88 protein-coding genes and 2 pseudogenes are annotated in these 105,037 nt (G+C 64.6%); 52 read left to right on the forward strand and 38 right to left on the reverse strand.

Features of this window, described 5'->3' with window-relative positions; all coding sequences use genetic code 11:
• The first annotated feature begins 100 nt into the window (after positions 1–100).
• Positions 101–757 carry a hypothetical protein gene (locus ACFU5V_RS35525; protein WP_378705123.1) on the forward strand — a complete coding sequence of 219 codons (657 nt, stop codon included), beginning with the start codon at positions 101–103 and terminating at the stop codon, positions 755–757.
• Between the two features lie 580 nt (positions 758–1,337).
• On the opposite strand, the gene ACFU5V_RS35530 is transcribed toward ACFU5V_RS35525, so the two are convergent.
• From ACFU5V_RS35530 to ACFU5V_RS35540, 3 genes are all read right to left on the reverse strand, one after another.
• The gene (locus ACFU5V_RS35530) at positions 1,338–1,778 is read right to left on the reverse strand and encodes an excalibur calcium-binding domain-containing protein (RefSeq protein ID WP_378705315.1); all 441 of its coding nucleotides are present in this window, start codon (positions 1,776–1,778) and stop codon (positions 1,338–1,340) included.
• Positions 1,779–2,443: 665 nt separating this feature from the next.
• Positions 2,444–3,880, reverse strand: coding sequence for a TerD family protein (locus ACFU5V_RS35535; protein ID WP_378705125.1), 1,437 nt, complete (start codon positions 3,878–3,880; stop codon positions 2,444–2,446).
• A 1,493-nt stretch (positions 3,881–5,373) separates the two neighbouring features.
• A complete protein-coding gene (locus tag ACFU5V_RS35540) occupies positions 5,374–6,900 on the reverse strand; it encodes a DEAD/DEAH box helicase (protein WP_378705128.1) in 1,527 nt (508 codons plus the stop codon).
• 1,030 nt (positions 6,901–7,930) lie between these two features.
• Here ACFU5V_RS35540 and ACFU5V_RS35545 point away from each other — a divergent pair.
• From ACFU5V_RS35545 to ACFU5V_RS35555, 3 genes and pseudogenes are all read left to right on the forward strand, one after another.
• On the forward strand, positions 7,931–8,182 hold the full coding sequence (locus ACFU5V_RS35545; protein WP_005569061.1) for a type II toxin-antitoxin system Phd/YefM family antitoxin: 252 nt from the start codon (positions 7,931–7,933) through the stop codon (positions 8,180–8,182).
• Positions 8,179–8,439, forward strand: a complete 261-nt coding sequence (locus ACFU5V_RS35550; RefSeq protein WP_072948949.1) for a Txe/YoeB family addiction module toxin — start codon at positions 8,179–8,181, stop codon at positions 8,437–8,439. Before ACFU5V_RS35545 ends, ACFU5V_RS35550 begins: the two co-directional genes overlap by 4 nt.
• A 165-nt stretch (positions 8,440–8,604) precedes the next feature.
• Positions 8,605–8,865, forward strand: a pseudogene (locus ACFU5V_RS35555) (alpha/beta fold hydrolase); the annotation flags it as partial.
• A 398-nt stretch (positions 8,866–9,263) separates the two neighbouring features.
• Here ACFU5V_RS35555 and ACFU5V_RS35560 read toward each other — a convergent pair.
• The 9 genes from ACFU5V_RS35560 to ACFU5V_RS35600 form a co-directional block, all read right to left on the reverse strand.
• A complete protein-coding gene (locus tag ACFU5V_RS35560; RefSeq protein ID WP_378705130.1) occupies positions 9,264–10,271 on the reverse strand; it encodes an acyl-CoA dehydrogenase in 1,008 nt (335 codons plus the stop codon).
• A 232-nt stretch (positions 10,272–10,503) separates the two neighbouring features.
• Complete coding sequence (locus ACFU5V_RS35565) at positions 10,504–11,799, reverse strand: Rep protein (protein ID WP_378705133.1); 1,296 nt, start codon at positions 11,797–11,799, stop codon at positions 10,504–10,506.
• Between the two features lie 1,400 nt (positions 11,800–13,199).
• Complete coding sequence (locus ACFU5V_RS35570; protein WP_378705135.1) at positions 13,200–14,852, reverse strand: peptidoglycan DD-metalloendopeptidase family protein; 1,653 nt, start codon at positions 14,850–14,852, stop codon at positions 13,200–13,202.
• Positions 14,852–17,131, reverse strand: a complete 2,280-nt coding sequence (locus ACFU5V_RS35575; protein ID WP_378705137.1) for a hypothetical protein — start codon at positions 17,129–17,131, stop codon at positions 14,852–14,854. The genes ACFU5V_RS35570 and ACFU5V_RS35575 overlap by 1 nt, the downstream gene beginning before the upstream one ends.
• A complete protein-coding gene (locus ACFU5V_RS35580; protein ID WP_378705140.1) occupies positions 17,128–19,638 on the reverse strand; it encodes an ATP-binding protein in 2,511 nt (836 codons plus the stop codon). The genes ACFU5V_RS35575 and ACFU5V_RS35580 overlap by 4 nt, the downstream gene beginning before the upstream one ends.
• Before the next feature lie 14 nt (positions 19,639–19,652).
• On the reverse strand, positions 19,653–20,273 hold the full coding sequence (locus ACFU5V_RS35585; protein WP_378705143.1) for a hypothetical protein: 621 nt from the start codon (positions 20,271–20,273) through the stop codon (positions 19,653–19,655).
• A gap of 157 nt (positions 20,274–20,430) precedes the next feature.
• Positions 20,431–20,757: a hypothetical protein gene (locus ACFU5V_RS35590; protein WP_378705144.1), complete on the reverse strand. Its 327-nt coding sequence runs from the start codon at positions 20,755–20,757 to the stop codon at positions 20,431–20,433.
• Positions 20,758–20,763: 6 nt separating this feature from the next.
• The gene (locus ACFU5V_RS35595; RefSeq protein WP_378705146.1) at positions 20,764–21,945 is read right to left on the reverse strand and encodes a conjugal transfer protein; all 1,182 of its coding nucleotides are present in this window, start codon (positions 21,943–21,945) and stop codon (positions 20,764–20,766) included.
• On the reverse strand, positions 21,942–22,205 hold the full coding sequence (locus tag ACFU5V_RS35600; RefSeq protein ID WP_378705148.1) for a hypothetical protein: 264 nt from the start codon (positions 22,203–22,205) through the stop codon (positions 21,942–21,944). Before ACFU5V_RS35600 ends, ACFU5V_RS35595 begins: the two co-directional genes overlap by 4 nt.
• Positions 22,206–22,538: 333 nt before the next feature.
• Between ACFU5V_RS35600 and ACFU5V_RS35605 the strand changes: the two genes are divergently transcribed.
• The 4 genes from ACFU5V_RS35605 to ACFU5V_RS35620 are packed head-to-tail and all read left to right on the forward strand — an operon-like array spanning position 22,539 to position 28,126.
• Positions 22,539–23,381, forward strand: coding sequence for an RNA polymerase sigma factor (locus tag ACFU5V_RS35605; RefSeq protein ID WP_378705149.1), 843 nt, complete (start codon positions 22,539–22,541; stop codon positions 23,379–23,381).
• A gap of 14 nt (positions 23,382–23,395) precedes the next feature.
• Positions 23,396–23,644, forward strand: coding sequence for a hypothetical protein (locus ACFU5V_RS35610; RefSeq protein ID WP_378705150.1), 249 nt, complete (start codon positions 23,396–23,398; stop codon positions 23,642–23,644).
• A gap of 15 nt (positions 23,645–23,659) precedes the next feature.
• Positions 23,660–25,705, forward strand: coding sequence for a cutinase family protein (locus ACFU5V_RS35615; RefSeq protein WP_378705151.1), 2,046 nt, complete (start codon positions 23,660–23,662; stop codon positions 25,703–25,705).
• A 57-nt stretch (positions 25,706–25,762) separates the two neighbouring features.
• Complete coding sequence (locus ACFU5V_RS35620) at positions 25,763–28,126, forward strand: FtsK/SpoIIIE domain-containing protein (RefSeq protein WP_378705153.1); 2,364 nt, start codon at positions 25,763–25,765, stop codon at positions 28,124–28,126.
• Between the two features lie 571 nt (positions 28,127–28,697).
• On the opposite strand, the gene ACFU5V_RS35625 is transcribed toward ACFU5V_RS35620, so the two are convergent.
• Positions 28,698–29,138: a helix-turn-helix domain-containing protein gene (locus ACFU5V_RS35625; protein WP_378705155.1), complete on the reverse strand. Its 441-nt coding sequence runs from the start codon at positions 29,136–29,138 to the stop codon at positions 28,698–28,700.
• Between the two features lie 445 nt (positions 29,139–29,583).
• Here ACFU5V_RS35625 and ACFU5V_RS35630 point away from each other — a divergent pair, with 445 nt between their 5' ends.
• The 4 genes from ACFU5V_RS35630 to ACFU5V_RS35645 all read left to right on the forward strand — a co-directional run bounded on the left by ACFU5V_RS35630 (position 29,584) and on the right by ACFU5V_RS35645 (position 32,774).
• Positions 29,584–30,822, forward strand: a complete 1,239-nt coding sequence (locus ACFU5V_RS35630; protein ID WP_378705156.1) for a hypothetical protein — start codon at positions 29,584–29,586, stop codon at positions 30,820–30,822.
• A gap of 15 nt (positions 30,823–30,837) precedes the next feature.
• Positions 30,838–31,242 carry a hypothetical protein gene (locus tag ACFU5V_RS35635; RefSeq protein WP_378705157.1) on the forward strand — a complete coding sequence of 135 codons (405 nt, stop codon included), beginning with the start codon at positions 30,838–30,840 and terminating at the stop codon, positions 31,240–31,242.
• A 74-nt stretch (positions 31,243–31,316) separates the two neighbouring features.
• Positions 31,317–31,910 (forward strand): hypothetical protein, encoded by a 594-nt coding sequence (locus ACFU5V_RS35640; protein WP_378705159.1) that lies wholly within the window; start codon positions 31,317–31,319, stop codon positions 31,908–31,910.
• A gap of 75 nt (positions 31,911–31,985) precedes the next feature.
• Positions 31,986–32,774 carry an alpha/beta fold hydrolase gene (locus ACFU5V_RS35645; protein ID WP_378430885.1) on the forward strand — a complete coding sequence of 263 codons (789 nt, stop codon included), beginning with the start codon at positions 31,986–31,988 and terminating at the stop codon, positions 32,772–32,774.
• Here ACFU5V_RS35645 and ACFU5V_RS35650 read toward each other — a convergent pair.
• Positions 32,758–33,555 carry a helix-turn-helix transcriptional regulator gene (locus tag ACFU5V_RS35650; protein ID WP_072948914.1) on the reverse strand — a complete coding sequence of 266 codons (798 nt, stop codon included), beginning with the start codon at positions 33,553–33,555 and terminating at the stop codon, positions 32,758–32,760. The genes ACFU5V_RS35645 and ACFU5V_RS35650 overlap by 17 nt on opposite strands.
• 897 nt (positions 33,556–34,452) lie before the next feature.
• Here ACFU5V_RS35650 and ACFU5V_RS35655 point away from each other — a divergent pair.
• The 12 genes from ACFU5V_RS35655 (at position 34,453) to ACFU5V_RS35710 (ending at position 45,641) form a co-directional block, all read left to right on the forward strand.
• A complete protein-coding gene (locus ACFU5V_RS35655; protein ID WP_378705162.1) occupies positions 34,453–35,160 on the forward strand; it encodes an SAF domain-containing protein in 708 nt (235 codons plus the stop codon).
• Between the two features lie 45 nt (positions 35,161–35,205).
• Positions 35,206–35,985 (forward strand): hypothetical protein, encoded by a 780-nt coding sequence (locus tag ACFU5V_RS35660; RefSeq protein ID WP_378705163.1) that lies wholly within the window; start codon positions 35,206–35,208, stop codon positions 35,983–35,985.
• Positions 35,982–37,628 carry a CpaF family protein gene (locus tag ACFU5V_RS35665; RefSeq protein ID WP_378705164.1) on the forward strand — a complete coding sequence of 549 codons (1,647 nt, stop codon included), beginning with the start codon at positions 35,982–35,984 and terminating at the stop codon, positions 37,626–37,628. The genes ACFU5V_RS35660 and ACFU5V_RS35665 overlap by 4 nt, the downstream gene beginning before the upstream one ends.
• The gene (locus tag ACFU5V_RS35670) at positions 37,628–38,503 is read left to right on the forward strand and encodes a type II secretion system F family protein (protein ID WP_378433565.1); all 876 of its coding nucleotides are present in this window, start codon (positions 37,628–37,630) and stop codon (positions 38,501–38,503) included. Before ACFU5V_RS35665 ends, ACFU5V_RS35670 begins: the two co-directional genes overlap by 1 nt.
• Positions 38,500–39,399 (forward strand): type II secretion system F family protein, encoded by a 900-nt coding sequence (locus ACFU5V_RS35675; protein WP_378705165.1) that lies wholly within the window; start codon positions 38,500–38,502, stop codon positions 39,397–39,399. Before ACFU5V_RS35670 ends, ACFU5V_RS35675 begins: the two co-directional genes overlap by 4 nt.
• 117 nt (positions 39,400–39,516) lie before the next feature.
• On the forward strand, positions 39,517–39,774 hold the full coding sequence (locus tag ACFU5V_RS35680) for a hypothetical protein (protein ID WP_124390652.1): 258 nt from the start codon (positions 39,517–39,519) through the stop codon (positions 39,772–39,774).
• Between the two features lie 268 nt (positions 39,775–40,042).
• Positions 40,043–40,381: a hypothetical protein gene (locus ACFU5V_RS35685; protein WP_225857972.1), complete on the forward strand. Its 339-nt coding sequence runs from the start codon at positions 40,043–40,045 to the stop codon at positions 40,379–40,381.
• Entirely contained in the window at positions 40,378–40,830 is a 453-nt protein-coding gene (locus ACFU5V_RS35690) for a hypothetical protein (protein ID WP_072948901.1), read from the forward strand. Before ACFU5V_RS35685 ends, ACFU5V_RS35690 begins: the two co-directional genes overlap by 4 nt.
• Positions 40,827–41,288 carry a TadE/TadG family type IV pilus assembly protein gene (locus ACFU5V_RS35695; protein ID WP_378705166.1) on the forward strand — a complete coding sequence of 154 codons (462 nt, stop codon included), beginning with the start codon at positions 40,827–40,829 and terminating at the stop codon, positions 41,286–41,288. Before ACFU5V_RS35690 ends, ACFU5V_RS35695 begins: the two co-directional genes overlap by 4 nt.
• The gene (locus ACFU5V_RS35700) at positions 41,285–44,434 is read left to right on the forward strand and encodes a LysM peptidoglycan-binding domain-containing protein (protein WP_378705168.1); all 3,150 of its coding nucleotides are present in this window, start codon (positions 41,285–41,287) and stop codon (positions 44,432–44,434) included. The genes ACFU5V_RS35695 and ACFU5V_RS35700 overlap by 4 nt, the downstream gene beginning before the upstream one ends.
• A complete protein-coding gene (locus ACFU5V_RS35705) occupies positions 44,431–44,991 on the forward strand; it encodes a hypothetical protein (RefSeq protein ID WP_378705170.1) in 561 nt (186 codons plus the stop codon). Before ACFU5V_RS35700 ends, ACFU5V_RS35705 begins: the two co-directional genes overlap by 4 nt.
• A gap of 11 nt (positions 44,992–45,002) precedes the next feature.
• Positions 45,003–45,641, forward strand: a complete 639-nt coding sequence (locus ACFU5V_RS35710) for a hypothetical protein (protein ID WP_378705172.1) — start codon at positions 45,003–45,005, stop codon at positions 45,639–45,641.
• Positions 45,642–46,702: 1,061 nt separating this feature from the next.
• Here the strand turns inward: ACFU5V_RS35710 and ACFU5V_RS35715 are convergent.
• Positions 46,703–48,979 carry a zinc-ribbon domain-containing protein gene (locus ACFU5V_RS35715; protein WP_378705174.1) on the reverse strand — a complete coding sequence of 759 codons (2,277 nt, stop codon included), beginning with the start codon at positions 48,977–48,979 and terminating at the stop codon, positions 46,703–46,705.
• A 109-nt stretch (positions 48,980–49,088) separates the two neighbouring features.
• The gene (locus ACFU5V_RS35720; protein WP_378705175.1) at positions 49,089–49,454 is read right to left on the reverse strand and encodes a hypothetical protein; all 366 of its coding nucleotides are present in this window, start codon (positions 49,452–49,454) and stop codon (positions 49,089–49,091) included.
• 590 nt (positions 49,455–50,044) lie between these two features.
• Between ACFU5V_RS35720 and ACFU5V_RS35725 the strand changes: the two genes are divergently transcribed.
• A complete protein-coding gene (locus tag ACFU5V_RS35725) occupies positions 50,045–53,320 on the forward strand; it encodes a protein kinase (RefSeq protein WP_378705317.1) in 3,276 nt (1,091 codons plus the stop codon).
• Positions 53,321–53,598: 278 nt separating this feature from the next.
• On the opposite strand, the gene ACFU5V_RS35730 is transcribed toward ACFU5V_RS35725, so the two are convergent.
• From ACFU5V_RS35730 to ACFU5V_RS35750, 5 genes are all read right to left on the reverse strand, one after another.
• Complete coding sequence (locus ACFU5V_RS35730) at positions 53,599–54,387, reverse strand: SDR family NAD(P)-dependent oxidoreductase (protein WP_378705177.1); 789 nt, start codon at positions 54,385–54,387, stop codon at positions 53,599–53,601.
• A 19-nt stretch (positions 54,388–54,406) separates the two neighbouring features.
• Positions 54,407–56,041 (reverse strand): flavin-containing monooxygenase, encoded by a 1,635-nt coding sequence (locus ACFU5V_RS35735; protein ID WP_378705179.1) that lies wholly within the window; start codon positions 56,039–56,041, stop codon positions 54,407–54,409.
• Positions 56,042–56,091: 50 nt separating this feature from the next.
• A complete protein-coding gene (locus ACFU5V_RS35740; RefSeq protein WP_378705181.1) occupies positions 56,092–56,655 on the reverse strand; it encodes an amino acid synthesis family protein in 564 nt (187 codons plus the stop codon).
• A gap of 110 nt (positions 56,656–56,765) precedes the next feature.
• The gene (locus ACFU5V_RS35745) at positions 56,766–57,749 is read right to left on the reverse strand and encodes an alpha/beta hydrolase (RefSeq protein ID WP_378705184.1); all 984 of its coding nucleotides are present in this window, start codon (positions 57,747–57,749) and stop codon (positions 56,766–56,768) included.
• Between the two features lie 73 nt (positions 57,750–57,822).
• Entirely contained in the window at positions 57,823–59,016 is a 1,194-nt protein-coding gene (locus ACFU5V_RS35750; protein ID WP_378705186.1) for an iron-containing alcohol dehydrogenase, read from the reverse strand.
• A 207-nt stretch (positions 59,017–59,223) separates the two neighbouring features.
• On the opposite strand from ACFU5V_RS35750, the gene ACFU5V_RS35755 reads away from it, so the two are divergent.
• The 10 genes from ACFU5V_RS35755 to ACFU5V_RS35800 all read left to right on the forward strand — a co-directional run bounded on the left by ACFU5V_RS35755 (position 59,224) and on the right by ACFU5V_RS35800 (position 71,666).
• A complete protein-coding gene (locus ACFU5V_RS35755; RefSeq protein WP_378705188.1) occupies positions 59,224–60,141 on the forward strand; it encodes a LysR family transcriptional regulator in 918 nt (305 codons plus the stop codon).
• Between the two features lie 186 nt (positions 60,142–60,327).
• On the forward strand, positions 60,328–61,659 hold the full coding sequence (locus tag ACFU5V_RS35760; protein ID WP_378705190.1) for an MFS transporter: 1,332 nt from the start codon (positions 60,328–60,330) through the stop codon (positions 61,657–61,659).
• A gap of 46 nt (positions 61,660–61,705) precedes the next feature.
• Positions 61,706–62,509 (forward strand): N-acyl homoserine lactonase family protein, encoded by an 804-nt coding sequence (locus tag ACFU5V_RS35765; protein WP_378705191.1) that lies wholly within the window; start codon positions 61,706–61,708, stop codon positions 62,507–62,509.
• A 222-nt stretch (positions 62,510–62,731) separates the two neighbouring features.
• Complete coding sequence (locus ACFU5V_RS35770) at positions 62,732–64,135, forward strand: NAD-dependent succinate-semialdehyde dehydrogenase (RefSeq protein WP_378705194.1); 1,404 nt, start codon at positions 62,732–62,734, stop codon at positions 64,133–64,135.
• Entirely contained in the window at positions 64,132–65,346 is a 1,215-nt protein-coding gene (locus ACFU5V_RS35775; protein WP_378705197.1) for a CaiB/BaiF CoA transferase family protein, read from the forward strand. Before ACFU5V_RS35770 ends, ACFU5V_RS35775 begins: the two co-directional genes overlap by 4 nt.
• Positions 65,347–65,458: 112 nt before the next feature.
• The gene (gene acs / locus ACFU5V_RS35780; RefSeq protein ID WP_378705200.1) at positions 65,459–67,300 is read left to right on the forward strand and encodes an acetate--CoA ligase; all 1,842 of its coding nucleotides are present in this window, start codon (positions 65,459–65,461) and stop codon (positions 67,298–67,300) included.
• A 408-nt stretch (positions 67,301–67,708) separates the two neighbouring features.
• Positions 67,709–69,010 (forward strand): NtaA/DmoA family FMN-dependent monooxygenase, encoded by a 1,302-nt coding sequence (locus ACFU5V_RS35785; RefSeq protein WP_378705202.1) that lies wholly within the window; start codon positions 67,709–67,711, stop codon positions 69,008–69,010.
• Positions 69,011–69,042: 32 nt separating this feature from the next.
• A complete protein-coding gene (locus ACFU5V_RS35790) occupies positions 69,043–69,558 on the forward strand; it encodes a flavin reductase family protein (protein WP_378705205.1) in 516 nt (171 codons plus the stop codon).
• A gap of 98 nt (positions 69,559–69,656) precedes the next feature.
• The gene (ribA, locus tag ACFU5V_RS35795; protein ID WP_378705207.1) at positions 69,657–70,904 is read left to right on the forward strand and encodes a GTP cyclohydrolase II; all 1,248 of its coding nucleotides are present in this window, start codon (positions 69,657–69,659) and stop codon (positions 70,902–70,904) included.
• Positions 70,905–71,105: 201 nt separating this feature from the next.
• Entirely contained in the window at positions 71,106–71,666 is a 561-nt protein-coding gene (locus ACFU5V_RS35800; RefSeq protein ID WP_378705209.1) for a TetR/AcrR family transcriptional regulator, read from the forward strand.
• A gap of 85 nt (positions 71,667–71,751) precedes the next feature.
• Here the strand turns inward: ACFU5V_RS35800 and ACFU5V_RS35805 are convergent.
• The 3 genes and pseudogenes from ACFU5V_RS35805 to ACFU5V_RS35815 form a co-directional block, all read right to left on the reverse strand.
• Positions 71,752–72,397: pseudogene (locus ACFU5V_RS35805) on the reverse strand (IS6 family transposase); the annotation flags it as partial.
• 228 nt (positions 72,398–72,625) lie between these two features.
• Complete coding sequence (locus ACFU5V_RS35810) at positions 72,626–73,222, reverse strand: hypothetical protein (protein WP_378705212.1); 597 nt, start codon at positions 73,220–73,222, stop codon at positions 72,626–72,628.
• Between the two features lie 99 nt (positions 73,223–73,321).
• Positions 73,322–73,537: a hypothetical protein gene (locus ACFU5V_RS35815; protein WP_378705215.1), complete on the reverse strand. Its 216-nt coding sequence runs from the start codon at positions 73,535–73,537 to the stop codon at positions 73,322–73,324.
• Positions 73,538–74,098: 561 nt separating this feature from the next.
• Here ACFU5V_RS35815 and ACFU5V_RS35820 point away from each other — a divergent pair.
• The 9 genes from ACFU5V_RS35820 to ACFU5V_RS35860 all read left to right on the forward strand — a co-directional run bounded on the left by ACFU5V_RS35820 (position 74,099) and on the right by ACFU5V_RS35860 (position 81,463).
• Complete coding sequence (locus ACFU5V_RS35820; protein ID WP_378705217.1) at positions 74,099–74,962, forward strand: hypothetical protein; 864 nt, start codon at positions 74,099–74,101, stop codon at positions 74,960–74,962.
• Between the two features lie 71 nt (positions 74,963–75,033).
• Positions 75,034–75,369, forward strand: coding sequence for a hypothetical protein (locus ACFU5V_RS35825; RefSeq protein ID WP_378705219.1), 336 nt, complete (start codon positions 75,034–75,036; stop codon positions 75,367–75,369).
• A 967-nt stretch (positions 75,370–76,336) separates the two neighbouring features.
• Positions 76,337–77,296 carry an alpha/beta fold hydrolase gene (locus tag ACFU5V_RS35830; protein WP_378705222.1) on the forward strand — a complete coding sequence of 320 codons (960 nt, stop codon included), beginning with the start codon at positions 76,337–76,339 and terminating at the stop codon, positions 77,294–77,296.
• On the forward strand, positions 77,296–78,183 hold the full coding sequence (locus ACFU5V_RS35835; protein WP_378705224.1) for a hypothetical protein: 888 nt from the start codon (positions 77,296–77,298) through the stop codon (positions 78,181–78,183). The genes ACFU5V_RS35830 and ACFU5V_RS35835 overlap by 1 nt, the downstream gene beginning before the upstream one ends.
• Before the next feature lie 55 nt (positions 78,184–78,238).
• On the forward strand, positions 78,239–78,436 hold the full coding sequence (locus ACFU5V_RS35840) for a hypothetical protein (RefSeq protein ID WP_378705227.1): 198 nt from the start codon (positions 78,239–78,241) through the stop codon (positions 78,434–78,436).
• A gap of 267 nt (positions 78,437–78,703) precedes the next feature.
• On the forward strand, positions 78,704–79,651 hold the full coding sequence (locus tag ACFU5V_RS35845) for a C40 family peptidase (protein WP_378705230.1): 948 nt from the start codon (positions 78,704–78,706) through the stop codon (positions 79,649–79,651).
• Positions 79,652–79,793: 142 nt separating this feature from the next.
• The gene (locus ACFU5V_RS35850) at positions 79,794–80,210 is read left to right on the forward strand and encodes a hypothetical protein (protein WP_378705233.1); all 417 of its coding nucleotides are present in this window, start codon (positions 79,794–79,796) and stop codon (positions 80,208–80,210) included.
• Positions 80,211–80,374: 164 nt separating this feature from the next.
• Complete coding sequence (locus ACFU5V_RS35855; protein ID WP_378705236.1) at positions 80,375–80,947, forward strand: exonuclease domain-containing protein; 573 nt, start codon at positions 80,375–80,377, stop codon at positions 80,945–80,947.
• Between the two features lie 123 nt (positions 80,948–81,070).
• On the forward strand, positions 81,071–81,463 hold the full coding sequence (locus ACFU5V_RS35860; RefSeq protein WP_378705239.1) for a hypothetical protein: 393 nt from the start codon (positions 81,071–81,073) through the stop codon (positions 81,461–81,463).
• A 386-nt stretch (positions 81,464–81,849) separates the two neighbouring features.
• On the opposite strand, the gene ACFU5V_RS35865 is transcribed toward ACFU5V_RS35860, so the two are convergent.
• Positions 81,850–83,079: an MFS transporter gene (locus tag ACFU5V_RS35865; protein ID WP_378705240.1), complete on the reverse strand. Its 1,230-nt coding sequence runs from the start codon at positions 83,077–83,079 to the stop codon at positions 81,850–81,852.
• Between the two features lie 129 nt (positions 83,080–83,208).
• On the opposite strand from ACFU5V_RS35865, the gene ACFU5V_RS35870 reads away from it, so the two are divergent.
• Positions 83,209–83,475: an ArsR/SmtB family transcription factor gene (locus ACFU5V_RS35870; protein WP_378705243.1), complete on the forward strand. Its 267-nt coding sequence runs from the start codon at positions 83,209–83,211 to the stop codon at positions 83,473–83,475.
• Between the two features lie 82 nt (positions 83,476–83,557).
• Here ACFU5V_RS35870 and ACFU5V_RS35875 read toward each other — a convergent pair whose 3' ends face one another.
• From ACFU5V_RS35875 to ACFU5V_RS35920, 10 genes are all read right to left on the reverse strand, one after another.
• Complete coding sequence (locus ACFU5V_RS35875) at positions 83,558–84,781, reverse strand: acetyl-CoA C-acetyltransferase (RefSeq protein ID WP_378705246.1); 1,224 nt, start codon at positions 84,779–84,781, stop codon at positions 83,558–83,560.
• Positions 84,774–85,613: an MBL fold metallo-hydrolase gene (locus ACFU5V_RS35880; RefSeq protein WP_378705247.1), complete on the reverse strand. Its 840-nt coding sequence runs from the start codon at positions 85,611–85,613 to the stop codon at positions 84,774–84,776. Before ACFU5V_RS35880 ends, ACFU5V_RS35875 begins: the two co-directional genes overlap by 8 nt.
• Before the next feature lie 5 nt (positions 85,614–85,618).
• The gene (locus ACFU5V_RS35885) at positions 85,619–87,484 is read right to left on the reverse strand and encodes an acyl-CoA synthetase (protein WP_378705250.1); all 1,866 of its coding nucleotides are present in this window, start codon (positions 87,482–87,484) and stop codon (positions 85,619–85,621) included.
• A gap of 138 nt (positions 87,485–87,622) precedes the next feature.
• Positions 87,623–88,423 carry an enoyl-CoA hydratase-related protein gene (locus ACFU5V_RS35890; protein WP_378705251.1) on the reverse strand — a complete coding sequence of 267 codons (801 nt, stop codon included), beginning with the start codon at positions 88,421–88,423 and terminating at the stop codon, positions 87,623–87,625.
• 28 nt (positions 88,424–88,451) lie between these two features.
• The gene (locus ACFU5V_RS35895; RefSeq protein ID WP_378705253.1) at positions 88,452–88,904 is read right to left on the reverse strand and encodes a MaoC family dehydratase; all 453 of its coding nucleotides are present in this window, start codon (positions 88,902–88,904) and stop codon (positions 88,452–88,454) included.
• Positions 88,901–90,220, reverse strand: a complete 1,320-nt coding sequence (locus ACFU5V_RS35900; protein ID WP_378705255.1) for an MFS transporter — start codon at positions 90,218–90,220, stop codon at positions 88,901–88,903. The genes ACFU5V_RS35895 and ACFU5V_RS35900 overlap by 4 nt, the downstream gene beginning before the upstream one ends.
• A gap of 300 nt (positions 90,221–90,520) precedes the next feature.
• The gene (locus ACFU5V_RS35905; protein WP_378705258.1) at positions 90,521–92,632 is read right to left on the reverse strand and encodes a 3-hydroxyacyl-CoA dehydrogenase NAD-binding domain-containing protein; all 2,112 of its coding nucleotides are present in this window, start codon (positions 92,630–92,632) and stop codon (positions 90,521–90,523) included.
• Positions 92,633–92,661: 29 nt separating this feature from the next.
• On the reverse strand, positions 92,662–93,450 hold the full coding sequence (locus ACFU5V_RS35910) for a crotonase/enoyl-CoA hydratase family protein (RefSeq protein WP_378705261.1): 789 nt from the start codon (positions 93,448–93,450) through the stop codon (positions 92,662–92,664).
• Between the two features lie 36 nt (positions 93,451–93,486).
• A complete protein-coding gene (locus tag ACFU5V_RS35915) occupies positions 93,487–94,266 on the reverse strand; it encodes an SDR family oxidoreductase (RefSeq protein WP_378705262.1) in 780 nt (259 codons plus the stop codon).
• Positions 94,267–94,358: 92 nt separating this feature from the next.
• Positions 94,359–96,134 carry an acyl-CoA dehydrogenase family protein gene (locus ACFU5V_RS35920; RefSeq protein ID WP_378705265.1) on the reverse strand — a complete coding sequence of 592 codons (1,776 nt, stop codon included), beginning with the start codon at positions 96,132–96,134 and terminating at the stop codon, positions 94,359–94,361.
• 266 nt (positions 96,135–96,400) lie between these two features.
• Between ACFU5V_RS35920 and ACFU5V_RS35925 the strand changes: the two genes are divergently transcribed.
• On the forward strand, positions 96,401–97,033 hold the full coding sequence (locus ACFU5V_RS35925; RefSeq protein WP_378705267.1) for a response regulator: 633 nt from the start codon (positions 96,401–96,403) through the stop codon (positions 97,031–97,033).
• A gap of 18 nt (positions 97,034–97,051) precedes the next feature.
• Here the strand turns inward: ACFU5V_RS35925 and ACFU5V_RS35930 are convergent, their stop codons facing one another.
• Complete coding sequence (locus ACFU5V_RS35930; protein WP_378705270.1) at positions 97,052–98,158, reverse strand: PAS domain-containing sensor histidine kinase; 1,107 nt, start codon at positions 98,156–98,158, stop codon at positions 97,052–97,054.
• Between the two features lie 363 nt (positions 98,159–98,521).
• On the opposite strand from ACFU5V_RS35930, the gene ACFU5V_RS35935 reads away from it, so the two are divergent.
• Positions 98,522–98,920 (forward strand): hypothetical protein, encoded by a 399-nt coding sequence (locus ACFU5V_RS35935; protein ID WP_378705273.1) that lies wholly within the window; start codon positions 98,522–98,524, stop codon positions 98,918–98,920.
• 303 nt (positions 98,921–99,223) lie between these two features.
• Here the strand turns inward: ACFU5V_RS35935 and ACFU5V_RS35940 are convergent, their stop codons facing one another.
• Complete coding sequence (locus ACFU5V_RS35940; RefSeq protein WP_378705276.1) at positions 99,224–100,078, reverse strand: phosphoadenosine phosphosulfate reductase family protein; 855 nt, start codon at positions 100,076–100,078, stop codon at positions 99,224–99,226.
• A 124-nt stretch (positions 100,079–100,202) separates the two neighbouring features.
• On the opposite strand from ACFU5V_RS35940, the gene ACFU5V_RS35945 reads away from it, so the two are divergent.
• From ACFU5V_RS35945 to ACFU5V_RS35965, 5 genes are all read left to right on the forward strand, one after another.
• Positions 100,203–100,880, forward strand: a complete 678-nt coding sequence (locus ACFU5V_RS35945; protein WP_378705278.1) for a hypothetical protein — start codon at positions 100,203–100,205, stop codon at positions 100,878–100,880.
• A complete protein-coding gene (locus ACFU5V_RS35950) occupies positions 100,877–101,293 on the forward strand; it encodes a hypothetical protein (RefSeq protein ID WP_378705281.1) in 417 nt (138 codons plus the stop codon). The genes ACFU5V_RS35945 and ACFU5V_RS35950 overlap by 4 nt, the downstream gene beginning before the upstream one ends.
• Positions 101,290–102,162 carry an RAMP superfamily CRISPR-associated protein gene (locus tag ACFU5V_RS35955; protein ID WP_378705283.1) on the forward strand — a complete coding sequence of 291 codons (873 nt, stop codon included), beginning with the start codon at positions 101,290–101,292 and terminating at the stop codon, positions 102,160–102,162. Before ACFU5V_RS35950 ends, ACFU5V_RS35955 begins: the two co-directional genes overlap by 4 nt.
• Positions 102,159–102,884, forward strand: a complete 726-nt coding sequence (locus ACFU5V_RS35960; RefSeq protein ID WP_378705286.1) for a hypothetical protein — start codon at positions 102,159–102,161, stop codon at positions 102,882–102,884. Before ACFU5V_RS35955 ends, ACFU5V_RS35960 begins: the two co-directional genes overlap by 4 nt.
• A 233-nt stretch (positions 102,885–103,117) precedes the next feature.
• On the forward strand, positions 103,118–103,387 hold the full coding sequence (locus tag ACFU5V_RS35965) for a WhiB family transcriptional regulator (protein ID WP_072948860.1): 270 nt from the start codon (positions 103,118–103,120) through the stop codon (positions 103,385–103,387).
• A 36-nt stretch (positions 103,388–103,423) separates the two neighbouring features.
• Here ACFU5V_RS35965 and ACFU5V_RS35970 read toward each other — a convergent pair whose 3' ends face one another.
• Positions 103,424–104,452, reverse strand: a complete 1,029-nt coding sequence (locus tag ACFU5V_RS35970; RefSeq protein ID WP_378705288.1) for a hypothetical protein — start codon at positions 104,450–104,452, stop codon at positions 103,424–103,426.
• Positions 104,453–105,037 lie beyond the last annotated feature (585 nt).

Consider the following 105,037-nt stretch of genomic DNA (forward strand, 5'->3'; position numbering starts at 1 on the left):
GCCGGAGTTGGTCTTCTTTCCTGCCACTCGTCAATGATCAAGCAGCGCGGCGCGAATCACGTGTATCGACACGCCCTATTACCGAAATATCAGTAAGTACATGTTTCGCAAGGTTTCATGCACCGCGGCAATCGCTCTCGCCATCGTCGGAATCGGGACCGCTGTAGCCGGCGCCGAACCGGCAACCACCTTCGGCGACGGCGCACAGGTCGTCGGCGCCGACATCGCCCCCGGAACCTACATCGGCAATGGGGAAGCCGACGAGTACGGCTGCTACTGGGCACGACTGAGTGGGTCGAGCGGCGAGATCGACGACATCATCGCCAATGACTTTACCGATTCCCCCAAAATCATCGTCACCATCAAACCCAGCGATCAGTACTTCGAATCCGAAGGCTGCGGCACGTGGACCCTGGCTCCGGCATCGACGCCGCAATCCAGCCAAGTTCCCGAATCGGCCACCGAGTCCGAAGCGACGACAATCAAAGTGGGTGACTACTGCTCGCCGAAGGGCGCCATCGGCGCTCTCGACGACGGAACTACCGCCTACTGCGTCCGTGTTCAGTTCACCGACGCCTACGTCTGGTCGACAACCCAGGGGCTCGTCGCCACAGACCCGCACTTTCCCGTGGACCCCGGCGATAGCTGCGTCGACGCCAATGCCGTCACGGCCGACTCCCAGGGGCGGGAGTTGTACTGCAACCCGCCTCAGAACGGTCGGAACGCCGGAAATCTTGTTTGGCAACTCCAGCCCTGAAGGTGAGAGGTTTGTGAGGGCAGGGATTCGCCGGGACCTCACCTCGGTGAGTCACGTCGCGTGAGGCGCGGCCAGGACTCAGATTCCGCGCCCACGCGTCTGGGGCGCATCCGACGGTCTAACGGTGTGTCTGTCTCGGTGAGTGACAAATCCCTATGGAGTGGAGTCCAAGAGCCTGTCGGGCGGTGTGAGATGTCGCATCGGGATTGCGTCGGGACATACGCTGCTCCATATTGCGATCCGAACAGGCGTACCGCCGCGCTGTGCGCGTGAGAAAGTCGGGGATTGCCGGCAGCCGCTCCTTGCAACGCAGGAAAGGGCCGAGGGCGCCAGCGTGCCCTCGACCCGACCAACGAGCTGTGAGCGCGGAATTCAAGGTTGCCGGGTGCATCATCCGACTGACACCCAGCTGAGAATGCTGGCTCGCTGAGATCCGCAAATCTGTCCGCTTACGCAGGACAGTTTGAACTCATCGTGTTTGAATGCCCACCCCTACATCGTCCCGGAGTAGGGCGGTACTTCGCGTTGACCGAGTTACGCTGGTGGACTACAGATATCGTGGCCCGCGCCTCTGCGTTCGTCACTTGTCGCAGGCGACGCCGTCCTTGTCTCGATCGAGCTTCGTCGAGTAGCCGGGCTCGCCTTTGTAAATCGGCGCTGCGCCAGCATCCCTGGCTTCGTCGCAAGACCCGTAGCTCACCGATTGTTTCGGGACCGTTTGGACTGGCGCCGGGGGATTCGCCGGGACTACAGCAGGCGCCGGCGGGGGTGCGACGACAACAGTTGTGGTGGGCAAGACCGGAGCCACGGGCTGGACTACGGCTGATGTCGTGGTGACCGGCGCTGCAGCGGTGGTCGTGGCCGGCGCTGCGCTAGCAGTGGTGGTTGGACGTGTGCTCGACGCATCGACAAGCCGCGCAACGGATGCCGTGGAAGTCGGTGTGGTGCTCGACTGCGTGCCGGTACTTCCACAGGCGGTCGCGAGTACTGCGGTGGCCAGGATCGCCATCCCGAGGGTCATCTTCTTCACCCCGGCATGTAATCAGACAAACGGGGCGTTTGGTATCGGTCAGGTGACTGACAAAGCAGAGTTGTTCGCTGCAAAGCGATTACAGCCTGGACCTACGGCTAGGTATTCATCTCGCCAGCACTCACCAGCGCGAATGCTTTGCGTTCTTCAGATTCTGAGTAATGCATGCTGCCAGGGATCGAGCGCGAGAGCTGCGTCGGTCAAGTACGTTGCTGTGTCCTTACCTCCTTACTTTCGCACCAAATTATCGTAGCGGCGGAAGTTTCCGACGCCGATGTCGACCCCGTCCCGCCTAAGACGCGCACCCGGTGATCGTCGGTCGCGGTGGAAGTCTGGTCCGCGGCCCGCCGGGGTGTGCGGCGCGAGTCCGCATTGCACGACTGCGGGATAAGCAACGCGCCTGATTCTCCAGCGGCAAATGCACCCGCTGGCGGGACGAAGGATGGGCTGTCGGCTAATTCGGTGACGAAGTACCGCAGGGCCTCGGCGTTGGTCGCGTCCATTCGGGTGGGTCCGACGCCCGTGCGACCGATTGTGCGGGTGAGATCGAACGTCCCCGACGGGATTGGCTCGTCGATCGCCGGCCACGATTCAGGTCAATTCACCCAGCGGACGGGGATTGCCCGAGTCGCGTGTGTACCTTATCCTGCCCCAATTCATTTGGGGCATTGTCCGCTGTACTTGTCCAACCCGCGGCCGCCGTTGCGCTTCTTGCTGCGGCCTTTGGGTCCATCGGGCGGAGTGCGCACCCATTTGCCTGTGGCGTCCAGGCCGGGCATCCGTTCGGTACCAACACGGCTATAGCGGGTTTCTCCGTCGACAGTGAGCACACCGTCTTGCACATCGATGTGAGCGACCGTCGCCCAGAAGGAGTTCTTGCTGTTCCCGACATAGACCAGAATTTCGTCCGCATCCGGGCCTGGAAGTCCACTCCTGCCGGCGGGGCCGTAGCGGATTGCTACGCGGGGGCGGCCGAACTTGTCCAGGGCACCTAATCCGTTGTCGACGCTTTGATAAATGTTGACCAGCAGATCACCGTTTTCATGGGGGAGTACTCGCACCTGCTCAACGGCAGGCTTGTTGCCTTTGCCCGGGCCTTTGCTGTCCCCGTGATGGTGGATGAATGGCCACTTCTTGAGGTCGCCCTGGTGGCCCTTGTCTCCGCTGATGATGACGTAGTCGTTGGTCTCCTCGTTCCGGCAAAAGAAGTACACGTCGAGGTCCCCGGTGCCGTATTTCGCGACGTTGCCGTTGCGGTCGTATGTGGCGCCGCGACCATCCCACTCGAGACCGACCGTGAGCACCCATTTGGGGTCGCCCTGACTTTTTCTCAAGTCAATCCGTGCGGTCTGGTTAGGTGAGTCCTTGGTCAGAGTCACCTTCACTTTGTCGAAGGAGATCGCAGGCGCCGGGTCAGGGTGCGGGTGAGGGGCGGGGGTTGCGGGTGCCGTCGGAGTCGCGACTGCAGCCTTCGCCGCTACAAATGCGTCCTTGGCAGCGGCGAACACTCCTTTTGCTGCGCAGATCGCTGGGTTCTCCGAGGGCGGTGCTGCTGCGGCCGCGGTGACATCTAGGGCCCCACTTGATGGTGGGAACGTATTGGGGGACTCGACATCGATGCCGTGCTCCGTGGCGAAGGCGGCAAGACCCCGGCTGTATCCCTGGCCGATGGCGTCCAGCCGCCATGCTGTCCCGCGCCGGTACAGCGCGACAACTTGCAGGACCGTCTCGCTGGTCAAACCTTCGGGCGTGAAGGTGAGAGCTTGGTCGGTGCCTCGGACGTCGACGGCGAGGGTGGGGACATCACGGAACTGCTTTCCCTGAGCCTCGGTGCTGGCGGTGACGAGGACACGGTCGATCTCCGCTGGCAGGGCGTGCAGGGCGATCGCAATGGTCTCTTCCGACAGCAGAGTCACGCCGGAGGCCTTCGGGTTATTGAAGAAGGTGAAGTCGTCGTCGTCGCGGACCTTGCCGTGGCTGGTCAGCAGTACCGCGGCAATGTCCACTGTCCGGGACGGCCCTGGGGTGGCGATCCGTACCGTGTAGCAGTCATCGATCAGATCGGTCTTCGACCCCTTGGACACCCCGACCATCGACCATCTCCTCGCCATCGCACCAATTCGGCGAAGGAGTCGCCGTCCGCACATGCTTTCACAACCCGCGAGGAGAATGGGTCGGGATATGTCTGCTGACTCGCGTCGACGAAGGATGGCGTAGTGACCGCCAGCGGCGCAGCAGAGAGATCGGCCGGAGGACGAAGAAGTTTCGTATTCCGCCGCGGCTTGCCGAATCGGGCTGATAACCGCCTGGGGAACCCCCGCGCCCTCAATGGGTCGTAGCGAGCGCGGGGACGAGGCGAACCCGAACGGGTTCAGGGGGGAGTGTACCCACGGGGGGTGTACCCGATCTGTGGATAAGGCCGCGCCTGGGCGGCCCGGTGGTCATCGGCCGCTCTTGCGGACACTGCTGCGGAACGATGGCGGAACCGGGCGGATGGCCTGAACGACGATCTGTCGGGTAGCGGCCAGCTTTTGCCCAAGAGAGTGGTTCGCTTAGTTCGATGCTTTCCACCTTTTGCGTCCGTCGGAGTCGGGTGCGCAGACCATGGGTGTCCCCGTGCTGGTGACGTTGGTGCCGCCGCTTGCGGCGGGCGTGATGCACGGTGCATCACGCCCGGGCGTGATGCTGATGATCCTTATGCGCCCCGGTGTGGCCGCCTGCTCGGATTCGGGGAAAGGTACTTCGGTTCACCGGCGATCGACTCGCTCAGGTCGGTCTTGGCGCGGGGTCTGGCGAATCTGTGCGAGCGAGGCTCGGACCTGCTCCACGGACGCTTGTGTGGCGTTGCTGTGCCGGATTGCGGCGTCGTGTTGCGTCGGCTTTGAGCGGAGTTCCCTTGGGGAGGGCCCCTGTCCAGTTGATCTGGGTGAGTCGCGAGCGATGGAGGGCGACCGGTGGTCTGCTGTGGGCCGGTCCATCCGCATGCTCGGGTGCGACGGTCTAGGGTATGTGTGAGATTCGTCGCTGGACGCCTAGACTGTCGGTGGCGTCCAACAGGAGGTGACAGTCTTTTGTGCTCGGGTGTCGTATGCGGGGACCGATGACGTCGACGAGGCCCCATCTGGTCACGTATCAGCGGTCATCTAATTCCCCAGGTTGAGGGGTTTGTCCGTCACGTAATTACGTGACGGTCGACAGTCACGAACGGTGCCTGCCGGGAATGTTGCGTCCATCATCTGTGTCGGTGGCGACGAAGAGGGGATTCGCGGGGTCGGCGTAGCCGCTGCCGGATACACCGGAAGTAATCGCGCCCGCACTGCTTGAGACGTCCTCATCTGTTCGCCCCGGTTGAGCTGGACCCTTGAAACCCCATCCGGCTGTCCGCCGATGGTGTGGTGCTTAGTGTTGCCGTGTGTCCACGCGGACACACCCGGCCGAGTGGGGGAATGTGCGTGCAGGGACTCTGGGAGTTCGGCATGCACGACTTCTGCTCACCGAGGTGGACACCCACCTGTCATCCCACTCGCGGGCGAAATGTACATCCGCTCACTCTCGATTGCAGAATTCCCTGGTCCAGGCATCATTCCTACTCGAAGATGCGTTCGGGAAGCCAGTCTGCGTCGAACAGCCGCGCGAGCTTCCCGAACGCCTCGAGATCGCCATCGACACTGGCTGACGTCACCATGAGCCGACTGATCATGATCCGAGCCGCTTGCTCCTCCACCGTTCCGGTGGCGAACAGGAGTGACCATGAGCAAACCTGCCCGTCGCGATGCGCGCGACCCATCGTTTGGCGTGCGGCAATTCCGGAGTAGCGAGGCTGGTGGAAGAACCCGATGCGGCGTGCGGATGAGGCTCGGGAACCGTCGACCATCAACTCGGACGCCTGCAGGTTGATCGAAGATGCGGTGTTGAACACCACGACCGGGTTGTGGCCGCGCTGAAATCTGTTGCGTTCCGTCTCGAGATCGCCGCCGCCGAAGATGCGTGAGACGCCAATGCCGTGCTCCTCCAAGAGGTTGGCTACCGGGTCGGCGGCCGTGGTGACCAATTCGACGGCGACGAGTACCTGGTAGCCGCGTTCGACGTGTGCGGCTACCAACTCGGCGGTCTGCGGGGCTCTCAGCATGCCTGCTTTCTGCCGGAACCGCATCAGGGCGGCACGGCCGCGGGCGGTGTCGTTCCCTTGGCGGGCGATCTTCATCGCGCTCCGGAACTCGCTCCAGTCCTGGTGGTACGCAGCCCATTGGGTGGCGGTGAAGTCGAGTGGCAGGCCGTCGATAGGTGGCGGCCCCCAGGGCGCGTCGCGATGCATCATGACGGGCGGGTCGCAGTCGGTCATCCATTTCCGGACGCGGGCGACGGCCTGATGCTGCAGCTGCTGAGAGCCCTTTGCTTGGTCGTTCCAGTCCCATTTGCCCTTGTCCCACCCGGGAGCCAGGGGAAGTCCGTGCTCGACCAGCTTCTTGCCAAGATCGGCCCACTCGCCCGGCGGGTCATCGTGCAGTTGCGCGAAAAGCGAAGACAAGTAGGTGTATTCGCCTGGGTGATGACCCGGCGTCGCCGTCACGGTGATGACGAACGGCGCCTTCTCCGGCGTCGCGGCGAGGCGGTTGACGCGCCGCTGGTACTGGGTGCGCTGGGCCGTGAGATGCCTGAATTGCTGTGCCTCGTCATTGATGACGAGGGAGAAGGAGTACTTCGGTTGGCCGTTGCGTCCGAGCAACTTCTTGAGCTGGTCCGGGGAGATGATCAGCCACCGATAGCCACCGTCGCCGAACGCAGCGAGGGCGTCGCGCCACGCGGCGATGGTGATCTGGGCTGGCCGGTCCACGGTGATGAGTACGGTGTCGCCGCCCCCTAATTTCAGCGCAGCTTTCGCGCCGAGGATTGCGCTGCCGGTCTTGCCTACACCGGGCTCGTCGGCCAACAAGAATCCGCGTCTGCCGTGGTGAAAGGCCGTCGCGATCGCCTTCGCGGCGTCCACCTGTTCTGGCCGCGGCATCTTGTGGAATCCGGTAGCGCCCGGTTGCCGCACGCCGTTAAGGTCCTCTTCGACCCAGCGAGCGTACGAGTACGGTTTCGACGCGTAGACGGCGAGTTCGTCAGGCAATTGAGTGCCGATGTAGGCATACGCTTTGAGTGCCTTGTAGAACTTGGCGCCGGGCGCGGATTCCCGGTATGGAACGTCGAGGATCCAGATGTGCTCCCCGTGCCTCGGGGTGGGTATCAGCGGCGCGGCGCTGGCTCGCCTGGGACTGGAGCGTCGCTGGGTGGTCTTCCGTGCGGCCATGAGTGCAGGCTATTCCCAAGGCGAATCGACGGGATCGACGACGTCGACTGCGGCCAGTGTGGCGGCGACCGTCGCAGCGGCTGGAGCCAAGGAATCGCGGGCTGTCGCTGCGGGCGCGAGGGCCGACGCAACGGCAGGTCGATTATCTACGTCGATGGTCTCCACAACCTCGGGTTCGGCCGACGGTTACAACGCTGTCGACACTATATTGATTTGCGACGTAGCCACGAAGCTCGGGAGTCGATCTCGATCTGCAGTTTCGACGACCATCCGAGGATTATCGCCCGGTCGTAACGCAGAGCGACCGTGAGCATCGCATCGAATGACCCCCCTCGCTGCGCTGGGATCCGCGTCCGGTGCCTTCATCGTCCGCGACGGCACGCAGCGTATCCGGATCGCCGGCCACCGCGGTGCGCATCGGTGGCGCCGCGTCCGCGTCCGGGGCCGAGTCTGGGACCGGAAGACCGACGATGCGGGCGAGTTCCGCATTCGTCGGATTGCGCAGCACCTTCTCGCCGTGCCAGATCGCGACGGGAGTGTCCTCGGAGGCGACGTCCAGGCTGCGCAGCAGCTGCTCCGCCCATTTGTCTCGCTGCGGGTCCTCACTCTCGGATTTTCGATCCGGATGGGCGTCGGCCAGGGATCGCTGCGCAGCCCCGCAGCGGTTGGTGGACGCGCTCGGTCCCTGGTCCGGACGAGTCGCTCGCCGGATCGGCGGGCGGTGAGGGGATGCGGACCACGGGGTGAATTTCGTTTTCGAGCTCGCACCACGGTGGGTCGTCCCCTTCGTTTGCGGAAGCATGTCGGGTTACGTACAATTTCTTGTACGTAACAACTGGAGGTGTGCTCAATGCGAACCATGACCTACTCGGAGTCTCGCGCGCGGTACGCCGAGGTCCTCAACGCCGTCGTCGATGACCGGGAAGAAATCGTCATCACGCGGGCAGGTCACGAGCCGGTGGTGATGGTTTCGCTCGACGACTATGAGTCGTTGAAGGAAACGGCATACTTGCTCAGGAGTCCGGAGAACGCCCGCCGGCTGCTGGCGTCGATCGATCGGTTGGAGTCCGGCGGGGGAACTGTCCGGGATCTGGCTGAATGAAGCTTGTCTGGGACGAGTCTGCGTGGGAAGACTACGTCTGGTGGCAGGCGCAGGATCGGAAGATCGTCAAGCGGATCAACACACTACTCAAGGATGTCGAACGCAACGGGAATGACGGAATCGGCAAGCCCGAGCCCCTCAAGCACGGTTTTCAGGGCTACTGGTCCCGGCGTATCACCGATGAGCACCGGCTGGTTTATAAAATTGTCGATGATCAGATCCGCATTGCTGCCTGCCGTTACCACTACGGACACTGATCGCGCTCACCACGGCGGCGGGGCTTGTCGACAACGACTACGGAATGGTTCTAGTCCACTGGCATGACGCTCCGACTGTCCGCGTTTCGGGAGGGCGTGTAGTAGGCACGATTGGTGGCTGAGGTGTGGCCGACCCACCGAGTTGGGGGACATCTTGGTTGCGTGGCCGGCTCGCGCTGGTATCGCACATTCCTGACGCGAGAATTGATCCGTACCGGTGAAGTCGCGAATACCTCCGTTGATGTTCCGATGCGGTTCCTGCACGGAGTGGGGGACCCGGTGATCACTCCGACGCTGCTGCGCGGGTATGCCGAGCACACAGATGGTTTTCGGCTCGAGACGGTCGACGGCGTCGGTCACTGGGTTGTCGATCAACGACCTGAGCTGGTGCTTGAGCGACTTCGAGCGTTCCTGCATGACACCTGAGGTGTATCGCTGATTCGCTTGTGTTGCGCATTGACCGTGCCAGACATTGCAGAGAGATCGCCATCCGGACTGGTCGCACCCACGATCCGGGGTGCAGGTGATGCACCGTGCATCACGCTGGGCTCGTTGCAGACGATCGTTGTGAGGACTCGGGTGCCCGCGTGGTGGGCTCCCGTCGGTGGGTGCACGTCCCGTTGCGAAAAATCGAAGATCGTGTTGCTTTGGCCGGGCTTGGTGCAGGCCTGGCGGATCTGTGCGAGTGCGGATTCCCGCTGTTCGTGGACGGCGTGCCGGGAGCGGGACGCCGGCAATGGGACCGAGGATGTGTGAGCAGCTTGTCGCTACTGTCGTGAACGTTTCACTCGATTCGGGTGTCATCGCGCCTCGGTCTCGTAGGTTCACAGGGGGTGACAGGTGGTCAGGATGCGTGACTTGATTTCCGGGGTGGTGGTGCAGACCATGCTGAAGGCGGCTTCCCGGACCATCCTCTCGGTGGGTTCGCCGCGTTGGACGGATGGGCTTCCTGCGGCGATGGCGACGTAGTTGGCGGCGGTAACGGCGAATTGGCTGGCGCGGGCGCGGGCGTCGTAGATGTCTCCGTCGCCGCTGGCCGCGTTGCTGAGGGCCTCGCGGATGGTGGTGTGTGTGTCCCAGAGTTGTGAGGAGGGGTGTCCGATGCGGGCGGCTTCGGTCAGGCATGCTCTCGCCACGCCGAGGGCGAGGGAGCCGTTGATCCGGAGAACGGCGCGGTCCGCGACGCCGAGTCCGCCTCGACCGCGTTTGCCGGCGCGGATGACCGAAGTGTGGGGAACTTCGAATTCGCTGAAGGTCAGTTGCACGGTGTTGGATGCGTCGGCCGCGGACAGCGGGATTCGCTTCGCGTCGATGTTCGGGCAGGCGGTCGCGTCGATGAGGAAGGTGACGATTTTGTCTGCTCGGGTGTCGAATGCGGTGACCCCGATGACGTCGACGTAGCCCCATCCCGTGACAAACGGCGCCCGCCCAGTAATGGTGTATCCATCGTCGGTTTCGGTGGCGACGACGAGGGGGTTGTCCGGGTTGGCGTAGCCGCTACCGGAAACGCCGGCCGTGATGGCGCCGCTTCGCAGGTCGGCGAGAAATTGTGCCTTGAGGGCATCGTTCCTCGACATCAGCAACCGGAGCAGGGTCCCGTGGTGCTGGGCCCAGACGAATGCGGTCGCCAGACACCCACTGACGAAGATCTCGCCGACGTCCGCGAGGGTGGTGACGGGGTCCTTGGAGGCGAAGGCGAGGCCGTAGAACCCCTGGTCGCGTAATGTTTCGAAGTGCGATTGCGGGATCATCCCCGACCCGTCCACCTCCGCCGAAGCGGGTCGCAGTACCTCGTCGGTGAGGTGCTGCGCTTGCTGTACCCAGTCAGTCATGTCGACACCGTATCCATCATGCGCCGCACCACGCCGACCCAGTGCAATGGTGGGCGGTACCGTTCATCCTTGACCGCCAACGAGAAGCGAACTGCGGCAGAGAGATCCCTTGAGACAACCATGATCCAGGTAGCCCCGTATCGTCTTGTTGCCCTCAGAAGTAGCGTCCGGTTGATCATCTGGTGTGCGGCCCGGCGCCGGCAGGAGCGCAGTCCACCTCCATCCGAATGGCTCATCGGAGATCAACTCGCTGATGTGTGGTGTGATCCAGGGTTCGGCGGATCTGAGCAAGCGCGGCTTGCCGCTGTTCGAGGGTTGCTTGTGTGGCGTTGCGTTGTGCGATCGCGGTGCGGCGGGCTGCCTGCTCGCGGCGCCGTCCTGCGTCGGCTGTGGCGCGGAGTTGGGTGGGGGATGGCCCGGTCCAGTTGATCTGGGTGAGTCGCCAGCGGAGCAGGGCGACGGGTGCGTCGATGTGGTCGGTCGTAGGCCAGGTCCAGCCGCGTTCTCGGGTGTCTCGGTCGAGGGTGTGTGCGATGTCGTGACCGGTCCAGTGGGTGGTGTCGATGCCCGCGGCCCGGAGGGTGTCGCAGATGTGGCCGATATGGTCGTGGGCGAGAATAGGGGAGCGGGAGGCGAGGGTGGCGGCTGCTCGTTGGAGGTGGAGTGGTCGAGGTTGCCGGGTGGATGTGGCGTGCCGCGCATGTGCGCGTTGGTGAGTACTTCGTAACGAAAGAATATGTGTAGGAACGTAAGAACTGGGGGATAGGGTGTCAGCGCCGGTGGCCTGGGGATGAGTTGCGGTGGTGGGTTGTTGGGGTCGTGTGCGGTGGCGTGCGAGGCGTCGGGTGGCGCGGGTGCGGTGGGGCCGCTGGGGTCGGCTCGCGGGTGGGGGAGTGGTGTCGACGATGTGTTTCGGGGAGCTGAGTGCCCACACGGAGGCTGCTTGGTGCTGTTGGCCGCCGTGGTGGACTTCAGCGGCCATGTATTCGTGGGTGCGGAGTGTTCGTCCGCGTTCGAGTTCGACGCCCATGTGGAGGGTTTTGAGCACGCGGCGGGCGCGGTTGACGACTGAGAGTGAGACGCCGGCGTGGTGTGCGATGAGTTGCCGGGAGGCGGTAACACCACGGCCGGTGGTGGAATCCGCGAATCGGGCATGGGCTGCGGCGACGGCCATCAGGCGTTCGATGCTGATGCTATGGGTGGTGAGTGCGGCCTGGCCGATGGTGTTGTGGGTGATGTGGTGGCGTACCTGGCGTAACCATTCGATGCGTCCGGACCAGACGGGGATGGTGGCTTCGCATCCTGGTGTGGTGGGGAGGGTGAAGGAGTTGCCGCGTTGCCCGGTATCGCGGTTGTACTCGTGGAGCTCGTTGATTGCCTGGGTGGCGGCGTAGACGGACGCCTCCCAGGTGTCGACTTCCGAGGACTGCGGAATGCGCGTCCCGCCGCAGGCCGACGACCTGGACTCGGTGGGCGAAACGAGTTGTGTTGAAGCTGATTTACGGCATGCGTTAGCATGAGACGACATACCTGGCATAGGTAGGTCCCTTCGGGGAATGCAGTACGAGTGTCGGAAGCAGCGAACCTCCGACTCTCACCCTCAGAGAATGTGACGGCTCGGCGAGGCCTTCACCCTCGTGGTTGAGGAGGACGAGCGAGTCCTCCTCAACGCATGCCGCGGAGCGGTTCGTGAATCCGAAGCCACCCCACCAAGGGGGTTTTCGTGTCTCTGAGGGTCTACGAAATGAAGTTTGATCATCGGGGTCGCGCGGTGGTTTGGGTCAGGGGCATCGCCTCGCTATGGGCAGGTTTGGGTGCCGACTCGCCATGGCCGGCCTAGTGCATCGCAGAGTGTCAAGATGGACTGTGGTCGAAGTGGTCAAGCCGAATGCGGTGCGGGCTGGAGGGAAGAGATAGCCGCTGTGGGGCTGGGACCGAGCGGATCTGCCCGATGATCGCCGCCGTGGGATCGCATAACCCTTCACAGCCGAAAGATTGCATGGTCACCCGAGTTCCCTAGAACCGGCAGCTGGTCTGTATTCGGCGGCCCGCAGTCTTCCACTCGACGCGCCGGACTGCTTATCCGTCATGAAAATTGCGGCTACTACTCGCCAATCAGAACGCATTTCCACGCTGCTCCTCTCCCATGTGGGCTGCACTCAACTTCGTCGCCCACTGCTCTCCCATACTCGGAGGAAGATCCTGGAAGGGGGACGTGTGTGACACGAACGCTGCAACCTTCTAATCACTGCCGTGCGGCATCGCTTCACGTGGAGTCTTCCGCAGCTGTCCCAAAGAATCCCGCCTAGCAGATGGTGTGCAACCGCCGTGATGGAGTGGTGGCGTGGCAAGACACCTGTCCCGACTCAACGAAATTGATGAGAAACGACATCCTGTTCCCGAGATGCATCAGATTCACCGAGTCGACCTCAGATGCAGTGAGCCATGACAACAACTGGATTCACCAACCAGCCCTTGACACGTGCGATACGCTCCACACAGCGCAACGGAGAGAGCAAGGGTGGAGCGCAAGCGCCGCTGGAGGATTCTCTCGCGCTCAGGCAACAACTTTCTGTGCCCCGCCGAGCCCATCCAGAGGTGAAATGTCCCAGGCATTGCGTCTCATCGAATTGCTGACTTCGCAATCCCACACACTAGCCTGGACGGTTCCCTTCGCCTCCGTCGCCTTTCATCAACCCGGTACCGTGACGAGCAAGCCTCTGTGCGCCGAGCGGTTTCCGTTCGCCTCTGACTGATCCGCGAGTGCATACCCGTTGCGGCGCTCTTATCGTTCTGAGTGATTGCCGGGGGCACGAGACGGGATACCGATCGCAAGATGCGATCGGTATCCGGCCGGCGATCGTGCCGGCAATTGGCTGCACACAAGCGACATTGATCGTTCTGAGGCAATAACGTTCCGGGCGGGCATCAGGCTGCCAACTTCGTCATGCGCTGACGGACGGCGGGAACGTATGCCTGGGTCTGGGCGAATGGCGGAATCCCGCCGTAGGTGACGATGGCACCCTCCCCGCCGTTGTAGGCGGCGATGATCAGATCGGTGAAGTCGCCGCGGACGGCCCCGCTGTCATGATGCGGTCGAAGGTAGTCGGCGATGTGGCAGAGATAGCGCCCTTCCGAGGCGATCGCGTCGTACGGATTGAACGGGTCGGCAGCGTTCGGTGGTTCCGTGTTTCCGTCTCGATCTAGACCAGAATCCGTACCGAATGCCTTCCAGGTCCCCGGCATGAACTGACTCATTCCTTCGGCGCCGCCCTGGTTTACTCCATCGCCTGTGCTGACAGCCTTCTCATTGAACCCGGACTCTTGTTGAACGATGCCGGCAACGAGAACCGGACTCACCTCTGGGCACAGTGACCCAGCGGCCGAGACAGCGTTGGTGTATTGCGGCGGGATGCTGCCAGGGGCGAACTTGGTCTGATCACCGTCCTCGGGCGGGCACGGCCCGGTGGTGGTCGTACGGCCCGGAGCGCTGCCGTAGTGGGTGTCGACGGTCGGCATCCCGCCGCCCTTGAGTGTCACATGTACGTGGTCGAAGTGGTTTGCAGTGTAGCCGTGGCGGTCCTCCATCGGTGACCAGTCACCGGTGCCATCCCAGTAACGCTGTTGCCAGATCAAGTACTCGACGTTGAGGGCCGCTTTGTTCTGTTGGAGGTACAGGGCGATCTTGTCGCCGAGCGCCTTCCCTTGGGCGCTCGCGGAGTCGGGAATCATGATGTCGACCGCGCGCCCGTCGGTGTGGTCCTGGGCGACGTCGTCCGTCGGGCGCCATCCGCCGATGGTGGTGATCTCGGGGAAAGCTGCCGCGATGGTGCGCATGACGCGGATCGAGTCGACCTGCATGTGCGCTTCGCTGCCTTTATCGGCGGGCAGCGGCGGTAGATCTCCACCGGTGGAATCGGTATGTGTGACCAGCTCTGCTGGTCCGCCATTGGGCGAGATGGTTCCTTGTTGTGTGAGCCACGGAATGGGATCTACTCCGCCGCCCAGTGACCAGCCTCCGGGGTAGATGCCGAAGTGAAGATGCGGTCCGCTCGACTGTCCTTCGCTGCCCACCTTGCCGATCAGTTGGCCCGCTGTGACCTTGTCTCCGGTGTGGACGAGGACTCCGGAGGCCTGCATGTGCCCGTAGAGGGATTCGACGATCTGGCCATTGATGGTGTGCCGGATCCGAATCCAGTGTCCGTAGCCGGCGGCGGGCTCTGCGGCGATGACTTCGCCGTCGCCGGCGGCGTAGAACGGGGTGTCCAGTGGCGCTGCGTAGTCCTGGCCGTCGTGCATGCCTCCCTCGCGCATACCGAAGGGTGAGCTGATGGTGTAGGTGCCTTCGGCTATCGGGACCGCGAGGGATCCGGGCTTGATTCCGGTGAGGCTGCCGCCCCCGGCGTCTGGCACAGGTTGGCCGCAGTTCGTGTCACTGCCGGTCGTCGCGAGGATGACCAGTATCGGAGCCATCATGATGACCATGGCGAAGGCGGGTATGCCGGCGAGCAGCCACCACCACTTTTTCGAGATGCCGTCCTGTGTATCCGGGGTCGACGGTGGTGTGTCGAGGAGCGTCATCAGCGAGCTCGGTGGGCCAGTGCGCTTGGCTTGACCACCGGCGCGGATCCGGACTGCGCGGCGGCAGCGAGCAGCTGAGCAGTCTTCGACCCTGAACCGTTGGGGATCCCTGATTCAGGAGAGACGGGTCTGGCTGGTCGGAGGGTGCGGCTCGGTGTAGTCGGCAACATCACCGGCGCCCCAGATGTGGTGGTGAATTCGCGGAATCGGCGACCGTCCGGACCACTGGTTGTCGTGGCCGAGGCACGGACCTGGCCAGGGTGGTCGACCGGCAATGACGGGGCGACCCCGATGGGGTGCTTGATGCCGGCCTTGTCCGACACCGCCGTTTTCGACAGTCGACTCCGGACAGCGTCGGCAGCAGCGTTCGTCGCGGCGGTTCCACGACTGGTCTGGGCACTGACAGCGCCGGAGGTGGACTTCGGGTAGCTGTCGGGATCGGCGATCGAGTCGACCTTGTTCTTCGCTCGCTTCGCCGTCGAGGAGAGGGCCCGTCCGGCAACCAGCACTGCAGCCGCCCCGCCGGTTGCTGCGGTCGACGTGGCTCCGGCGGCGACTTTTCCGGTCGTTGCCGCGGCAGTGCCGGACTTCTTCGCTAGTGCTCCTGCCCCCTTCACCATGGCCTTTCCGCCCTGGTACATGTGGCGTCCGTTGGCGGCCATCGCAGCGATGTCGCGCGCTGTGGTGGGCGTCGAGCGACTGATGGCGGTCGGTGCGGCGTTGGGCCGTTTCGCCAGAATTGTTGCCAGGTTGTCCGACATTCGCTTCATTCCCTTGACCGCTCGGCGGAAGAGGAGAAGTGCGGTGACCAGGAAGATGTCGACGAAGAACACCGTGCGGATCAGGTTCGATTCGTCTGCAGCGAAGAGATCCTCGACAACCATGACGTATCCCACGAGGAAGACGATGGCGAAGATCATCTGCAGCAACGCCATTGCGGCGTTGGCAATGGTCCGCCAGAACTGCCCGCGCATCGGGGGTGCGATGGCGAGGACGACTCCTGGTATCGATTTGATGGCATTGCCGATCGAGACACCTGCGGCGATGATCAATCGGCCGGCGAGGTAGATCGCGAAGGCCATGAGGAGTGCGCCGGCGAAGTTCAAAAAGAACAGGCCCATTGCTTGTCCGGGACCGGGGTTGTCGGCATAGGCCTTCATCGGCCCGTCCTCCCCCTCACATGTGGCGATGGCATCTTTGACGCGGTCTTCCGGTTTCGCGTCGGGATTGATCAGGTCAAGGGCTACGCCTGCCCCAGGGGCGACCTCGGAGACGACGTCCTGCGCTTTGTCCGCGAGTCCAGGTTCCTTGGGCGTCGCGAGGTACGCGGCGTCGAACTCTTTGGCGCATTTCCCGTTGTTTTCCGGGGCGTCGAGAACGACTCCGAAGTTGATCAGTTGCGTTGGTTGGCGGATGAACGTATCGATGAGTTTCGATTCGATCGTGTCGATCTCGGTCTGCGGGTTTCCGCTGGTATCACCACCGTTCGCGAGCCCTGAGGCAACTTCCAGGCCCGCATCTCGCGCCGACAGCACGAGCCCGTCGTCGCCGAGGACCCGGTCGACCGGGTTCGAGAGAACGCCCACGGCCGCGGCCGCGATGACGCAGGACATGAGGAGCTCGTAGATTCCGGTGGAGAATCGGCCGCGGATGATCCAGATGGCGACGCTGAGTCCGGCGACTGTGAGCATCAGCGGGGTCAGCGCGAACTGGTTGGTGATGGAGGTGACCGAGTCGGCGATGGTGCGCACGGGGGTGAGGATCAGGTCGAGCCATTCGAACGAGAGCACCCAGGTGATGAACCAGATGGCCGTTGCCATCAGGAAGCGGAAGACCTCGTATTCGAGGGTGATGATGTACGCCCAGATCATGCGCCAGCCGCCGCCCACCGAGGCGTTGCCTTTGTCGATGGACAGGAAGTAGCTCCACGCGTCGATGCCGTGCGAATCTTTCAGATTCATCCAGGCGAAGAACGGGTTCGCACCGCCGCCGCCGGCGGGATCGGCGAGAGCCGGGGTGGCCACGATCATCAAGATGGCGCCGGCCGCGTGCCAGCCGGCGATGAGGCGGATGAGTAGCCGGCTCCACCAGCGTGCCCACAGCCAGCGGGTTACCGGACGGGTCAGGTGTATCAGTGCGGTCAGCCAGGATTGCGGAATCCATGCGGTGACAAGCCACAGCAGTGAGCGTGTGGCCGCGGCGCGGACACTGAAATACTCCCGGGGTTCGGGGGTGCCGACCACCTCCCGTTCACGGGAGGGTGCCGCGGCCGCGGTCATGATTTCACCAGCTTGGTGTCCTTCGGAGTGGTCGACACTGCAATTCGGCGAGACTCGGTTGCCGGCAGCAGCGTCTTGATACGACCGACGTTTCCGCTGCCATCGCGCATGTAGCCTTCACCGCGGCGGTGAGGTTCGACGTATTTGTCTTTTCCGGTGACCGGAGCTGTCTGCTCCATGTATTGCTTGACCAGTCCGTCGTCGTCCGGGTCGAGGCCGAGCCATTCAATGGCGCGCTTGGCGAGGGTGTCGTCTGTATGACGGTGCGCGATGCGGGTTTTGATCAGTCCGCGCAGTTTCGGGGTGCCGAACGCGCAGTCCTGGTCGCCGAGTCCCACGGCGGCCGAGGACTTGCGGCCCTGCAGCACGAAGTCCTCGACGATGTCGATTCCGTCGTCGGCGCTCAGGAGGTGGTGTGCCTCGTCGACGAGGAATAGCGCCATCTGGTCGGGGTCGGCGAAGCACTGTCCGCGGGCGACCTTCGCGATCAGGGTGTACACCGCGTGACCGAATCGCTTCTCCAGCGGCAGGTTCTCGTAGAGGTGCTGCTTCTCGGTCTGCAGCTGGGTCGGCAAGTCGACCTTGTGGGTGCGGAAAATGATGCCGGGAGCAGTAATGGGCAGCGGGGGTAGATCTGTGCCGAACAGTGCCGCCGCGTAGGTGCGGCGGGCGTAGACGTTCATCGCTTCGCCGAGCTCGTGGGCGTGGGCGATCGGGCAAGCACCGGACAGGAGGTGTTCGGTCAGCTCGCCCAAACCCTGGTAGGGGTGCTCTGCGCGGTACTCGGGCTCGAGCGCCTTCGCCAAGGCGATGCCCAGGTCTGAGGATGGCTGGATCCGGAGCAGTGTCAACAACACGGACTGGGCCATTTCTGCTGCGACCCCGGCGTCGAAGATCCTCAGTGGATCCATGCTGTATTCGGGTTCGACGAGGTCGACCACGACTGCCTCGGTGACGGCGCGGGCCCAGTTGGCGTACTCGCCGAGATCGCTTTGGTCGATACCGATGACCTGCCCCCCGCAGTCGACGACCTGGCCGGCGATCACCTTCATGGTGACCGACTTGCCCGATCCGAGCTCACCGGTGACCGCGAAGGATCCGGACTGGTCGCGCAGGGACTTTCCGGTGACGTCGTGGTGAACCACACCGATCCGAGAGGTGGTGATGTTCAGTGCCAACAGTGGACCACTGCCATCGCCGAGATCGTTGCGAATGAACGGCATGTACGCCGCGAAATGCGTCGACGTGGTGATCTGGGCGAACTCGCGGACGATCTTCGATGTGGGAACGCCAGGCAACATCGCCCACCACAGGTCTTCCTGGTAGCCGACCGGTGCGACCACCTTGTATTCCTGCTGTTCGAACGCTTTCACCAATGCCTTCGCGTCAGCGAGTGCGCGCTCCTCGGAATCAGCTCCTACCGCGAATAACGCCGTCCAGGCAACCTCGACCTCATCGCGGTTCGTCTCGAGCAACGAGGTGTATTCGGTCAACGCGGCGGCAGCGAGGTCGAGAACACCTTGGCCGCCGGCCAACTCTCCTTCCCGCTGTTCGTACTGCTCCTTCAGGTTCTCGAGCGCGCGCTTGTTCGCTCGCATGACATCGGTACCGGCGGTGACCTTGAGCCGGACGGCGAAATCGACATCGATATCGCCGAAGTCGTCAGCGAGGGTGAAGAACTCCGAGCCGGGGAAATAGACGCCACCGGCGGGGGTGTCAGCGAGCGCGAGGAGCACTTGGTAGGAGGCAGGGTGGTCGACGATTTCGTACGGCTTGTCGACTTTCAGGACACGACTGAACGTCGGGAGCTTGCCTCGCCAACCCGAGGCCTTCTCTCGATCCGATTGGGCGCCCTCGTCGATCCGGCATGCGGACAGGGCGGCACCTGACTTTGCTCCTGGCGTCACGGCTGCGTCCGGCAGGTCAGTGTCGATATGCAGTCCGCGCGTCATCGCGTGCTGCCACAGCCACACCATCTGAGCGGGAGTGGCAGGTTGCGCATCGAAGACACCGGGGATGTCGGCCATGATCCGGTTGGCCTGCCGGACACGGGCCCGGATCTCGTCATCGTCGATTGCGGTCCGCGGCAGCCCGATGTAGTCGGAGAGTGTGGTCCAGGCCGAATGAGCCGCGGCCTTGACCTGATCGACGACTTTGGGTGTGGTCAGCGGAATGCTCAGCCAGTAGATCCGCTGGCCCGGGCGGTATAGCTCGATCGAGTCGAGAGTTGCTTCGCATTCGGTTGCCCAGTCCGGGTGTGCATCGAGGTCGACGCCTTCGGTCATTCGGGAAACGACGGCCTCGGCGCTCAACGATGCTGCGATGCCCATCAACAGTGACTCGCCCGGAAGGGCGCGGACGAGCATCGTGTGCAGGGTACGAGCAGTGCGCTTGTCCACGTCGGGGCGGTAACCGTAGTCGATGCCCGTGAGCACGTAGTCCGCCCAGACAACGCCGGACTTCGTCCACCGGATATTCGCGGCCATTGACAGCGTCGGCTGTTCCATAGTGGCGGTGCTTTCTACTCGGAGGTGCCTGCAGCAGCCAGCGCGAGGAGTTCCTTGACGCTCGATCGGCCGGCGCGATGGGTGGGCCCGCTTGCCGGTGTGGGCACCGGAGCGGAGGTCTGCGGTCGTGGTGCGATAGGTTCCGCCGGCGCGGTTTCGGTGACCTCGGCGGTGGCGATGTGCACGGCCTGCGGGACGACCGTGGCGCTGAGTTCGGCGGCCGTCGGGTCGGCAGTGATGTAGCCACTCGGACGCACGAGGTGGGGTGGCCGGATGGTCACCCGGCGGCCGTTGATCTGGATCTTGGCACCGGTCGGCGCGAAGGCTGCGGCGCAGATTCCCTGTGCCACTGAGGCGGGGCTCCGGCCGGCAAACCGGAGTTTGCCGACGACAAAGACGGTGCCCAGTGACCAGAAGGCGAAGAATCCGACGTTCCAGGAAATGCTGTCCCGAAGCCACAGTGGATGCAGGAGCCACAGGAGCCCACCGACGATTGCGCCGCTGACGGCCTGCGGAACGGTATAGGGACCGAACGGCAGCTTCTTTCCGTCAGGTGTACGCCCGATCAGCTGCGGCACCTTGCGAGCGCGGGTGAAGTTCTTGATGACTTCCCCGGTGGTGCGCTCGTCGCTCATCGCAGCACCGGCCCACTCGTGACTTCATGCCGGCGAGGCCGCGAACCCGGTTCCGCGGTGCTAGCTACATCGAACATTGGAGCCTCCTTGTAGAGGTCGTCGCGCAATGAGGTCATTGCCGACAAGGTGTCTTTCAGCCGGTGCGAACGGGCGGAGATCACACCGGCAGGTCTGAGCCCGAACTTGGCTCGGCCACGATGTGCACCACGGCGGGAGCGCTCTCCAACTCCTCACCTGTCGAGTCCTTCAGGACGTCCATGTTGAAGACGACCCACAGTGCTGCGCCGCCGATGAGCGCGGAAGTGATGAGTCGGGCAACGGTGAATGAGGCCATCAGATTCTTGAGAACGAAGAACAAAACGAGGCAGCCGGCGGCCGACTGGAGGAGCAGCTTGCCGTCGCTGGTGAACTCCTGTGCCTTGTCGAAAAGCCCTATTGCGAGGACCGCGTTGTTGGGATCGGTGGCTGCGAGCGCAGTGGACATGATGGGTTACCTTCCGGATGAATGAGGATCGGTTCCTGAGGGCGAGAACAACGGCACGTCGCCGGCAGTCGGCACTGAAAGTGCGGGGGGCTGCCTTGATTCAGACGATGCGGACTCCGGGGCATCCGCACGTGGTGTGGTCGAGTTCGGTGTGGTCGTTGACGAGGATGGTGTTCGGGGTGCCGCCGGCGGGTACAACGGCGTTGCGTCAATTGCGCTGACCTCCCACCGGCCGCCGCGGGAGGTCATCGTCAGCGCGTACTGCCCACTGACCGAATCGGCCTCGGTGACTTTCTGCGCTGCCGTCACCAGGAGGCGCACAACATCGCCGTCAGGCCGCGGTGCCGATGCACTGGCAGCGCTCAGGTCTTCCGACGAATAGACATCGGTGATTGCCACGCTGCGATACGGCGCCGGGACAATCGGGGCGATCGAAACCCCCGGCGTGAGATAGCGGGCTACTTCCCCGTTGCCGGTCAACATCGCGGACAGGAACTCATGTGCGGACGTGGCGATGGGATGGTTGGCGACCCGGTACTTGTAGCCGAGTTTGACGTCGATCGAGGTCGACGGTTCAGCTACTTCGGCGGGCAGTGCTGCGGCCCTCACGCCCGCTTCGGTGACCACAACCGGCACCTGAAAGTAGCGACGAACTGTGTCCGCATTCGCGTCCGAGGCGGCTCGAACTGACACCGAGACCGTCACCGCGTATGTCCGTGACTTCTGCTCGTAGTCGATCGACGCGACGGCCGGATCAGTCGCGGCAAACAACGGCGCGGTCGGAAGGCTGGGGTTTTCCGAGACGAAATGATCGAGTTCTTGTTCATTCCCACGCGATGCCTGGAGCCAGGCAACGACGAACTGTCGAGCAAGATCTTCGGCTTTCGCTTGACCGATTGTGTCGACGGCTGCGGTGTCGTTGGTGGCGTTGTCGGTGAGGTTTGGAGTGGGCGAGGATCCGAAGACGACGAGGGTCAGGGCGACTGTTCCGGCGCCGAGTGCGGCGAGGATTCCTGCCTTGAGAATTCGGGTGGTCCACACCTGCCGAAGGCCCCACTGTGCACGCTCTGCGCGCGCCAACTGCTCGGCTTCGTCGACAACCAAGTCGACGCCGTTTTCGGTCGCGGGATCGGTCGTGCTCTTGGGGCTGCGGCCGAAGTTGTTGATTTTCGCGAGGTCGATTTTCATCGGATGCCGGCTTCTGTCGTCGGGTCGGGGGATGTGCAAGCGGGGACGGAATCCGCGATGTCGAGTGCGCACGCTCGCGACAGCGCGGCGCGGGCGGCTGGCGCTTCGACGAATACCAACAGCCACAGCGAAGTGCTCGCCTCTTCATCGAGAGGGTTCACCGCCAGGGCCGCCGCGACTCGGCGGATCTCTTCGGTGACGGCGTGCACGTTTCCGAGATCGTGCAGCTGGGCTTGCAGCGAGTTGTCGAGCTCGTGCATCCGGTCCTCCTGGCGACTGGGGTGTGGAAGAGCGCCACACAGAAGAAGTGGCTGTACTTGGAGGAAGATCCGGGTCCGGGGGGCTTGAGTGACATCGCTCGCGAATCTTTTGAGGTTTTCTGCTGTCGCCACCGGGGGTTATTGCCTCAGCCGAAAGAGCGCACGTGAGGGGCACTCCTTGCCCACCGCCGCGCTGCCGGGACCTTCACGGCAACAACGCCTTGGCAATAACCGACAACCCCTCCGGCAACAACAAACATGCAGGTCAGAGGCAATATCTGGTTGCTGTACTGGGCGCGAGACCACCTCGCCCGCGCCCAGAGGAGACCGATCGTGGAAACGTCCACCCACGCCCCCACCGCCACCACAGCGTCATCGGCAACGCCGGTTCGTAGCACCGCGTCGAGCAATCTGTACAGCCGCTTGAACACCGAGTGGATGTACCTGTGCGCTCGCCCCGTAGCCGCCGCCGAAGTCTTGACGTGGTCGGTGAGCCAGGATGCGCTCCGTGAGGTCGCGGATCTCAACGATCTCGCCGCGGCGCACCGCCGAGATCGTGATGGTGTGCTTCTGGCGCTGCTGACACTGCATCAGGAAGGAAGCTCCCTTGCCGGGCGAGCGCTACTGCAGTTGATGCTCGGCAAGCTCATCGCCCTGACGCGCCACGCACGGGTCAGTGGGCACGATCGGTTTCACGCGTGCGATGAGAGAGCGGCCTCCACGGTGGCCACGTTCATGTCTCTGATCGCCACCTACAGGCCGTCCGGTGAGAACGTCTACGCGGCGCTCTTCCTGCACACGCTGAAGAAGATCACGCGTGAGGAAACCTTCGCCCAGGAGATCCCCGCCTCCGATGTCATGGACGAGTCGGACAGTGCTGAGAACGAGCCGGAAGCGGATATCTCTGCATCAGCTCTGCTCACCTGGGCGGTCGACAAGAAGGTCATCAACGACCTCGATCGCACCCTGATTCAGCGGGCATATCTCGAGCAGACCGATTGCGACCTGGCCGGGATCGCCGCGGAGGTGGGGATGACTCCGGCAGCGCTTCGCCAGCGGCTCTACCGCGCGGTCACACGCCTTCGTAAAAGTGTCGTCGCCTCCAACCAGCCGCCTTCTCGACCCCGGTTTGCACGTGGTCGTCGTCGGACCACAACGACTACTGCGGCGATCTGATGGCCCGTAGTTTCGTGCCTCTGTTCACCGTCATGGTCTTCATCGCGGCGGCGCTTCTTCTGACCGAAACGTCCTTGCTCCTCGCAGCGACGCGAGGATTCGATGCTGCACTCACCCACCCCGCAATCGCTCGTCCCGGACTGCTCGCCGAGTCCTCGCATGCGATGAGCAGGGTCGCTGTCACTGTCGCCGACTTTCTCCCCCGCGACATCACCACTCATATCGACAGCGGTCGGGTCATCGTGCCGGCGCTGTATCGCTGACGAAAGAGAACACTCATGACGAACCTTCACGTGCCAACTTCTGCGGGTGGTCGCGCCAACGAAAGCGCCTGGGTGCCTCTACTCGTCGCCTCCCTGCTCGCTGCACTCCTCGCCTCCCTCATCACGGTTGTGTCGCCACGTCAGGCCGAGGCGGTGCCGGCATCGTCGGGCTGCCCGGCAGTGGAAGTGGTGATGATGCCGGGAACGTTCGAAACGGACTCGACCGCTAATCCTGACATCGCGACGGGTCTGCTCAAGCAGGTCACCGATCCTCTTTCCCAGCTGTTCGGCAGCTCCATCAAGATCACCTACCCGGCGTACGAAGCGTCCGCCTTCAACAAGGGCAAGACCTACGGCACCAGTAAGGCATCTGGCATCAAGGCCGGTGCGCGCGTGATGCAAACTCGTGCAACGCAATGCCCAAACACTCAGTTCGCACTCGGCGGCTACAGCCAGGGTGCGGACGTGGCCGGCGACTTGGCATGGTTGATCGGACACGACAAGGGACCGATCCCCGCTGAGAAGTTGATCGCTGTCGGGCTTGTTGCCGACCCACGGCAGAGTTCGAATGGCGACAACACCCTCGTCGGTCCGCCCGTCGACGGTGTTGGGATCGCGGGGGCCAGGCCGGGCGGGTTCGGAAAGACTGCTGCAGTCACGCGTTCGTACTGCGCCCCCGACGACCTCTACTGCTCGACCAACGCCGGCAAGGATGGATTGCTCGCAGGACTTGGGCGGGTGCTTGCGCAGCCTCCGACTGCTTCCGGTCCGCAGCAGAGCGATGGATCTCAGCCCACCACCGCGGGTCTGCAGAACGCCTTGGTGTCCGACTACTCGAAGGTCGATCTTCCGGGATTGGCCGGCAACATCGAGACCCTGCAGCAGCAGCTGCAGTCCGGCGATCCGGACCTGGCGAGCATGGAATCGGCGGCGACAGATGTTGCCAACACCCTTGTTCCGGTGGCCGATACGACGAGCTGGGTCACCCAGAATCCGGCCGTGGAACAGACGCTCAAGGCGGCGGACGCTTCGACTCCCGAATACGCCGCCGGTCAGATCGTCGACAAGGTCAAGGGCATCGACTTGGGGAGTGCATTTCAGGCCGCGGACACCATCGCGCGGACAGTTCAGAATGCCTCCACGCCGGATCGGGTACAGCAGCTGCAGACCTCGGTGGACACCTTGTCCACTCAGGTCTCCCCCTTGGCCGCCACTCCGGCCGATGGTCTGTCACTCGCGGCGGACGCACTCTCGATCATCAAGCCGAGCGTGCTCATCAACCAGGTCACGCACATCGGGACGAACGCATTCGACCTCGCCAACAACATCCCGCCAGTTCTCGACATCTTGTTCAACCGGATCCCGCACATCGTTCTCGATCCGGGTCTCGATCCGATGTCAAAGGTCAAGGCTGTCCACGCCGATTTCGACCGCATCAACGTCCTGTTCGAGCCACTCATCAAACTCGCCGCCGGACTCGACTACAAGACGGCTGCGGCCCTGATCGCGATGATTCCCGACCCGTCCGGCGCCGCACAGATCATCTCGATGATCGTCGGCCTCGTCGGGAATCTCGACATCATCGGTCTGGCCAACACCGCCGGCGAACTCCAAAAGCAACTTTGGCACGCCATCGAAACCGGCGACATCATCGGAGCCGGCCTCGGCGCACTCCCACACATCCTCGACTTCGCGAAGATCGCGGTGGGCACACTCAACGGTGGCCAGAAAACCGAGGCGTCCAAGCTCGGTTCAGCGTCTGCGTCCACGACGACCGGACAGCAGACCACCCAGCAGTCACAGGCTGGGGACCTTGGAGGGCTCGCCTCGAGCCTCACCGCCTTGGCAGGCTCAGACGATGCAGACGCCCTCTCCCAGATCGGTGCCGAAGGACTCAAGTTCGCCTCATTCATCGGGTCCGGAACTCACCAGAACTACGGGGGACTCGTCGTCGATTCATCAGGCACAACGGCCCTACAGGACATGACCAACCACTTCCGCGATCCGATCGCGACGGCGGTGGCTAAACCGATCGGTGCTCACAGTGTCCTGCAGAAATGAAGCACGCGTGACCGCTCAAATTTCCGTCCCGACGAACGGCGAGTGTGAGGCCCACTGATGACGAAACCACCACCGCAACAAAATGCTACGCGATTCACCCGTTCATCCCGGATCCCTTCCCTGCCGCCACGGTCACTCACATGGATCCGCGACAGCTTCTGCCTAGCTACAACCGGAGTAGGTATCTGTGCCGCCGCCCCGCTGTTCGGGTACAGCGCCCTCCCAATGCCTGCCTCCGCAGGATTCTCGATCGCCGCCGCCTACACCGCAGTAACAGGCAAGCGAAGACAGCTTCGCGATGCCGACGTCGACGAGGTGGTAGAGAAGCTATGTCCGATCGTGGGGCTACCGGAAGCGAGCCGGGCGGTCCTGTCCACAGCAAGATGGAGTCGTCGCGAATGGCCAGGACATCCGCGGAAACTCATCGTGCACTACGACTCGACCCAGGCACTGAATGATGAAACGTGGCTCGCCGACATCTGCGAGATCTTCGAACACCAGGGTTGGGGCTTCTTCGAGCTCGACAAGCATGACCCCGCCCGCCGCCGGCTGATCTTTACATCCGCCGCCGAACCGAACCGAGAAGCCCCAGACAGTGACCAGGTCACACGCGCGAAGCGGATCGTCACTCAACTGCTGGGGCCTACCGCAGCCGCAACAGCGATCGAAGTTGACGTTGAAACCGGCGACGTCACCTCGATGGAAGTCCGCCACGAACTCGGCCCGAAACTGGCATCGGAGGGATACCGGACCCGAGTCGAACGAGGAATGAGCGCGACATTGCCCGGTCGCTGGCGAGCAAAATGGAACCTTGAGACGGACTGGGTCCGGTTCGAACTACGCACAGCGTTCCTCGACAGCATCTGGTTGCCGAAGACAGACCTCGACCCTGACGCGGATCTCCTCGCCAGCTACGACTCGGTCGAAATTCCCTACGGTATCGACGAAGACGGCAACGAAGTAGTGTGGCGACCAGCGATCGACCCGAACATGATGTTGATCGGACCACCCGGCAGCGGTAAAACCGTTACCGCGCACAATCTCTTGGTCAATTTCTCACGACGTGGATGGCCGATTTGGGTTCTCGATGGAAAGTACGTCGAATTTCTGGGATTCCAGGACTGGCCCAACGTGCAAGTGGTCGCCACCACCATCGAGCAGCAAGTAGCGTTGGTCCATCGCGCCCGCGATCTCATGGAGTTTCGGTACCAAAAAATTGTCACCGGCGAGGCTACCGAAACGGACTTCGAGCCAGTTCTGGTCTTCCTCGACGAATGGGCTGAATTCCGCGGGAACGTCGAAGATTGGTACCTGGGAGTCAAATCGAAGGGCGGACCCCGTCTACCGCCCGTGATAACCATGCTCGCGTCCATGGCGCGCAAAGCCCGCACCGCACGGGTGCATCTGGTCTTCGGAACCCAGCGTCCCGATGCGCAGTACTTCTTTGGCGACATGCGTGACAACTTCGCCATGCGCATCTCGATGGGCCGACTTTCTCCCCAAGGTGCGCTGATGATGTGGCAGTCTCCAACGATCGGCACCAGCGTGCCCCGCAAGTGCCGCGGTCGCGGCACCACCGTCACCGACAACTATCAACCAATCGAGATCCAGTGCTACCGCGTACCTGACCCGCGGAAGACGCGGCCCGACTCCTTCGAAGCGGACCTACTCGACACCCTCCGGCCCCCGGTGACACGCCATCCTCGATTGCTGATCGTCCCGCCGGACGAACTTCCCGACCTCGATGCCACCAACAACACGTCCGAACCTGCGCCGCTGACGTACTTCGACTACATAGACGCTGAATGGGTGCTGGCCAGCGACCGACCCGACCTCGATCCGATCCTCAGAAGAGCGAACATGACCCACGAAGTCGACCACGGTATCGCATCTCCGACGGCGCTCCTCGGACTCCTCGGCGGCGGCGCCGCGCCGACCGTCGAAGCGACCGGAGCACCCAACGACCACCCCCAGCCGTTGACCGCCTCGAACGACGCCAACGATCCCGCCTCGTTTCTCGATCAGCTTTCAGCTCCACAACCCGGTGAATCCTCTTCGGAGGATTCGGAGTCAATGCGCACTCGGCTGGCGCTGGTCAAAGAGCCGGCAGGAATGGAACCGGAGATGCCAGGATGCCGTGACTCCGACTTCGTTGACGATCGGTCGACTTCACATCGGACCGACGAGGACCAGTACGGGCCGGTCCACGACGTTCGCGCCGCGGACGTCGCACTCGGGGACCTTTTGCTGATAGACGACCTCGACGAATGGGTGGTCGTCGATACCGATCCCGAATTAGACATCATCGACGATTCGCTGTTATCCCTGACCTGGCGCAGCGACAGCGATGAGTACGGCGAACTCGCCTTACCCGACAGCTCTTACGTATCGATTCGTAAACCTCTTCAGGTTTCGGTGTGAGGAACGACAGCAGCGAGGCAGCAAACTGAGCCTGGATGTCACCGCCCAGTTGTCCGGCGCCGTCTCGGGTGACCGACAGCGGATTTGCTCGTGCTGGGTTGTGAGAAGACCGCCGACGTTTGTCACACAAGTCCGCTTGACCGGATCTTCCTCCATGCAAGAGGCCCACTTCAGGAGGAAGGACTTCCTATGCAACCGACTCAGGCACAGCCGCCACGCAAATCTGCGCAGAAACCAGCATGCCTGTCGGACGAGGACCAACTGTCTCTGTTGATGGCTGTCCCGCTGGCTTTGGGTGTGGTCGCAGCAACTCTTCCGGCGATATCAAGTAGGGCAACGGGGTGGCTGCTCGCGCATGAGTTCATAGTTGCGGCCTCGGCGACACCGCTTGTGACTATTCCTGGCACGGACGGCGCCGGCCTTGATCTTCGTCGGCTGATCGTCGCCGTGGCAGCGCTGGCAATCTCGGCAGCTTTTGTGCTGAGCGGCGCGCGACGTTCCATCGATCGCCGACGGCAGCGACGGTTGCGTCGTGGCGACAGCGCATGAGTGCGCCGTGATTATTGCTGCGTTACCGCGGTGGAAGGGGACGGTTCCGTGCGCGGATGAATGCGTCACGGATTGTCCGTTGTTCCAAGCGCAGAGCGTCAGCGAGTGCAATGGCGTGGGAGTCGGACAGGCTTCCTTCGCCACGCTCGATCCGGCCGATGGTCGTGGTGCTGAGCCCGGTTCGGTCCGCGACATGTTTCTGCGTCAATCCCGAAAGGTTCCGCAGGTCGGCGATTGTCCGATTGTCCTCCGGAACGATGATGAGATGGTCGAGGGGTATCCCGAGCTTCTCGGCGGCCCGGGCGAGGTGGTCGGGCTGAGGGTTCGATCGCGAGGTTTCCCAGTTGTGGATCGTGGTCGGGTCGACGCCTATTGCGCGGGAAAGGTCGCCGCGCGAGATTCCGGCAGCAGTGCGCGCGTCTTCGAGGGCCTGGGGCTGGAAGCCGTTCAGGGGCGATCTCACTGCGATTGTCCGTTCATCGCTGGACATCCTATTAAAGATGTAGATACCATCGTTGCATACCGGGTTTAAATTCCAGTGATGAATGCGATGCAGCGCTGACGATCACTCACTGACCTTCGAACCCCGGTGCGCTCGAGTACGAACAGTTCCCACGTACATGCGGCCTGACCAGCCGCTAAACGGAAAAGAGCATCCGATGACGACTACCGTTTCAACTACCCCACCCTTGTCCCAGCCTTCTGCGCATCGACGCGACGCACGCTCGTCCGTATGCGCCGCTCAGCTAGCTAGACTGAATGCAGCCGGATTCCCCGCCCGGTCTGCTTTGCCCAGTCGCGACGACGGGTGGTTCCAGACATCGCGACAGTCGGGTGTAGGGGGACGTGACGGGCAGGCTTGGACACCTGCCCGTCACGTCGTCGATACAGCTGTCGACACGGTCGATGTGCGCTACCACATCAATGCGCTGATGTGCGCCGGCATGACGACCGCTCTGATCGCTGAGCTGGCCTCTGTGCCGGTCGCGACAATCCGGTCGCTGAGGAGCACTTCGACTCGCACGACCACCTCCGCCATCGCGGACGCGATCCTCTCGATCACTTTTCATCCGAGCCGTGGGCGTGATCTGACCCCAGCAGTGGGGGCTCGCCGCCGACTGCGCGCCCTCAACGCCATGGGCTACGGCGATCCGAGCCTCGTTCACCGCTTGAACGTCGAGGTCGACGTCGTCACCTCGATGCCGGAAAAAGGTCTCATCCCGAGCGAGCTGTGGGAAGCGGTCGACGAGATCTACGACGAGCTATCCATGCGCCCCGGACCTGACGCCGACCTACGTGAACAAGCACGCGCAGAAGGACTGGTGCCGCCTCTCGGATGGGACGACGACGAGATCGACAATCCTAAGGCGCGTAGTCACGAGCGCGAGCGGGCCACGGGAGCGGTCGCGGTCGACGAGGTCGTCATCGTTCGTCGCCTGAGTGGCGAACATGTCCCCATGCGCAACTGCGAACGGCGAGAAATCATTCGGATGGCCTACGAGCAGCGCTGGTCACCGAACCTCCTAGCGGACAAGCTCGCCATCAAGTACGACTCGGCCGTGACGGAGCTGAGCCGGTACCGCCGAGCTCTCGTCCAGACGGACGTCGCCGGTTCCGGTTCCGATTCCACGGCGGAGACGTCGACCCCGACCGACACGCCTACGAGGGAGTGTGGAAAGGGCGAGACCGCCGCAGTCGCTGCCCCGGCCGATCTGACAGGCGCACCCGATTCTGACTCTCCGCGAGAAGCAGCAGCTACGTCAGATGCCGCCGAATCACAGTCGCCCGCCGACTCCAGGATGAACGCGCCGGCACGGGCTTCCGCCAACCGAGTGAGTGCGTGCAGTTCCACGAGGCAACGATCGACTGTCCTCGCTCAGCGCCGGAAAGTGGGGTGCCGGGGAGCAGGCCGCCATCCCGGCGCTCGAAGCTATGGCGGCCGACCCGCCGGTCGGGTTCAACGAGAGCTGCAGGTGCCGAGCAGAACTGGCCTCGCTTGGATCCTGCCCCTCTGCGCATCAAGATGGCATCGCCCCGCCGAACAGACATCGGCACCCCGACCCGGCAGACCTTGTTCCAGTTCGCTGATACCTGCTGACTCCGGCGACCGTGTGAGGCATTGCTGCAGCCCCGACCTCGACAATTGAAGGAGACCAGACCCGTTGGCCCTCATAGAAATCCCCGAGGACTTCCACGCGGCGTTCATTGCGGCCGCCCACGACGCGAACGATCACAACGACCTCGACCTCGCCTTAGACGAGGACCGCACACATATCACCCTCAGCAATCTCTGCCCCGGATTCTTCCCGGTTCTTCGGCTCATCACCCGCGGTGAGCATGAAGTCACGGTGGAAATCTGGTCCATCGTCGACCACCAACGAGATGATGGCAGGTGGGAGCGCACCGAGGGGGTCGATGCCACCAATGTGGTCGACCTCGCCGATCCGACCGATGCTGCCCGGCGCGCCGTCGAGTGCAACGCTCTGACCTCGGTCGGACGCGGTCGCGCACGCTCTGCAGTGCTGCTTTTGGCAATGACCACAACAGGTTTCAGCCCTGCACTATGACCTTACGTCCCACTCACGGGGACACGGAGACGGGAACTCTCATGCATGAGTCATTTTCTTCCGCTCTCAACGAGATGTCGGTCGCCGATGCGGTGATGCAGCTGGCGTCCGGAACTGTCGAACTCGCGCTCGAAGACGCGCCCGAGTTCGCTCGCTGGTGCTGGTTCGCCGACGTGCTCGACTCGGACTGGGGTTTGACCGGCAGGCTTCCGGCCGCCGTCGACGATGTACTCCACGCACTCGAGCGCGTTGCCGGTATGTGCCGAACATCGGAAACGAAGGCGCTCAGTCCCGACGCGTGGCGCGCGGCGTACGAGGCCACGGAGAGATTGGCCCACAGCTCGGCCGTAACCAGTTCAGAGGCCACCTATCTGGCACTTTCGGCGGCGAACGACATCGCACTCGAGTGCATCGACGAAACGCACCCCGAGTTCACAGTCGCGATAGCGCTGGCATTCGAGTCCCTCGCCGCCTGTGCGGCGGACTCCGCGATAGCGCGATGCTGGATCGCCCGCGCTCTGACCGAATGGACGAACCGAACGCACCCAATCGCGGGTGATTCTCGAACGGGAGAAACCCCACCGATAACGGACCCTCGGCAGAACGCGTCGATAGTCTCCGCAGGTTGTGGCGAGAGGGCCTTGTTGAGAGTGGGCGGCAACCGCTGAAAGGGGCACTGGCAATAGCGACTCCGCGGGGCTCGCCTGGACCGGGGATAGTCACCTCACCCTAGGATCGGCTATGTGCCGACAGTGACAACGCCCGACGCCGACATCTTTTACACCGACAGTGGGGGAGAGGGGCCCGTACTTCTACTCGGGCACGGGTTCTTCATGGACTCCTCCATGTTCACGCCCCAGGTGCGCGATCTATCCCCGGACCTCCGGGTTGTGACCTGGGATGCGCGCCGCCACGGAAAGACCACCGATGCGGGTACGCCGTTCACATACTGGGACCTCGCACGCGACGCCCTCGCCGTCCTCGACCACCTCGGCGTCGAGAAGGCAATCATCGGGGGCATGTCCCAGGGCGGCTATACCGCGCTGCGCACAGCACTCCTCGCACCGGAGCGCACGACGGCTCTGATCTTGCTCGACACGGAAGCCTCAGCCTGTACACCCGAGCAAAAGTCCGGATACCGCGTCCTGTTCGATCAGTGGTGCAGCACAGTCCCACTCGAACCGCTCACCAGCGCACTTGCCCCCCAACTGATCGGCGGAGAACCTGCGGATTGGACGTCGTGGATCAGCAAATGGAACAGCAGTGATCGCATGGCTGTCCGGCCGGCCGCCGAGTGCCTTATCGAACGCGACGACGTCGTGGACCGGCTCTCCGACATCGGCGTTCCGGCGTTGATCATCCGTGGGGAAAATGACCTGTCAGCACCCGCAGAGAAGGCGGATGAGCTCAAAGCGGGTCTTCCCGGTGCGGCGCCAGTTGTCACGATCCCGGTGGCCGGCCATGCCGCAAGCTGGACACACCCCGAGCCGGTCAACGCCGCGATCACCGCGTTCGTCAAGACGCTCCGCTAGTTCCGGAGGCGGGCAGGCGCACTCCGAGGTACATCTGCAGCGGATACTTGCCCCGCATCTCCGCGTGGACCTGCACGTGCACGCTGTATCGCTCACCAGTCTCGGCGTCGCGGAGGTGCATGAACGGCTGGTGCCGGCCGAACCGGACTTCTTCACGTGACCACAGTTCGCGGAAGCGAGGGAACTCGCTCAACTCTTCGAGGGTTTCCACCGCCCAGTCGGGGTTGTAGTAGCGACCCATCAACGCTCGGAACCAGCTGACGGTCAAGGCCGCTTCCGCCTCCCACTCCACCATGACCTTCATTGATGCCGGAGTCGAGAAGAACCAGCGCAACACGTTTCCCTCGTCGACCAGCCCAGGGAACGCCTTGTCATACGCCGAGTTACAGTCGATGACATTCCAGCGTTCGTCGAGGTACGCCACCAGATGCGGGTTCAGCGCCGCGATAGCGGTCTTCATGTCCGGTGTGATCAGTGTCCGATAGTCGGCGATCGTCCATGGGGTGGTTGTGACCTCACGTTCGGTTGGTGTCTGTCGAGCGAGGTTGAAGAGGTGGCGCTGGTCTGCCGAATCGAGTGTGAGTGCCGTCGCCGTGGCTTCGAGGAACTCGGGTGAAGGGCCGTCCTTGCTGCCGGATTCGAGCTGCGCGATGTAGCTCATACTCGCAAAACTTCCGCTCGCAAGCTGCTGGCGGGTCATCCCGCCAGGATGACTCGGTGTGGACCGCGTCCGCCGTGCCCGAATGAAATCACCGAGGTTGGGTGGGCTGAGTGGGTCCATGCTTCATGCCTTCCGAGATCATCTGAGATGTCGAGCGCCATAACCATACTCTGCACGCAAGTCAACCCTTGCAGGTAACACTCCTTAGTGTTATGTCCAGCGGTGGACAACTCGGTCCACCAGCTGATGGGATCTTGTCCAGAAGACTCACAGCTGCGTGGCAGGCAGGTGAGTAAAATTCGGCAGTCGAGTCGCCGGGGACGGGAGGTCCACGGCGGTTCCGGAGGGGAAAAACGCTTATGCCACGTGCAGCGCAACGGTATTCACGCGTGCGGTCAAGGAAGAAATGTCCCGATATCGGCGTGCGCACGCCCGACTTCATATGCGGATGTTCAGAGCGCATCAGTCGCGGCGTCGTTGAGTTTCCTCGTCAGTGTGATCCCACCTGGCGCGACGCAGGTATGGACTGCGTGCCCGGACCTTCTGTCGAATTATGTTCGCTTCAAACGGATGACGCGCCAATAACCACCGCGAAAACGGTCCTCTGGATTGCTTACGGCCACGATTCCGAACCTGAGCGCTTCGGCGGCGAAGTAGTCGGCCTGCGGAGACAATTCGCAGATCGTCCAGTGCCGGATGGTCGCAGCGTTCGGGCCAGACGGGCGTGCCAGGTGTCCGCTGGACCTGTACGGCTCAATACCCGTGGCCGCGAGGATATCTGGCACAACACCCGGCGCGACGGTCAATTTTGTCGCAGTCGCAACGTACGTTGTCCCCTATGGGGGTACGTCCAACGCTCAACACTGTCGAAGAAGCCGATCAGCAGCGTGCGATGGCTCCACGCATCCACGCGGGCGGTAGGTGGCGTCGCCGACGCGAAGTTGTCCAGGTCGCGTTCTATTGTCCACCCCGTACGAAGCGTCCGATATGTCCACACGTCCACTGTGAAGGACCACCATGGCATCCCTGCTGACCAAGAAACTCGACAAGCTCCGCTCGTCCGGGGATGACCTGCCTCCGGCGCACAACGGCGCAGATCAGGACGACCCACCCGATCTGAATACCCGCGCGCGCGTTCGCCGGCGCCCCATTTACCTGGCGATCGGTGTCGCACTCGTCGTGGTGGCAGTGATCGGCATGCTCACCGCGGTCAACGCCATGCGCGCAACCACCGATGTGCTCGTCCTGACGAACGAGGTGCAGCAAGGCGAGACCATCGAGTCCAAGGACCTGGCCGCCAAATTGGTCAACGTCGATGCCGATCTCGGGGCGCTGCCCGCCAGCGAACGCGGCCGCGTCGTAGGAATGAGTGCCAGCACCCGGTTGCCGGCCGGCACCATTCTGCTCCCGTCCGCGATCACCGACCAGATTGTTCCCGGGGAAGGCCTCACGATGGTCGGCATCACGGTGAGCTACAGCCACCTCCCCTCCGAGCCGATCGTCCCCGGCGACATGGTCCGTGTCGTGGACACACCACGCGACCAGGACGACCCGCCCGTACAGGGACCGATCAACACGAAAGCACAGGTGTACTCCACCAAGGAGATCCCCGAAGCCGGCGAGACAACCCTCAACCTGCTCGTGCCCGAGGCAGAGGCCAACTGGGTCGCCGCCCGCGGCGCAACCAAGCGTGTCGCGATCGTCCTCGACAACCGAGTGCGGTGACCGGCAATGTTTCTCGCACTGACATCCGCCTCACGCTCACCCGGTGTGAGCACCACGGCGCTCGCCCTGGCCCTGAACTCACCGACCGACCGGACTCTGCTCGTAGAAGCGGATGCCATCGGGTCCTCGCCGGTCCTGGCCGGATACATGCTCGGAAACCACTATCACGATCGTTCCTTGATCAATCTCGTCGACGCGAATCGTCACGGGCGCCTCAAGGCTGCGCTGACCGAGCAACTCATCCAGATCCCGGAATCCTCGGTGTCCTTGCTCCCGGGACTGGTCCACTCCGCCCAGGCAGATGCGATGCGGGCCGTGTGGGGACCGTTGGGTGTCCACCTGGCCGGATTGAGCGTCGACGACACCAACGTGATCGTCGACGCCGGCCGGATCGGGCAACGCGGCGCTCCGGTCGAACTGATCGTCAACGCAACAACGATCGCAATCGTCACCCGCACGGAGCGAACGGCGATCGCAGCGTTACGCGCCTCGCAGAACGCGCTGCGACAGCAGCTCTCCGCGGTGCAATCACGCGCAAGTCTGGGGTTGATCCTGATCGGTGAGTCCCCCTACAACGCAGAGGAAGTGACGAAAGTCACCGGACTTGACGTGATCGCCGTCCTGCCCGACTCCGATGACGCCAAGGTCTTCTCGGACGGGTTGTCCATCGGCAAATGGCGCCGTCGCCGTTCGATCTACCTGCACACCCTCCACCGCAGTACCTGGCCGAAGATCACCAAATTCGCGGTGAGCCATCAGGCGGACTGGAAGTCCGGTCCCGCGCTCAATGCTGCGCTGCCGACACTGACAGGAGAACGTCGATGAACTCTGACGACGCGACTGCGCCTCCGCAGAACAAGATCACGGAACTTCCCTTCTTCTCGGCCCCGATCCCGGACGCCGACCTCGCAGGTGGGGGCCGCAGTTCGGTATCGGAAATCACGCTCCCCGACACCGATCCGTTTCGATCGCTTCGCCTACACGAACTGCCACCGGCCAGCACCAACGGGCACCTCGGCACGGCGCGACGGTCCGTGCCGACGACCGCGAAGGTCAAGGTCGATCGCGCCCTGGTCCGCGCTCTGCAGAAAGAAGCCGCGGAACTGTTGCGTGACTACCGGTCAGCGCGTGACCGCGAGCGCCACGACCCAAAGAACGCCGGCAAATACTTCGCTCCGTTCACTGAGGAGGAAGAACGCGAGTTCGGCCGTGAGACGATCACCGGCCTGGTCAAGAACCACGTCCAGAAGACCATCAACTCCGGTGGGGAAGCCTTCACAATCGTCGAAGAAGAAGCCCTGATCAAGGCCATCTTCGACGCGCAGTTCAACCTGGGCCCGCTGCAGGAACTCGTCGAAGAGCCGCACGTCACCGACATCTTCCTCAACGGCGCGGCCGTCTACGTCAAATTCCCCGACGGACACTACGAACACCGCGACCCAGTGGTCGACACCCCCGAGGAACTTCTCGAGTGGATGGGACTGCTGGCCTCACGCGCCGACAACGGCGGCCGGCCCTTTTCCCGGCTCAATCCGTCGCTGCGTCTGACAATGCGCGGAGGCCACCGACTGTCGGTCATGGGCTACTCGGTCAAACGGCCCTCTGTGGCAATCCGCATCCACCGCCTCAAGAACATCGCCCTCGATCAGCTCGCCGTCGAACATCGGATGATGCCGATCGAGCTCGCGACCATCCTCTCGTGCGCGGTCCGTGGCGGTGCCTCGGTGGTCACCGGCGGCGGAATGGGCTTCGGAAAAACGACCTTCACGCGTGCACTGGCCAATGCGCTTCCTCTGCAGACGCGAATCGGGATCGCGGAAACCGAACGGGAACTGTTCATTGACGAACTCCCTGGCCGCGAGGATTTCGTGGTCGACGCCGAGACGATCCTGGGCGGCGGAGAACGCGGTGCAGACCGCGAGCTCGCCGGCAGCTACACCCTCTCGGACATCCTGTACGAGTTCGTGCGACAGCAGCTCGACTACATGATCGTCGGTGAGGTAGCCGGTCACGAGATCCTCGCCCTCCTCAAGGCACTGCAGACGGCCAGAGGAGGGCTATCCACGACGCACGCGTACACCGCTCGCGGTGTCGTCGACCGTCTGGTGAACCTGGCGACCGAACCCCCGATGAACGCGACGGTGGACTACGTCGAACGCCAGCTCGCAGAGCACATCGACCTGATCGTCCAACTCGGCACGAAGGTCCGCGTCGACGGCGAAGGGTCACGCACCTCGGTCCGCTACGTCGACGAAGTCGTCTATGTCGAACCCGGCGACGACAAGAAGCCGTCCTTCTCCACCATCTACCGGGGATACTCCGACGGCACAGGAGAATTCGGATCCATCCCACAACCTCTGCTCCGCCAGCTGCTCGCCGGCGGATTCAAGCGAATCAACCTCCCCAGCGATAGCCTTCGCCACTTCGACGAAGAACGCGACCTCTACGACGACGACGAGGTGGCGTGATGTATCAGCAAATCGGCATCTTCCTGGTACTACTGCTGTGCGCCGGGGTCGCCTGCATCGTCATCGGATGGAAAGACCGCCGCGATCCCACCGCGCCCACACGTCAGCGCCGGCGCCCCAGCTCATCGAAGATCCCGCGTAGCACCCAGATCCTGCTCGTCGTGGGCTTCGCCGCCGGCATCGTCGTGTCGTCCCTCTCGGGATGGCTCTTCACCCTCTTTCTGGTCCCGGCGCTGCTGGTCGGCTTGCCGTACCTGCTCGGGCGCCCCGAAGCAGAACAGCAGATCAGTCGGCTGGCGGCCATGGATGAGTGGGCCCGCAACCTGTCCAGCAGCATGAAGGCTGGTTCGGGAATCGAGCACACCATCATCTCCACTCCGATTCCAGAGGCACTACGGGAAGAGATCACGGCGTTCATCAGCCGCCTGCGCAACAACGTCCCTCCGGTGGATGCGATCACACGTTTCGCTTCGGACCTCAACGACAGTGTCGGCGACAAGATCTGCGGCGCCTTGCTGCTGAGTATGCAACTGCGGGGCGTGGGACTTGCAGCCGTGCTCGAAGGCCTCGCCGAAGACGTCGGTGACATGGTCGCGCGCCGACGCCGCACCGAGGCCGACCGCAAATCCAGCCGTACACAGGCGAAATGGGTCACCATCATCGCGATCACAACACTCGCGGCAGCGTTCCTGTTCACCAACTTCATGGAACCGTACAAGTCGGGCGGAATGCAGATCGTGCTACTGATCCTGCTGACCCTGTTCGCGGCCGACCTGTACTGGATGAAGCAGGCCACCAAACCGCCGACCTACCCACGCTTTATCGGCACCAATGATCGCGTCAACCGCACCGACCTCGTAGGAGCGCAGCGATGAGCATTCAGATGACGGTCATCGTCTACACGAGCGTCGGCACAATCGGCATCTACCTGGTTGCCCTCTACTTCATGCGCGCACAACCCGCACTCAGCGATGCCATGTCGCGCCTGTCCGGACCGGCCCCGGAGCGCACGTCGACAACTGGAACCTCCCTGATCGACGGAATGGCGAACAAACTCGGCATCCGGGTCCACCCCTACCTGCAGGACAGCAAATTCTTCACGCTCCCCAACGCCGATCTCGCCCTGCTGCACCGAGATCCCGCCCACGTACTCGGGGAAAAGCTCGTCGCAGCACTACTCGGACTGCTCATCTTCCCCTTCCTCAACCTCGTCCTGACTGCATTCGGGGTCGGCCTGGGATGGTCCATCCCGGCCATCCTGTCGATTGCGACCGCCTTCCTGCTCTTCCTCATCCCCGACATCGAGATCCGACGTCGGGCAACCGCGGCACGAGCGGAATTCGCGCAGGCACTGAGCTCCTACATCGATCTCGTCGCACTGTGCCGACGCGGTGGCATCGGCACCACCCAGAGCCTCGAGCGCGCTGCACAGGTGGGAGATTCATGGGTGTTCCTACGTCTCGACGAGGAACTGTACGAAGCCGGGCGCTCCGGCGAAGCCCCATGGAATGCCCTGACACGCGTCTCCCATGAGCTCGGCCTGACCGAGCTGGGCGACCTGGCCGACATCATGAACATGACCGGAGACAAAGGCGCATCCGTCTACGCATCACTGCGGGCAAAGGCCGCGGGCCTGCGATCCGCCCAGGCCAGCGCAGAACAGGGTGCGGCAGCGGAGGCCACCGAAAAGCTGGCTATGCCACTGGCCGGACTCGCCGGCTTGTTCATCATGTTGCTGCTCATCCCGGCACTGACCATCATCACCGGCTAGTCCGATTCGATGGTGCCCGCCGGCGCCGCGAAGGAGCGAGACCCCCAGACCACACCGGCCACGATCATCCAGTCCAGCTCACCTGCTACACATCGACCAAACCACAAGGAGCCCACCATGAGCATCACCACCGTCGCTACCGCCACCCGGCGCACCGCCCGCGAGGCCGTGACCTCCTACATCAGCCTCACGATGATGTTCGTCGCCGCACTGGCCGGCACCCTCCTCCACCGCGCCGGCGGCAAAGACTCAGACCGCGGACCCTCCACCCTCGAATACGTCTTCCTGGCCGTCTTAGTGGTCGGAGCCGCCGCCGCAGCCGGTGCGATCGTCGTCCGCAAGATCATGTCCCGCGCAAACGCGATCCCCGACTGAAATCAGACAGCGCTGCATCGATTGGAGAGACGGTGAGTACGTGACATACCTCGTGAGGGCCTTCCAGGCCGCTGCGATGGTGGCGGTCGCTGGGGTGCTTGTGCAGCTCGGAATCGATTCCTGGCCGTGGCCGTATATCCCTATTCCGTCCTGAAAAGCCAGCCGTCCAACAATAATCGGAAAGCAGACCATGGTCACACTGGAACAGTTGATCGACCGATGGCGCCGCGATGACCGAGGCCCGGCGACGCTCGTTACGGTCGTCGCGATGGTCGCATTCCTTCTGATCTTTTCGGTCCTGCTGCAAACCGCTCTGTTCTTCCACGGCCGCGACGTCGCCAACAGCTGCGCCGAAAAGGCACTGAAGAACACGAGATCCCAGTACGGCAACCAAGCGCTAGGAACAGCTGCCGCTTATGCCTGCATCGCCCAGGCAGGCATCGGTGACCTGCAGATCCCGGTTGTCCTCGTCAGCAAGAACATCCGCGAAACAACCGTCAACATCACCGGAAAGGCCCCGTCCCTCGTCCCGGGTCTCGAATTCCCCATCGTCGTCAACCACACCAAACCGACTGAACGCGTCACCAACCCGGGAGGAATCGGATGAGACTCACCCGATGGATATCCCGCGCCCGCCGAGATGACCGGGGCGACGTCACGATCGAGCTGTGCCTCGCAGTTGTCATCCTGATCTTGCTCCTGGGCTGGATGTATGCGTACGGCGTCAACCGACAGGCGCACCAGAAGGTCGAACACGCCGCCACCGAGGGTGCCCGTGCAGCCTCACTCGCCCGCACCATCGCCACGGCCACCCCTCTGGCGTACCAAGCAGCGGCCGGCAGCATGGACGGACAAGGTCTCAAGTGCGCCACCATGAACGTCAACGCCGATACCAGCGGATTCCGCACCAGACCTGGTGTCCCCGCCACGGTCGAGGTCACCGTGACCTGCCAGGTCTCCTTCGACGCTCTTGGATGGCCCGGAGTCAATGGTGCCCGCACCGTCACCGCCACCGCAATCTCGCCGATCGATACCTACCGGGAGCGCACACGATGACCAACGCCCTGCCTAAGCGACTCGCCTCCCGACTGCCGGAGGAGCACCGCGACAAGGGTGCCGTCACCCTGATGACCGTGGTCTTCGCCCCTGTCCTGATCTTTTTCGTCTGGGGACTGATCGTCGACGGTGGCGGCATGCTCACCGCCGACCAGCGAGCCGACAACGTCGCCGAGGATGCTGCCCGAGCAGCCGGTCAGCAGATCATCGGCTCGGTGAGCGCCCGCGGCATCGACACGGTCGTCGACCCGGTCCGCGCGACGGCAGTGGCCAAGAGATACCTGTTCGAGGCCGGCGTCGACGGTGACGTGATCCCCACCGGCCCGCGCACCCTCCTGATCACGACCCGCATCGTCTACAACTCGAAACTTCTGCCATACCCCAGAACGAAACTGCTCGTCGGTACGGCCGCTGTGAATCTCAATCGCACCAACGCCGGGGAGGTATACATACCGTGAGCGCAAACGCCGCGCGGTCCCGCCTTGCCGGACTCGGCTACCTCCTGATCCTGGTGATCCTTGTCGCCGGGATCCCGATTGCGCTCTGGGCACTGCGCGGCAATCCGCTCGATATACCGTGGTCAGATTTCGAAGGTTTGCTCGCAAGTCCAGATGACGGCAGTCTTCTCATCGCCCTTTTTCCCCTTGTCGGCTGGGCGGCCTGGGCCACCTTCACCGTCCCGATTCTGCTCGAACTCGCGGCGACACTACGTGGCGTCAAAGCGCCGAAGCTGCGCGTTCTTCGCTCACAACAGCGGACGGCGACGTTCCTCGTCAGCGGCGCCCTCTTGCTCCTGACCGCCGGAACCGCCACCGCCGCACCCGTCCTGACCCAGCCCGCAGACGTGGGAAGCACCTCTCCGTACGCGCCGCACTCACAGCAGGAAGATCCGAGCGCGTCACCGCAGTCGCAGGTGGATCCGCGGGCTACCCGTCCGGCGGTACAACCGGCAGGGCCGACAGTGAGGACCGTGCGCGGAGACACCCTGTGGGGATTGGCCCAGCAGCATCTCGGAGAGGGCCGCCGCTACGCCGAGATCCTGGACCTCAACCGGACTGCTGTCCCCGAGCCAGGGTTTCTGGCCGAAGGGTTGACCCTGCAGCTGCCCGCATCGCAACCCGAGGTGATACGCGGCGCCTATACGGTCAAACAGGGCGACACCCTGTGGGATATCGCCGAGCGCGAGCTCGGCGATCCTTTGCGTTTCAAGGAGATCACGACTCCCGACGGCACCCCGGCCGGCGAGCTGATCACGGTCGGCCAGCAATTGATCATGCCCACCGCCGCCTCCGCGGCGGCTGACGCTACGCCGTCGCCGGCCTTGGTGCCGCCGGCCGATGCTGTTCCAGCTCCGGCTCCTGCCCCGGAAGCGGCTCCTGCTCCCGCTCCGACCCCGGAAGCTGCTCCCGCTCCGGCGCCCGCCCCTGCGGGTGTCGCCCCCAACTGGCAACTCGACCCCGTCGAACCCCAACTGCCCGCCGACCTCGTCACCAATGACGCACCGGCAGAAACCGATACCGAGGACGGCTCATCCGACATCGTGTTCATCGGTCTCGGAATCTCAGCGGTTGCCGCAGCCGGACTCACCGGGCATCTCGCACTTCGCCGTCGCAAGCAACAACATCGCCGCCGCCGCGGCGAGCGCATCGCCCTTCCCGCCGAATCCACGATCCAGGCCGAGCACGCACTCACCGCCGCCGCTGACCCGCTCACCACCACCCACGTCGACATCGCATTGCGGCACCTCGCGCACCACTGCAGGTCCACAGGTACCGCCCTGCCGGGCCTGCTGACGGTATTCGTCGGTGACAACGACATCGAGCTCGGACTCGTCGAACAGGTCTCACCCCCCGCGCCGTGGACACAGATCGACGACACCACCTGGGCAGTAGACCCGACAGCGCTCCCGCGCAGCATTCCCGAGGCCGAGATCAGTCCGTACCCGGCACTGACGGCAATCGGAACCAACGACGACGGTCGCGAACTCTTACTCAACCTCGAACAGATCGGCCACCTCGCCATCAGCGGCACCCCGACCGCAACAGCCGGGGTGCTGCGCGCGCTCGCCGTCGAACTCGCAGTCTCGCCCATCGCCGACAGCCTCCACCTCAACCTCGTCGGATACTGCGCCGACCTTCCGGAGGCAATCGACAACGGCCGCATCACCCACACCGCCGACGCCGACACGATACTGACGACACTCGCCAATCACCTCGAACTCGACTCCGAAATACTCGCGGACAACGACATCGAGTCAATCGCGCAGGCACGAACGTCGTACACCACCAGCGAGCTGACCGCACCCGAAATCGTTCTGATCGCCGACCCGGTGACCGCGGCACAGGCCGGGCTACTCGCTGGCATCGCACGACACGCACCCCGAATCGCGTTCGCCGCAGTGACCACCGAAAGCGCACATACCAACGCCACATGGACCCTCGAGGTCGACGACAACGGCTCGGCCGTCCTTGCTCGTCCAGGAATCGCGTCGGCCGGCATCACAGTGACCACCCTCGACGAGGAGAGCTACGCGTCCGTCCTAGACCTCCTGACCACCACCTCACGCGAACCTCGCATCGCCCACACGGGTAACAACCCTGACATTCGATGGGAAGCAGCCCGTCTGGACAATGACATCTCGACCAAGGAGTTCATCACCAGCTCCGATCCCGCCACCTTCAGCGTGGTCGGGAACGATGACCTCGACCACGCCGTCGACCGCCCAGAGCCGTCCGATTCGGATGAGATCACCGTAGAAGGCGAGCTGCCGGAGGCGGATCACATCTGGATCAGGCTGCTCGGCGAACCCGCCGTCACACCCCCGTCACCAGGGCCGGCCGAAGGCCGAGAGAAGAGCCTGACCGAAATCGCCGCACTTCTCATCACCACTGACGGCGGAGTCCTCGCCGCGGACATCGACAGCAAAATCTGGCCCCATGACGTCGAAGCCGCCAGAACCGGCACAGCCGAGCAGGAGAAAGAAGCGAAGGCCCGGCTCCGCCGGCGCCGCAACGAAGCCCTCTCTCGCCTGCGTAAGTGGCTCGGTGACACCGAGACCGGTGAACCCGCCCTCATCAAGTCCGGAGATCGAACCGGCCGGACCCCGCAACGACTCCACGACGCCGTCACGACCGACTGGGACTACTGGCAAGAACTCGTCAACGCCCATCCCGCTGACGTCGACACCACCCGGCTATCCGCCGCACTAGCCCTGGTCACCGGCCAACCTTTCAGTAGCGACGACCCCACCGCCTACGGGTGGGCCGACCACACCAAACAAGACATGATCTCCGCCATCACCGACGTCGCCGAGGAACTCGCCACCCGCTACATCCGCGGCCACCAAGTCCCCCAGGACCTCGCGGCTGCACACACCGCCGCGGAGACAGGCCTCAAGGTCGACATCGTCCACGAAGGGTGCTGGCGTGCGGCGATCATCGCCACCCACTTCTCGGGCGACACCGAGACCACCCAACGGTTGATCGATCGCATGATCACCGAGCTCGACGCACTCGAAGAAGAGCCCGAACACGAAACCAAGATGCTCTTGAGTCAGCTCGACTCCACCTACGGGAGCCACTACCGGATCGGAGCAGCATCATGACGCGCCGCATCGCCGCACTGGCGACACTCACTGCCGCGATGTGCCTGACAGCCAGTTGCAGCATCCTGACCCCAGAACCGGTCACCCTCGAAACCAACACCGGACCCACGTTCACCGGACCGCCCGGATCCGGAAAGTCCCCCGAGCAACAGGCCGGAGAAGCCGCACTGATCAAGGTCAACGAGTACTACACGGTGCTCGCGCGACTGAGTGCCGATCCCGCCGCCAACCCCGCAGACCTCGACAATGTCGCGGCCGGCAACTTCCTTCAATCGACAAATCGGGACATCACCGCGCATCGCATCGAGGCGAACGCAGGCGAGGTCAAGGTTCTCAAGAACACCATCACCCGCCACAACATCCCGATCGACGAAAACGGCATCCCTACGCCCGGCACCGCGACCATCGAGATGGACGTCTGCCTCGCCCGCGCTACCGACGTTCTCGAGCTCGGGAAGCCGATCCTGACGAACACCGCTTGGCCCGACCCAGCAGGATGGAGAGTCACAGCCGACTACACACTGCCCGGTACCCCCTGCAACGCCGGACTCTTCTAGGAGATACGACTATGGCACACACCATCATCCGCCGAACCGCCGTCGCTGCCTTGGCTGCGGCGACCCTCTTGGTCGGCGTCACTGCCTGCTCCGACACCGACGCGGCGGATCCGGCCGTAGAGCTCACTGCCACCGGAGACCCGGCGTTCGAGGGTCCCGACGGGGCGGACACGTCGAACAAGACTCCTGACGAGTTGGCACGGGAACAGGCGCTCGCGAAGGTCAACGACTTCTACGCAGTTCTGGGGAGGCTCGATTCAGATCCGGCGGTGCCAATCGAAGAGATCGAAACTGTGGCCGGAGGGCCGGTCCTGGATGGATGGCGGGCTGACATCACTCTCCGTCGCTCGCAGAATGTCCGGGGCGAAGGCGCAATCAAGATCGTCGATGCCAAGACAGCTGACGCCGGCATACCGGTCGACGACGCCGGCAAGGCCGTCTCGGGTCCTGCATGGGTCCACGTCCGCGCCTGCACCGACATCTCCGGGATGACTTGGACGAAGTCAGACGGAAGCCCTGCCTATGACGTTAACCGACCGCAGTTTGTGTTGCAGACCTTCACTGTCCGGAATGCGGATTGGCCTGACGCGAATGGCTGGAGGGTGACCAGTCAGCCCGAGCATGGCTACCCGCCGTGCGATACACCTTAGGTAAGGAGAAGGCATGACCAGCAGCTGTGTCCGCGCCATGGTCCTATGTTTGTCAATCACGGGGACGATTCTCGCTACATCCGTTTCTTCAGGTGCGCAACCAGGCGTTGGTGGCGGTGGCGTAGACGTTCTTGGTGATGGCGGATCGGGCGCCAATGTTGTGGTGCAGGGTAGCTACATCCAGGTACCTTCCGCGTCCCCTGGCTCCGGAGGCTCCCCAGGGGCGAGCGCAGCGGGGACGGGCGGCGGCGGGTCTGGATACAGCGGTGGTGGCAGTGACGGCGTGGCTGCGCCCACAGGGCCTCCAGTTCGGCAAGAGCTTAAGGCGTGCAGCCGATTTATCGATTGCACACCGATAAGCCCGGACGTGGGCCTGCCAGCTACGCCAGTATCGATGGCGCAGATCATGAACACGGTAGGTATCGCAGTCACTGCGATGCAGCTTGAGGCGCCTGAGATGTGCTGGACACCGGAGCCGGCCGATTTTCAAGGTGGGAGAACCGGGTTAGTCGGCCGATTTGGCTGGGGATGGATCTGCAGCGATACGGGCGCTGCTGTGCGATCCAGCCAGGTCGGTCCCGTCTCTCGTACTGTGCCAGGGCCGGGTGGTCTCTTGGTCAATGCGACGGCCATAAATACCGGTGTTGCAATTAATTTCGGTGACGGTGATGCCATTTTTTGCCCAGGAGCTCTGTTGCCTTTCACTCCGTATACCGACGTCGTCGACGCAAGCCCGCTCACACCCCCGAGTGGCATGCCGTCACCGACGTGCGGGCACCTCATGGAGAAATCGTCGATCGGACAGCCGAACGGCGACCGGTTCAACGTTTCGGCGTCCTCGGCCTGGATTGTGAACTGGACGGTGGCATATCCAGGAGGTGGTGCTGGAGGCGTTGTGCCCGTTCCGTTGACGTCCACCTACCAGCAGAGGGTTGGTGAGTTGCAGGTGCTGGTCACTCCAAACTGAGCGAGCCTTACGGGGTAAGAATCAGTTCGTGGACTTCGCTGAGGATCGAAGAATTTTGTAAACGCCCTCTCGGATAGCAGGGCTCTTTAGGTTTTCATTCTTGAACGAGTGTGTTGATGACTGTGACCGTGCGGTGTGCAACTGAACTGGGATCCTCCGAGTCGGCGCAGGAAATGATGGTCCCGGGTACGTGTGGGAGGTGCGGGCGATTGGACGTCGTTTCGCGTATCCGGACGACGTTCCAGCCTGCGTTTTGCAAAGCTTCCGTCTTGCGTCGGTCGACGTCGGCTTTGCCCTGATGCCAGTACCAACCGTCGTACTCGACTGCTGTTCTGGCGTGGACGAGCAGGAGATCGATCGGTGCTGGCCAGCAGGGTAGGCGTTGTGGACCAGTGTATTCGATACCAACTATCATCGCGATCCGCGAACAAACGGCTTCCTCCCGTTTCGAAGTCCCGCTGCGGCTGCATTTGAAGCAGCCACGGCCAGCTGCTCTGCTCGCGATGGTGGTATCCCATTCGTGGCCTTTGGCTTTGCATCGCCACGAAACGACGCGGCTTGATCCGGATGTCACCTGCGCGGGGTCGAGCGTGTTCTTGGTGGGGTGCCACTCTGCTGCAAGTTCGGGGCGGAGTGTGGCGAGGTCGTTGAAACCTTGTACGACCTGCTTACCGGCACAGGTGGGGCATCCGTTACCCACGGCCCTGTCGGCAACGCTTGCTCGGTAGTCATGGCCGTACGCTGGGCAGATCCACCAGATTGCCTTCTTGCTCCCAGCGCTCACCTGTGTGGGGTTGAGGGTGTTCTTGGTCGGATGCCATTCCTCGGCTAGGTCGGCGCGCGCAGTGGCGACGTCGTTGAAGCCGGCTAATACCTTCTTCCCAGCGCAGTATGCGCATCCTCGACCTCTGACTCTCGCGCTAACGACGGATTGATAGTCGTGTCCTGTGGGGCAGATCCACCAGGCTTGATAGCTAGAGCCAGGGCGAGTGTCGTTTGGAGACTGCGAATTTCGTGTGGTATGCCATTCTGCTGCGAGTTTGGGATACATCGTGCTGAGGTCGTTAAATCCGGCTTGTGCTCGTTTTCCCGAGCAGAAGGGGCAACCGTACCCACCGGCCCTGTCGCTCACGATGTCTTCCCATTCGTGTCCGTACTGTTGGCATTTCCACCACACAGTTCGCCCACTGCCGATTGATATGGATTGTGGTGAGAGCGAATTGCGTGTGGGGTGCCATTCGTCGGCGAGATCGGGGCGAAGTGTCGCGAGGTCGTTGATGCCGAGGTCGATACGTCGGTTCGTACATACTGGGCAACCCGTGCCTGCGCTGGTGCGGCTTGCGACTTGTGCCCGCCATTCGTGGCCGTCGGCGCATACCCACCAGACCTTCTTGTTTGAGCTGACAAGGATGTCCCGGGGCGTCAGGGTGTTCCGAGTGGGGTGCCATTCGGTTGCCAGCTCGGGGCGGAGTGCAGCGAGGTCCGTCTCTCCGACGATGGGGAGTCGGCCACCGCAGTACGGGCAGCCGCAGAGCGCCTTTGTCCTGTGGTCCACTCGTGTGATGTATGAGTGCCCACGATCGGGGCAGATCCACCAGGCTTTGTACTCGGACCCTGGCTTGACTGCCGATGGTTCGCGGTCGTTACGCTCGAAGTCCCACTCGCGAGCGATTGCGGGTTCAAGAGTGGCGAGGTCGGTTAAACCGGCGATGGCGTACCGACCTGCGCAATAAGGGCATCCACCGTTTCGCCCTGTGCGTTTCGCGATCGGAGTTTGGTAGTCGTGGCCGTTGGCGCATTGCCACCATGCCTTGAAGAGGCTTCCTGCGGTGTACTGGGAAGGTATGCAATCCCCGTTGAGAGTCGGATGCCACTCAACGGCTATCTCCGGGTGAAGTGTTGCAAGATCAGTCTCGCCACGAATAACCCGTCGACCGGCACAATAAGGGCACCCGGTTCCGCGCCCCTTCCGTGTTCGATCTGCAACCCGGGCCTGATAGGTGTGGCGTCTCGAGCAGCGCCACCAGGCCTTGTAACTACTTCCGGGTGTGACGTCGCTGGCAGAGCGGTCATTGCGTTCGGTATCCCATTCTGCTGTGAGTTCCGGCCAGTGAGTCGCGAGGTCGTTAGAACCTGTTACAGCGAATCTTCCTGAGCAGTAGGGGCAGCCGGAGCCCATTCCGGCGCGGTGTCGGATGGTCGCTTGGTAATCATGCTCAGCCTCGCAACGCCACCAGACCTTGATACTGCTTGCCCCCGTGGTGAAGTTCGTAGGTTGGTGGTGGCCGTTGAGGGTTGGGTGCCATTGGTTTGCGAGGTCGGGACGCAGTGTTGCGAGATCGGTTTCGCCGACGACGAGACGTGTTGCCATGTAGTGATCCTCACTCTGGGGTATGACACAGTCCGCTCCTGCGACTCGTAGTCAGGCTCATCGCTGGAATACGTCTGGAGCGCAGTGAAAATCGAGCTTGCCAATTGATTCATGGGTTGGATTTCGCTTGGAGTCGGTGTGCGATGTTGGGGACGTCTGTGAAGCTGCGGTGGGCGTCGTAGCCGGCCCGGAATGCGAAGAGGCTGTGTCTGCGGATGGCGCGGAGGTCGGAGCGTTCATTGACGTCGTAGATCTTTAAGGTGTCTTGGGGGGCGGGAATCGCGTGGTGGTAAGCGAAGGCGATTTGGCAAGCGACCTTCAGGAGGTCGGCGATGTGTTGGGCGGTGCTCGCAGCGGTGGTGATGTCGGTAGGGAGGTTGTAGCGGACCAATGCGTCGAGTTGGTCGGCGAGGTCGATAGCTGCATTGCAGGCGAGCTGGGCGCTGTGGTCGACGTCGTGTGCTGCGACGGCCATGGGTTCCCCTCCTGCGTGTGCACGAGTGCGGGGGATCTTCGCTGGCATGAAGTCCACTGTATGCCAAATACGGTTGGCATGCCAAGTCTATTTGGCTATTGATGCAAAACTGGTTGATCAGACGAGTGCACCTACCCGGATAGGCTTTCGAGCATGGATCGACTAGACCGTGCCGTTGTCGATTTCAATGCTGCTTTGGCGGCGGTTGAGGAAGCGCGCGCCGAGTTGCATTCCGCGATCGTGGGTGCGCTTGATGAGGGGGTCATCCAGGCGGAGATTGTGCGTCGGACTGGGTATACAAGGGAGCGGGTACGTCAGATTGCGCGTGCTGCTGGTCGTGAAGGTGGCCGGTCGCAGTGACCCCGGCATGTCAGTCAATACGGAGGAACTCACCAGGTCGCCGCGTCACTCGTGATTTGTGCGGGGCCGGTGCTGTAGGAAAACATTTACGCAGCGTCTCGCCTAAAGTCACTGGTCAAGAATATTTTACGTTGTATCTGCGGAGTCTCCGTTGGACGGCGGTATCCTGAACGGGCATCGCCCGAGTTGTGAGCATTCCACCGGCCGTCTGGGAGTCGCGGAAGTACCTGATGACCGACAGCGATCCGCTGCGAACACGCCGTGACGTAGCCGTTGCGGCGGCGAGTGAGTTGAGTGCGGAGGGGTTCGACGACACCGAGGAGATCGGCCGCGGCGGCTTCGGTGTGGTGTACCGCTGCACCCAGAGAGTTCTGGAGCGGACGGTGGCGGTGAAGGTGCTCACCGCCGAGTTGGACGAGGAGAACAGGGAGAGGTTCCTTCGGGAGCAACGGGCGATGGGCCGGTTGACCGGGCATCCGAACATCGCGGGGGTCCTGCAGGTCGGGAACACGCGCAGCGGTCGCCCGTATCTGGTGATGCCGTACTACCCGCAGGGGTCACTCGATGCCCGGATCCGACACCACGGTCCGCTCACGGCGGAGGAGGTGCTGCGGCTCGGGGTGAAGATGGCCGGGGCACTGGAGACCGCGCACCGGGCCGGCATCCTGCACCGCGATGTCAAGCCTGCGAACATCCTGCTCACCGACTTCGGGGAACCGGTGTTGGCGGATTTCGGTATCGCGCACATCACCGGCGGGTTCACCACCGTGACCGGCACAGTCACCGGCTCTCCGGCGTTCACCGCCCCGGAAGTGCTCAGCGGAGATCCGCCATCGCCGGCAGCGGACGTGTACGGGCTCGGCGCCACCCTATTCGCCGCGCTGACCGGCCACGCCGCGTTCGAGCGTCGCAGCGATGAGCAGGTGGTGGCGCAGTTCCTGCGTATCACCACCCAGCCAGTGCCCGACCTGCGCGAGCACGGCGTCGACCGGGATATGTCTGCGGTTATCGAGCGCTCCATGGCCCGCACACCGGGGGAGCGGGTCTCCGCAGTGACGTTCGGGGAACAGCTCCGACAGCTCCAGGCCAGGAACGGGTTCCCGGTCGACGAGATGGCGTTGCGCGGCGAATCAGCTGTCGACGAGCACGTTGGCGGTTCGGTTCTGCCCCTGACCACCGGCCTTCCGTCGGCCCGCCCGCCATTGGGTATCTCGCTGAATGCCCGAGGGAGACTCCCGGAGGAGTTATCGACGTTCGTGGGCCGCCGTACCGAGCTGACCGAAGCGAAGGGTCTGCTGTCGGCGTCCCGACTGGTGACGTTCACCGGGATTGGCGGGGTGGGCAAGACGCGGTTGGCGCTGCGGGTTGCGGTAAGTGTGCGACGGGTCTTCGCGGACGGGGTGTGGTGGATTGAGCTGGGCGAGTTGGGGAACGCGGTGCTATTGGCGGACGCGATCGCCGCCGCTTTGGGGCTGCGTCCTCGGTCGGCGCTGACGGCACGGGAAGTTCTGATGGATTTCCTGGCGTCGCGGGAGGTCCTGCTGGTGCTCGACAACTGCGAACAGCTGGTCGATGCCGTGGCGGACTTGGCCGAGACGCTGCTGTCGGCATGCCCGAGGTTGCGGATACTGGCCACCAGCCGTGAAGCCCTGAACATCGGGGGTGAAGCGATGCTGCGGGTGCCTCCGCTGACGGTTCCCGATCCGGAGAAAGTGTCGCTGCACGGCCTGCCGCGCTACGACGCGGTCCGCTTGTTCGCCGAACGCGCCGCCGCCGCGCTACCGGGTTTCGAGCTCACCGAGGGCAACGCGGCCACCGTGGCACAGATCTGCACTCGCGTGGAGGGACTGCCGCTGCCGATCGAGCTCGCTGCAGTGCGGTTGCGGGCGCTCTCGCCCGAGCAGATTCTGCAGCGATTGACCGACCGATTCACACTGCTTGCGCGCGGGAGCCGAGGCACGCCGACGCGTCAGCAGACCCTGCGACTGTGTGTCGACTGGAGTTACGAGTTGTGCACCGCGCCCGAACGACAGCTCTGGGCACAGCTGTCGGTTTTCGCGGGCAGCGTCGAACTCGATGCGGCCGAACAGGTATGCCAGCGTGACGTGGAGCCGGGTGACCTTCTCGATGTGCTGACCGCCCTCGTCGACAAATCAATCCTCATCCGGGAGGAGTCGGATACCGCGGTGCGGTTCCGGATGCTTGACACCTTGCGGGACTACGGCCGCGAGAAGGCCCAGGCGTCGGGGGAGTACCCCGACCTGCGGCGACGGCACCGGGACTGGTACCAGCAGCTGGCCCTCGACACGGAAGCGGGGTGGGTCAGTGCCCGACAGCTCGACTTGATCGCCCGTCTGAACCGTGAACAACCCAATCTGCGGGAGGCTCTCGATTTCGCGCTCACCGATAATGAGGCACCCGAGGCCGCGCTGGCCTTCGCGTCGGCCCTGCAGCCATTCTGGGTCTCGCTCGGTTGGCTCGGTGAGGGGCGGCACTGGCTCGACCGCGCCCTCCTCGTCGCGCCCGCGGCGGCATCCGCGGTCCGCGCCAAGGCGTTGTACCGCAGCTGCGCGCTGGCCGAACTCCAGGGAGACCTCGCCGCGGCGGCCGCGTTGGTTGCTGACGCCCGAGCCGTCGCCGATCAGTCTACGGACCCGGTCGCGCATGCGTTCGTTGAGTTCACCGAGGGGCGCCACGAGGTCTTTACCGGAGATCTCGCCGCCGCGTGTGCACGCCTGGAACGTACCTACGACGTATTCGCCGCGCATGATGTCCATGCGCAGGTCTTGGTGATCCTCTATCTGGGATGGGCCCGCGAGTTGCAGCAAGACACCGCGGGGGCCCTCGAGTGCTATGAGGAAGCCCTCGCGATCACTGAATCCCATGGCGAATCGGTGCATCGGTCACATGCTCTGTGGGCCACCGCGGTCGCGGTGTGGAGTCAGGGTGATCACGACCAAGCGCTGCGGCTGCTGCGGCAGGGGCTTGGCCTGGTCCGTCGCCGACAGGATCTGTACCTGGCGGCGCCGTGCCTCGAGGCGCTGGCTTGGATCGCGGCCGCCGAGGGCAGCGCGCGGCACGCCGCCGTACTGCTGGGTGCGGCACACGCTCTAGGACAGATGACGGGTGCATCAACCGTGGTGTTTCCGGGTCTGCTGATCCATCACGAGGAGTGCATGCAGAGCACACGCCGGGCCCTCGGTCAGCGGGTGTTCGAGGCCGCACACCGTGAGGGAGGCTCACTCGATCTCGACGCCGCCGTTGCCTACGCCCTCGGCGAGAAACCCGCGGTTGCACCCGCCACGGGCCCGTCGACGGAGTTGACCAAACGGGAACGGCAGGTGGCCGATCTCGTCGCCAACGGGCTGACCAACAAGGCGATCGCCGCCCGCCTGGTCATCTCCCAACGCACCGCTCAGGGGCACGTGGAGCACATCCTGACAAAGCTGGGATTCACCTCCCGGACGCAGATCGCGGCCTGGGTTGCCGAACACCGGCAATACTGATCAGCCATACAACGAGACGATTGACTCGAGATCCCGACCGAAGTCTTCACATCGTGAGGCGATCGATTGAGCCCATCAGCTCGATGCTCTGCTCTTGTGGCCTGGGTCGAGAGATGCTGATGCCCAATTGAATTGATCCGAGTTGCCCGCCAGGGAATCCAGTGTTTCGGCCCCAGTCGTTCTTTCCCGGCAAAGTTCGTTGCTCGACGAGTTTTACCGTTGTCCGGACATCCCTGAGCTACCTACTTCGGCAGTCGTGGAGGCCAGAAATCGGCAGGTCAGCGCACGAGGCGCGATCCACCGTCGACCAGGTATTCGGAACCTGTGACGAACGAGGAGTCATCCGCGGCGAGGAAGACAACAACCGAAGCGATCTCCTGGGCCTGGGCAGTCCGCCCGAGGGGGATGCGCGAGGCGATGCTGGCTTGCGGCACCCCATTCTCCTGCGGCTTCCCGCCGCCCATCGCGTTGCGGAGGTTCAGTGTCATCGCCGTCTCGATGACGCCGGGGTGAACGGAGTTGCAGCGGACCTTCGGGTCGTCCGCGGCCCCCACTGCAGCCACGGTTTTGGTGAGCTGCGTGATCGCAGCCTTGCTCGCGCCGTAGGCAGGGTTGTAGGTGGTGGGGTAGTAGGCCCCGAGGGAGGAGATGTTGACGATGGACCCGCCGTCGCCGGTCTTCATGGCGGGCATGATCGCTTGGCATCCGAGGAACGTTCCCTCGAGGTTCACGGCCATGACCGTGCGCCAGTGCTCGAGGGTGGTCTCCTCGAAGGAGGATCGGGACAGGTCGCCCTGGATCCCGGCCGAGTTCACGAGGACGTCCACGCGCCCGTGCCGGTCCATCGTCTGCTCGACGAGGCGGCGCCAGGACTCGGGGTCGGCGACGTCGTGGGTGACAAACTCGACTGCCGCACCGTTGCCCGGGTCCTGCGGGGGCTCGGCGGGTTCGGTGATGTCCGTGGCTACGGTGGTGAAGCCACGTTCGGCGAGCAGGCGAGCGCTGGCGGCGCCCAGTCCGCCGCCGGCCCCGGTGATAATGGCGACCTTGGTGGGTGTGGTGCTCATCATTGTCTCCGTCCTGGGGTCAGTGGCCCGCGGCCGCGGTGGATTCGGCGAGTTCGCGCTGCGGCTCGAGCAGGCGCCGCTTGTCCAGGCTGTCGAAGTATTTCTGGAAGTTCACGAAGCCACCCTGGTAGGTCAGGAAGGCCCGTGGCTTGCCGTCGATGTTGCCGCCGTTGAACCAGCTGGCGACCGTGTTGGTGATAGAGCCTTGGCCGGCCTCGTTGACCAGTTCGGTCCACTGGGTGCAGTACTCGACCGGGGGCTGGACCGAACCGGCCTGCTCGGTCTGCGCCAGGTCGATGATGTCACTGGCTTGGTTGACCATGTACTCGTTGAGAACCGGCACGCTGACGTGCACGGCCGGAGACTGGGCGCCGCCGATGATGAACATGTTCGGGAAGCCGGTGACCATGAGGCCGCCCATCGAGTCGATCTGTTCGCCGGACTTCCACTGGTCCTCGAGCCGGATGCCGTTCTCGCCATGCAGGTCGATCCGGAAGAGTGGACCGGTCATGGCGTCGAAGCCGGTGGCCATGACCAGCACGTCCAGCTCGATGTGCTCCTTTTCGGTCTGCAGCCCGGTCTCGGTCAGCTCGACGATGGGGTTGCCGGCCAGGGAGATGAGGTGGGCGTTGGGGCGGTTGAAGGCCTCGTAGAAGCCGGAGTCGCGGACGATGCGTTTGGCGCCGATCCCGTAGGAGGGGGTCAGCAGCTCGGCGGTTTCGGGGTCGTGGACGATGGCCTTGATCTTGGCCCGCACGAAGTCCGAGAGGATGTCGTTGGCATGCGGGTCGGTGAACAGGTCCGTGAACATGCCCACGAGGATGTTGGCGCCCTGATTCCAGCCCTCCTCGAGCAGGCGTTGCTGCTCGTCGGCCGGCAGGGCGGCGAGGGCGTATTGGGTCTCGGCGACCGGGCGGCCCTTAGGCGCCGCGAAGATCTTCTCGCGGGTGCCGGCGAAGTCCTGCAGGATCTCTTCGCGGGCGGCCAGGTCGGCCGGGTGGTTGCCCAGAGGCAGGGTGTATTGCGGGGTCCGCTGCAGGACGTAGAGCTCCTCGGCGGTGGAGCTGAGCTGGGTGGCGACCTGGATGCCGCTCGAGCCCGTGCCGACCACCCCGACCCGGCCGTTCAGGTTCGGGACCTCGGTGGTGGGCCAGGAGCTGGTGTGGACCACGGTGCCCGTGAAGATGTTCTCGCCGGGGATTTGCGGGGTGTTGGGGGCGTTGAGGCTGCCGATTGCCAGCACGAGGTACGTGGTTTCCACCGTGCTGCCGTCCGCGGTGGCGATCTCCCAGCTGGCTGTGGCCTCGTTGTAGGTGGCGCGGGTGACGGTCTGCCCGTATCGAATATCGTCTTGGACGCCGAGGCGCTGCACCAACCACTCGAAGTACCGGCGCATCTCGGCGCTGTCGGCGAATTCCTCGCGGGGGGTCCAGTCCTTGTACACGTTCACATCATGGGTCATGGCGTAGAACCGGCTGTTCGAGTCGACGCGGGCGCCGGGGTACCGGTTCTGGTTCCACACGCCGCCGGGTCCGTCGTTCTGGTCGAGGCAGGACACGGTCATGCCCTGCTCCTTGAACTTGGCGACGGCGTAGATGCCGCCGAAGCCGGCGCCGATGACGAGGACATCAACGGATGAGGGGATGGTGTTCATGGGTTGCTCCGGGGTTTCTGAAGTGGTGGTCGCGGACGGATTCGCGGTGCCTAGGCAGTGAGCTCGTTGCCGAACGAGCCGCTGCGCGGGTGGGGGCGGGATCCGTTGCCGGCGGTGAAGACGATGACGATCTCGTTCGGGCGGGGCGCGTCCGGGATCCGCACCTCGTGCGAGATGTAGTGGCCTCGGGCCTTGTCCTCCCGCACGTGGATGAGCGGGATGTCGAGGGTGGATCCGGCGGCTCCGCGCTTGTCGCAGCCGACCAGGAGGTTCTTGGCCTGGACGCGCTCGCGGATCGGAGTGCCGAAGCGCAGCGTGTGGATGATCGCGGTGGAGTGCTCGATCTCACCGTCGGTGCCCACGAGGCCGCCCTTGCCGAAGACTTCCACGGACTCCGCCCCACCCGGCAGGCACGCTACGGCGCGCTCGGAGAGGAGTTCGCCCAGGCTCTCCGAGTACTCCTCGACCAGTGGGAACAGGTTCTCGACGTACTTGCCGGCGAAAGGATTCTCGATGACCGCCATGGCCGAGGCGAGTACCAGCGGAGTCTCGGCGTCCTTGAAGCCCTCGATGCGGGTTTCCTCGGCGAAGGTGACGATCTTGCGGATTCTCATGGGGGGTCTCCCTTTCCGGGAATGTTTGTGGGTGGCTGGAGCTGGCCCCAGCGATTTTCGGTTGGGACACTGGGCAAGTGAATGACTGGAGGGGGCGGTGTTGTTCTCTGTCAGCGGGCGGGGTTGTCGGCGTCGGGACCCGGTCCGGTATCCGTGCCGAGGGCGCGTCGGAGGGCGGCGGCCGAATCGCCGACGAGGCGGCGGGTCACCGCCGAGCCGCGCACGCTGGTGAAGCCGTGCGTGGCCCCGGGATATACGTGCAGTTCGACGGAGACGCCGGCGGCCATGAGGCGGTAGGCGTAGTCGAGGTCCTCGGGCAGGAACAGGTCCAGCGAGCCACACACGATGAACGTGGGCGGCAGGCCGGACAGGTCGGTAGCGCGGGCCGCCGCCGCGTAGCAGGGCACGTCCGGGCCGCCGGCGCTGTCGCCGAGCAGGGCGGACCACCCGAAGCGGTTGTTGGCCCGGGTCCAGACCCATCGGCCCATCGCCTCCGGGGGATCGGTGGTGAAGCCGGTGCGGTCGTCGAGCATGGGATAGACGAGGTGCTGGAAGGCGACCTCGGGGCCGCCTCCGTCCCGGAGTCTGAGCACGAGGGCCGCGGCGAGTCCGCCCCCGGCGCTCTGCCCGCAGACGGCGATCCGATCAGGATCGACCCCGAGGCGGTCGGCCGAGTCCACCAGCCAGGACAGGGCGGCGTGGCAGTCGTCGAGGGGGCCGGGGTAGGGCGTCTCCGGCGCGAGTCGGTAGTCCACGGACACGACGACGGCGTCCACTCGGCGCGCGTAGGTTGCGTCGGTGAAGGCGGTCTTGTCGGCTGACCCGGTGACGTAGCCGCCGCCGTGGATGTGCAGGATGCCCGGGCGCCCGGTGCGCTTCGCGCGCGGTGCCGTCACGATGACGCGGACGGGCGGTGCACCCGAAATGCCGGGCGCGAATTCCTCGAAGACCATCAGATCCTCGGGTGTCTCGACGGCCGGGGCGCTGCCGGCCGCAATCTGCTTGCGGACGGCGTCGATCCCGGTGTCGAAGTCGAAGACGAGGTTTGTCGCCAGGTCGCGGAGTTCGGGGTCGATCAGGCGGTGTGGTGACACTGCGTCGTCCTTTGCTCGGTGGTGGACCGTGCGGTGTTTGCCGGCACGGGGTGGACCGGGGAATGGTCCTCGGTCACCAGGCGAGGTCGAGGATTTCCATGACGTCGTCGGCGGAGGTGATCGGCCGGGAGTTGTAATCGATCAGCGGGTCGTGCAGGGACTTCTCGGCGATCTCGCGGAACTGGTGGCGCTCGATGCCGACCTCGCGCAGCCGTGTCGGCCGGTCCATCGACCGGGCGAATTCCTGCAGGATGTCCGGAAGCGGTCGGCCCGACTGGCCGACGGAAGCCGCGGCGAGCTCCTGCCGGTCTGCGTTGTGATCGGCGTTCCAGCGCAGGACACCCGGCACGACGCTGCTGCCGGTGTCCCCGTGCGGGACGCCGAGGGCGCCCAGGACATGGCCGATGGCATGGCTTGCGCCGGCGTGCAGGCCGTAGTTCACGCTGTAGATCGAGTACCAGGCACCCAGCAGGAGGTTCAGGCGCAGGGCCGGGTTGTCCTCGGGGCCGCCGAGCTTCGGGATGGCGTCGTAGAGCAGGCTCCATGCCTTGGCGGAGACGACCTCGACCAGTGGGATGGAGTCGCTCTCGCACAGGAATCCGACGGCGTGCTCGACAGCCTTCATTCCGGACGACTGGAGCAGCGGGATCGGGGTGGCCAGCGTCGCGGCAGGGTCGAGGACCACGGTGGTGGGACTGAACAGGGTGTGGAAGGCCACCTCCTTCACGCTTCGCCGCTCGTCCGTGATGCCGGCGAACCAGGTGAACTCTCCGGCGGAGAGGAGGGTGGGCACGGCCATCATGCGGATGCGGTCCGCGGCGTCGGCCGGGCGGATACTCGGGTCCACCATCCCGGCCAGGTTCTTCAGGTGTGGATCGAAACCGTCGATGTCGGTGATGTTTTCCCACAGGCACAGCAGCATGTGTTTGGTCGCGTCGGAGACGGAGCCGCCGCCGACGGAGACCAGGAGGTCGGCCCCGGCTTCACGGGCGGCGGCCGCACCGGCCAGGACCGATGACCGGGGCGCGTGCGCGCCGATGGCCGAAAAGACCCCGGCGAACCGGGAACCCAGCCGGCGGCCGATCTGGGCGGGAAGGTCGTCGGGACCGGCGAGTGACTTGCTGGTAGTGATCAGCACCCGTTGCTTGCCGGACGCCTCGACCTGCTCGACGATCACATCCGCGGCGGGACGCCCGAAGACCACGTGGTCGGTGGAGGTCCCGAACTGGGTCCCGTGAATCGTCGTCGTGACGGAGTTGTGGCTCATGATGAATCTCCCAACTGAACAGCGGGCGGGGCGGTTCGCAGTGGAAGCCGGACCTGCTGCTGTGTCCAATCCGCCGTGCGCGCCGGGCCAGGACGCCCGGGTGCGGCGGTTACTTGCGTCGTGCAAAGTGTCACACGCCATACTCATGTGGGTCTAATATCAATTCGTGAGAGTATCGATTGCAAAATGAAATGAAATGGTGCGGCTGTGAAGTTGGAGCACGTCAAAACCTTCGTCGTCGTCGCCGATGAGCTGCACTTCGGCCGGGCCGCGGCCCGGCTCTTCATGGCGCAGCCGGCCGTCAGTCAGCACATCAAATTGCTGGAGAACGACCTCGGCGTCCAGCTGTTCGAGCGCAGCACCCGGTCGGTACGCCTGAGTGAGCGCGGCCGGGCCTTTCACGGCCCGGCGCAAAAGATCCTCGAGGACGTGGACCAGGCCGAGCGGGCGGCGAAGTACGGCCATGCGCACACCATCGGACGGGTCACCCTGGGTTTCTCCAGCATGAGCAGCCAGCGGGCCGTTCCTGCCGTGATGCGCGCGATGGGGGAGCAGGAACCCGGGATCGAACTGGTGCTGCAGGGCATGAACTTCGGCAGTGGCCTCCTGAGGGAGGTCGCCGTGGGCAATCTGGACGTCGGCATCGCCAGGTTGCCGATCCGCGAACCCGAGCTGGACTGGCATGTCTACGAGTACCAATCGCTCGTGGTGGCCCTGCCCGAGAGGCACAGATTGGCCGAGCGCGAGTCGCTCACCATCGGGGACTTGGTCAACGAACCGTTAGTGGCATTCCCTGCCGGATCGGGCTCCGCGGTCCGCGAGGCCACCCTGAAGATGGCACTGGACGCCGGATTCTCGTTCGGGGTCGTCCACGAGGCCCCGGACACCAGCTCCATCCTCGGCCTGGTGGCGGCAGATTTCGGGATCTCCGTGACCGTCTCCCCGGTGCAGGCGTCCATGGCGCCGGGGGTCGTCTACCGGCCCCTCGATGGAGCGGTTCCCCACATGGCGGCCGCCTTCTTCTGGAAGCGGCACAACCCGAGCCATGCTCTGCAGGCATTCATCGAGGTGATGTCCACGCTGCTGCCCACACCGACGCCGCCTCCGGAACGGGTGTTCTGCTGACCTGATCGGAGTGATCGTGGCTCCGAGGCGCATGCCCGACACCGACCGTGCACGATGAGCCCTGCCAGTTATTTATGGTTTTCTGTGATCGGTTACCGCGGAAATTACTATTGGATTCGCAATCGATGGAGCTCTAGCCTTGGCGTGATCCCAGCCACACTCACATCTCTTTTCCTCGGAGTTCACATGGCACGAGCGCAGCAAGCTCAAGGCAGGCGGGCGGGCATCGCCGCCTTCGTCGGCACCCTCATCGAGTGGTACGACTTCTACATCTACGGACTCGCCGCGGCACTGGTCTTCGGCCCGTTGTTCTTCCCGAATCTGAACCCGGTCCTGGGCACCCTGGCGTCCTTTGCGACATTCGGCACCGCGTACATCATGCGGCCGGTGGGCGCGATTGTCTTCGGCCACTTCGGTGATCGGATCGGACGTAAGCAGACCCTCGTGGTCACCCTGCTCATCATGGGCGTCGCCACTTGCGCCGTCGGTCTGTTGCCGACCTATGCCAGCATCGGCATCGCCGCGCCCATCCTGCTGGTGATCTGCCGCCTGTTCCAGGGCTTCGCCGCCGGTGGCGAGTGGGGTGGTGCCGTGTTGATCGCCTCCGAGCACGCCGAGCGCAAGAACTTCGTCTCCGCCGGCGCGTGGGCCCAGCAGGGCGCACCCGGCGGCAGCCTGTTGGCGTCCGCCGTGTTCGTCCTCGTCAATCTCCTACCCGAGCAACAGTTCCTGTCCTTCGGGTGGCGTATCCCGTTCCTGGCCAGCGCCGTTCTGATCGTCGTGGGCCTCGTGATCCGCCTCAAGCTGGAGGAGTCGCCTGACTTCGTGCAGGTCGCCAAGGAGAACAAGACAGCAGGCGTGCCGCTGGCACGGGTGCTCAAGACCGCCATGCCGATCCTGATTCTCGGCGCCTTCAGCACCGCGGTGGCCACCACCTCCTACCCGATGCTGCAGGTGTTCGGCCTCAACTGGATGACCGGCGAGCTCGGCGTGGCCCGCGGACTGGTTCTCAACGGACTGCTCGTGATGTCCGCCGTCCAGTTCATCATCCAACCGTTCGGTGCACTGCTGGCGCTCCGCTTCCAGCCGGTCAACGTCATCTACTGCGCACTGGCCGCCACCGTCATCTCGGTCCCGGCCGGCTGGCTGCTGCTGGCCACGGGCTCGACCGCGGGGATCTATGTCGGCCTGATCCTCACCGTGCTACCGGTAACGATCGTCTACGGCCTGCTCGGCGGGTTCCTGGCCGAAACCTACCCCGCCGAGATCCGCCAAACCGGCACCGGCATGAGCTACCAGTTCGGCGCCATGATCTTCTCCTCCATCTCGCCGGTCCTTGCCGCTATGTTCATGGATGCCACCGGCTCGATCTGGTCCGTCATCGGCCTGATGCTCGTCTACACCACGATGGCCTTCTTCGCCTTCACCGCCCTCGCCCGCCGGACGGGTGCCGGTCGACGGGCACTGCAGCCGGAGCAGTTGGCGGACCTGCCCGCCCTCGCGCCGGACCCACGCTGACCACCACCTCAGCCGACCCGGCGACCGAACCGACCCAGGAGTCCCCATGACCTCCAACGCATCCCCGACCATCTACGCATTCATCTGCGGCCACGCGAACATTCCGGCGTCCTTCATCCTCGACGGCGCCGAGGGCATGATGCGGCTGCCCGTCCCCGGCTACGTAGTAGTCCACCCGGAGGGGAACCTCGTCTTCGACACCGGGTTCAACACCCGGGTCCACCACGACCCGGACGGCGACTACGTACCCGAGGGCTTCTACGCGACCCGCGACCTGCAGTTCACCCAAGAGGACGAAATGGCCCGCCAGATGCGGGAGGCCGGCTTCGACCCGGACTCCGTTCGCTTCGTCGCCAACTCACATCTGCACTACGACCACGCGGGCGGGAACGACCAGTTCCCCGCCGCCACCCTGATCCTCCAGGAAGACGAGTACCGGACCGCCCTTCGGCAGCCGGACGATTTCCCGGGCTACCGCAAGAAGGACTTCCTGACCGGCCAGAACAAGCTGCTCGTCAACGGCGTGTACGACGTCTTCGGCGACGGAACCGTGATCCTCGAGCCCACCCCCGGCCACACTCCGGGCCATCAGTCGCTGCGGATCACCGCGAACGGTCAAACGACCTTCCTCACCGCCGATGCCTGCTATCTCGAGGCCACCCTGGACTCGAACGCCGTCCCCGGCATCAAGTCCGACGAGGGCCAGTTCCTGGCATCGTTGGCCGCCATCCGAGCGCTCCGGGACGAGGGGGCCTTCGTAGTCTTCGGTCACGATCCCGAACTCTGGGCCCGACTGCCCAAGGCCCCCGAACCCCTTGTGCCCGTCGACATGCCGGCATCCACCAACTAGTCCTGCGCACCGTCTCCGGCACGGTGGTGACTACCGTGCCGGCGAGGTGCGCGCCGGACCCAGTCGTCCGGGCACCCACCGGTGCCGGGTCCCGTGGCCGCCGTTGTGCGGTGACGGACCTCTTCCCGCCCACCGAAAACCACCGCCCCACAACCCACGGCGGCGCCCACCGCACCAACAAGCGGCCGGGTAGCCCGCACCAGCAACGAAAGGACCAGCAGCGTGCGACCGTATCGCTCCGAAAACCCCGCCACCGGCGAACTGTATGGGGAGTTCCCCACCATCCCGGCGGAGGAGATCCCGGCCGCCATCGCCCGGGCCGCCGAGGGCTACCGGCGGTGGCGCGCCACGACCGTCGCCGACCGCGCAGGCGTGCTGAAGGCGACCGCGGACCTGATCCGCGAACGGCAGGACGAGCTCGCCGCCCTCGCCACCGAAGAAATGGGCAAGCCCCTTGCAGAAGCCCGCGGTGAGGTCGATCTCGTGGCCTCGATCTTCGAGTACTACGCCACCCAGGGACCGGCGATGCTCGACCCCGAGAAACTCGACCCGGCCAGCGGCGACTCCGCCCGGGTCCAGCTCGAGCCGGTGGGTGTCCTGCTCGGCATCATGCCGTGGAACTACCCCTACTACCAGGTCGCCCGATTCGCAGCCCCGAACCTGTTGCTCGGCAACACCCTCCTACTCAAGCACGCTCGCAACTGCCCCCGCTCCGCGCTCGCCATCGAAGCCGTGCTGCACGACGCCGGGGTCCCCGCCGACGCCTACCTCAACCTCTTCGCCGACTCCTCACAGGTCGAGGCCATCCTTTCTGACGACCGAGTCCAGGGCGTGTCCCTGACCGGCTCCGAACAGGCGGGGGCCGCCGTCGGGGGCCTGGCCGGACGCCTCATGAAGAAGATGGTGCTCGAACTCGGCGGCTCGGATCCCTTCCTGGTCCTCGATGACGCCGACATCGAGAGCGCGGCATCGGCCGCCGTCATGGGACGTATGACCAACGCCGGACAGGCCTGCACGGCCAGCAAACGGCTGATCGTCACGGAGTCGGTATACGACCAGTTCCTGAAGTCCCTGCGCGACAGGGTCAGTGCCCTCATCGTGGGCGACCCGATCGATCCGCAGACCGACATGGGCCCGCTGTCCTCGGCAGGGGCCGTGGACGACCTCCAGCAACTCGTCGACGACGCAGTTTCCCACGGCGCCGACGCGATCGTCGGCGGCAGTCCACTGGACGGCGTAGGCCATTTCTACCCTCCGACCATCCTCACCGGCGTCACCCCGGCCGCGCGGGCCTACCGCGAGGAACTCTTCGGTCCGGTGGCCGTGGTGTACCGGGTGTCCGACGTCGACGCCGCCATCGACCTCGCAAACGATTCCCCCTTCGGCCTCGGCGCCTCGGTATTCACCAGCGACCTCGAGGCGGCCGAGCAGATCGCCGCGCGGATCGATGCCGGAATGGTCACCATCAACGGGTCGAACAAGTCGCAACCCGACCTACCGTTCGGCGGTGTAAAGCGCTCCGGTGTAGGACGTGAACTCGGGCGCTTCGGGATCGAGGAGTTCGCGAACAAGAAGCTGGTCCGCCGCCCGGCAATGGTCAAGCAGGCAAAGAAGCAGGCGTCATGAGTTTGCCTCTCGACGGAATCACGGTCGTCGCACTCGAACAGGCGGTCGCTGTCCCATTGGCCACGCGCAACCTCGCCGACCTCGGCGCGCGGGTGATCAAGATAGAACGCGTCGATGGCGGAGACCTCGCCCGCGGCTACGACCACGTCGTCCACGGCACCGGGGCGCACTTCGTCTGGCTCAATCGCGGCAAAGAATCGCTGGCCGTGGACCTCAAGAGCCAGGCCGGCCGCGCCGCCGTCCGCCGGCTGGTGGATCGAGCCGACGTCTTCGTGCAGAACCTGGCGCCAGGTGCGGCCGAGCGTCTCGGTCTCGGCGAGAGTGAACTGCGTGCGAACCACCCCGGACTGATCGTCGTCAACCTGTCCGGGTTCGGGCCCGGCGGGCCGTTCGAGCACCGCAAGGCCTATGACATGCTCATCCAGGCCGAAGCCGGGCTGATCTCGGTCACCGGAACCCCGGAAACCCCCGTCAAGACCGGTATCCCGGTCGCGGACATCGCTTCCGGCGTCGCGTGCTCTCAAGCGGTGCTCGCCGCGCTCCTGCGCCGCTTTCGGACAGGCGAGGGAGCAAGTGTCGACGTCTCGATGCTCGAGGCCACCGTCGAGTGGATGGGGCACGGGATGTACACCCAGCTATACACCGGCCGGCAGCCGCCTCGAATGGGGCTGAGTCACATCGCAATCGCCCCTTACGATGCCTACCCGACCCGAGACGGCCAGATCCTCATCGGGGTGCAGAACGACCGTGGATGGCGAACACTCGTCACCGACGTGTTCGGAATTCCGGAATTGGCTACCGATCCGCGATTCACCACGAACGTCCTGCGAGTACAACACCGGAGCGAGTGCGACGCAGTCGTCGCTGAGCAGACCGCTCAGTGGTCCAGCGGCGCCCTGGACAGCAAGCTCTGTGAAGCCGGAATCCCGGCGGCACAGGTCAAGCAACTGGACCAAGTCACCCATCATCCCCAGCTGCACGCGCGTGAACGGTGGCGCACGATCAAGACCGAACACGCCGACGTGCAAGCACTGCTGCCCCCCGCGACGTTCGCCGACGTCGAGGCGCGCATGGGCGACGTTCCCGCACTCGGTGAGCACACCCGCCCGCTGCTCGCCGAGTCCGGCCTCGACGCCGACTCGGTCGACGAACTGATCAACGGCGGCATCGCACTGCACACCGAGCGCCGCGACCACGCGCCCGCCCATTGAACCCGCCATACGCCCACCCCCAGGAAGGGCCATCAATGCTGGCAGGACGCACCGCCGTCATCACCGGAGCGGCCCAGGGCATGCGCCTTGTCGTCCTGCAGGAGAGAAACGTATGACCATTGCCGCCACCGGCGCCACCGAGCACGGGGTCGAGATCTACCCGCCGGGCCCGGCGTTCGCCGAGCAGGCAAACGCCGGGCGGGAGTTGCAGGCCGCGGCGGGCGCGGACCGGTTGGCGTTCTGGGACACCCAGGCGAGGCGTTTGGACTGGGCGACGGAGTGGTCGCAGGTGTTGGACTTCTCCGACGCACCCGTCGCGAAATGGTTCGTTGGCGGCGAGTTGAATGTCGCCTACAACTGCGTCGACCGCCACGTGATCGCCGGCAACGGCGACCGTGTCGCGATCTATATGCCGATGATCCCCGAGGCCATCGTCACCATGCTCGCCTGCGCCCGCCTCGGTCTGACCCACTCGGTGGTGTTCGCCGGCTTCTCCGCCAGCGCCCTGCGCTCGCGCATCGACGACGCCGAAGCCAAACTCGTCGTCACCGTCGACGGCCAATGGCGCCGCGGCCAGGCCGCACCCCTCAAGCCCGCCGTCGACGAGGCGCTGGCCGGCGAAGCCGGTGATCCGACCGATGCCGGGGCCACCTCGGTGAAGCACGTTCTCGTCGTCAAGCGCACCGGCATCGATGTCGCCGTCGCCGACGGCCGGGACCTGTGGTGGCACGAGACCGTCGACAAGGCCTCCGGCACCCACGAGGCGACCCCGTTCGACGCCGAGCACCCGCTGTTCATCCTCTACACCTCCGGCACCACCGGAAAGCCCAAGGGCATCATCCACACCTCCGGCGGCTACCTCACCCAGGCGTCGTACACCCACCACAACGTGTTCGACCACAAGGCCGGCCGCGACGTGTACTGGTGCACCGCCGACATCGGCTGGGTCACCGGCCACAGCTACATCGTCTACGGGCCGCTGTCCAACGGCGTCACCCAGGTGGTCTACGAGGGCACCCCGAACTCCCCCGACGAGCACCGCCACTTCCAGATCATCGAAAAGTACGGCGTCAGCATCTACTACACCGCCCCCACCCTGGTGCGCACGTTCATGAAGTGGGGCCGCGAGATTCCCGACGCCCACGACCTGTCCAGCATCCGGCTCCTCGGCTCGGTCGGCGAACCGATCAACCCCGAGGCCTGGAAATGGTTCCGCGAGGTGATCGGCGGCAACCAGGCCCCGATCGTCGACACCTGGTGGCAGACCGAGACAGGCGCCATCATGATCTCCCCGCTGCCCGGGATCACCGCCACCAAACCCGGCTCCGCGATGGCCCCGCTGCCCGGCATCTCCGCGAAGATCGTCGACGACGACGCGAACGAACTCGGTGCCGGCGGCTCCGGCTACCTCGTCCTCGACAAGCCGTGGCCGGCGATGCTCCGCGGCATCTGGGGCGACATGGACCGCTACCGCGACACCTACTGGTCCCGGTACCCCGAGCAGGGCTGGTACTTCGCCGGTGACGGCGCCAAGTACGACGAGGACGGCGCCCTGTGGGTGCTCGGCCGCGTCGACGACGTCATGAACGTCTCCGGCCACCGCATCTCCACCTCCGAGGTCGAATCCGCCCTCGTCGGCCACCACGGCGTCGCCGAAGCCGCCGTCGTCGGCGCCGCCGACGAGACCACCGGCCAGGGCATCGTCGCGTTCGTCATCCTCCGCGAAGGCGTCGAAAACACCGGCGACACCCTCATCGCCGAACTCAAGGCCGAGGTGTCCCGGGAGATCAGCCCGATCGCCAAGCCCCGCCAGATCACCATCGTCCCCGAACTCCCCAAAACGAGGTCCGGCAAGATCATGCGGCGACTGCTCAAGGACATCGCCGAGGGCCGCGACCTCGGCGACACCTCCACCCTCGTCGACCCCAAAGTCCTCGACGCTTTGCGGTTCTAGGCATCACGCCACCACACAGGCCGGACCGTCGGCGAAATGTCGGATTCCGCGGCCCATACGGTGGGGCGGGTGAAGCGACCCACAAGGGCTTCCCGCCCCACGTTGGGGATTCGGTTGCAGATCGCAGGATGACGTTCAGCCGCTTGATGTCCCGTTCATCCGTGACCTCGCGGTGTGACGAGCATCGGCCCGGATGTCATGCACGGCGCGTGTCTCGTGGCTACGAGCGTCGATGTCTGCCATCGCACTGTGCCCCGACCACCGTAATTTCAGTGAACTGAAAAAACACTTTCAGTCGACTGAAATTTCGGCTAGCATCGGAGGTGAGTTCGATCACCCGACTTTTGGCCGGCGGTATCAGCATCAAAGCCGTATCGCCCGCACGCGCAATAGAATTGGAAAGACACAATGCCCAAGAATGCCAAGCCCCTGCATCTCAGCCTGGTGGCCACCACGAACACCCTGCACGGTGGGCTCGCTGGATTCGAGCGAGCCCACGGCCGGGCCCCGAGTGAGAGCAACGCGACGGAGCTGTATCTGGAATACGCAGACATCGCTGAACGGGGGAACTTCACCTCGTTGTTCCTGGCTGACACGGCGCAGGCCGTCGGCTCGCCAATCGTCGGTGGCGGGTCGCCGGAACCCTTCACCGTTCTCTCTGCGATCGCTGCGCGCACCCGTCACCTGGGAGTGATTGCCACGGCGTCGACAAGCTTCTACGAGCCGTACAACGTTGCCCGCCTTCTCGGTTCGCTCGATCTTGTGTCGGAGGGGCGTGCCGGCTGGAACGTCGTGACATCGTCACAAGAAGCGGCGGGCCTGAACTTCGGCTACGACACTCTGCCCTCGCGCGACGAGCGCTACGCCCGCGCCGACGAGTTCATGGAGGTAGTGACCGCGCTGTGGAGCAACCGCGAACTGCGCCCGAATGAGCAGGGCGGGGCCGACTTCTTCGCCGACGCCATCGACTACCAGGGCGAGCATTTTCGTGTCCGCGGACCGCTCAACGTTGCCCCCAGCAGGCAGGGGAGGCCGATGATCGGACTGGCAGGCGGATCCGACTCCGGCGTTGCGGTAGCCGCCAAGCATGCGGATGTCACCTTCACCAACGCCACGTCGAAGCAGGACGCGGCGTCCTACAGGTCCGAGCTGAGTCGTGCCCTGATCGCTGCCGGGCGTAAGCCCGACAGCGTCCCGATCATGCCGATGCTCGTGCCCTTCCTCGGTCGAACGCGGCAGGAAGCCGAGGATCGAAAGCATGCGATCGACGAATTCCTGGACGTGGACGCTCTCGCCCCGAAAGCGCTGGCGCCCTTCGGGATCAGCTTCAGCTACAACGATCTCGATGACGCCTTCCCTGTCGACGTCCTGCCGCATCCCGAGGCGGTTCGCCGCGTCATCAAGGGGGCCTATGGCAGCTACCTCGGCCTGCACACGTGGATCGGCGAGCGTCCGGGTGTGACGGTGCGCCAGGTCACGCTCCAAGCGGCGCTCGGCATGCATCATCGCAAGTTCATCGGCTCCTACGACGAGTTCGCCGACGACCTCGAGTCGTGGTTCCGGGAGGGCCTCGTGGACGGCTTCCTGCTCATGTGCCCTGAAGGTGCGTCCTCGGCGACGAGTTTCGTCGAGCACATCGTGCCCCGGCTGGTCGCCCGCGGCATCTATCGCGACCGTCCTGACAACCGCCCCCTCCGCGAGCGCTTCTGATGTCGCACAAGGTAACAGCGGAGGAGCAGACGATGACGGTTACGACCATCGAACCCCAATACATGCGCCGCATCCTGGGTCACTTCTGCTCCGGGATCACGGTGATCACCGCGAGCACCCCGGACGGGCCGATCGGCTTCACTTGCCAGTCCTTCACGTCCCTGTCGCTCGATCCACCGCTCGTCTGCTTCTGTCCGGCGCGCACCTCGGCGACGTGGCCGCGGATCCGTGAGATCGGCACATTCGCGGTCAACGTCCTTGCGGATCGTCACGACGGCGTGAGCAACGGATTCGCCCGTACGGGGACCGACAAGTTCGCGGACGTCGCCTGGACGCCGGGCGCATTCGGAGCGCCGGTCCTCGACGGGGTCATCGCCCACATGGAATGCAGGCTGTGGGCCGAGTACGACGGCGGCGACCACACGATCGTCACCGCCGAGGTTCTCGACCTGCATGCCTCACAGGACGAGAATCCTCTCTTGTACTTTCAGGGTGCATACCGCCATTTGCAGCCACGCAATGACAGCGGCGTGGGATGGTCATCGTGACGCACAGGTCTCCGCATGCGTCGGAGTCGCAAGCAGCTCGCTGCAGTGAGGATCGCCGTCAAGGCGCCGGCCCACTTGCAGAACAGGGAGCCATGGACATGAACACAGCACACCCCCTCGCGGCCGCGCTGGCAGCTGTCGTCGGTGGCAACATGGTCGTGATCGCCGACGACGCCGGTCGCAAGAACGAGGGCGACCTCGTCATGGCCGCGGAGCATGTCTCAACCGCCGACATGGTGTTCTTCCTCCGCCACGGCAGCGGCATCGTGTGTACACCGATGCCCGATTCGGTCGCCGACCGTCTCTGCCTCAACCTCATGGCCGACGACAACACCGACAATCACCACACAGCGTTCACCATCACCGTCGATGCCATCGGGACCGGGACAGGGATCTCGGCAGTGGACCGCGCAGCGACCGTCCGCGCCTTGGCGGATCCGGCCACCCAGCCCAGCGACTTGCGTCGCCCCGGACACGTGTTTCCACTGCGGGGCCGCCCCGGCGGTGTGCTCGAACGCGACGGTCACACCGAGGCATCGATTGATCTGATGCGACTCGCAGGGCTGCGTGAGGTCGCGGTCATCACCGAACTTGTCGACGATGGCGGGGTGCCAATGGCCGGGGACAGGTTGACCGACTTCGCCGCCGAACACGACATACCCATGATCACGGTCGCCGACATCGCCGAGCATCGACTCCGTTCCGATCCTGCCGCTGTGCTCGGCGCCCCGGCCACCATCCCGACCGACCACGGTGTGTTCACCGCACAGTCCTACACCGGCGAGGACGGAATTGAGCACCTGATCCTGTACTACGGCGACATCCGCGCCGCCGCGGACGTCGAGTCGGGTGTCATGGTCCGGGTACACAGCGAGTGTCTCACCGGCGACGTCATCGGCTCACGGCGCTGCGACTGTGGCGCCCAACTCGACGCCGCCCTGGCCGCCATCGCCCGAGAGGGGACGGGGATCCTGATCTATCTACGCGGACAGGAGGGTCGGGGAATCGGGCTGGCGCACAAGCTCGCTGCCTACTCCCTGCAAGACGCCGGCCGCGACACGGTCGATGCCAATCTCGAGCTCGGCCTACCCGTTGACAGCCGCGATTACGGCGTCGCTTCCGCCGTGTTGCGGGCACTCGGTATCGCCAGGATCCGCCTGATCACCAACAACCCGCGCAAGGTCGAGGCCATCACGACCGGAGGCGTCACCGTCACCGCGCGGCTGACGGCCCCAACCATCGTCACGGGAGACAACATTGGCTACCTGCGCACCAAACGCGACCGAATGGGCCACCTGCTCGAACTGCCTGCCCCGGCGCCGCAACGTGGAATGGTTGCCACCTGACCGGCACCGCCCACGGCGTAGGTGAGTTCCTTCGGGCGGGTCCGCCCGAATGTGTACTCTGGTTTCGAATTTTCGAGGTCCCTGATATGCCGGAGGAATTGACGCCCGCACATGAATGCCGTCGCACAGTCACGCACGACCCCCGAGTCTCCGAGCGGGAAGCGCTCCGCGCCTCGCACCACGCGAAGCGAGAGGACTCGCATGAGACTCGCCGAGGTTGCCCTGGAGCTCTTCACCGAGAACGGCTTCGAGCAAACCACGGCTGCGCAGATCGCCGCTGCCGCGCATGTGACCGAGCGGACCTTCTTCAATCATTTCGAAACCAAACTCGACGCGCTGTTTCTTCGCGAGGACTACCTGTCCTTCCAATCACTGCGCGATCAGATCGCAAGAACCGATTCCCCAATCACCACTCTGGACGACCTACTCGCTCTCGCTATCTCGTGGATGACCGATGAACTCTCAGCCACCCCTGAAGAACACCACAGGACCGGGCGGCTCCGGCACCAGATCGGGCAGCGATCCCCCGCGGTGCTGAGCATGATCCGAGCTGCTCACGAGCACCTCGCCACCGCCCTCGCCCACGGCCTGGCCGAACACCACGGACGGGATGTGCCGACCCCCGTCGACGAAATGCTCGGAATCGTCGCCGGCGCACTCATCGACCACGCCTACGCGCGATGGCTGGCTCAGGACGATCTGGACGCGTTCGGAGACCTGGCGACTGAAGACGTCGTAGCCCTCCGATCCGCTCTCCGTTGAACCCAGCAGCGCTACAACGCGGCACTGGGTAGACTCTCGGTTCCGGATCCGCAGTCGCACCGCTGCGTCGCAGACACCCCGTGACCTCGTTCCACGCGGCGAATCGGTCGGTCATCTCGCGTCGGCATTCGGACGCGGTGAGCGAGTGTCGCCGCGGCTAAAGTGCCCTGCGATGGCGCCGAACGCCGAGAGGAACCGCTGTGCCTGCCCAGGCGAAGCGAACCGTTTCATCGCCGCTTGGGCTGATGGGAGTTCTCGGCGCGGTTGTTCAGATGGCGGGACTGGCGGTGCTCGACCGACGGCGTCATCTCCCGATGCGCCACCAGGTAGCCCGGCACCCGAGGAGCCGCGCACTGCCTTCTTGAGGAGCTTGCGGAAGAACTTCGTGGCGGCGGCGGCGTGTCGCCGGGACTGGACCAGGATGTCGAGAACGTTGCCGTCCTGGTCCACGGCATGTCAGAGGTCGCGCTGCACGCCGTTGATGTGATGACCACCTCTTCCAGATGCCACTTGTCGCTGGGCCGGGGTCGCCGCCGGCGGAGCTGGTTGGCGTGGTCCTGCCAGAACTTGGCGCACGATTGGCGGATCGTCTCGTGGGAGACCACGACCCCGCGCTCGAGCATCATCTCCGAGATGTCCGCAGGCTCAACGCGAAGCTGTGGTAGAGCCACACAGTGAGCGATGATCTCGCGGGGATACCGGAATCCTTTGTACGACGCTGCAGTGGCCACGACCGCCGATCGTCGCAGAGACTCGGGCAGGTCAACAACTTGACGATGCCACCGCACGTGCCCGTATGCCACAACGCCTGACAATCAAGCGCCAAACCGTAGTGTGTCGCAAAACTTGTCAATAATGCCAACTCTCCCGTCAACGGACAACCCGCTCCGTCGATGATGCATCTGATGAAATACGGAGCAGACTAGTTGACATAATATTTCGATAGCGGCCGGGCCGGATCAGAGATTCAGGTGGTTGGCGAGTCGGCGGATCGGGTGGGACTCGATCGTCAAGTTTCCGTGTTGCCCTGGCCCCGTGATGTGGACGCCGGAACTTGCCCGGACGTGGGCCTCGCCGTCCATGCGGACGGTGGTGGTGTCGGTCGCGGCGACGAGAGCTTGACCGTTGGCTTGGACGTGGCAGTGGCTGTGTGCGAAGACGATGGCGTTGTCTTCTGCGCGGATTCTGGCGTTGTCGGTGCCGACAATGTAACTCTTGCCGCGGGCATCGACGGTGCTGTCGTCGAACGCTTCGATGTGAGCATGTTCGTAGGCGGTGACCCTGGCGTGGTTGGACGCTTGGACGAAGCACCGGCCGGCGGCTGCGATGGAGCCGCCGGCGATTCCCGCGCAGGTTTGTCCGATAATTTTGACCTGGACTTGGCTGGGGATGTGACCGAGGTCCAGCCAGTTCTCCGGGTCGGCGTCGATGACGACGCTTTTCGCTCCAGCGGTAAGGCGCTTGGTGTATTCCGCATAGCTGCGGACCGGCGATGTGGAGCGGCCCCGATCCGGCCAGCGTGAGTTGCGTGTGGTCTTCTTCACTGGTGCCCCCATGAATCAATAGTGCCTTCGTTTGGTGTCGTTCGTGCGAGCTCCGATGTCGGCGCGTCGCGCGTGGGCTGCAGGAGGTTCGGTGTGCCTCGGTGTTCTGTGTCAGTCGCCGATCTTGACGGCATTGCCGGTCGGGTCGACGCATTGCAGGTAGGAGTCGGCGTGTGATCGGTCCGGAAGGTAGGGCCAGTTGCAGTGCCAACCGTCGATGACAGCGAATCGTCCTTGTCCTTGTGTGGCGATCGTGCGGTCGTTGAGGTAGCGATCACTGATGTTCAGTGCTGCTGGGCAGCTGGGAGTTCCGGCGATGATGATCACAGGTGCAGTCGCACCGTTCAGGTTGTTCGTGACGGTTCCGCACTGAGCAGTTGTGGGCGGCAATGCGGCGGCAGTGGTGGTCTGCGTGGCAGTCGTCGCCGGCTGTGTCTCGGATAGCCGGGGTCGACGGTCGTTCACTCCTGGCTGGCCTTGACGAACGGTGGTGGGGTTCGCCGACCACTCGACGCGTGTGGCAGCAGCAGTTGGTTCGGCTGACGGGGATGCGGTCTCGGCTTGTGTGCTGCTGCACCCGGTGAGGATGGCGACCGTGATGAGGGACAGTGCAGCAATTTCGCTGGTGGTTCGTCGATTCACGAGTACTCGCTTCTATTCCAGTCCGACAGGGAGGACGCAATGTCGAGCCCAGTGATATGTGATGACCTGGACAGAACGACGCCCGCCGCGACCACCGCCGCACCAGCGTTTCCGGCTGCGGCTTCTCGAAGACCCTCCCAGTGGGCGGGCTCTCACATCGGCTCGGTGGTGCTGAGACTGTCCGGGTGGACGGCTAGTGTCGATCCATCCCTGATGTCTGTCGCAAGTTGCGGAGGAGTGCCCACGATGACCGAACCGCCGTCCGAGCTGGCGGGCAGTGGTCCCAGCGTGGAGCCGCAATCGCCGGCCGTCGGTGCTGAAAATGCGGCAGGGCAACGGAGTGGTCATCTGTCGGCGGCGGTGTACGCGCCTGCTGGGCTTGTCGTCGTCGCGAGTGTGGTGGTGTGGTTCGCGGCGCGGTGGAGTGATGCCGAATACGGCACCGCCGGGCTGTGGTGGGTGGCCGTCACCAGTGCCGCGGCTGGTGCGGCGTTGAGCGTGGTGACGGCACCGATGATGACCAGGTTGTGTGCTGCCGTCGAGATCCCGACGGAGGGCTGCTCCGGGCGGTTCGGTCCCGCGGCTCTGATCGCAGGAATGTGGTTCGGCGCCGTCATGTTCGTCGGCGGCGACGCGATCTTGCCTGCCTGGCTCGCGCTGAGCCTGCTGTGCGTGTGGGCAGCGTGGATCGATCACTTCACGCTGCGGTTTCCGCTGACCTTGATCCGGATGACCACCGCAGTGGGCCTGATGTTGGGGGCGTTCGCGGTGGCGGTGGATCAAGATCCTGCGGCAGGTGGGCGCGCACTTCTCGCCGGAGCGTTGGTGTTCGCATTCAACCTTGCGTTCGCGATCATCACGCGCGGCTATCCCGGGCTCGCCGACGTGCGGCTGAGCTTCATCCTCGGGGCAGCGCTGGGGTGGGTCGGCTGGATGAATGTGCTCGCCGGCATGTTGCTACCGAACATTTTGGCGCTCGTGGTGATGGCGGGGGTGAAGTCGATCCGGCGTCAGAAAGACCTGGGAGAGTTCGGTTTCGCACCGTTCCTCGTCGCCGGAACCGCCGCGGCCATGGCCGTCCCGCCGCTGTGGTGGATCGTCTGGATCTGAACGCCTTTTGGCGGGAGGGTGTGGAGGATCGGTTGCATACTGGTCTCCAGAGAGCGGGGAGGTGTATCGGTATGGACGAGGTGGCTCACTCGGCCCCGATGCCGTCGGTCGTTCACACGGAGTTGCCGTGTGAGTTCTGCGCGGAGCATCCCCAGTACTTCCCGGGGGATCCCGTCGGATTCGTGCGTGCGGCCCGCTGGGCGGTGGTGGTCAAGGACTGCTGTCACTTCGATGCTCGGGTGGACTACCTGCTGTGTGACGAGCACTGGGCAATGATCCGACACCAACGGCTGCCCGGGCAGTGCCCTCGGTGCGGGGCGATCGCCTACTCGGTCGAGGACATCGTGTGTACCGAGATCCCTCTGGGGAAGACGGCGGATGGGGTGTGGCCGCTGATCGGCGGATAGGCAGCACCTTTCGGCGGTTCGCCGAAGATACGTTGAGGGAACGAGGTCAGCGCGGTGGTGACAGCGACCCTTTGAGGCCAATTCGGAGTTCGGCGATACCTGGCCGTGGGCGGTGGCCTTCTCGAAGAGGTCCTGCGCACTCAACCGCGTCGCTGCCTCGCTTTGAGGACGACGGAGCTGGTCGAGCCGGGTCGGGGATATGCGCGTTGGACTGGCGAATTGCCAGATCTTGTCCTGAACGGCCCTACAGTCTTCTCCGTTCTGCATAGTCGTCAGTCATACCGCGCAAATGCCGCCACCAAACGCCAGGCTGAGCTGCAGCTCATGCCTTACCGGCGGATTCCACACGCGGTGCGGCTGACAACGTGAACTGTGCAGATGCCGGACGTGCCCCTACACGACCTGTCTCAGAAGCAAGTTGCAACGACAGGTGCTGTCGATGGGCACAATCCCCCTCGGAACGCGTACCAGCTGTCGACGGTGAGCATGACGGTCATTCTGCGCCCAAGCGAAGTCACACAGCCGGTGTCACTCAACCCGGATGTAGTGGATCTTCCTCCACACGAGAGGGAGTGGCGGTCGCTTCCGGGGAGGGTCCTGATGTGGCGGAGCGGGAGAACGCTCGCTGTCCCGGTAGGGCAGTCCAGGTCCGAACCTATGGTCCCCCCAATGGCTGTCGTGAGGACGAGGGAGTGGTACCGATGAATGTTGAGATTCGCCGCATCCACCCGACGGACGCGAAGATCCGCCTTCTACGTTGGTGGTCACCATCAGGTCCAGTTTCGACTGACTTGGACGCTGCTGGCACGGCGGGAGTGGTCGCGGCGTCGACGTTCCACCAAGGCGGACACGCGGTGGCGCATCCTGGGTGCCGAGCTGTCGGCTACCACGTGGACCAGTCTGGATACCGGCGACGCCGATGTCGGGCGACGGCGCGGGTGGTTGCCAGAGGTCTGGATGGCGAGCGATGAGGGTCCCCAGCGATCGCACACACCGCATCCTCACCGCTGATGGCACCTCCTTGGCGGTGCGTGAGATCGGATCCCGGACGGCCCCGGTCACTGTGATCTTCGCGCACGGATTCTGTCTCCACATGGGCGCCTGGGCACCGCAACGGGCCTACCTGGCCGAGGTCTGGCGGGGGCGTGCCCGGTTGGTCTTCTTCGATCACCGCGGCCATGGCGGATCCGGCGCGGCGGACACCGACAGTTACACGATCAGCCAGCTGGGACGGGACCTGGATGTGGTGATTCGCACGGTGGCGCCGAAGGGGCCGATTGTCCTCGTCGGGCATTCGATGGGCGGGATGGCTGTGATGTCCTATGTTGCCCATCACCAAGAGGCCGCGGCCGCACAGATCGTGGGGGTCGGGTTGATCTCGACCGCCGTCGACAATGTCGCCGGAGCCGGCATCGGGCGCGCTCTGAATACGCCGGCGGTGACGTTGCTGCGGACGGCATCAGCTCACGCCCCACGGCTCGTTGGCCGCAGCTGGGAACTCTCCCGTCGCATCTTGTCGCCGGTGGTCGGCGCAACGTGCCCGTTTGCTCCGAGTGCCAGTGTCCGTGCCGCCGCCACGTCTTACGGGATGGTCCACGCGACGCCGATCGCCACCGTGGCCGCTTTCCTGCGCGATCTGCGGATCTACGACGCTTCCCCGGCCCTTGACGTGCTCGCGCGGGTGCCGGCGTCGATCATCTGTGGAACCCGGGACAGGGTGACCCCGATCGGGCACTCACAGCGACTCGCCGCGGCTCTTCCCCTCGCCGAACTGATCCCGGTGAGCGGAGCGCGGCACATGGTCGGCCTCGAGCGCCCTGACGTGGTGAGCGAGAGTCTCGATCGACTGCTCGGCCGCGCGGTAGGGCGCCGCGAACAGGACACCACCGGCAGATCCACATCCACCCTGGTCGGGGCGTGGGATTGATGGGACGCAGCCATGACCGGATCAGCCCAGACCGCGGCAACGGTGTGTTCGATCCCGACCGGGGCGACAGCGACGTCGCCACCCGCAAGGAAGGCGCCCTGATCTCGCAGCACGCCTACGACACCCGCGCCGATCTCCGCAGCGGAGCACGAGAACTCGACACCGCCACCGAGAACCTGCCCGGATTAACCCGGGCGCAGCGGGACCTCAACCGCGCCTATCCACGGCCCACGCCGGCGGCAATCGGAAACTCTCGGCTACGCCCTCGGCTGCCACCGGCGATCGAACTCCGTCGCACACTCTCGGCACGACAACGGAACACCCGATCCGCGGCGAAGCGCCGCGTCCTCGACGCCATGCCGAAAGCCCAGTACACGGCGCTGGCGTCGTTGACGTCGGACCCGAAGACCTGGCGGGAGACGAACAACGCCCTCTCCGCGGTGGCCGGCGACGCTGTCGAACTCGACGACGCTCGCCGCAAGCAGGTCCAACGAGTGGACAGGGCAATCCAACGATACGAACGCGAATCCGGGCGAGGCCATCTCGTGTACACCGCGGTGAGCATCCCCCACGCGGTCGTGAACCCGTCGGATCTGCCCTCGACGCTATCGCCGGGGACGGTCCTGTCCTTCGACCGGTTCACTGCGGCAACCCATTCGCTGCACGAGCTGGACTCGACCGCCCAGCCCACCGATGTCGTCTTCGAGATCCAGACCGACCGCGGCATGTACTACGGGCAATCGTCCCGCGTGGACAACTCGCACCATCTGCTGCCACGAGGTATGCAGTTACGGGTGGTGGGGGCTCATTTTGTGCCGTACGAGCGGCCCGGACAGCCGCCGGGGGAGCGCCTGATCGTCCAACTCGTCGATCACGAGACGCCCTGACGAGTCGAGGCGGGTGTTCGAGACAGCTTCACCTCACCGGAAGGAACACACAGTCATGACCGCGGACACGCCGCGCCACCGGCGCCCCGACCTGACCTTTCATCCCGATATCTTCGCTGCGCCCGCGCAATTCAGAGTGGTGGAAGCCGCGCCACACGACGATGCGGACCAGGCCGCGGACACAACCCAATGGAAGGACAGCTCCATTGCCGAATCCCAGACCGGACGACGAGATGGCAAGGGCTGTGAGTAGAAAGCAAAGTCGGAGGCCACCGACACGATGGTGTGCCTCCGACTCACCCGGTGCATTCTCAGTACCCACACCCTATGTGATCGTCCGCATCCGGTCCACTTCTCCACACGCTATCGGCCGATGTGAATGCCGGACTGGGTTGCCCCGGTGGTGAGTTCGGTCGAGTTGTACAGGTCCCTCTCTACTGTCGGTGATCGCACGACACCCGTCGCGGTCATCGAGACAACTTCCGCCCTTGGCCGCCACACCCACGGCACAGGAGACATCATGGATTTCGCATCGATCATCGTCGGCGTCGCAGTGGCCGGCGCATCAGCTGCCCAGGGCGGCGGAGTGGACCCCGCGATCACCGACAGCGTCACGGCGGTCGCACAGGAACTGCCGCCCGCTCTCGCCCCGTATGTCCCGGACCCGCAGCCGTATCTCGATGACGCGGCCCGGGCCGTCCAGCAGGCGCAGGAGCAGTTACCCGCCGAGTGGCAAGCCGAGATCGAGGACGCTATTCCACCGGAAGTCCGGGATGCCGCTGCAGGTGCCATGAAACAGCTGCCGCCCGAGGCGCAGGGCTTGATTCCCGAGGTGGTCCTGCCCGCCCCCGGTCCGGAACCCGGGCCCGGCGGCGGTGTCACCAACCCTGCAGGACCCGCAGCTCCGGCATCGTCATCGGCTCCGCAGCAGGAGATGAATCCGGTCTTTCTGCCTCCTGTCGTCAGCGGAGCACCCACCACTGCGGCCGGCATCCCCTCCCTGACAGGAATGCTCGCCCCGACCGCAGTGCGCGAGCTGACCTTCGATCCCCGCTTTCCCCGCAACCTCGAGTTCGCGCGCGCGGTCATCGACGCGGCGATGCGTGCGATCGGATTGCCCTACCAATGGGGCGGAGGCCTTCTCACCGGACCGTCGATGGGCGACGGCACCGGAGGCGCTACCGCCGGCTACGACTGCTCCGGGCTCACTCGCTTCGCCTACTACATCGGCACCGGAGGCACGACGGTCTTGCCACGCACCTCACAGGAACAGTTCCGGGCCGGCCAGCAGATCAGCATGGACCAAGCCCAGCCCGGTGACCTGCTGTTCGGGAACTGGCAGGCAGACGGCGCCAACCACGTCGCAATCTACCTCGGTGGCGGAAAAATGCTCGAGGCCCCGCAGACCGGGCAGCGCGTCCAGATCAGCGCCGTCCGTCCGGGCCTGGTTCCCGCCCGCTTCCTGTGACCGAAAGTCGGCGGCCATCAGGGACGGTGCCCTGCGCTTGATCCCGAAGCGGAACAATACGATCGCCACTAGAGACCCAGACCGGCCACAGGTCGTGTCGCGACGTGCGGCACGACCGCAGAGACGAAGGAGACAGTGCCCCATGACCATTACGCCAGCAGCCCACAAGAAGGCAATCGAGACCGCACGTAAGAATGCGGAAGCACTGGCGCAGAAGGCAATCGAAACACGAGTCGCGCTTGTCGGGGCCATCGGGGAAGCAGTGGAAGAGCTCGCCGCACTCGATTCCGCACGCGAGGCAGCTGTAGACGCAATCAGGACGGCCCACGAGAGGGCGATCGAAGGCGGATGGACGGCCAAAGAGCTCGCAGCCATGGGCTACACCGCCCCGAAGAAGCGGAAGAACACCTCCGGTAAGGCCGCGCGCGGTGGCGCCAGCAAGGACGCGACTGAGACGACCGACGTCGCAGATGCTGCTGCACCGCAGGAAGACGCTCAGCCGCCGAGCACCGACGGGCAGATCTCCCGCGAACGCGAACCTGAGCATTCCTACAGCTAGCACGCGGTCCGGTGGTGTGGCACCCCGGCTCTCGGGCGCCGTCCTCCTTGTCGGGCGACGGCGCCCGAGCGCTACCAGGAACTCCTCCGGGGCCGGCATAGGAGCCGAAGTCACGAACCACATGTCAGAGGGTGCCGTCACGATGATCACGAGAAAGAGGTGGCATGACCAGAACACAGACGTCTCCGCAGCAATGGGCACGGGGCATGCTCGTCCCCGGCCGGGCAGCAGTGCTGGACGTCGAATCGACCAATTTGGACGGCAGCATCATCGAAATCTGCGTTCTGGACGCCGCCACCGGCAATCCACTGCTCGATACCCTGGTCGATCCCGGCGAAGTTCCAATCCACCCCGACGCCTACGCCGTGCACGGAATTGCCCCGGCCGATCTGATCGGCGCACCCCGCTGGTCTACGGTCCACCAGGCTCTGATTGCGGTGACCGCTGGGCGAATGACCCTCAGCTGCAACAGTCAGTTCGACAAGGGTCGCGTTCTCCATGACTGTGCTCGGCACGGTCTCGACCCCGCGCACCTCGCCGACCCCGAGATGTGGGGATGCATCATGCGGATGCGATCGCAGGCCGAGGGCACCGAGAAGAGCATTCGGCTCGATGGCGGCCACCGAGCCCGCAGCGACGCCGCGGCCGCCCGCACCGTCCTGCTCGGCATCGCGGAGGGCACCTCGGCGCCATCCACCACCGTGGACTCCGCCGCTACCTCCCACTTGCCGGCGTAGTCCACCGTGCCGCACATCTCGAGGCGGGTCCGGTAGCAGTCTCCTTTCGGGTCTGCTCTCTCGGCTGGTGTCCTTGCTGGGATCCTGGTTGTGATTTACCCCGGGATTTGGAGGTGGTTCGTGATGACCGCAGCACATCCCCGGCCGGATCTGGAGGCGTACAACCAGGCCGCCCGTATGCCCCAACCCGAGCTGGTCACCGCGTTGCGGGAGCTGCTGGGCGCGAAGCTGGTCGCCTATCTGGGGCGGGTCAAAGAGACTCGTGCAGTGCGCCAGTGGGCGGAGGGCGCACGGACGATCGGTAGCGACTCGGATGTGGAACGGCTGCGGATCGCGTACCGGGCGGCACGGCTGATCACCGCCCGCGACACCCCAGTGGTGGCGCAGGCCTGGTTTCAGGGTTTGAATCCGATCCTCGACGACCGTGCCCCCGCCTTGTTGCTGCGCGAGGGGGAACTCGCCGATATCGGCCCGCAGGTCCTCGCCGCAGCCCGGCAGTTCGCCGCCGTCGGATGACCCAGGTCGACCATGCCCTCATCGGCACGGCGCGAGGGTCGGTGTGGTGGGGGGTGTTCACCTATGGCGAGCGATGATGCGGGCCTTGGTAGCTCCACGAACTGACTGACCGGTAATCACGTGTAAGAGGGCCTTCGAATCACACCTGATTCCGCCCGACACCGGTTGATGGGGGATCGAGGACGGTGCTGGGGGTGGTCGCCGCGAGCGGATTCGGAAACGGTGTCGTCTCGGGGCCGAGCACGTCGAGGTAGTTGAACAAGGCGGTCGATGTCAGCAGTCGGAACTTGATCTGAACTTGATCCGGGACGGATCACCGAATGGGTCGGGTGAGCTCTCGTGCGATGTCGTCGTCGAATCCGGAGATGGTTGTGTGCGAGGCGGGATCAGGCGTGCGACCCGAAGCGGCGCAGGAGTGTGGCGGTGGTGGCGAGGAACACGATGACGGTGCCGTACCAGTAGGTGGTGGTTGCGAGTCCGAGGTGGGGGACGAGGAGGCCGGCGACGACGGCGGGTACGCCGAAGGCGGTGTAGCTGACGACGAAGATTGCGGCGAGCACCTCGGCGCGGTTCTCGGGCCGTGTGAGGGGAGTGATGGATCGCAGGACTCCGGAAAAGGCTGTGCCGAATCCGGTTCCGGCGATCATGATGGCGCAGTAGAACAGCGAGAGCGATTCGAGTGCGAGAGCGCCGAGCGTGCATGCGCTGCCGACGGCGAGCGCGGTGGTCCCGTACAGCGTGATGGTACGGGGTGCGCGTCGGCGGATCAGGTATCCGGCCAGAGCTCCCGCACCGGCGAGTAGGGTCACCACGAGGCTTTGCGGCAGGTGTGAGGTTCGGTGGAGTTGGGTTGCCACGATGGCCGGTCCGAGGGAGAGATAGAGTCCACCGGTCGCCCATCCGGCGAAGACGGCGGGGGCGCTCTGCAGGAATGTCGTCCGTATCTCCTTGGGTAGTGCGGCGCTGGGGCGCAGCGATGCCCACACCCCGTGGTGTCGTGGTGCTGTTTCGGGCAGGTACCAGATCCCCACTGCCATGAGGAGATACAGCCCGGCGAAAGCGCCGAAGACTGCTGTGGACGCATCGTCGCCGACGCGATCGAGGACGAATCCGGCAATCAGTGCCCCGCTTGCGAGCCCGGTCATCGCGGTCACCGAGTTCCAGGCGGCGGCCGATCCCGGTCGGTTCCGGGGTTCGAGGTCGACCACCGTCGCGGCGAGCGTGGACAGCAGGAGGCCGCTGGTGATGCCCTGCAGGATACGGGCGGTGATGAATCCGGTGGCACTGTCCGCGTGTGAGAACAGCATGACGCTGAGCGCGAGGAGCCCGAACCCGACCGAGATCATCGGTCGTCTGCCCAGGTGGTCGGAGAGTGAACCGGCGACGAGCAAGGTGGCCAGCAGGGCGACTGCGTAGACGGCGAAAACGGTGGTGGTCATGACCGGGGTGAATCCGAGTTCGGCCTGAATTACCGGGTAGAAGGGGGAGGGGGCGCTCGCCCCGGCCATCATGGCGGTGGTGGCGGTCAGTACGAAAGGGAATCCCCGGCGTCCACGTGGACTGGCGTCGTTCGCGGGAATGAGTATTGGCACAGGTGAATTCGGAGTGTCGATCACAAGGTTCGACTGTTTTGGAACCATTAGCGAAGCTTATAATATTCGGCAATACGGTTCAACTATTATCGAACGATGACTGAGTCGACAACGCTTCCGCACCCGGATCGTGGGGCCATCGAACTCACGGCAGTGCTGTTCGCGCTCAGTGACAGAGCGCGGTTGGAGCTGGTGCAGGAACTGTCGGACGGTCCTGTCGATATGGTCGACTGTTCGGCTCTCGGCGTGGACACCCCGAAGTCCACGCGCTCGCATCACGTGAAGGTGCTGCGGGAGGCGGGCGTGATCATCAGTGAGTTGTGTGGGCGCAACCGGCGGCTGACGCTGCGCCGCGCCGATCTTGATGATCGATTTCCGGGGCTTCTCGATGCGGTGTTATCGGAGCATCACCGGGGCTGATGTAGCGCGACGGTTCGGCGGTCCCGCCCCGGTAGCGGGTCGGCAGGCCCTACTCGCTCCGCTACCGGGCCGTTTCGCACCGTCAGGACAGGCGTTCGATGATGAGCGCCATGCCTTGACCTCCACCGACGCACATGGTTTCGAGGCCGAACTGCTTGTCGTGGTACTGGAGGGAGTTGATGAGGGTGGTGGCGATACGTGCACCGGTCATGCCGAACGGGTGCCCGATCGCGATGCTGCTTCCGTTGATGTTGAGCTTGTCCATGTTGATGCCGAGGTCGCGGGCCGACGGGATGACCTGCGCGGCGAACGCCTCGTTGATTTCGACGAGGTCGATGTCGTCGATGGTCAGGCCCGCGAGTGCTAGCGCCTTGCGGGAGGCTTCGATCGGGCCGAGACCCATGATTTCGGGGGACAGGCCGGAGACGCCGGTGGACACGATCCGGGCAAGCGGGGTGAGGCCCAGTTCCTTGGCTTTGGTGTCGCTCATGATCACCAGGGCGGCGGCGCCGTCGTTGAGGGGGCAGGCGTTGCCGGCGGTGACGGTGCCGTCCGGGCGGAAGACGGGCTTGAGCTTCGCCACCGCCTCGAGGGTGGTCCCGGGCCGGGGGCCGTCGTCCTGGCTCACGATGGTGCCGTCGGCCAGGGTCACGGGCACGATCTCCCGGTCCCAGAATCCGTTGGCCTGCGACTTCTCCGTCAGGTTCTGCGAGCGGACCGCGAACTCGTCCTGCTCGGCCCGGCTGATGCCCTGCAGTTGTGCGACGTTCTCGGCGGTCTGCCCCATCTGGATGTAGACGTCGGGGAGCAGTCCGTCGGCGCTCGGGTCGTGCCAGGTGTCGGCACCAGCCTGGGCGCGGCGTTCGGATCGGGTGAGCGCGTCGGCGAAGCGCGGGTTCTTGGTGCCGGGCAGGCCGTCTGAGCGTCCGGCGGCCATGGAGCGGCTAACCGATTCCACGCCGGCCGAGATGAAGACGTCGCCTTCACCGGCCTTGATCGCGTGGAACGCCATCCGAGTGGTCTGCAGGCTCGAGGAGCAGTAGCGGTTGACGGTCGTACCGGGGACCTCCGTCAGGCCGGACAGAATGGATACCACGCGGCCCATGTTGTATCCGGCTTCTCCGGCCGGTTGTCCGCAGCCGAGGATCAGGTCGTCGATCTGGGTGCGGTCGAGGGCGGGGACCTTGTCCAAGGCTGCTGTGACCATTTGTGCGGTGAGGTCGTCGGGACGCACGTCTTTGAGTGACCCCTTGACGGCCCGCCCGATGGGGGAGCGGGCGGTCGACACGATGACTGCTTCAGGCATGAGTGTTTGTCTTTCTCTTGAATGCGGCTGCGGCCGAACCGATGAGCGCGCTGGGATTTCCGTAGTCGGGGAAGAGGGATTGTAGGTGGCGGACGACGTCCCGCGCGGTGTCCTTGTCGTCGACGGCGCCCATGAACGCGTCGATGAACGCGCGGGTCCCGCCGAGCGACGCGGTCGGGTCGTCATCAGGGAGGTCGGGGCGTTTGTGGCCGGCGACAACGATGCGGGGAGACAACGCGGCTACCTCGTCGATACTGGCGATCCACTGCGGCCACTCCTTGGGGCCGGAGGCGGCAAGAAACGGATTGATCCCGTTGTAGACGATGTCGCCGGCGATTACCGCCTCGATCGCGGGGATGTGGACGACCGTGTTGTGCGGGATGTCGCCCTGGCCGATCGTGAGGATCCGCAGTTCGTGCCCGTCGACTGGCAGTACAGTGCCCTTGAGAGGCTCCGGGACGGCCGAATTGTCCAGTGCGAGGCCGCCGAACATCGCCGTCCAACGCCTCCGGGTGAGTTCGAGGTCCTCCGCGATCTTCTCCGCGACAGCGGGGACCGCCACTGCACGCGCCTGGGGGAAGCGTGTCAGCAGCCATTCGAGTCCGAGGTAGTGATCCGGGTGCGCGTGGGTGATGTAGATAGTGGTCAGCGAACACCCCGAGATCTCGATGCGACGGGCGACTTCGTGCACATCGTCGAGGGTGTATCCGGTATCGACCAGGACCGCCTGGGTGGGCCCGAGCACCAGGGTCGCCGTGGTGGGGGAGAACGAGCCCCCGGCGGGTAGGTCGCGTTGCGGACTGGTGTAGACGTCGAGTGTCAGGGTCGGCATGGAGTTCACCTTGTGGTCGAGTGGATTCGGTGCCGGACGGTCACCGAGGACAGCGCGGCCTGGGCCCGGTCGAGCAGCGCCGGGTCGTCGGCGAGCAGTCGCACGACGACGTCGATTCCCGCGGCGCCCTGATCCTGGGAGTACAGCTCGTATCGGCTGTGTAGTCCGGCCTCGTCGAGCAGTCGCGTGAAGGCACGTTCGACCGCGTCCACCCGCAGTTGGTTCTTCAGGATCTTGCCGACCGGCGATTTCGGCAGTTCGTCGAGGACGAAGAACTGCTTGGGCTGTGCTGCGCGTTCGCGTACCCGCTCCCGCATGTGCGAGGCCAGTTCGTCGAAATCTAGGTGTTCGCCCTCGACTACGACAACATAGGCGACCGGTACCTCCCCGGCATCGGGGTCCGGCATCCCGACCACCGACGCCTCGGCGACGCGGGGGTGCTCGAACAGGGCTTCCTCCACCGGGGCGGGATCGATGTTGTGACCACCGCGGATGATCAGATCCTTGGCACGCCCGGTGATCCGGAGGAACCCGTCGGCGTCGATGCTGGCGAGGTCGCCGGTGTTCAGCCAGCCGTCGTCGAGGACGACCCCGTCGTTCTGTCGGGCGTCGAGATAGCCCGCGAACAACCCGGGGCTGCGCAGCAGCAGGATTCCCGGCTCGCCGGTGGCGCACTCGTGGTGTTCGCGGTCAGGGTTCTGCTGGACGATCCTGGCGGCGGTGTACGGCACGGGCATGCCGATGATGCCGGGTCGCGGCTCCACCCCACGTGGGCAGCCCACGACCGCGCCGGAGGTCTCGGTCAGGCCGTATCCCTCGGCGATGCTGACTCCGGTGAGGGCTCGGAAGCGGTCCGCCACCTCCATGGACAGCGGCGCGGATCCGCTCGTGACTCGGTCGAGGGTGTGGTGCGCGGGGATGTCGGCCGGCCGCTGGACAAGCCTGTTGGCGATGGTCGGCAGCAGGGGAACGCTGGTTACCGAGTACTTCTGCACCATCGGCCAGAAGTTGTCGACCACCCCGGGCCCTCGCCAGCCACCCGATGTCGGGAAGATTCCCGTTCCACCGAGGGCCAGCCCGGTGAGCTGGGTGACGGCGATCCCATGAACGTGGAATGTCGGAGAGGCGCAGAACCGCACCGAGCCGACCGGCACTCGGTGCGTTACCGCTGAAGCCCAGGATGCGTAGATTTGGCCGCCGTGGGTGACCCGGGCCAGTTTCGGGGTGCCGGTGGTGCCGCCGGTGCCGAAGATCGCGCCGACGGTGTCCCACTCGATGTTCCTGGGTTCGATCAGTGCGTCGCCGGGGTGCTGGTCGAGTTCGTCGACCAATTCGAGGAATCGCACACCACCTGGTACGGGGCCGGACCGAGAGCCGCCGGCCCGGATCACCGTCTCCACGGTCGGGGCGTGCGCCAGGATTGCGTCGATTTTGGGCCACACATCCGTGGTGGCGTCGCCGCCGAAGCTGACCAGGATCGTCGATCCGGTGGCGGTGATGAGTTCGCCGAGTAGTTCCGGCTCGAGCATCCAGTTCAGTGGATTGGCGATTCCGGCGGTCTGGGCGCCCCACAACGCGAACTGTGGTTCGGGGGTGTTCGCCGTCAGGATCGATACGGGGTCGTCGGCTCGTACGCCGAGGGAGTGAAATAGGTTCGCGGCCTGAGTGATCCGCTTTAAGACCTGACGGTGTGTGAGGTGTTCTGCTGTGGTGAGATCACGTACATCCGGAAGGTAGGTGAAGGCTGTCGCCTCCGGGTCGATCATCGCGCCGTCGCGGATGTAGTCGTACACACTGCTCGGGAGGCCTCGCTCCGAGAGCGGGGTTCGCTCGTACTCTTCGATCTTGGCCCGGCTCGACAGATCCTGCATGGCCCAATAGGGCGGGATGGGCGCGACTGCAAGGCCGTCATATTCACTTGTTCGATCGTTTTCGCGGGTCGCACTCTGTGCGTTCATTATCTGGAGTTCTCCGTCGCTTCCAATCGTGGCTGTCGTGTCGATGACCGACTACGCCTTGGCGGTGAAGCGACCGAAAGCGGCCTTCGCGTCATCGCTCACAAGTCGCTCGGCGAACACCGTGTACTCGTCGGCGAGCGCGTCGCGCACGGCGGAGTGCCGGTGCTTGCGGAGCAGGGCCTTCGTCGCTTCGATAGATCCGGCCGGAAATGCGGTGAGACCTGTGGCTCGGTCCAGGGCTTCGGTCAGTGCAGCTCCCTGCCCGACGACACGATTGATCAAACCGGCCTCGGCCGCTGCACCGGCGCCGAATATCTCACCCAGCAACAGCAGTTCCGCGGCCTGTTTGTCGCCCGCAATGCGGGGCAGTAGATAGGTCGATGCGCCCTCCGGGCTCAACCCCAGTGAGGTGAAGGGAAGCCGGAATCGGGCGCCGTCGCCGGCGAACGCGAGGTCGCAATGCAGCAGCATGGTGACCCCGATGCCCACCGCGTAACCCTCCACCGCGGCGATGACCGGCTTGCGGGCATCAAGGAGAGCACCGAACAGCAGCGTTCCGCCGCGCGGCTCCGGTTGCGGGGTGCGCAGGAAGTCGTCGATGTCGTTGCCGCTGGTGAAGTTTCCGCCGGCACCGGTAAGTACGACCACCCGTACTGCAGGCTCAAGGTCGGCGTCCGCAATGGCGGCGGCGAGTGCGACATAGGTCGCGTGATCGAGGGCATTGCGGCGCGTGGGCCGGTCGATCGTCATCACCCGGACGCCGTCCCGCACGTCCTCGATGCGCAGACTTCCGTGATCGCCGGCCGACGGTGTGCTGCGGGGCGACGATGCTGCCTGCTGAATGCTCGTCATCAAATCTTCTCCTTGCGTTCCAAGCGATTCAGGGAACAAGTAGGGATAGGGTTTCGGCCACGCAGGCCGGCTTGTCGCTGCCTGCTCGCTCGATCGTGATTCGTGTGCGGCATCGGGTGCCGGATGCGCCGGTAGTGAGTTCGAGCAACTCCACGCCGGCGCGGAGTCGTGACCCCACCGGCACGACCGAGGGGAACCGCACCTTCTCGCTTCCGTAGTTGATGCTCATGGTGGGACCGTCGACCTTGTACACCTGCCACACGAGGGGCGGGATCAAGGACACGGTCAGAAAGCCGTGGGCGATCGTGGTCCCGAACGGCCCTTTGGCAGCCCTCTGTTCGTCGACATGGATCCACTGACGATCGCCGGTTGCCGCCGCGAAGCGATCGATCTGGCCCTGGGTGACCTGGTGCCAATCGCTGTACCCGAGATGGGTGCCGACGGCTTTCTGGAGTTCGGCGATCCCAGCGAAAGTTCTCACATCGCCTCCCTACTTGCTGTTGTCGCCGCGAGTACCCGGAGTCGATCTCTGTCGGGGTTGATGAATGTCAGCGCGAGCAGAGCGAACACGCCGGCGGCCGCACCGAGGATCTGGAAGGAGAGCGCGAACCCGTCCGCTTTTGTTGCGGCGTGGTCGACGATGACTCCGGCCAGCCAGGGGGCGATCAGGCCGCCGACCGACATGATCGCCATGTACACCCCCAGCGTTCCGGCCAGCTGCCGCTGGGGGCAGATCACGCTGACCGCGGTATTGACCAGCGGAGCGGCACCAGATGCGACACCGTAGGCCAGCGAGATCATTGCAACCACTACCAGAGGTGAGTCGACGTACGGGACGAACAGCAGGATCACGGCGCCGAGCGCGACACCGGAGGCGGCGACGACCGCGCGCGCCCGCCGTACGGTGGAGCCGCGGGCGATCAGGCGGTCACTCACGCGCGAGATCGTCAGCATGTAGACGAGGGCGAAGATGCTGGGGATCCCGAACATCGACCCTGCCTGCTGGGCTGAGAAGCCGAGTCCGAGTTCGAAGTACGACGGCAGCCAGGTCAGAATCACCGTCTGCAGCGCGTAGTAGGCCATGAACAACAGGGCGCCGAAGATGAAGGTGGGCGTGCGGAAGATGGACAGCCACGGCACGGTGTTGTCGGACTGCTGCTCGCCCGTGGACTTGGCGGCCGGCGCCAAATGCGGTCCTTGCGACCAACTGGTCACCCACAGGATGCACCACAGGGCGCCCATGATCGCCATGGTGATCAGGGCGGCCCGCCAGCCGAAGGAAACGGTGATGTAGGTCAGCAGTGGCGCGAAGACGATCTTGGCGATCGAGACGGAGCTGAGAAGAAGCGCACTGGGGAAGCCGCGCTTGTCCGGTGCATGCCAGGAGTAAACCGCGGTGTGCATGAGGGCCGAACTCGGGCCTTCGGCGAAGCCGAGGAGCATCCGGCTGGCGATCAGCACCGCGAGGGTGGCCGACAGCACCACCGGCAGGACTGAGGCTGACCAGACCAGCGCGAGCGCCAACAGGGCCCACCGCAGACCGAACCACCGGCTCAGGAGCCCTGAGGCGAAACCGCCGATGGTGAACATCAGGAAGAACAGGCTGCCCACCATGCCGATCTGCGACGACGTCAAGCCCAGCTCACGAGCAAGCGGCTGGGCGATGATGCCGTACACGGCCTTGTCGGCGTAGTTGATCATGTACAGCAGGATGACCACCGCGGTCATCGACCAGGCAGTTCTGCGAGTCCCGGACGACTGCGCGGCTGCCGTCTCCTCGAGTTTTCCGACGGTCACTGGATGTTTCCTTCCGAATACGGCGCCGGTAGGCGCCCCGACGATGACGACACCCCCCGATGTCCGTGGCATGTGATCCGCGCCACGAAGAGAATTCTCTCCGGATGCCGTCACGGTGTCTGTAGGACAACCGAGACCGCTCGTGTCGGAATCATCTGACACCGCTTCCGGATGGCTGCCCGCAGGAAGAGACAGTTCCTCTACCTGCGGGCAGGCCGATACCGGTGCCGGCCTGCCCAGCTCCGAACGGGGACGACACCGGTATGAGCTGGCGCGCTGCGTCTTACGCTCAGCGGTGGGCTACTGGAAGGTGGTTTCCCCGTTGCGGACGAGCTTTTCGAGCAGCGGCGCGGGAGTCCAGGACTCCCCATGCGTTGCTTCGAATTCGCGGATCTTGCGGAGCACCTCGGCAAGGCCGAGGGTCTGCGCGTAGTACATCGGCCCACCCCGGTAGGCCGGGAAGCCGTACCCGTCGACGTAGACGACATCGATGTCGGACGCGCGCTGAGCGATGCCCTCACCGAGGATCTTCGCGCCCTCGTTTACGAGCGCGAGGATGCACCGGTCGACGATCTCGGCGTCACTGATCTCCCGGCGCTCGATCCCGTCTTCTGCGGCGCAGCGCAGGATGACCTGCTCGACCACAGGATCAGGCACCGGATTCCGGCTGCCATCCTCGTACCGGAAGTAGCCGGCAGCGGTCTTTTGTCCGAAGCGGCCACTCTCACAGAGAACGTCGGCGACCCGTGAGTACCGCAAGTGCTTGGGCCGCGTCGGAGACAGGCGCTTGCGGGCTGCCCATCCGATGTCGAGCCCGGCCAGGTCGGACATGGCGAACGGTCCCATGGCGAGGCCGAATTCCCGTAGGACGCTGTCGATCCGCTCCGGCGTGGTGCCTTCTTCGAGTAGGAAGTCCGCCTCGCGGCGGTACGGCGAAAGCATCCGGTTCCCGATGAACCCGTCGCACACCTTCGACAGCACCGGAACCTTCGTGATCTTCTGCGCGAGCGCCAGGCTGGTCACGACGACGTCGTCGGCGGTCGCGTCGCCGCGCACCACCTCGAGCAGCTTCATCACGTTGGCCGGACTGAAGAAGTGCAGTCCGATGACGTCCTGCGGCCGGGAGACCGACCGGGCGAGTTCGTCGATGTCCAATCGGGACGTGTTCGACGCCAAGACCGCGCCGGCCTTGCAGATGGCATCGAGTTTGGCGAACACCTCCTTCTTCACGGTCATGTCCTCGAAAATGGCTTCGACGACGAGGTCCGCTGCTGATGCCGTGCCGAGTTCGAGGCTCGGCGCGATCAATGCCATCCGCTGCTCAACTTGTTCCGGTGTCAGCCGACCCTTTGCGGCGGTGGCCTCGTAGTTGCGACGGATTGTCCTGACTCCGCGATCGAGGGCATCGGCGTTCTGCTCGATCAGATCAACCGCGAAACCGCCGTTGGCGAACGCCATGGCGATACCCGTGCCCATGGTGCCGGCCCCGATCACAGCAATCCGGTTGATCGGCCGCGGTGCCGTCGCACGGTCGATGTCGGTCACCTTGGCCGCTTCCTTCTCCGCGAAGAAGACATGTCGCAGCGCCTGGGCCTCGGGGCTGTCGACCAACCGCACGAAGGCGGCGCGTTCGAGGGCAAGGCCATCCCCGATGGGAAGGGTGGTGGCCGCCTCGACGGCATCGATCGCCGCGAGTTGCGCGACGCGGTTGCGGGTGCTCGGCCGGACACGGCGGCGGGCGGCGTCAAAGTCGACGCCCTCACTGCTGGCCGGCGGGCGATCGTCGATGAGCGGGGCTCCCGCGCCTTCGGGGACGCTGTTGCTCAGGAAGGCCAGCGCGGCGTCGAGGGGGTCGCCGGCCGCACAGTGGTCCACGATCCCGAGTTCGGCGGCGCGGGCAGCGGTGACGGTGGCACCGTTCTGGATCATCTCCAGGGCCTGCCCGGTGCCGATAAGCCGCGGCAGGCGCTGGGTGCCGCCGGCACCGGGGAGCAGACCCACGTTGACCTCGGGCAGTCCGATCGTCGCGCCCTGCTGGGCGATGCGGTAGTTGCACACCAATGCCAGCTCGAGGCCACCGCCGAGTGCGAACCCGTGGATGGCGGCCACCACCGGTTTGCGCAGCGCCTGGATCTGGTCGAACACCTCCGACACGGACGGCTTCACGGCGGCGGCCGGTGTTCCGAACTGGCGCAGGTCTGCGCCGCCGCAGAATCCCTTGCCGTCACCGACGATGACCACTGCTCGGATCGCGTCATCTTCGGCTGCGGTGATGCCCGCCGACAGGCCGGTGCGGATCGTGTCACCGAGTCCGTTCACCGGCGGGTTCGCCAACCGGATCACCGCGACATCACCGCGCACCTCGTACTGCACGGTCGGTGACAGGTTGACGATCTGGGTTGTCTCACTCATACGAAAGCTCTTCTCTTTCTGAATCCGGCTCAGCGACCCTGGAACACGGCTTCACGCCGGTCGATGAAGGACTGGATACCTTCCTTGCAATCCTCGGAGTTCATCACTTGCTCGCGAATGACTGGGATCTGCGCGATCGCGGCCTGCTCGGCCGCGTCGAGGAAGGCCATCGCACCGACCTTCGTCGCGCGGATCCCCAGGGGTGCGTTCTTGCAGATCTGACGGGCGAGTTCGATCGCGCGGTCGATCTGCTGCCCGAACGGTACGACCTCCTGGACGAATCCCATCCGCAGGGCGGTATCGGCGTCGAACTGGTCGCACAAGAACAGGTGGTACATCGCGTTTCCCCAGCCGGTGCGCGTCAGGTAGCGGAAATGGGCGCCGCCGATCGGGGCGATGCCCCGCTTGGATTCGAGTTGCTGGAAGCGCGCCGTGTCGGCGGCTACGACGATGTCGGCGGCGAGCATCATCTCGATGCCCACGGTGAAGGTGAGGCCCTGGACGACCGCGATGACCGGCTTGCGGCATTGGCGGCCGAGGCCGAACGGATCGACCTTCGCGGGATCGCGGGGCTTCGCCGTTGCATTCGGGCCGAAGAACTTGGGCATGTCCAGGCCAGCGGTCGTATCCTTGCCGGCCGAGCAGAACACGGCCACCCACAGATCGTCGTCGTCATCGAACGTCGTCAGATGCTCGCTCAGCTGTTCCATCATCTCCGGGGAATACGAGTTCTTCTTTGCCTCGTTCTCGACGGTGATCACGGCGATCCGGCCGTCGATCCTGAGGGTGACTTCGCCGGGCTTTGTGTCGGTACTCATCGGGTGCCTTTCGTGGAGGAGAGGGGATCGGGGCGGTCAGATCGCCGTGGCGCCGCCGTCGACGGCCAGGATCTGGCCGGTGATGTGCTTGCCGGCGTCACTGGCAAAGAGCAACGCGGCACCCTTGAGGTCGTTCTCGTCGCCGATCCGACCCTGCGGAATGCGCGCGGTGATCGAGTCGAGCCGCTTCTCCAGCGTGCCGCGAGTCATATCGGACGGAAAGAAGCCGGGGGCCAACGCATTCACGGTGATGCCGTGGGGAGCCCATTCCGCGCCGAGGGCGCGGGTGAAGTTGATGACCGCGGCCTTGCTGGTGTTGTAGGCGATCGTCTTCGCCCCGGTGGGGGCGTTACCTTTCATGCCGGCGATCGACGCGAGATTGATGATCCGACCGTATCCGGCCGGAATCATCGATCGCTTGCCGATCTGCTGCGACAGCAGGAACAGCGAGCGCACGTTCAAATTCATGACCTTGTCCCACGCGGCGAGCGGGAGATCCTCGGCCGGGGAGCCCCAGGTCGCGCCGGCGTTGTTGACGAGGATGTCGATCGTGCCGACTCGCTCGAGTGCCTCGTCCGCCAACCGCAGGACCTCCTCCTCGCGACTGGAGTCTGCGGCGATCCATTCACACTTTATTCCCTTGGCGGACAAGCGTTCCTGCGCGATCTGCAAGGAGTCGGCCTTGCGTGAGCTGATCACCACGCGAGCGCCCTGCTCGCCGAGAGCCTCGGCGATCTGCAGACCGAGGCCACGCGATCCTCCGGTGACGAGAGCGGTGCGTCCGTCCAGGGCAAACAAGTTCTTGGTGTTGGTCATCGTGTGCGGCCTTCTGTGATCGTGCCTCGAAGAAATGATGTCGTCGAGGCGTGTGGAGAGGAGGAGAGTCCTGTGGTGACGCGGCGCAACCCCTAGAAGGCGATAGCTGCGTCGTCCATCAAAATCTTTGTGTCCGAGCGGGCTCGGACCAGCAGCGAGAAGGTATCGGGGAGCAGCTTGTCGAAGTAGAAGCGCGCGATGGCGAGCTGCTGACGGTGAAAGTCGGTGGCCTGATCGCCCAGTTGCAGCACGGTGTCCGCGGCACGCGCCCAGAAGTAGGCGAGTACGTAGTAACCGACGAGATTGAGGAAATCGACCGCACTGGTCCCGACCCGGCAGTCGTCATCCTGCGCCCAACGGGCCAGATCGGTGACGAGGGTGTCGATCTCCCCGGCCAGCGTTATGAGAGCGACCCGGAAGAGATCCATCTCCTGCCGGCCGTCGAGTGTCTGGGCATAGCCACTGACCATTTCGACGAATTGCTTGAACCGGCGACCGCCGTCGCTGAGTACCTTCCGTTGCAGCAGGTCGTGGGACTGCACACCGTTGGTCCCCTCATAGATCGGGAGAATCCGGGTGTCGCGAAAGGTCTGCTCGGCACCGTAATCGGCGATGTAGCCGGCGCCGCCGTGGACCTGCATCCCCAACGAGGCAGAATCGACCGCACGATCGGAGACGAACGCCTTGGCCACCGGGGTCAGTAGGGACAGCATGTCTTCGGCGTACTCGCGGACCGACGGATCGGCCGACGACTTGCGGAGATCGACCTGCAATGCCAACCAGTACAGGAACAGCCGCGATCCACCCGACCAGGACTTCTGCGTCAGCAGCATGCGCCGCACATCCGGTTGATCGATGATCGGGTCCGCGGCCTGATTCGGTGTGCGCATCGACTCCGGTGCCCGAGACTGGATGCGTTCACGGGCGTAGGTCAGGGCCTTCTGGTTCGCCACCTCGTTCATGCCGAGCGCTTGCACACCGGTGCCCAGCCGGGCGCCGTTCATCATCACGAACATCGCCGCCAAACCCTTGTTCACCTCGCCGACGAGGTGTCCGACGGCGTTGTCGAAGCGCAGCACGCAGGTCGCGCTTCCGTGCAACCCCATCTTGTTCTCGATGCTGTCGCAGAACACACCGTTGCGGTCGCCGACGGCGCCGTCGGGGTCGACCGCGCGTTTCGGGACGACGAACAGGCTGATACCCCGGGTGCCCTTGGGGGCGTCCGGGGTCCGGGCCAGCACGAGGTGCACGATGTTCTCGGCCAGGTCGTGTTCACCGGACGTGATGAACATTTTCGCCCCCGTGATCCGGTAGCTGCCGTCCTCGGCCGGTACCGCGCGGGTGGTGAGCAGGCCCAGGTCGGTGCCGCAGTGCGGTTCAGTCAGGCACATGGTGCCGGTCCACTGACCGGAGGCCAGTTGCGGCAGGTAGCGGCGCTTGAGTTCCTCTGACGCGTTTGCGTTGAGGCATCGATATGCGCCGGCGGACAGGCTGGTGTAGAGGGTCCACGAGGGATTGGCCGACGCGAGCATCTCCTTGATAGCGGAACCTACGGTGGACGGCATACCGCCGCCGCCATGCTCGACATCGCAGTCCACCGCCGGCCACCCGCCGGCGACGTACTGGTCGTACGCCTTCTTGAACCCCGGGGGAGTCACCACCGTGTCGCCGACCAGACGGCACCCGTCGCGGTCACCCACGGTGTTGAGCGGGGCCAGAACGCGAGCACAGAAGTCGCCGGCACCCTCGATCACTCCGTCGATGGTGTCGCGGTCGATGTCGACACCGGCGCCTTGCAGCGTAGCGGCGGCGTCGAGCACCTCGTGCAGTACGAACTGCATCTCACGGATCGGAGGTGTGTAGTTCATCGGGTTTCGGCCCTTCCCACTGGTATGCCTTGGTAAGGCCGATACTTCCGCGGTTCGCCCCTCGGTGTCTGTCGGAAGAACGCCACGCTCGGCGTCGGAGTTATCCGACACGCATCGACATCGATCGCGCGATCGCCACAACGGAAATACCGATCACGAGTCTGCGCAAACCCGCCCGCATCGGCACACCCCGAAAATTCCCGAGACCGGCGGTGCTCGGCAGGTCGCTACCATCGGGACCGACTATCCGAAAGGGCACCGAGAAAATGATCAACGTGTTGCTCGTAGACGACCACACCATCTTCAGAGCCGGACTTGTGCGCCTACTCGAAGAAGACCGCAGCATCGACTCCGTGATGCAGGCCGCCGACGGAACCACCGCGTTGAAACTCATCCGAGAACATTCGTTCAGCGCGGTTCTCCTCGACATCAACCTACCGGTCCGCAGCGGTCTCGAACTCCTGCCCGCGATCGCGCGAATCGCACCGCATCTGCCGGTCATCATGTTGAGCATGTACTCGGCCAAGCAGTACGCGCTTCGCGCCTTCGAGTCCGGCGCGAGCGGTTATGTGTCGAAGGACATGGACGCCGAGGTGCTCATCGCCGCGATCCATAAAGTGGTGGCAGGCGGCCGGTACATCACTCCCGAAGTTGCGGAGCAGATGCTCGAGAACGTCGACGTCCTACAGAGCGAAAATCGGCACCTGACACTCTCGGAGCGTGAATATTCGGTCATGATGCAGATCGCCAATGGCGTCAGTCTGACCGCTATTGCTCAGGAAATGCACGTCAGTATCAAGACGGTCAGTACCTACCGGTCCCGGTTGCTGAAGAAAATGGGGCTGGACGGAAATGCGGCGTTGGTGCAGTACGCGGTACGTAATCGACTCATCGATTGACCGTCCCGGTGCTCGTGGCTACTTCGCGAACGCCCACGGGACCCGTACCTCGATACGTGCGCCACCCGCGGTCGAGTTTCCGATCGTCGTGTGCCCCCCGATACGCCGGGCGCGTTCGCGTATTCCCGCCAGACCCAGCCCGTCGGTCGACTCCTCGATTGAGGTCGGAAGCCCGACGCCATCGTCCTCGATCGTCGCCTCGAGTGTGTCGTCGTCACGCTCGAGCGTGATGGTTACCTTCGTCGCAGATGCGTGTCTGGCGACGTTCGTCAACGCTTCCTGAATGATACGGAAAAGGTCTCGTTCTGAAGCGGGGTCGGCCGCGGACTCGGTCTGCGGAACGGTGACCGAACATGCGATGCCGTAGCGCGCCTGGAACTTCGCCGCGTGATCGCGGATGGCGTCGAGCATGCCCAGGTGATCGATGAGGGAAGGGCGCAGCTCATCCGAAATCCGGCGCACCGCGTCGATCGCTTCCTGCGCCGTACCGGAGATCTCGTGCGTCAACTGCAATAGTCCAGCGATGTCGGTGCGCTCCGATCGGGTTCCGGAATTCAGCGCATCCGCACCCGTAAGTCGTCGCCGCAGTCGCGCAACATCGAACTTCAATGCCGTCAGCAACCCCCCGATATCGTCGTGCAGCTCCAGGGCGATGTGCGCGCGTTCAGTGTCTTGAATCGTCTCGACGGCCGACATCAACGCCCGCAATTGCGATCGAGACGCCTCAATATCCTTGAGCGCCTTCTCTCGTTCGGTCACATCGATGCCGATACCGACCACCGCCGGCCGGTTGCGATAAATCACCTGCCGCCCATGGATCTCGATCAATCGAGGGCCCCGGCGTCGGACATTGGCACGAATGATGAAATGAGACTCCTGGTCCGAGCCCTGAACACGTCTTTCGTATTGCGCCACCAAACTGTGGCGTTGCTCAGGCGGAGCGATATCTGCCAACGGTCTGCCCATAAACCGTGACGGCGTGGTCCCGAAGAAATCAGCGAACTTGTCGTTCACATACTGCATCACGCCGTCTTGCAGCAGGTAGATACCGGCAACAGATTGCTCGACAATACCGTGAAACAATTGCGCGATATTGGCGTGATCGTTGTCTTCGAATCCGTTCACCGGACATCAAGCGTTCGCTGGATCGTGCAGTTGTCAGTGCTGTAGTCGAGCCAGTACATGAACGGACCCTACCGGAATGCAGTCTTGACAGTCAGCTATCTCGGTGCGGCTCACTGCCCGACAGCGTGCGTGCGATGCGCATCGTGCGGTGGATGGCGCGCGCAGGAGGATGCGCTGGATCGCGGCGTGGAGTGGATGGATGGATGGACGGACGCGCTGGACGCGTGGTGCGCGCGTGGACGCGCGCTGCGCATGGATGGAGGTCGGTGGTCGCTCGAGTCGAGTCTGTGGTGCGCCCACCGATATGGGTGCGAGGTTTATCGGGTCGGGTTCGCGCCGCCGCCGTGGGAATGGACACCGTGGGTGTATGCCACCGACGGCCGGTTCACCGGCCGGTGGGACGACCCGGACGACCCGGACGGCGTGTGGCGCACCCTCTATGTTGGTGCCAGCCGATTGGCCTGCTATCTGGAGGTCCTCGCCTACGCCCGGCCGAGCGCGCAGGTGATCGCGGATCTGGACGAGATCGTCGTCGACGATGAGGATGCCGCCGCATTCCCCGCTGTCGAACCCGGCCGGGTGCCGCGTGTCGGGTTTCGGTCGGCTGCGATCCGACACGGACTCGATGATCTCGACGGCGCCGCGATTCGCCAGCGGCCGCCCGCGGGCTTTGACGCAGGCAATCTCCAAGGGGGTCAACACCCTTGGCGGTCCGGACGGATATCTGATCACCGGTGTCGAGTTCGACTCGCGGCACGGTGACGGGCTGCGGCCGAAGGGCGGTCTACGAGCGACCCGGGTGACCCGGTCGTCAGCCCGCACGTCACCGCATTGGATCAGATGCCGGTGGCACCCGACGACAGGGACCTTGCCGGGGCGATGCGTCTGCTCGGACTCGAATGGGACGATACGTGAGCCCGGCCGCGGTGTGACCGATGAGATCTTCCGCGGTGTCGCGGCGGAAACCACAGTCACGACACCGGTTGCGGCTGGGTCGACGGAGGTCCACAGCGACGCGACACCGCGCTGGCTCTCGTGGGTCGGTCCCGTGATACCCGCTCGCCATCAGACGAATTCGCGGATCCGGGGGAGGACGTGGGCGAGTTCTTCGAACAGTGCCGGCCATCCACGGCGCAGGCGGGTGATGCGGCCGTGTTCGAGGAAAGCACCGTCGAGCATGTGCGAGACCCGCAGGTGCCCCTCGGGGGTGCCGAGTCGGCGAAGTGTGTCGTAGACGGGGTTCACCGGTAGCTGGTGGTGGGCGATGTAGGCCCAGATCTCCTCGACGCTCCAGTCCCAGATGGGCCCGAAGACATGTGTTCCGTCGGCTCGGTCGATGAGACCGCCGTGGTGTCGGCGTTGCTCGGTGGTGTTGGTGCAGCAGCCGTCACAGTCGCGTGTGACGTGGCTGCTGAGTGCGTTGTAGTACAGCGACCAGCGTCCGGTCCCTTTCGGTGACTCGTCGGCGCGTACACCCCAGATTTCTCCCGGCCCGTGTGCCGCGTGCGCCGCGCGGGAGGGTGCACCGATGAGGATGTCGCGCAGTTTCTGGCTCGTGGCTCGCGTGGGCTGCTGGTGGTCCCATTCGCCGGACTGCGCGAGGACGGTCAGCAATGGTGGGTCGGCTCGGTGGGGTTCGAGGTTCAGGTTCCAGGTGCCGGCGAGTGCGGTGATGTAGCTGTAGGTCTCGGGATACTCGAGGCCGGAGTCGAAGAACACGACGGGGATGTTCGGTTCGACCTGCAGGGTGAGGTGGAGTGCGACGAGTGAGTCCTTGCCGCCGGAGAAGGCGAGGTATCCGTCGTGGTCGTCGAGGTGCTGCTCGATGCGCCCGGTGAGGGCCCTGAGGTCGCGGCGGGGCCGGCGCAGTGCCCGGAGCGTGTTCAGGTCCAGGCCGTCGGGTTCGGGCTTGCCCACCACACGCCCTCCTCACAGTTGTCCGGTCTCGAGATCTCGGGAGCTTCTGTCACACAGTGTCCGCCCGGCGGATCTTCCTCCGGTCGTAGGGGCGTGTGAAGTCGCCTGGGCATGTGAGGAGTGTGGTGTGGGGAAACTGTGCGAGGTGGCCTTCCGGCAGGACGTCGTCGCCGCGGCATTCGCGTCAACGAACACGCGCGAGGCAGTCGAGCCCGCGAGGGTGGGCCGGTGCGGAAGATGCGCGGCGTCCCCGGTTCCGGTGGAGGCGGTGACCAAGGTGGTCTCCCGAACGTTCACGGGTTACGACTGCTGGAAGGCGCCCGCGGAGGGTGGGCTGTGCACGTCCTGCGCCTGGGCCTACCAGCACCCGGACCTACGCAGACGCATGCATGTGGTCACCACCCGACCAGCAATGAGGGCAGTGACCACGGCGGATCTCGAACGGATCTTGTCGCGGCCCCTCGAGCCGGATACCGCCGTGGTGGTGCCCTTGCGGCCCGGCCGAAAGCACATCCTGCCGCACGCACGGTGGGGCAGGATTGCTGTCGAGGACACGTCCCTGCCGTGGACTGCGCGTGACGTGGCGGCGGCGGCGGCGATGCGCCGCCTGCGTGCGCTGGGATTCGGGGCCCGCATGCTCGCCGAACCCGCGGCCCCATATCCGGTGCTCGCCCAGGTCGCCCCCAGGCGGTGGCCGGCGGTCTTCGCGGACTGGGACCGTCTCGCCCCGTACCGCCAGATCGGGCAGTGGTGGGAGCTCGCGCTGCGCGCCACCGTGTCGGCGAGCGCGAAGGGGACGACATGACCAGCCCGACCGGTCGATGGCTCGCGGCCGCACCGGCGGGGCTGCCGCCGCTCGACGGTCCGGCGGCAACGGCTGAACGACTGCTGCTGTTGCTGCACTACGGGATCGACTGGGATTCGGGATGGGTCGGTCGGCGGCGGGAAACGTACTGGACCCAGCACCTGCCGAACCGGGTCCGGGTCGCCACCTATATCGGTGGCGGCGATCTCGACCGGTGGTGGTCGGTGGTCTCCCGGTCCCTCGAATCGGAACCGACGAACACCGACCAACGGCTGGAGCTGGCGACGTTGCTGCGTGAGGAGTCCGAGCCGGTGCTGACGTTGCTGCGTGAGCGTCCCACGTCGTACGTGCTGCGCACACGGATCGTCGCCGAAGCCGTGGCCGCCGCCCGCACTGAGGGAAGGAAGAGATGATGAGGTCGACGGTGCGTTGGGATGTCGAGCTGACCGCGTTGTCCTCGATCTCCCAGAAGGGGGAGGACTCCGGAACGACGACGACACTATTGCGGCGTGAGCCGGTGATCCAGCCGGACGGCAAGCCGGTGCTGGTGCCGATCGTGTCCGGGAACTCCCTGCGCGGCGGGTTGCGCAGGATCGCCGAGGAGCTGTTCCGTGATGTCATCGGCTACGAGGGGCAGATCCCGCTCTCGGCGGCGCACGCGCTACGCAACGGCGGCTCGTTGACGAAGGTCACCGGCGACTCTCTGACCGGGCGGCGGCGGCAGCGACTGCGGGAGCTGGTTCCCCCGATCGGGGTGTTCGGCGGCAACGGCGGAGGCCAGCCACCGATCGATAGCTGCTTGAAGGTGGGCAAGGTCATCCCGCGGGTGCGGGAGACCGAGACGATCATGACCCGGGCGTATGACGGCCGGCTGATGAGTCAGTTCGAGTTGGTCTGCTTGGAGAGCTACAGCCGATTCGACGACACCGACACCCGGGCGTTCCCCGAACCAACCCCGACCGGGGTCGGAGCCGGCAAAGGTGCCTGCTCGTCGATGCTGATGCGATTCGAGGTCGAAACACTTCCCGCGGGAACCCGTTTCGAAACCTTCCTGCGGCTGGACCGGGCCACCGAACTCGAGATCTCGTTCTTCACCGAGGTGTGGGGCAGATTCGCGCGTGACGGATTCCTCGGAGGGCGCAGCGCGATAGGTCACGGACGGGTCCGCGCCGAATCGGATCGGGTGGTGTTGGCCGGCCCGGACCCGCAGTCAGTGGACTGGCGTGTCGAACTCGAACCACTGCGCGATGAGGTCATCGACGCATTGTGCTGGCTGACATGACCGCCGCCGTGGAGATGGCACCGTTCCTGGTGCGGGCGCACCTGTCGTCGGGACTGGCGCACGCGACGCCGTGGGGAATCAGTCTCGACGGGATCCTCGCCGCCGAACTGTGGGCCGATCACAAGGCCACGGCATGGGGCCGAGGCGAGTATGTGCCGGCGCTGACACCCGAGAGCGCCCCGCCCGACCTCGAGCTGCCACTGGCGCGGTGCGAGCTCGCCGGGCAGGACTGGCATTGGTGTGCGACGTGCTCGTTCCCCGAGGACCCGGCCGGTGATCCCGTGGTGCGGCACTGGGCGTCGCGGGCCGATCACCGCGGGCTCGAGCAACTCAGTCACACGCTGCCGGCGGTGATCTCGGATCGACAGGGTCGCTACCGGGCTCGCTACATGCCCCTGATGATCACCAGCACCCGCACGGTCACCTGGCGCGGAGTCGGAGATCTCGACGCCGTCGCCACGATCCTGGGTGGCCTGGATGTCATCGGTAAGAAACGGGCCCATGGTGAGGGCCGGGTCCTGCGGTGGGAGTTCGAACACTGCCCCGCCGCCGACCGGTGGGCGTCGGCGCACCTGCACAGCGACGGCACCCTCGGGCGCACCACACCACCGGCCTGCGTGCCGGATCGATTGGAACCGGAATCGGCCGGGTTCGGGTTGGCCGGTCTGCGGCCGCCGTACATGCACCCGACCCGAATGCGCCAACTCCACCTACCTCGATGAGTGTTGTGCGCGTACCAGGTTCGGTGCATGTTCTCCGCGCGATGTCACTCAACCCATCCATCTCGGAACTTCCTCCTCATAACGGGATAGAGCCGCACTCGGATGGATGACACGAATGCCGGGACGGAGGACATCGATCACGGCGTGACGGGGCGTGACGCGAAGCCGAGTCGCATAGTCCAGGTCAGGGGATACCGTCCGCCCCACCGAAACACCCATCTGGGACAAGGGAGATGAGCGAGATGACCGATACCGACACACGGCCCAGGATGGCCCTGGACGCTCCGCAGTGGCGAGACTTCGCGCTGTGCCGAGTCACCGATCCGGAAGCGTTCTTCCCCGAGACGGGGGAGAACGGCCGCCCGGCGAAGCGGGTGTGCTCTGGATGCGAAGTCCGTGACGCCTGCCTCGCCGAGGCGCTCGCCCATGATGAGCGGTTCGGGATCTGGGGTGGGCTGACCGCGGCCGAGCGCCGCAAGCATTACCCGAAGCGACACCGGTGACCGCCATTTTTCGACTCCGCTATCAACCTTTCGGGCTCACCCGGCGGTGTAGTGGGTGGCGGGTTCGCCGGGGTGTAGTCGGGTTTGGAGCTGCCGGAGTCGGTCCGGGCTCAGGGTGAAGTCATGCAGGGAGATCTGCCAGTCGAAGTCGGTAGTGGACCAGCGGTGGACGTCACCGCCCCAGCGCAGATTCCAGGGCTCAGAGGATCGGGGTCGGCGTGCCAACGATCCTCCGATGACATGGTCGCCGCCGAGGCTGGCCTCGAACGCACCGGTATCGTCGTTGTAGGTGTGCACCCATTGCACGTCGAGGTCCACCTGCACGGTGGTGGTCAACGGCTGGTCGGTGACGTGGGTGCGGAACCACTGTCTGCGGCGCGCGCGTTCGTCCTCCTGTTCGGTGCGTTCGCGGGCCGCCTCCTCCTCGGCGGACAGGAAGGGGCCGGTCCACTCGAAAAGGGCATTGTCGAGCGGCTCGTCGACAACGAACTCGGTCCATTCGTCGACAGCATCAACTGCGTCGTAACGTTGTTGGAGGACGATCCCGGTCTCGGCGTCGACAACGAGGCGCACGGTGTGCGGGTCGAGGTGGGCGGCGGCGAGCTCGAACGTCCACGCCGGCCGACCCAGAAACGTGGCGTGCCCTACCGCGCCAACGGGTTCGCTGTAGCCGGTCTTGGTGAACTCGGTCGCCGACCGCCAGTCCAACAGGTAGGTACCGGTGCCCTCGAAACGCACCGCGGAGGCGGGGCCCTCGACGGGAAGGTCACCTCGGGTGAAGCTCCAGCTGCGGCTGCCATCACTGATCAGCACCGGGTGACCGTCCGAATCTTCCACTCGCACGTTCGAGCCGGTGCGCCACACATGGTGGACGGTCTCGCGGGCGCGGCTGAAGTTTCCGGTGAACTGCGGTCGTGCCTGGTCGCCCATGATCGCCCAGCCTCCGAAATTTCCGGGTTGATGGCGACCGTTGCGGCTTCGGATCGTGCCGCGCAGGCTGATCGCGTGGCCGGGGCCGTCGACCATCCGGACCAGAACTTCGGGCCACGCGGTCTCACTGCTCACGGCCGTCGCCTCCCCTTCGGCGCAGGCGCGCTCGACCGGGTGCCGGGCGCTGCGTCAGCGTGTCCATCGGACCTATCTCTCCCATCGCGAACCGCGAATGCGGGGGTCGGTGCTACGACTCTTTCAGTACCGTACCCAGCGTGTGCTCAGCGCGTGAGACTTCGCGCCGGGGCCTGCAGCTGCTCGATTCGCCGCCCGCATTCGCTGCAGTTCCCCGTGTGACCATCCCAGAAACAGCCCGCGATAGCTGTCCCTAGAGGATCCGCTTGCGGGGCATCGTCCGCTGGCGAGCGGGTTGAACTCGCTCGCCGCGTGTGTTCGTGTTCCGGCGCGATCGGGTGATGGACGAAACCGGGCTGGATCGGTGGTGATGGGTGACCGCCGACGCGGTGAGTGATTGTGAGCCGCGCGCCGGCGACCGCTGATTCTCCCGGGATATCCGCCGGCCCGCGGACGATCTTTCCGCGCTGGGACGGGTGGTTGTCCCGGGGGGTCGGGACAAAGGGGGGGCAGGGGGGAAGGAAAACAACAAAAAACCACGCGTATCGGGGAAAAAAAACCAACAAAAGAACGAGATCGGGCGGG

This window comes from Rhodococcus sp. NPDC057529, from assembly GCF_042802055.1.
Lineage (GTDB): Bacteria > Actinomycetota > Actinomycetes > Mycobacteriales > Mycobacteriaceae > Rhodococcus_F.

What these genes read in the sequence shown, in the direction of transcription:
- ACFU5V_RS35525 (WP_378705123.1), top strand. Translation starts at nt 101, where the DNA reads ATGTTTCGCAAGGTTTCATGCACCGCGGCAATCGCTCTCGCCATCGTC.
- ACFU5V_RS35530 (WP_378705315.1), bottom strand. Translation starts at nt 1,778, where the DNA reads ATGACCCTCGGGATGGCGATCCTGGCCACCGCAGTACTCGCGACCGCC.
- ACFU5V_RS35535 (WP_378705125.1), bottom strand. Translation starts at nt 3,880, where the DNA reads ATGGTCGGGGTGTCCAAGGGGTCGAAGACCGATCTGATCGATGACTGC.
- ACFU5V_RS35545 (WP_005569061.1), top strand. Translation starts at nt 7,931, where the DNA reads ATGCGAACCATGACCTACTCGGAGTCTCGCGCGCGGTACGCCGAGGTC.
- ACFU5V_RS35550 (WP_072948949.1), top strand. Translation starts at nt 8,179, where the DNA reads ATGAAGCTTGTCTGGGACGAGTCTGCGTGGGAAGACTACGTCTGGTGG.
- ACFU5V_RS35560 (WP_378705130.1), bottom strand. Translation starts at nt 10,271, where the DNA reads ATGACTGACTGGGTACAGCAAGCGCAGCACCTCACCGACGAGGTACTG.
- ACFU5V_RS35565 (WP_378705133.1), bottom strand. Translation starts at nt 11,799, where the DNA reads ATGTCGTCTCATGCTAACGCATGCCGTAAATCAGCTTCAACACAACTC.
- ACFU5V_RS35570 (WP_378705135.1), bottom strand. Translation starts at nt 14,852, where the DNA reads ATGACGCTCCTCGACACACCACCGTCGACCCCGGATACACAGGACGGC.
- ACFU5V_RS35575 (WP_378705137.1), bottom strand. Translation starts at nt 17,131, where the DNA reads ATGACCGCGGCCGCGGCACCCTCCCGTGAACGGGAGGTGGTCGGCACC.
- ACFU5V_RS35580 (WP_378705140.1), bottom strand. Translation starts at nt 19,638, where the DNA reads ATGGAACAGCCGACGCTGTCAATGGCCGCGAATATCCGGTGGACGAAG.
- ACFU5V_RS35585 (WP_378705143.1), bottom strand. Translation starts at nt 20,273, where the DNA reads ATGAGCGACGAGCGCACCACCGGGGAAGTCATCAAGAACTTCACCCGC.
- ACFU5V_RS35590 (WP_378705144.1), bottom strand. Translation starts at nt 20,757, where the DNA reads ATGTCCACTGCGCTCGCAGCCACCGATCCCAACAACGCGGTCCTCGCA.
- ACFU5V_RS35595 (WP_378705146.1), bottom strand. Translation starts at nt 21,945, where the DNA reads ATGAAAATCGACCTCGCGAAAATCAACAACTTCGGCCGCAGCCCCAAG.
- ACFU5V_RS35600 (WP_378705148.1), bottom strand. Translation starts at nt 22,205, where the DNA reads ATGCACGAGCTCGACAACTCGCTGCAAGCCCAGCTGCACGATCTCGGA.
- ACFU5V_RS35615 (WP_378705151.1), top strand. Translation starts at nt 23,660, where the DNA reads ATGACGAACCTTCACGTGCCAACTTCTGCGGGTGGTCGCGCCAACGAA.
- ACFU5V_RS35620 (WP_378705153.1), top strand. Translation starts at nt 25,763, where the DNA reads ATGACGAAACCACCACCGCAACAAAATGCTACGCGATTCACCCGTTCA.
- ACFU5V_RS35640 (WP_378705159.1), top strand. Translation starts at nt 31,317, where the DNA reads ATGTCGGTCGCCGATGCGGTGATGCAGCTGGCGTCCGGAACTGTCGAA.
- ACFU5V_RS35650 (WP_072948914.1), bottom strand. Translation starts at nt 33,555, where the DNA reads ATGGACCCACTCAGCCCACCCAACCTCGGTGATTTCATTCGGGCACGG.
- ACFU5V_RS35655 (WP_378705162.1), top strand. Translation starts at nt 34,453, where the DNA reads ATGGCATCCCTGCTGACCAAGAAACTCGACAAGCTCCGCTCGTCCGGG.
- ACFU5V_RS35665 (WP_378705164.1), top strand. Translation starts at nt 35,982, where the DNA reads ATGAACTCTGACGACGCGACTGCGCCTCCGCAGAACAAGATCACGGAA.
- ACFU5V_RS35670 (WP_378433565.1), top strand. Translation starts at nt 37,628, where the DNA reads ATGTATCAGCAAATCGGCATCTTCCTGGTACTACTGCTGTGCGCCGGG.
- ACFU5V_RS35675 (WP_378705165.1), top strand. Translation starts at nt 38,500, where the DNA reads ATGAGCATTCAGATGACGGTCATCGTCTACACGAGCGTCGGCACAATC.
- ACFU5V_RS35680 (WP_124390652.1), top strand. Translation starts at nt 39,517, where the DNA reads ATGAGCATCACCACCGTCGCTACCGCCACCCGGCGCACCGCCCGCGAG.
- ACFU5V_RS35685 (WP_225857972.1), top strand. Translation starts at nt 40,043, where the DNA reads ATGGTCGCATTCCTTCTGATCTTTTCGGTCCTGCTGCAAACCGCTCTG.
- ACFU5V_RS35690 (WP_072948901.1), top strand. Translation starts at nt 40,378, where the DNA reads ATGAGACTCACCCGATGGATATCCCGCGCCCGCCGAGATGACCGGGGC.
- ACFU5V_RS35695 (WP_378705166.1), top strand. Translation starts at nt 40,827, where the DNA reads ATGACCAACGCCCTGCCTAAGCGACTCGCCTCCCGACTGCCGGAGGAG.
- ACFU5V_RS35705 (WP_378705170.1), top strand. Translation starts at nt 44,431, where the DNA reads ATGACGCGCCGCATCGCCGCACTGGCGACACTCACTGCCGCGATGTGC.
- ACFU5V_RS35710 (WP_378705172.1), top strand. Translation starts at nt 45,003, where the DNA reads ATGGCACACACCATCATCCGCCGAACCGCCGTCGCTGCCTTGGCTGCG.
- ACFU5V_RS35715 (WP_378705174.1), bottom strand. Translation starts at nt 48,979, where the DNA reads ATGGCAACACGTCTCGTCGTCGGCGAAACCGATCTCGCAACACTGCGT.
- ACFU5V_RS35720 (WP_378705175.1), bottom strand. Translation starts at nt 49,454, where the DNA reads ATGGCCGTCGCAGCACACGACGTCGACCACAGCGCCCAGCTCGCCTGC.
- ACFU5V_RS35725 (WP_378705317.1), top strand. Translation starts at nt 50,045, where the DNA reads ATGACCGACAGCGATCCGCTGCGAACACGCCGTGACGTAGCCGTTGCG.
- ACFU5V_RS35730 (WP_378705177.1), bottom strand. Translation starts at nt 54,387, where the DNA reads ATGAGCACCACACCCACCAAGGTCGCCATTATCACCGGGGCCGGCGGC.
- ACFU5V_RS35735 (WP_378705179.1), bottom strand. Translation starts at nt 56,041, where the DNA reads ATGAACACCATCCCCTCATCCGTTGATGTCCTCGTCATCGGCGCCGGC.
- ACFU5V_RS35740 (WP_378705181.1), bottom strand. Translation starts at nt 56,655, where the DNA reads ATGAGAATCCGCAAGATCGTCACCTTCGCCGAGGAAACCCGCATCGAG.
- ACFU5V_RS35750 (WP_378705186.1), bottom strand. Translation starts at nt 59,016, where the DNA reads ATGAGCCACAACTCCGTCACGACGACGATTCACGGGACCCAGTTCGGG.
- ACFU5V_RS35760 (WP_378705190.1), top strand. Translation starts at nt 60,328, where the DNA reads ATGGCACGAGCGCAGCAAGCTCAAGGCAGGCGGGCGGGCATCGCCGCC.
- ACFU5V_RS35765 (WP_378705191.1), top strand. Translation starts at nt 61,706, where the DNA reads ATGACCTCCAACGCATCCCCGACCATCTACGCATTCATCTGCGGCCAC.
- ACFU5V_RS35775 (WP_378705197.1), top strand. Translation starts at nt 64,132, where the DNA reads ATGAGTTTGCCTCTCGACGGAATCACGGTCGTCGCACTCGAACAGGCG.
- acs (WP_378705200.1), top strand. Translation starts at nt 65,459, where the DNA reads ATGACCATTGCCGCCACCGGCGCCACCGAGCACGGGGTCGAGATCTAC.
- ACFU5V_RS35785 (WP_378705202.1), top strand. Translation starts at nt 67,709, where the DNA reads ATGCCCAAGAATGCCAAGCCCCTGCATCTCAGCCTGGTGGCCACCACG.
- ACFU5V_RS35790 (WP_378705205.1), top strand. Translation starts at nt 69,043, where the DNA reads ATGACGGTTACGACCATCGAACCCCAATACATGCGCCGCATCCTGGGT.
- ribA (WP_378705207.1), top strand. Translation starts at nt 69,657, where the DNA reads ATGAACACAGCACACCCCCTCGCGGCCGCGCTGGCAGCTGTCGTCGGT.
- ACFU5V_RS35800 (WP_378705209.1), top strand. Translation starts at nt 71,106, where the DNA reads ATGAGACTCGCCGAGGTTGCCCTGGAGCTCTTCACCGAGAACGGCTTC.
- ACFU5V_RS35810 (WP_378705212.1), bottom strand. Translation starts at nt 73,222, where the DNA reads ATGGGGGCACCAGTGAAGAAGACCACACGCAACTCACGCTGGCCGGAT.
- ACFU5V_RS35820 (WP_378705217.1), top strand. Translation starts at nt 74,099, where the DNA reads ATGACCGAACCGCCGTCCGAGCTGGCGGGCAGTGGTCCCAGCGTGGAG.
- ACFU5V_RS35825 (WP_378705219.1), top strand. Translation starts at nt 75,034, where the DNA reads ATGGACGAGGTGGCTCACTCGGCCCCGATGCCGTCGGTCGTTCACACG.
- ACFU5V_RS35830 (WP_378705222.1), top strand. Translation starts at nt 76,337, where the DNA reads ATGAGGGTCCCCAGCGATCGCACACACCGCATCCTCACCGCTGATGGC.
- ACFU5V_RS35835 (WP_378705224.1), top strand. Translation starts at nt 77,296, where the DNA reads ATGGGACGCAGCCATGACCGGATCAGCCCAGACCGCGGCAACGGTGTG.
- ACFU5V_RS35840 (WP_378705227.1), top strand. Translation starts at nt 78,239, where the DNA reads ATGACCGCGGACACGCCGCGCCACCGGCGCCCCGACCTGACCTTTCAT.
- ACFU5V_RS35845 (WP_378705230.1), top strand. Translation starts at nt 78,704, where the DNA reads ATGGATTTCGCATCGATCATCGTCGGCGTCGCAGTGGCCGGCGCATCA.
- ACFU5V_RS35850 (WP_378705233.1), top strand. Translation starts at nt 79,794, where the DNA reads ATGACCATTACGCCAGCAGCCCACAAGAAGGCAATCGAGACCGCACGT.
- ACFU5V_RS35855 (WP_378705236.1), top strand. Translation starts at nt 80,375, where the DNA reads ATGACCAGAACACAGACGTCTCCGCAGCAATGGGCACGGGGCATGCTC.
- ACFU5V_RS35860 (WP_378705239.1), top strand. Translation starts at nt 81,071, where the DNA reads ATGACCGCAGCACATCCCCGGCCGGATCTGGAGGCGTACAACCAGGCC.
- ACFU5V_RS35875 (WP_378705246.1), bottom strand. Translation starts at nt 84,781, where the DNA reads ATGCCTGAAGCAGTCATCGTGTCGACCGCCCGCTCCCCCATCGGGCGG.
- ACFU5V_RS35880 (WP_378705247.1), bottom strand. Translation starts at nt 85,613, where the DNA reads ATGCCGACCCTGACACTCGACGTCTACACCAGTCCGCAACGCGACCTA.
- ACFU5V_RS35885 (WP_378705250.1), bottom strand. Translation starts at nt 87,484, where the DNA reads ATGCAGGATCTGTCGAGCCGGGCCAAGATCGAAGAGTACGAGCGAACC.
- ACFU5V_RS35890 (WP_378705251.1), bottom strand. Translation starts at nt 88,423, where the DNA reads ATGACGAGCATTCAGCAGGCAGCATCGTCGCCCCGCAGCACACCGTCG.
- ACFU5V_RS35905 (WP_378705258.1), bottom strand. Translation starts at nt 92,632, where the DNA reads ATGAGTGAGACAACCCAGATCGTCAACCTGTCACCGACCGTGCAGTAC.
- ACFU5V_RS35910 (WP_378705261.1), bottom strand. Translation starts at nt 93,450, where the DNA reads ATGAGTACCGACACAAAGCCCGGCGAAGTCACCCTCAGGATCGACGGC.
- ACFU5V_RS35915 (WP_378705262.1), bottom strand. Translation starts at nt 94,266, where the DNA reads ATGACCAACACCAAGAACTTGTTTGCCCTGGACGGACGCACCGCTCTC.
- ACFU5V_RS35920 (WP_378705265.1), bottom strand. Translation starts at nt 96,134, where the DNA reads ATGAACTACACACCTCCGATCCGTGAGATGCAGTTCGTACTGCACGAG.
- ACFU5V_RS35925 (WP_378705267.1), top strand. Translation starts at nt 96,401, where the DNA reads ATGATCAACGTGTTGCTCGTAGACGACCACACCATCTTCAGAGCCGGA.
- ACFU5V_RS35950 (WP_378705281.1), top strand. Translation starts at nt 100,877, where the DNA reads ATGACCAGCCCGACCGGTCGATGGCTCGCGGCCGCACCGGCGGGGCTG.
- ACFU5V_RS35955 (WP_378705283.1), top strand. Translation starts at nt 101,290, where the DNA reads ATGATGAGGTCGACGGTGCGTTGGGATGTCGAGCTGACCGCGTTGTCC.
- ACFU5V_RS35960 (WP_378705286.1), top strand. Translation starts at nt 102,159, where the DNA reads ATGACCGCCGCCGTGGAGATGGCACCGTTCCTGGTGCGGGCGCACCTG.
- ACFU5V_RS35965 (WP_072948860.1), top strand. Translation starts at nt 103,118, where the DNA reads ATGAGCGAGATGACCGATACCGACACACGGCCCAGGATGGCCCTGGAC.